The following is a 101228-nucleotide window of genomic DNA, read 5'->3' as shown; positions in this document are numbered from 1 at the left end:
CGCGGTGTACGACGAGGGCGGGCGGACAGGGGCACCAACCGGGCGCGCGGCAGCCGGAGCGCGCCCCCGCTTCCGAGTTCGGTCACCGGTTCGATCGTCACGTCCGCCCCGCCCTCCCGGCACTGCCGCAGTAAATCCGGCATTTATTGCGGCAGGCGCAGGCAGGCCGCCTCCAATCCGATGGAGCGTCAAATCATGTGACGCCAAGCTGCACTCTCTGCGTGGTTCCTACTCGACCGCACATCGCTACTGTTCAGGCACTACTGCGTCCACTCGTACGCGTGTTCAGAGACGAATTCGGCAAAGGCGCGCGGCGGACGGCCGGTCAGTTCGAGCACCGCAGTGCTGACCTGGTCTTCGCGTCCCTCCTTGATTCCGCGCTCGACGGCGGCAGGGCGTCAGCGAACTCCGTCGGCATTCCGGAGGCACGGTAGGCGGCAGCCTGTTCCTCGTCCGTAATACGCTCCACCCGAACCTGTCTGTCGGTCTGCGCGGTGATGATCTGCGCGGCCTGTGGATAGCTCATCCCGTGCGGCCCGGTGATCCAGGGCTTCGTCGTAGTCGGCTGACATCCGTTTTGTGATCATGCGAGGCCGAGGATCGTGAGAGGGCGGCGGGCGTCGCGTGCGTTGTGGCGGAGGGCGGCGGCGATGTTCTTGACACCACCCAGCCGGAGGGCGCCTATGGCGAGGTTGCGCCAGGTCGCCATGGCCCGGGGAGCGTTCCCGGTCCGCAGCTGTGAGGCGTCCTCGGCGAAGGTGGTGTCGCGGACGTGGTGCAGGGCCTCGATCTTCCAGTGGTCGCGGATCAGTTTCGCGAGCTGGAGCGGGGTGGCCTGCTCGGCGGTCAGGCTGGTGACCGCATAGATGGTGGCGATGGTGGCCTTGCCGGTCTTGCGGTCGGTGCGGCGGCGCTTGATTTGGACCGCTTGACGGGCGCCGGGGAAGAGCAGGTTGCTGACGGTGGCGACCTTGATCCGGCGGATCTCGGAGCTGCCGTGGCCGCTGCCCCGGGTGCGGCCCTGGAGCGGAATTTCCTTCCAGGGCATGGACTTGAGCTGCTTGCGCAGCTTCTTCTGGTTGCCTTTGACGATCGCGATGTAGTGGGCCCGGCGGCCCAGGAGGTATCCGGCATGCTCGCGCTGGGTGTGGAGCGCGTCGCTGGTGACCACGGTTTCGGCCAGGTCGGCGACAGTGTCCAACAGTGGCTGGAAGCAGGTGGTCTCGCCGGTCTTCTCGCCCACGTCGAGCTGGGCCAGGACCAAGCCGGACGTGTGCTCCAGGGCGGCGAGCAGGTGGACTTTGCGGCCGCGGGCCTTGGCCGCGCCGCGCAGGCTCTTCCCGTCCACTGACAGTCCGCGCAATCCGGAGCTCTCGGGGCGGCGGTCGGCGAGCCGGCCGCCCACGGCCCGGTCCAGCGCGTCGCCGTCGATGCGGGCCAGCAGCCGGCGGACCGTCGCCTCCGCCGGCACCAGCCGCCGCGGCAGTACCGGATCAGGCTGCACGCCGAGCTGTTCCAGCACCTGCGGTGGTGCGTCCGCGATCCCCTCACCGACCGCCAGCAGTGAGGTTGCCCCGGCCAACACCGCACACGCGGCCAGCGCGAGCACGACGGCCAGGGCGTGTCGAACCCCGCGCGGATCGCGAGGATCTGGTACCTCGGCCAGCCGTTCCAGCAGACCTGGCACCTCCCCTGGGGCCGCTCGCGGAGCTGGTCAAGGGCAGGTGGGATCAGCAATGATGCGTCGGCAGGCACGGTCTTCCAGGCAGGGCACGGGGCGTAGAGAACTCCATGATCTTGGAAGCCCGTGCCTGTCCTCTCGCCGAGCCGTCAACCCGGCAGAGCGAAGACCCTGGTCGACCGTCGGTTTCTGCAGAGGACTACTGAGATTCGCCGGGTGATGTCGCTCGCTACAGCCCATGGCGCTGGGGCGATGTCCGTTCCACGGGCGACTCCACTCGGAGATCACCAGTGGCGGACGGGGAGGGTTGCTGTGGTTGCGGTACTCCGCTGCTGTACGCCAACGTCGGTGCCGCTAGAACCGGGAGGCGCGATAGCTCACGAGTCGGGATGCTTAGATTGGAGAGCCCATGGATCTGCGAGAGTCCCTCGGCGAGGCCGTGGCCGCCCTGAAAACTCCGCTGGGAAGCGCTGATCGCGAGCAGGGTTGGACAGACGAGCTGCGTCGGGAGATCCAGGAAGAGATCTCGGTCAGCCGCTCAATGTTGAGGCGCCCCGGGCCGTGGGCGGTCAGATACCTCCATCCCCGCCTCGATGAGTGGATGGCACGCGAAGGCGTTCGGCCGGGACGCCTCCGTGATGTGGTCATGGAGGCGCAGACTCTCATCATTGGGGCGCGCGATGCGGCCCGCTCACGGTGACAATCTTGAAAACCGTCGTGGCAGCGATGTCACCGTGAGTTCGAATCCCACACCCACCGCCAGGTGAACGGCCCCCGACCAGTCGTTCCCGTGGGGCCAACAGACTCACTCGAAGCCATGTGGCAAATCCGCGTGAACCGGACAGCACGCGACTACGCCGAAGCCTTGGGGCGTCGACAGAGAGAGGATGCAGGCCTGTGGCTGCCTCTGCTGCCCGTGGGTCCGAAGTGGCGGGTAGTCACTCGGCCAGGTGCTTGCCGAAGAACTCGGTGAGCTTGGCGACGGCGGGGGCGACGTATTCGTCCTTGTCGTACAGGTCTATGTGGGTGGCGCCGTCGATGACGAACAACTCCTTGGGCTCGGCCGCCTGCTCGATCGCTTCCCGGCTGAAGTAGGCGCTCTCCGCCTTGAAGCCGGCGATCATCAGCAGGGGGCGGGGCGAGATCAGCTCGATCATCGCGTACGAGTCGTACTGGGCGAGCTGGTCGACGCTACGCAGTACCCATCCCTGGACCGCTCGGGGGTGGTAGCCACGCGGGGTGCAGTAGAACTCGAACGTCTCCCGGAACTGCCTGGTTTCGGTCTCCAGCAGCTCCTCAGCGTTGTCGGGGATCCATGCCGCCAGCTGCGGGTTTGCGCCGCGTGCTTCCGCGGTGCGCGCCGCACCGGCCTGGTCGAGCATGGCCTGAAGGATCGCCGGGTCCTGCGTGCGGCCCAGTCCCTCACGGAACACTGACCCGAGGTCCACGGCGCTGACCGTGGCGACGGCCTTGATGCGGTGGTCGGTCTGCGCGGCGTAGGGGACGTAACCGCCGGACGCGCAGATCCCCAGAGCGCCGATACGGTCCGGGTCAATGTCGTTACGGGTGGTCAGGTAGGTCACGGCGGACTTGATGTCCTCGGCGCGCTGGAAAGGGTTCTCCATGCCGCGCGGCTCGCCCTCGCTCTCGCCCTGGTACGCGGCGTCGAAGACGAGCGCGGCGAATCCGGCCCGGGCCAGGCGCTCGGCGTAGATGCTCGGGCTCTGCTCCTTCACGCCGCCTCCCGGATGGGAGATGGCGACGGCCGGCAGTCGGCCGTCGACGTAGCCGTCGGGGGTGAAGAGAATCCCGGCGAGGGCGAGATCGTTGCTGGGGAAGGTGACGCTGGTCTTCACGGTCTGTGTCTCCTGGCGCAGGTGAAAAAGTGCTGTGACCGCGACGGCGCGGATTCCTCCGGCAGGACCTCCGTCGTCGCCTTCGTCCTCGGGGCGGTCCGTCCGCCGGCCACGTCACCGACACTCGCACGCGGTATGTGGGCGGGTAAGGGGCTTCTTCTGTCCCCGGACACCGCGGTCCTGGGACACGGCAGGCCCACTGTCACAGGCCCGGCGGGCTGTAAGACTTGTACCTATGAGCAGCAGCAACGCCCACGACAGCGAACTGGGAGCCTTCCTGAAGGCGCGGCGCACAGAGCTGAGCCCGGCCGAAGTGGGGCTGCCTGATTCGGCCGGCAGGCGCAGGGTCAAGGGCCTGCGCCGCGAGGAGGTGGCCTTGCTGGCGTCGATCAGCCCCGACTACTACACGCGCCTGGAACAGGGCCGCCGCCAGGCTTCCGAACCGGTGCTGGACACCCTCGCGCGTGTCCTCCGGCTCGACGACGGTGAACGTGCCTACATGTTCGAACTGTCTGGTCGAGACGCCGCCCGGCCGCGTCGGCGCACCACACAGAAGGTCCAGCCGCAGCTGCAGCGCCTCCTGGATGACCTCTCCACCACGCCGGCCGTCGTCCTGGGCCGCCGCACGGACATCCTCGCCTGGAATGCCATGGCGGCCGCCCTGTTCACCGACTTCGCGCGGATACCGGAGAAGAAGCGCAACTTTGTACGGCTGGTCTTCTGCGAACCGGCCATCAGAGCGCTGTACCCGGACTGGGAGTGGGCAGCGCAGATGACCCTGGCGCAGCTGCGCATGGAAGCCGCCCGCGATCCGAAAGATCCGCGGCTGGCCGAACTGGTGGGCGAGCTGTCGCTTCAGGACCCCGACTTCCGGCGCTGGTGGGGCGCCCACCGTGTCGCCACCCAGGGATCAGGCACGAAAACGCTGAACCATCCGGTTGTCGGCCCGCTCACCCTCGACTGGTCCTTCCTCACCTCCACCGACGACCCCGACCAGCAGCTCATCACCCTGACCGCCGAGCCCGGCACACCCAGCCACGACCGTCTGCGCATCCTCGCCTCGTGGGCCGCGCAAGCCGCCGACCACCCGATTGCGGACCGTTAGAGGCTCGCCTGGTTCCGGGGCCGGCAGGCTGTTCAGCCCGACACGGGCCTCCGGGAAGGTCACTCACCGTGCGTTGGGCGCACCGAAGCGCAGGCCGTCGAAGCGGATCGCCGCGACGTGCACGGCCTCGTCCCGCCGACCCTCGGTGGGGCGCATTCCGCCACCGTCGCAGGCCAGGATGTCGGGCTTGCTTTCGCGCATCCAGCAGGACAGGCACAGGCCGCTGCGGCGGACCTGCCGGTTGGTCCAGTAGGCGGGTTCGACACCGGAGCGGAGGGCGTCACGGTCTTCGTCGGGAAGCCGCCACCAGGCGGGCGAGACCAGGAACGTTGCCCAGGCGCAGGCCTGGGGCAGCCACGTGTCAGGATCACGCCGGGCGAGATGCCGGCCGGCCCGGCCCCGTGCCTGTAGTGGAGCAGGTTCATGCGTTCTCCATGGCGGATCGGGCGGCCTCGCTGTCCGCGGCCCGGGGCCGCGGAACGGCCGCCGCAGCGAGGTTGAGGCGGGTGTCCATGTCGAGGTTCACGTCACCGTAGGGCCGGACGTGGGACCAGAACAGCGGGGTCGGGCCACGCCGGTCGGCGGGGGTGAGGATGTCCGTCCACTCCGGTTCGCCGAGGATGTCCTGGAGCATCAGGGTGTTCACGTAGACCAGGGCGGATTGCAGGATGCGCAGGCACAGGACGAACATCTCCTGCTCGTCGCGCCGGTTCGAGGCGATCTCCCCGCCCTTGCCGTAGGCGATCACGGAGTTGGCGCCGTTGGAGGACTCCATGACGTTCAGGCCCTCCTCGATCTCCCGCTGAAGGTCGCGAAGCCGCAGGTAGCGGGCCGTGTACTACCTCGGCCTCGCGGTCGTCCTGCTCGTGCCGGCCGTCATCGGTACATTCTGGGGCGCACCTCTGATCACCCGTGAGCCGGAGACCGGCACGCAGCGCCTGGCGTGGAACCAGAGCATCACCCGGACCCGCTGACTCGCCACCAAACTCACCCTCACCGGCGTGGCCACCATGACCGCCGCCGCCCTGGCCACCCTCGCGGTGACCTGGTGGAGCGGCCCGATCGACCAGGCCGTCAGCAGCGGCGGAACCGGCGCGGGCCCCTTCTACCCGCGCATCGATCCCCTGGTCTTCGGCGGGCGCGGCATCGTCCCGATCGGCTATGCCGTCTTCGCCTTCATCCTCGGCGTCACCCTTGGTGTGCTCATCCGCCGCACCGTGCCCGCGATGGCCGCCACCCTCGCCGCGTACGCAGCCGTGCAGATCGCCGTGCCACTGTGGGTCCGGCCCCATCTGGCCTCGTCCGTCGATGCGACCCTGTCGTTCACCGAGGCCAAGCCGGTGAACATCGGCATCGACGCCGTGCGCGAGGTGGACTTCGGCCAGCCGGGTGCCTGGATCCTGTCCGAACAGACCGTCAACGCCTCCGGCCAACCGGCCGCCCTGCCCGCGTCGTTCATCGACTGCCCGTCCATGTCGGACTGCGCCACCGCACTCACCAAGGCCGGCTACCGACAACAGGTCACCTACCAGCCCGCCGGGAACTTCTGGACACTCCCATGGGCCGAGACCGGCCTCTACCTCGGCCTCGCACTGACCCTGACCGGGTTCTGCGCCTGGTGGATCCGCCGCCGGGTGACCTGACAGACGTCAGTCCCACTACGGAGACGGGAGTAACCGCCTCACCGTTCAAGATCAATCTCACCGATACGGTTCCCAAGGCCGTACCCGGCGGTCCGGCACGGAGTCATAGGTGGTGACTCCGGGCCGGACCGCTTTCGACTGTACGGCGCGCGGTCATTCGTCCTCGCCGTCGTCCGTCTCGTCGTCGCTGTTCGGGTCGCGCAGCCTTCGCAGGCCCATCACCTGGTCGTTTACGACGTTCAACCACGTTGCGCCCTTGTGCCGCAGACCGAAATAGCGCGGGTTCGAACCCGCGTACAGGGTCTGGACAGGGACTGTGAACCGTACGCCGTCGGCGGAGGCGACCAGGCCGCCGCCCCACGCCCGTACGACGTCGATCTTCGCCTGGGCCTCGATGAACAGGCCGTTCGCCGCCGAGATGTTCTCCGCCCGGAAGTAACCCTGGTCGACCTGGACCAGACGGCCACGGGTGAGCGCCGGGACGCCCGGCTTGATGACCGGGGTGAACCCGACGTTGCACGCCTCCGACAGCAGCACCGCGCACAGGCTGGTGGCAAAGCCCTCCATGTGGGAGTCCGCGCGGAACAGGACTCGTCCACGGCGAGCACCTCACCGCGCGGCCGACCCAACTGGCTGGCTCATGCTGCACCGCCGACTGGTCCGCGACTACGAAACCCTGCCCACTCGCTCCGAAGCCGTGATCCACATTGCCATCGTCCGTCAGGTGACACTCGTCCAGCGTGGTCAGTTCGACCCTGTGGTCAGGGTGCTGGGCACCGACGTAGACCTTGCGCGTCCCGCCCTCGGTACGACAGGTGAAGCGGAGGCACGTCCCTCCGCCTTCGCTTCATTGTGCGCGATCCCGCTGTTCGGCCCGCAGGCCCACTGGGCGCGCACGTTCCTGTCGGCGAGCTGTGCCCGTATCGCCTCCCATTGGTTGAGGGACATACGGTCCATCTGCACCCGGACGAGCCGTGTGCCGGAATCAAAACGGACCTCCACGGCTCCACCCGGTCCCGAGCCGAGGTCCGGGTACGACACGTTGACCTTCTGGTGCCCCTGCCGGTGCAGCCAGCGCTGGAGTGCCTGACCGATGTGGAGGTGGTCGGCGCTGTCCTCGCCGGTCTGGGTACGGCGGCAGTGAACGGGTGGCCGGCGCGCGAAATGGCACTTCTTGTGGAGGTACCGCTTCGCGGTCAGTTTCTTGCCGCAGCCGCCCAGCAGAATGCCGCAGTAGAAGTCGTCACGGCTCCGGCCCCGCATGAACCCGTCGAAGTCGTCGTGGCCGAACGGCAGGAACACCGGCTGATCCGATCCCGGCCGGCCGGTGACCGCTGTTTGGACCTTGCGTGTGTCGTCCTCGTGTGAAGGCATCGCCTCTCCGGGCAGCGGTCAGCGGGCTGTGAGGGGTTCATTCTCTGCGAGATGCGCAGCGGGTGGGGTGGAACAGGTCAGGAGGAGCGCCAGCGGTTGCGGCCGTCGGAGCCGGGGCCGCAGACCATGGGGGTTCCTGCCTTGGTCACGCCGGTGGCGCCGGGCGGGGAGCAGTAGGAACCGGGGTGCACGGTGCCGACGTTGTTGCTGCCGCCGTCGGACGACGAGGAGTCGCCGCCGGCCGAACCGCCGCCCCCGGTGGTGCCGGTGTCGTCGCTGTCGTTGCCGTCGTCATAGTCGGGGTCGTTGGCGGGGATCTTGTACGTCGTGTCCTTCTTCGACGGGCACTCCTGGACGAGGTGGGCGTCGGTCCAGTGGCCCAGGTCGAGGTGGACCGTGGTGGTGGAGGTGACTTCGCCGTCCTCGTCGGGACGTTGGAAACACACCCGCCACTCGTCGCCCTCCTCGGCGGCCTCCTCGGCCGTGGGTGCGTCGATGTCGAGGTAGACGTCGTCGAGCGTGACGCTGTCGAGGGCGATGCCGGCCCGGTCCAGTGCCTCGACCGCCGTGTTGTAGGTGTCGCCGACGACATCCGGCATCGTCGGCCACAGGAGCGGGCCGCCGTCCTTCGTGGGACAGGGCTCGCCGTCCTTCACGGCGGCGAAGACGACGGACTGCGCGGCGGTGTCGGCCTGCTGGAAACACACCGTCCACGCCGACCGCACGATGATCGTGCGGTCCTCCGGGGATGCGTCATGACGCGTGGGCATGAATCCGGCCGCACGGGCTCCCTTCTCCGCCTCGGCGAGGGCCTTGCCCGTGTAGTCGGTGAGCTCGGGGGCCTTTGCGGTGGTGGGGGACGGAGTGGTTTTGGTGCCCTTGTCGTCCGTGTCCTGTGCACTGACTTCGGACTTGTCCGGCCCGCTGTCGTCGAGCTGCCCGCTCATGCCCGCGCTGATCAGCATCAGGAAGAAGGCACCGAACGTGGCGCCGAGTCTGGCGTACCAGCGCCATGCGGGCAGGACCCACACCGCCACCATGGCGGCGATCATCACGAGGAAGCCGAGCCCGAGGCTCACCGCGCTGAGCAGGGCCACGAGGGCGAGGAGACCGAGCAGGGCGGGTGTGGTCTTCCACCAGGGCCGGGACGGGGGTGGAGTGGTGTTGTACGGGTTCACAGGTGCTCTCTTGTTCTCTGGTGTTCGGTGTGGGTCGGGTTGGGCCTTGACTCATGTCAGGGGGGCACGGCGTTCAACAGCCGTGACTGCGGTGGTGTTACGCGAGCGATCGGTTCCGTACGCTGCGTAAGCGTACGGGCACATTCCGTGGACGGTGCGTCGTCGGATCCGTCAAGCTGGGCTTCTGTCGATCGTGGGGCCGACGGACGACGTACAGAGGCAAGCGGAGGTGGGCGCGTATGGCAGGTGGCGCGGGTGTGGGCGGCGAGACGGCGGCCTGCGAGGCGGAACGGGAGCCGGATCCGTCGGACAGTCTGCGGACGTTCGGGGCGGTCGTCCAGGCGCTGCGCGAGCACGCGGGGCTGAGCCGGGCGCAGTTCGGGGAACTGGTGCGGTTCTCCAAGCACACGGTGGAGTCGGTGGAGTCGGGGCGGCGCATGCCGGACGCGTCATTCGTCGAGCGGGCGGAGGAGGCGCTGGGGAACACGGGGGCGCTTCGGCACTCGGCGCGGTTCCTGACACGGGGGAGGCGGGGCTGGCGGCTTGGTTCCGGCGGTGGGCTCGGCTGGAGCGCACGGCGGTGAGTCTCGGTACCTATGAGTGCCGGTTGGTGCCGGGGTTGTTGCAGTCAGAGGGGTACGCACGTGCGGTCTTCGAGACCCGTATTCCGCCCCTGTCCGACGAGCAGATGGAGGCGCAGGTGACCGCCCGGATGGAACGACAGGGACTCATCCGGGAACTACCCAATACCTGCTTCAGCTTCGTAGTGGAGGAGTGCATCGTGTGGCGCCCTCTCGGAGGGGAGGAAGCGCTGCGCGACCAGTTGGACCACATCTTGGATCTCGCCAGGCTCCGCAACGTATCCGTGCAGGTCATGCCTACCCGAACTATGTCTCATGCGGGTCTGGACGGCCCTTTGGCATTGCTGGAGACTCCGGAGGGGAGATCCTTGGCGTACTCCGAAGGGCAGGAGAGCGGTCGATTGATCGCTGATCCGAAGCAGGCTGCTGTCCTCCACCGGAGGTATGCAACGCTCCGCGCACAGGCCCTCACCCCTCACGACTCCGTGGGCCTGCTGGAGCGGATCAGAGGAGAGCTACGAGCAGCACGGAACCGGCCTGGTTCAAGTCCAGTTACAGCGGCACGGCTGGTGACAACTGCGTTGAGGTCGCCGTCACTGAACAGGCCATCTGCGTACGGGACTCCAAGGACGTGGCACGACAGCCGTTCGCCGTGGGGTGTGAGAGCTGGGCGCGCTTCGTGGGCTTCGCGGCGGCGCGGGACTGACGGGGGCCGGCCGTGGGGCGGGCGGTTGATGGCTCGCCCCACGGTGTGGGCGGTCGACGCTCACTCAGCCTTCCGCGTCGCGTTGCTTTTCGTCCCCGCGCAGGCGGCGCGCTCGCTCGGCGATCTCGTTGGAGAGCCTGCCCTTGGCCGAGTTGGCCCGGTCTAGCGTCTCGTTGCTGAAGCTTCTGGCAACACTTACGCCCTTCGCTCCTGTATCAAGGGCCTTGTCCTTCACCTCCGCCGCCGCTTCCACCCATCGTCTCGCCTCCGACGACTGGTGACCGGACTCGATCCCGAGCCGTGCGTGGAAGTCATGGACGCCGGTCACCACATGGCTGCTCGACTGGACCACGACCGGGGACCTGGTCGGGTGCAGCAACACCTTCGCGTTGGCCGCGTCGGCAGCCGCGTTCATCCGGGCCACCAGACGCTCAGTGCTTCGTGAGATGAGATCCAGCCGGTTCTGTCGGGCAGCCCGAAGCCCGAGGCGATGTTGGTCCAGCTGATCCGGATGCGCGTCCAGCACTCGGTCGAGTTCGAGCACGGCGACGGCGTCCTGCAGTTGGAAGCAGCGAGCCAGAACAGCGAGCCACTCCCGAACCTTGGGCTCGACTTCCCTGACCGTCGTGACGAGATCACCGATCTTGGGCTTGCTTTCCAACTTCTCTGTGAAAGCGTCGAGTTGACGCAATGCGTATGCCTGTGTCTCCGCGATCGTCGTCGGCGCGGTCTGCACCTTCGACCACGTGACCTCGGAGACTCGGCCCACCTGCTCTCGGATGGTCATGGTCTCCTCGATCACGAGGTCCGTTCCGATCATGCGGGACAGCACAGCATCCTTCTGGGCGCGGAGCACGTCGTCGACCTTCTCGTCGATCGTGGCGAGGTAGTCGGTGATCTCGTCCATGGTCTGCTGCATCGAGAGCTGTGCCATGAGCCCTGCGGCACCAGCCAGACGTGCCGGGCTGGTCAGGAACGAGCCGGCCCCCTTCTCTATCTGGAGCCAATTCTTGATCGAGCCGGGTTTCCCCACCATCGCATGGCTGACGCCTGGCGTCTTGCTTTCCATCAGCCCGAACTTCTTGACACGCTCCGCGGACTCCCTGGTCAGCTTCACCCAGCGACCGGAGTTGGCGGCAATGTCCGAACCCGCCTGCGCGACCGCAGCCCCGGTGCCGAAGACGGACTTGAGCCGTTGCGCTCCGAGGTCCTTCGACGGCAGTCCCTCCGAGGCGAGGAAGCGTTCGACGTCCGTCGCGTTCCCGATGACCGCCAATCCGTCACCGTCACTGATCAGCTGGATCTCGTTGTCCATCGCCTGCTCCTGAAGTGGCTTTATCGCAGTGGGAAGTAGTCGGGGTGCGCGCGGCGGTCACCGGGCAGGCCAGTGACCGCCGTCTGGACCTTGCGGGTGTCTTAATCGAAGTGCGGCATCGTCGCCCTGGGATACAAGCTCGGTCAGGCGGGGTGTCGGGGGCTCCGGCCGGGAGGCGGGGTGAGGGTGGAGGCGTAGTTCTCGCCGTCGACGAGGGAGTTCCCTGCGACTTCTCGTCGAGATCCCTCTCCACGAAGTCCGAGATCCGGTCGTCACAGATGACGGTGCCGCCCTCGGTGAAGGAGCGGTAGTCCTTATGGGAGGCGGTGAGGCCGGCCGCGATCTGGGCGCCGATCGGGGCGGCCCAGGAGACGGGCAGCTGGGACTCCTCCTCGATGAGGTCGCGCAGCGTCTCGCCGTCCAGGAACTCCATGGCCAGGTACGGCAGGCCGCCGCCTGCTCGTCGATGCCGCCCGCCACGAGACGGGTCAGGTTGGGATGGCGCAGCCTGCGCGTGATGCGCACCTCGCGGGAGAAGCGCTGCACGGCCTTGGTGTCGCCACCGGTGTCGATCTGCGAGCCCGTGCGGCGGCGCAGGATCGTCTTGACGGCCACGGCGCGCTCGGGGGTGCCCTCCGGGGCGTGCAGGTCCTCGGCGCGGTGAACCTCCCCCATGTTGCCCCTGCCGATGACCTGTCCGATGCGGAACCTGCCGTCGACCAACTCCTGGCTCACTGCCCCTCGCTCCTCCGTCCCTCGTGCACGTTCCCGCGTCCTGCCCTACCCGGGTGGACGGGAACCCCCTCACGTGTCGCTGCGCCCACTCATCGTGACAGGGGGCAAACGGCAGTAGGCGCCACCGTACACGAAGGGTTGGTGAAGCGGTAGCGATAGATCTGTTGACATCATCAACAGGTTTACTTCAGCGTTGGGGTGGAAATGGTGGGGAGGGGCACATGGTGCGGTGCTCTGCGGACGGCAGTGGATCGTCCGGTCTGCGCGCGGCGCTCGGTGAGCTGCTGACGCAGTTGCGGAGTGCGGCCGTGGACGGTGTCGTACCGGAACGCGTCTTCGCGGAAAGCGTGCGGAACCTCGCCCTGGGGGACTCCGAGCGGGAACGGTTGCGTCACGAGCCGGCCTTCCCCCGACCCGGCCTTCCCCCGACCCGGCCGGCTGACGTGTCCCGGAGCGGAACTCGTCGGCCGGGGCTACGTCGCCCGTCGCTGGAAAAGCCGTGGCCTCGTCCTCCCACCCCTCCCTACACTCGACCATCAGCAAGCGCGGCCCCTCGTACCGGGTCCGCGCATCCGTGACCAGTGAGGGGAGTCCGGCCGTGCGTGTCCGCGCCGCTGCTGTCGCTCCCCGGTCCCGGTCCTGCTGGTCCTCCTCGCGGTCCATGGTGATCCTGGTGTCTTCGTCCGTCCGGTGCCCGCTGCGCGGCCGGCGCCGGATGTCGTGACGGGACGACACAGCTGACGGTTTGGGGCTTGGACGCGTTCACGCACGTCCAGGGTGTTCGCCTGCCCACCTGTCCGCACACCGTTCGTCCCGTCCCGCAATCGCGCTGCCCTGTCACAGAGCACCGAAAGGCCACAGGCCATGCGCGGCCCCATGCACACCAACTCCCTCGCCACCGTCCGCAACCTCGGCATCCTCGCCCACGTCGACGCGGGCAAGACCACCGTCACCGAGCGGATCCTGTATGCGACCGGTACCACGCACAAGCGGGGCGAGGTGCACGACGGCACCACCGTCACCGACTTCGACCCGCAGGAGCGCGACCGGGGCATCACGATCTTCGCCGCTGCCGTCAGCTGTGCCTGGGACGGTCACCGCATCAACCTCATCGACACCCCGGGGCACGTCGACTTCGCCGACGAGGTCGAGCGTTCGCTGCGTGTCCTCGACGGTGCGGTCGCGGTGTTCGACGCGGTCGCCGGGGTGGAGCCGCAGAGCGAGTCGGTGTGGCGGCAGGCCGACCGGCACGGGGTGCCGCGTATCGCGTTCGTCAACAAGATGGACCGTGCCGGTGCCGAGCTGGACGCCGCCGTCGCCTCGATCCGTGAGCGACTGCACCCGGTGCCGTTGGTCGTGCAGCTGCCCATCGGTGCCGAGGACGCCTTCACCGGCGTCGTCGACCTGGTGCGTCTGCGTGCCCTGACCTGGGCCGAGGGCGACGGTGCGACGGCCGCCCACGAAGGCCCCGTACCGGACGACCTGCGAGAGGAGGCCCACCGTCGGCGACGGCTCCTCGAGGAAGCCGTCGCAGAGCTGCACGCGGCCGCGCTGGAGGAGTTCTGCGACACGGGCGCGCTCAGCACCCGTACTCTCACCTCCGTCCTGCGCGACCTGACCCACAGCGGTGAGGGAATCGTCGTGCTGTGCGGCTCGGCCTACCGCAACCGCGGGGTCGAACCGCTGCTCGACGCCGTCCTCGCCTACCTGCCGTCGCCGCTCGACGTGCCGCCCGTACGCGGGACGTACGACGACGGCGGCGGTGAGCAGGATGACAGCGGTGAGCGGGAGCGTCCCGCCGACCCGGCGGCGCCCCTCGCGGCCCTCGCGTTCAAGGTGAACGCCACGGCCACCGGGCGGCTGACCTACCTGCGCCTGTACTCGGGAACGATCGAGAAGGGAGACACCGTGTGGGACGCGACCGCACGCCGCACCGAGCGCATCGGACGCATCCTGCGGGTCCGGGCCGACCGGCACGCCCCGCTGGAGCGGGCGGTCGCCGGGGACATCGTCGCCGTGGTCGGGCTGAAGTCGGCCCGTGCCGGCTCCACCCTGTGCGCGCCGTCCGCCCCGCTGGTGCTGGAACCTCCGGGGGTCGCCGAGCCCGTCGTGTCCGTCGCGCTCGAGGCGCTCCGGGGCACGGACACCGGGCGTCTGGCGTCGGCCCTCGCGCGGCTCGTCGAGGAGGACCCCTCGCTGGTGGCGCGGACCGACCCGGAGACCGGTCAGACGGTGCTGTCCGGCATGGGTGAGCTGCATCTGGAGGTCGCGGTGGAGAAGATCCGGCGCGAGCACGGGCTCGGCGTCAACGTCGGTCGTCCCCGGGTGAGTCACCGGGAGACCGTCGGGCGCGGGGTGTCCGGGTTCGTGTACCGGCACGTCAAACAGGACGGCGGGGCGGGGCAGTTCGCCCATGTCGTGCTCGACGTCGAGCCGCTGGACACCCTGGCCTCCGCCGGGTCCGGGACCGGGTCCGGTTTCGAGTTCCGCTCTGCCGTCGTCGGCGGGCGCGTGCCGCAGGAGTACGTCCGTGCGGTCGAGGCCGGCTGCCGGGACGCCCTGGCCGAGGGGCCGTTGGGCGGGCATCCGGTGACCGGTCTGCGCGTCACGCTCACCGACGGGGCGACCCATGTGAAGGACTCGTCGGACACGGCGTTCCGCACCGCGGGCCGGTTCGGTCTGCGGGACGCCCTGCGCACCTGCGCGATGGTGCTGCTGGAACCGGTGGTCGAGGTCACCGTCACCGTGCCCGAGGACGCGGTGGGCGGGGTGCTCGGGGATCTGGCCGCCCGCCGCGGAAGGGTGACCGGTTCGGACACCCGGACGAGCGGTACGGCCGTCACCACGACGGTCACCGCCACCGTGCCGCTGGCCGAACTGTTCGGCTACGCGACCCGGTTGCGCAGCCGCACCCAGGGCCGCGGCACCTTCACCACCCGCCCCACCGGCTACACCCCGGCGCCGGCGGCGGAGCCGTCGCCCGCTTCCGCGCGGTAGCCGGCACGTACGGCCGGCCCGTACGAACGGCGGGTCCTCCCGGTCACTCACCCCGGGAGGACCCGCCACCGGCGTCACACCGGTGCCCGCCGTGACCGCCGGCGTCGGTCGAGGCGGGCATCGGACTCCGGACGCCGGGATCAGGGGTAGGACACCACCTTCGACGGCACGGTGTTCGTGCCCGATGTCGGCGCGCCGGTGTCGTTGATGACGCACTCGTACTGCCCGTTGCCGCTGAGCGACACGACCAGCAGGTGGTGGAAGCGGACACCCGGGCGGTTCGGGGCGGCGAAGCCGTGGTGCTGCACGATCGTCGGGTTGACGTTGTAGTAGCAGTAACTCCCCATGCCCCAGCCCTCGTGGGTGGTGACATGGTCGCCGACCTTGTACGCGGCGTAACCCTTGATCGAGCCGTTCTGGATGGCGGCCTGGTCGGGGGCGTCGTACGCCTTCTCGTTCTGGAAGAAGACCGTGCGCCCGCGTTCGCCGTTCCACTGCACGTCGTACTTGTTGAAGTGTTCCACGAACAGGCCGGTGGCCAGGACGTCGTGGCCGTTGACGACGACGCCGTAGTCGCAGCGGTTGGTCTCCCAGCCGACGCCCTCGCCGTGGTCGGCGCGCCAGACCCAGGTGTGGTCGACGATGGTGTGCCGGGCGTTGATCACCATGCTGGTGGTCGCCTTGCCGGGGCCAGCGCCGCCGATCCGGATGAACACGTCCTGGACGGTGATCGGGTTGGCCGAGTGGTCGCGGGAGGCGCCGCTGGGGCCGATCTCGACCAGGGTGCGGGAGTTGACCGTCCCGGCGTCGACGAGGAAGCCGGCCAGCCGGACGCCGTCGACGTCGGCCACCTGGAGGGCGGTGGCGCCGTTGTCGGGGATCAGGGTGGCGTAGCCGAGACCGAGGACGACGGTGCCCGCCCGCTTGACGCGGACCGGCTGGTCGACGTGGTAGATGCCCGGTGTCAGGAGCAGGTTGAGACCCTGGTCGAGTGCCTGGTTGAGGGTGGCGGCGGAGTCGCCGGGCTTCGCCACGTAGAACCGGTCCAGGGACAGGGAAGTGCCGCGCGGAGTACCGTTGCCCCAGGTGACACCGCGTGCGTCGCGGCGCAGCGCGGGCAGGAACACCCGGTAGTCGGCGCCGTCCAGGTACAGGAACGGCTTCTCGCGGGAGAGCGGCGTCCGGTCGAGCGTGGTGTACGGCGGCTCCGGGAAGCTCTGCGCGGGTGCGCCCTCGACACCCGAGAACACCATGTTCCACACGGCGTTGGTCCACCCGCCGACCGAACTGTCCCGGGTGTACCACTGCTGCTGCGAGTACGGGCCGACCACGCCGTCGATCCGGCTGTCGGCGATGTAGCCGCCGCTGGCCCAGCCGTAGCCGGCGGGCGCCAGGTTGAGGCCGCCGCGGATGTGCATCCGGCGGAACGGGGCTGCCTGGGCGACCGCCCAGCGGTTGGTGCCGTTGACCGGGACGAGGGCGAGGTTTTCCGCCGAACGCCAGAAGTTCTGCGTGGCGTTGCCGTTGAACCAGCCGGCGTCGACCGTCACGTCGCCGTTGATGGTGGTGTCGTCGGGGGAGAGGCCGAGGCCCGAGATCGAGGTGTAGAAGCCCAGTTGGGCGTTGAGCCCGTGGTAGGTGCCCGGCTTGAAGAAGAACTGGTAGCGCCCCGGGCCGAACTGGTCCGACTCCTGCCGGGCGAACACCTCGTCCAGCTTCGCCTGGATGCCCGGCGTCGACGGGTCGAAGACGATCACGTTCGGGCCGAGATCGCCACCGGCCCGCAGCCGGCGCCGCTTCCCGCGCTTCGTCGCGGCGACAGGGGCGGCCGGCGCGGCGGAGGCGGTGGTGGTGGTCAGTGCGGCCAGTACGGGTACGGCGGCTGCGGCTCCGAGAACGGCACGGCGCCGGACGGCAGCCCGGGGGCCGTCGGCGGGCGGCTGGGCGGAGGGGGAGTCGGAGGTCATGGGCGGCTCTCCTGGTTCAGGAAGTGAACGGTGTGGGGGAGGTGGGAGCGCTCTCTCGCCGCTGATGGTTCATCCGTGGAACAGATGAGTCAAGGGGTGCGGCGAGAGTTGGGTGACTCCGTCCAAACCCTTGACGGCGCCCCTTCCGAGGGTTTAACTCACGTCCTAAATTAAGTCGTGAGTCGCCCCCACTCCATCCTCCCTGCATCCCTTCGCGTTTCCTTGCACCCCCTGCACCCCCTGCACTCCTTGCACTCCTTGCACCTCCATCGCACTCCCCGCCCTCGCGGAAAGGCACATCAGGAGCCATGCGCAGCATCCGAGCCGCGGCCACAGGCGCCGTCATCCTGTCTCTCGCACTCTCCGCCACGGCCTGCGGCGGCGGATCCACCACGGGCGGCGGATCCAACGACTCGCCCGGGGAACTCACCTACTGGGCCTCCAACCAGGGCGCCGGCGTCGAGATCGACAAAAAGGTGCTCCAGCCCGAACTGGACAAGTTCGAGAAGCAGACCGGCATCAAGGTCGAACTGGAGGTCGTGCCCTGGTCCGACCTGCTGAACCGGATCCTCACCGCCACCACCTCCGGTCAGGGCCCGGACGTGCTCAACATCGGCAACACCTGGTCCGCCTCGCTCCAGGCGACCGGCGCGCTGCTGCCGTGGGACGCGAAGAACTTCGAGAAGATCGGCGGCAGGGACCGCTTCGTCGACTCCGCCCTCGGCTCCACCGGCGCCGAGGGCCAGGACCCGGCCGCGGTCCCGCTGTACTCGATGGCGTACGCCCTCTACTACAACAAGCAGATGCTCGCCGACGCCGGTGTCGACGCGCCCCCCGCCACCTGGGACGAGCTGGTCGCCGCCGGCAAGAAGGTCTCCAAGGACGGCAAATGGGGGATAGCCATGGAGGGTTCGAACCCCTCCGAGAACATCCACCACGCCTTCGTCCTCGCCAAGCAGCACGGCGCCGACTTCTTCACCGCCGACGGCACGCCCGACTTCACCAACGACGGCGCGGTCACCGCGGTCAAGCAGTACGTCGACCTCATGGCCAAGGACAAGATCATCGCCCCGGGCAACGCCGAGTACGCCCAGAACCAGTCCGTGAGCGACTTCGCCAAGGGCAGGACGGCGATGCTGCTGTGGCAGTCCGCGTCCGCCAACCTCAAGTCGCAGGGCATGAGCGACGATTCCTACGGCATCGCCCCCGTGCCCGTGCAGTCCGGCACCCCGGGCGCCGGCAAGCAGGTCAACTCGATGGTCGCCGGCATCAACCTCGCCGTCTTCAAGAACAGCGACAACGTCGACGGCGCCACCGAGTTCGTGAAGTTCATGACCAGCGACGCGGAGCAGAAGATCCTCAACACGGCCTACAGCTCCATCCCGCCGGTCAAGGCCGCCCAGGAGGACGCCGCCTTCAACTCCCCGGCCAACGCCGTCCTGAAGGACACCCTCGCCGAGAGCGCCGTGCCCCTCCCGCAGGTCCCCGACGAATCCCAGTTCGAGACCGCCGTCGGAACGGCGATCAAGGACCTGTTCGCCGACGCCGCCGGCGGCCGCGAGGTGACCACCGACTCGGTCGAGGCCGCCCTCACCAAGGCCCAGCAGCAGATGCCCGAGAAGTGAGTCCCGACACCGCCATGACCGCCACTGCCCCCGCAGCAGAGGCCGCCGCGCGGAAGAGTTCCCCCGGGGCGGCGCGCGGCCCCCGCCGCCGCCCCGGGCGGATTCGCCGCATCGGACTGCCGTACCTGCTCCTCCTGCCCGCGCTGCTCCTCGAACTCCTGGTCCACCTGGTGCCGATGGTGATCGGCATCGTGATGAGCTTCAAGGAGCTCACCCAGTTCTACATCCGCGACTGGGGCACCGCCCCGTGGGCCGCCCTCGACAACTACAAGGTGGCGGTGGACTTCGACGCCCCCGTCGGCGCGGCCCTGCTCCACTCCTTCTTCGTCACCATCGCCTTCACCGTGCTGTCGGTCGGCCTGTGCTGGCTCGTCGGCACCGCCGCCGCGATCTACATGCAGGACACCTTCCGCGGCCGCGGCCTGCTCCGCGCCCTGTTCCTGGTGCCGTACGCGCTGCCGGTCTACGCCGCCGTCATCACCTGGGTGTTCATGTTCCAGCACGACAACGGCCTGGTGAACCACGTCCTGCACGACCAGCTCGGCCTCACCGACAAGCCGTCCTTCTGGCTCATCGGCGACAACAGCTTCTTCGCGCTGCTGACCGTCTCCGTGTGGAAGGGCTGGCCGTTCGCCTTCCTCATCGTCATGGCCGGCCTGCAGAACATCCCCCGCGAGCTGTACGAGGCCGCCGCCCTCGACGGCGCCGGGATGATCCAGCAGGCCCGCCGCATCACCCTGCCGTCGCTGCGCCCGGTCAACCAGGTCCTGGTGCTGGTCCTGTTCCTGTGGACGTTCAACGACTTCAACACGCCGTTCGTCCTGTTCGGCAAGACCGCCCCGGAGGCCGCGGACCTCATCTCGGTCCACATCTACCAGGCGTCCTTCGTCACCTGGAACTTCGGCACCGGCTCCGCGATGTCCGTCCTGCTCCTGCTGTTCCTGCTCGTCGTGACGGGCGTGTACCTCGTCCTCACCTCGCGCCGACGGAGGCCGTCACATGGCTAGTTCACCAACGGCGACCCGGGTGTCTCCGGCGACCTCCGCGGCCTCGGTCCCTCCGGCGTCACCCATGGCCCCGCCCCGCTCGTTCCTCTGGTCGAGGCGGATCTTCCTCACCCTGCTCACCGGCTTCGTGATGGTCCCGGTGTACGTCATGATCTCCAGCTCGCTGAAGCCGCTCGCGGACGTCACCGGTAAGTTCCGCTGGCTGCCGAGCGAGGTGACCATCCGCCCGTACATCGACATCTGGTCCACGGTCCCGCTCGCCCGGTACTTCGTGAACTCGCTGATCGTGGCGGGCGCGGCGACCGTCTGCTCGGTGGTGATCGCGGTCTTCTCCGCCTACGCGGTGAGCCGCTACACCTTCCGCGGCAAGCGCGTCTTCACGGTGACCGTGCTGTCGACGCAGATGTTCCCCGGAATCCTCTTCCTCCTGCCGCTGTTCCTCATCTACGTCAACATCGGCAACGCCACGGGCATCGCCCTGTTCGGCTCGCGCGGCGGCCTGATCCTGACGTATCTGACGTTCTCCCTCCCGTTCTCCATCTGGATGCTGATCGGGTACTTCGACTCGGTGCCCCGCGACCTCGACGAGGCCGCGCTGGTCGACGGCTGCGGCCCGCTCGGCGCGCTCTTCCGGGTCGTCGTGCCGGCCGCGATTCCCGGCATCGTCGCGGTCGCCGTCTACGCCTTCATGACGGCCTGGGGCGAAGTGCTCTTCGCGTCGGTGATGACCAACGACACCACCCGCACCCTCGCCGTCGGACTCCAGGGTTACTCCACCCTCAACGACGTGTACTGGAACCAGATCATGGCGGCCTCGCTCGTGGTGAGCATCCCCGTGGTCGCCGGCTTCCTGCTGCTGCAGCGCTACCTCGTCGCCGGCCTGACGGCAGGAGCCGTCAAGTGACCGGCCTCCCCGCGTCTGAAAGGACTTCCGTGGCCATCGACTATGCCGCCCTCCCCGAGGACTTCCTGTGGGGCACGGCCACCTCGGCGTACCAGATCGAGGGAGCCGTGGCCGAGGACGGCCGTTCGCCGTCGATCTGGGACACCTTCTCGCACACCCCCGGCACCATCGACGGCGGCGACCACGGCGACATCGCCTGCGACCACTACCACCGCTGGCGCGAGGACATCGGCCTGATGCGCCGCCTCGGCACCAACGCCTACCGCCTGTCCCTCGCCTGGCCGCGGGTCGTCCCCGGCGGTGACGGCCCGGTCAACGCCAAGGGCCTCGACTTCTACGACCGGTTGACCGACGGCCTGCTCGAGGCGGGCATCACCCCGTCGGTCACCCTCTACCACTGGGACCTGCCGCAGGTGCTCCAGGACCGCGGCGGCTGGCCGGAGCGCGACACCGCCGAGCACTTCGCCGCGTACGCCTCGGCGGTCGCCGAACGCCTCGGGGACCGGGTGCACCACTGGGCGACCCTCAACGAGCCGTTGTGCTCGGCCTGGATCGGCCACCTGGAAGGCACGATGGCGCCCGGCCTGACCGACCTCACGGCAGCCGTCCGAGCCTCCTACCACCTGCTCCTCGGCCACGGCCTCGCGGCCCGGGCCATCCGCGCCGCAGCCCCGGACGCCCAGGTGGGCATCGTCAACAACCTCTCCACGATCCACGCCGCCACCGACAGCCCGGAGGATCTGGCCGCCGCCGCCCGCATGGACGGCCACACCAACCGCTGGTGGCTCGACCCCGTCCACGGCCGCGGCTTCCCGGACGACATGCGCGAGGTCTACGGCGTCGAACTCCCTGAGCAGCCGGGAGACCTGGAGACCATCGCCGCCCCGCTGGACTGGCTCGGCCTCAACTACTACTTCCCCCAGGTGGTGGCCGCCGACCCGAACGGCCCCGCCCCGCACGCCGCGTTCGTACGCCGCGCCGACGTCCCGCGCACCGGCATGGACTGGGAGATCGACGCGAGCGGCATCGAGACACTGCTCCTCCGCCTGACGAACGAGTACGGCGCCCGCAAGCTCTACGTCACGGAGAACGGCTCCGCCTTCCCGGACGTGGTCCGCCCCGACGGCACGATCGACGACCCGGAGCGCCAGGACTACCTGGAGCGGCACCTCGCCGCCTGCGCCTCCGCCGCCCGCAAGGGCGCCCCGCTGGCCGGCTACTTCGCCTGGTCGCTGCTGGACAACTTCGAGTGGGCCTACGGCTACGACAAGCGCTTCGGCCTCGTCCACGTCGACTACGCCACCCAGACCCGCACCATCAAGGGCTCCGGCCACCGGTACGCGGACATCGTCCGCTGCCACGGGGGCGAAGCCCGGCGGGCCGCGTAGGGGCCGCCCCGGCGTGGAGCAAGGGCCGGACCGAGACAGGGCGGCGGAGACTGTGCCAAGGCCTCCGTCCGGCCTCCCGGAGCCCGCCCCGGACGATCCTGTTGCCGCCTGCGGTCAGACCCGGCCCGAGCCCCTGATCGCCCGGTCCCGCCAGCGGCAGTAGACGGCGGCGGGACCGCTCCAGTACCTCCACGGCAGGGCGTCCACATAGCCGTCGGCCAGCCGGAACTGCTCCAACGCGGCGTCGTGGCGGCCCTGCCGGGTCAGGAAGTACGCCAGCAGGTGCCGTACGGCCACCGTGTCAACGAAGAACCAGCACGCTCCGTCACACCGAATGTGAGACAGGGCCCGGTGAACGGTGTTGATCCGCCTCAATCACGCTGGGTGCCTCTGGGGCCGTGACCGGTTGGCGAGGACTCATTCGCGCGGGTCCCCAGGTGGACCACCAGACATCCACCGTCCAGATGTCGGAATTTTGGGAGTCGCTCCGCAGTGTGCCCCCGGCCCTGTCGAAGTGACCACCGGTGGTCAGGGAGGACAAGTCCGTACGGTGCCTCTTCGACCAGAGGGTTCTCCGGATCGATCCACACCAGGCATCCCCTCTCAGCCAGGGCTGTCGGAGAAGGGTCAGCCTGCGGTCCAGTCCGTGGTCAGTACCCCCGTCAGGACCACGAGCTCATCATGGTCCAGAGGAGTCCGGTGGGAGAGGGTGTTGCGGGCTGTGTGCAAGGTGCGCAGGCGGTGACGTTGCGCGGTGGTCAGGGCGAGCATGTAGGCGGCGTGAGAAAGGCCGCCGAGCTCGAGTTCTTCGAGATCGGGCACGGCGGCGTCCTCGGCGTTCCTCCAGTGCTGGGAGCGGGCCTTCTCGCAGAAATCCCGGAGGGTGAAGCGCTGTTTGCGCAGCATTCCGGGCACGAGGCGGATCAGGGCGGTGCGGGCTTCCTCGATGAGGGGGAGGAGAACACGGTTCTGGGCGTGGCAGACGAGGACTCGCAGTTCCTGGGCGTTGGAGTCCAGGAGGGAGTGGCCGTGGACGGAGTGGATGCGTCCGTCCCAGCTGTCGACGGCACCGCGGGCCCAGGCGTCGTGGATCTCAGCGCCGGGAGTGGAGGCGTGAGCGGTCGACAAACGTCTGGGCGGAACGGATTCAGCGGGTCCGATGGGGTGTTCGGGCAGGACTTGACCGAGGAGGCGGCGGAGTGTGCCGAGGCCGCCGCTGTCCCAGGCGTCGCGGAGGGCGAGGGCTCGGTCGATGTCGGGGCCGCAGACTTCGGCGACGACGGCGTCAGTGACACGGCGGAAGAGCGCGCCGGCGGCGTCCGCGGTTCCTGAGCGGGAATGCCAAGCCATGAGGACCTCGGTGTCGAGACGGGTCCAGACTTTCCACCACCAGTGGACAGCGGCGCGGCCCTGGCTGCTGAGCATGGTTCGGGGCAGGTCGTCGGCCCGGGCGGTAAGGAGGAGGCGCGGCCACGCATAACCGGGCAGTCCAGCTTCGTGGAAGGTGGCCTGAGCGACGCGGAGGAGTCGGGCGGCCTCTTCGGGGAAGGTCTCGTCCCAGCAGCGCACGACGACCACGTGGGGCGCTTGGCCGACGGAGGCTTGTTCGGCGAGGGCCTCTACGGGATCACCCGTGACGCCGAGTTCCTTGGCGAGGCGTTCCTCCAGCGTCGTGGTCGGCACGGGGGCAGCCGGAGCGACGCTGGTTCGGATGGTGCCACTGGGCGCGGCGAGCCGGCTCAGGAGGCTGCTGTAGGGGTCGTCGGACAGGTCCGTGTCCCACCCATAGCCCGTGTCCGCCCAGGGTTCATGCGGCTCGGCGATCGGTGCGCGCTGTGCGGGCAAGGACGCCGGGCCTGCGTAGCGGTCGGCGAGGGAGACGAGGCCGGGAACGGGGACCACCGCCTCGAGACGGTGGGTGAGCTCGCGTACGAAGAAGTCGGCGCGGCCGGATCCCACGACGGGGTCGGGGAAGTACCAGACGCAACTGCGGCCGGCCCGCAGGTCCGCCTCGAGCACGTCGAGGTGCCGACGAGGGCCGGGGAGCCTGGCAAGGTCCTCGTCCATGACCTGCCGGTCGGTCCCGGCGGCGACCGGCTCCGGTGCGGAGGACCCTGGTGCTGCGGACTCCGCAGCACCAGAGTTCACGGAGTTCACTGCGGGGGCTCGATCGTCTTCAGCGCCCTGAAGGTGACCGGGTCGAGACGGACACCTCCGGGCCTGTTGGGGTCGAGGACCGCGAGGCCGTCGAGGCGCTTCAGAAGATGCTCGGCGGCCTCAAGGGAGTCGTCGTCGCTCTTGTCGAAGAACGCGGCGGCGATGTCGCCCGGAGTCATGACGGCCTTGCCGCCCGCGTACTCCTCGTCGCTGTAGAACTGGGCCCAAGCCGTAAGGCGGGAGACGTCGGCGGGAGTGAAACCGACCGCCTTCAGGTGGGCTGCCGCAGCATCGGGGGCTTCCAAACGCTCGCGCAGGCCCTGAAGGACCTCCTTCTGCCGCATGCCGGAGCGCACGTTGTGCATTGCGGTCTCGACCAGGCCGGGCCATCCCCCGGTGGATTCCATGAGGCCACGTCGCTCCTGCGGGGAACCGAAGGGCGACTCCGGCCAGGCGCGCACACTGTCGACGGTCCACCGCTGCGGCAGGACGAGGCCGGCTCCTGCCTTCTCCGCTTCCACCGTGGCCTCCGGCGAGCAGAGGACCACGGCGTACCGGCGGGGCGCGCCGGGAGCCGCGTCAGTGTCGGGTGCTGGGCCACCGGTGTGCTTGACGAGTCGCTCGGCGGCCTCCCTGACCTGGTCGGCGTTCCGGCCGCGCAGGTCCACGAAGAGGAGCCGGGAGCCCTTGCGGCGTGAGTTGGCGGTGATCACGTCGGTGAGGTTGTCGTCAGGTCCGACGCTGATGATGTCGAGGCCGTACCCCTCTCCGTACGAGCGCAGCCCGTGTTCGACGTGGCCGTCGCCGAGCGCCCGGGTGCAGGGCACGAACGTGGTGCGGGTGGGGTGGCCGAGCATGTCGCTGAGCTGGCCCTCGGTGAGCGGGCTCCTTCGCTGGACGCGGCCCCGGGTGTCGATGGAGCGACGGGCGGCGCGCGGGTTGTAGTCGTAGGGCAGGTCGAACTCGGTGTCATTCAGCTCGCTCTGAAGCTCGTTTCGGGTGCCCAGCATGTTGACGACGTTGGGGCTGCGCATCGCGTAGGCGCGTTCCTCGCCGGGCACCCGGATGAGCAGACCCAGACCGACCATCTCATCCAGGAAGATGGTCAGCTGACGTTCGCTGTTGAGGGGGAAACCCTCTTCCCAGATCTCGTGGGCGGCCTCCAGCAACTCGCTGGGCCGGGACGCGTGCGCGTAACCGTGCTCGAGGCTGCGCAGGGCGACCAGGAGCGTGAGTACGCGGTAGCGGTCCTCCAGATTGATGGTGTAGCGCAGGCGTTCCGCGATGAGCTCGCGGACCCGCTCCAGGTTCGCGACCGCTTGGACGTCACCCCAGGTGATGGGGGCGTGTTGGCCGCTGGGGGGCATGGCGCGCTGCTGCATGTAAGCGACGAGGTGGTCGCAGAAGATCTGCACCAGGTTGGCCTGGTAGTTGGTGACGCCGAGGATGTGCCAGACCAGGTCGGGAGTCTCGAAGGTGAGGCCGACAGCGGCCAGGGGCTCCTCGACGAGCCCGACTGCGGCCTGCGGCTTGAGCGGACCGACAAGGATGCCCGGCCCACCGTGCGCGGTGACCACGTTGGTGAGGTGATTGAAACGCTGAACCTGGTGCAGACCGGCGAAGACGACCTTGAACGACCGGTTGGTGGTCTCCATCAAGCGCTGGAGCCCTTTGACGGTGCGGAAGGTCGACTGGCCGCCACCGGTGTAGACGGCCTGGGCGTCAGCGGTGAGGAAGGCGTCGGCCTCGTCCGCGAGCAGAAGGACACGGCGGCCGGACTCGGCCTCGATCCACTGCTGGACCGCGTCGGTGATCACGTCGACGCCGGCGGCACGGTCGGAGACGTTCGCCCCGATGACGCCCCGGCGCTTCAGCTCGGCCAGCAGGACCCGCCAGATGCCCTCCGGGGGTTCGGCATGCCCGATGTCGGCCTTGAGGAGGTCCATGTAGACGGCGATGTGGTGGTTAGAGTCGGCCTTCTGGAATACCTCGACCGCTTGCCGCAGAAGGGACGACTTGCCGAGCTGGCGACCGCCGAAGAGAAAGACGGACCCGTCGGGGCTGAGGATCTCCCGCATCTCCTCGGCGCGGCCTTTGAAGACCTCCGGCGGAACGAGCCCTGCGACGTGCGGGGTGTAGGGGGTGTAGCCGGTCCAGGGCAGGGTGACGCGTTGCGTCACCCTGAACGAGCGCGGGGCGCGGGCGGCGACCCAGCCGACGACGGCCGGGTCGACGACCAGGGCCTGCTGGCCGCGGTTGCGGGAGGCGAGCGCGAGTTGGCGGCGTCCTTCTGTGCCGAGGGGCTGCAGGTAGAGGATCAGGTTGGCGCCGATGGCCGATTCGGGAAGGTGACGCAGCGGGCCCTCGCCCCGCAGTTCGTCAGCGATGACGACGACCTTGTACATGCGGCGTGCCTGGGAACCGAGGGCGGCGACATAGCCGGGGGTGCTTTCGGTGATGTCGGCGCGCACGCTGAGCCGGGTGACGCCGTGTCGGGCCTCCTCGACGTTGGCATCGTTCACGGTCAGGCCGAGCAGGCGCAGGACGCTTTTGACCAAGCCGTGGATCTTCCGCTGGTCCCGTTCGCGGATCAGCCCTTCCCATGAGTCGAGTCCGGCGACCGCGTTCTGCACCAGCGAGTCGTCCCCCGCGTAGTGCTGGGCCCACCAGCGGGCACTGACGCCGCGTCGGGTGGGCTGGGGAGCCTTGGAATGGGCGACGCCCTTCAGGAAGCGGGCCAGCTCCTCTCCGGCCGGTTCGGCAGGGGCAGGCAGGGCCTCACCGCGGCGGGCGAACGACAGGAGCTCTTCGGCGGCGACCGTCTTGCCGCCGTCCAGCAACCGGTGGATGCGCCGGTACTCGGCATCGGGCAGGTGAGCGGCCTCGAGCTGGCGGTAGAGCCTCTCGGTCTGCTGCTGCTCCAGGCTGCGCAGGTCGTGGCCGATAGCGGCGACGGTGCGGAAGCGCTCCCCGAAGCGGTCGCCGTGGCCGTCGCCCTCCAGGTCGAGGAGCCGGGCGGTGAAGTCGTGCTCCTCCTCGGGCTTCAGCAGGTTCTGCACCCGGATCTGGGCGAGGATCAACTGGGCGCTTCGGTGTTCCTCAGCGCATTTGCGACCCCAGGTGACGGCCGCGTCGGCGATACGCTGCCGCCACTCGGCGAGCTCTGCGGTCGACATGGCGGCGCCGACGATTTGCCCGTGCTCAAGACGCTCGAGCAGACGGCCGGCGAGATGGAGGTCGCCCGCGTCCCGGTGGCACCGCAGCGCGACAGCGGGGTCGGCCGGGCCGAGCAGGCCCAGCAGCGCCCCGAGCGCGTCCGGATGTTCGAGGTCGGGTTCGTCCTGTTCCTCGTGGACGTGCCAGTGCAGATCGGGCAGATGCAACAGGCCTTCGGCGGGCGGCCGGAAGCCCGTGTCGCGCGGCTCGGGGACGTAGGAGCCGTCGAGCCAGCGCAGCAGCAGCGCGAGGAGGGCTCCGCCCACGCCGGGCAGCGGTTCGGCCTGACGTGCGTCCGCGATCGCCCGCATCAGATCCCGGCCGATGTCACGACCACCGGGCGGGTGTGGGGACGAGGCGATGCGCAGAGCCGTAGTCAGCAGGTCCCGAACGGTCTTGATATGGGTGCGGAGCTGTTCACGGGCCGCCGAGTGGATGGCGCTCTTCGACTGTTTGGGCGTTCGTTTGGCCCGATCGGTGGTGTCGATGATCCGGTCGGCGGCGTCGGAGCGCTTGTAGTGCTCCTCCATCTCCTTGGTGAGTTCCTCCGCCTCGACCCGCTCCTCAGCCCAACCCTGGATCAGCTTCAAGGTGTGTCCCAGCCGGCCGTCGGGCGCGGCGAGGGCCTGCAGGACGATCGTGCCGCGCTGGAGCTTGATGGTGCGCAGCGGCAGATCCAGTGCGAGCTGTCGTGCCCGGTCGCCGATCTCCTCCCGCCGGTCCGTGACCGGCGTCGCCGTCGGCTTGCCCAGGTCGCCCGGCTGTATCCCGGTGGACTGCCGTACCGCGTGCACCAACTCGTCCATCACCGGTGCCCACGGCTCGGGTACGCCCGGCATCGACGTGAAGTCGGTCAGGACGCTGTTGGCCCAGTGTGCCGACAGGCCGCTGCGGATGGCCGCGGTCAGCAGGACCATGTAGGCGTCTCGGTCGTCGTCCCAGGAAGGCCCGTCGTCCACCGCCTCGATGAGCTCCTCTGCCTGCACCTGGAGGTCGGAAGCCTCGGCCGGAGACGTGTGGAAGGCGGCGTCCGCGAACGCGAGCGCGAGGGTGCGGTGAGCAGGGGCGTCGGCGGCGCGGGTCAACCAGTAGGACTCGGCCAGCCGGCCCTCGGCGATGAGAGTCTCCACCGGGGAGGGAGCGCCCGACCAGACGTCCGACGTGGCGGGGGCGGCGGGAGTGGCGGGCTCGTCCGTCGCCGTCTCCTGGGGATCGGCCGGGCGTCGCGGGACCTGCACAGCGGCCGGGGCGTGAGCCGCCGGCGTCGCCTCCTCCGCCGGAGCGTCGGCGGACGGCTCGGCGGGCTGCTCGACTCCGGACCGCGACGCCTCGTGCGCCGGCGTGGGTTCGCCGGTCTCGGCCACTGCGACAACGCCGCCGCTGGGCACGATCTCCTCGGACTGGGCCACTTCCCGTTCCTGGCGCCCACCCGGTGTTTCCGCCGGCTCCGCTTGCGTGATGGAGCCGGACACCTCTTGGACGACAGGCCCGGCCTCTCCCGCCGTGACGGACGGCGCCTCGGCGCCGTCCTCGTGAGTGGCCTCGGGTTCGGGTGTTTCAGGAGCCTCTTCGAAGGCGGAGCTGACCGGTTGTGGTTCTGGGCCGGACTCCGGCTCGCTCTCGGGCCCCGTCTCCGTCCCGTCGCCGGGGTCACCGGTCTCGCTGCCGGTGGACTGCGTGGCCTCGGCGCCCGACGCGTTTTTGTGGAGCTCTCGGAGGCGCTGCTCGAACTGCGCGATCTGGCCACGGAGATTCTCCCGCACCAGATCGTTCGTGACCATGTCGAACATGGTCCGGACCTCGTCCAGCGCCTGCGCGGTCGCCTCGATCTCCCGGTCGGCCTCCTGCCGACGGCTTTGCTCCTCCCGCAGCCGCTCGACGAGTGTCCGAGCTGCGGACCAGTCCTGGTCGTCGCCCCACGCCTCCTTCGCGCCGGAGGCCGCGAAGGCACGGTCCAGAGCTCGACGTTCCCGAACCCACGACACGGTGTCGCGCAAGAGCTCTCGGCCGTCGGCCAGCCGCCCCTCGCGGACTGTCGCGGCGAAGGCCTCCAGCCCGCCGGCCAGCGCCGCTCCAGCTTCGTTCAGCCGTACGATCTCCAGCTCGATCCCGTCGGCGTCCAGTTCCACCACGGCCTCGTTTCCGTACTCTTCTCGAGGAACGGCCGTCTCACCGGCGGATGCCGATCGGGCCGCCTCGTCGGTGTCCTTCAGGACCGGGTTCGCACAGGACAGCCGCTTGTAGTCGGCTTCCGTGAGAGGAGCGGCATCGCTCATCGCGGCCTCCAGGAGCTCTTCCGCGTGGCTGTGCACGAATTGGTGGGCAGGGGTGTCGCAGGAGAGGGAAAGACCGTGGAGCATGAGTTGGGCCAGATCCGGCGGCAGGTCCTTCAGCATTCGCGTGAGCTGTTCGAGATCGGGATCCTGGGTCGGGTCCTCGTACCCCAGCTCGCACAGCCGCGAGTTGGCGAGCCTCGTACCGCACCCGCAGATGTTGAGCAGGAGCCGCTCTGGTGCTCGGGTGACCCACATTCGGGCACCGGACGTCCTGCGCAGCTTCGCGGTCGCCGGACCACCGTCGTACTGCAGGGCGGCCGGACCATGCGCCTTCTCGATGTGTCGGAACAACGAGAGCACCAGGTCAGGCGTCTCCTGCAGCCATTGCCGGAACGACGAAACCGAAGACACCGTAAAGCCCCCTTGCCATGCGTCTGGCACGCACCTCAGCCCGGATCCGCCGGGTGATGTCCGATCGCGCCCCCCTTGCGATCGAGGAAGCGCCTTGCGACCTGCTGCGACAGGAGTTCTCTGGGCTTCCAGCACACACGATTGGCAAGGCACTTCAGACATGCAATCTTCCCATGCCGCGGCTGGGTTCTCGGCACGGTTCGATCGACGGGAAGGGCTACCAGAGCTCCGGTGTCAGCTCGGCCGGGATCCCAACGCCGTGTCGGGCACCCGGTTCAGATCGGCGCCCGCGAAGTGGACGCACCCGACGGCGTCCAGGGTGCAGGCGTCCTCTCTTTCCTCGTTGCCATGGCGCGATCCTTGCGACCTGGTTCCGCCACGGAGAGGCATGCCATCCAGTGCCGCACTCCTTCCGCCGGGGCGAGCAGACGCCGGGCGAACGCGTCACACCGCTGCTCGGCCGGTGTCCGTCTGCCGTCCAGCCGGTGTGCGACCACTCCGTCCGACAGCAGCGCGTGCGTCAGTCCGTGGGCCAGGGAGAAGCGCTGCCGCTCTGGGACGTCCGATGCGTTGACCACCGAGATCGTCACATCACGCTTGGGGTCACGCGTGAAGCCGGAGCCTCCTCTCGACGGCCGCCGCAATGCGGCTGTATCCAGTCCCATCGCCGACTCCACGAGTTCAGCGAGGTCCGGGACAGGCCCGAGACGGAGGCGTTCACGGGCTTCTGCGGCCACCTCGGAAGGGCGTCAGAGATCATCGGGAAGCAACCGGAAGGCGGGCTCCCCGGTAAGTGGTCGCATCATGCGGAAGTGGCTGTCCGTTGTGAACAGATCGGTGGTCCGGAAGGCAGCCGCCAGGGCCACGTTCATCGCGTCCACCAGCCCCACTCCTGCTCCGCCGTCCGCGTCGGCGTACCCGCGCATCACCGCCATGGCGCTCCTCAGGTGAGGTGTGGTGTCGGGGATCTCGAACCGCCGGGCCTCCGCCTGAGCGGCGATGAAGTCCAGTGCGTTCATGGCCGCGTGAGCGCCGATCCGAGCGGTCAGCAGGCAGTCGAGCTCGCTGAGCACCATGGGCGACACCACGAGGTGGCCCGTGCGCGCGAGAGCCTCCCGGTGAGCCGAGTGGCGCGGGTCCTTCGGAGTGAACAGGCGGTAGAGGGCATTGGTGTCACCGATCAGCACCGGGATGTCATTCATGGAATCCACCGGTGGTGTCCTCGCCCATGCCTCGGAGCGTCGCTTCGATCTCGTCGTCGTCGAGCACCGGGCCGCCGAGGTCCGGAATATCCAGTTCGCCCATGGGGTCGGTGCGGAACGGATATGAGGGACGGCCCCTCGCGGCCCCTCGGGGAACGATGTCCCCTATGGGCACTCCGTCCTTGGTGATCGTCACGGTTTCACCAGCAGCCACACGGGCCAGGACACGCGACGTCTGCTGATTGAGTTCCCTCAGCGGGACCTCCGCGCCGTTACTCATGAAGTCAGCGTACTACTCGTTCTACAACCTCGCGTGACGGACGCTTCCGGCGGAGTGGTCCCGCAGGTTTTCGGCCCCGTTCCCGGTCAGCGAGCGTCCGGTCGAAAAGTCACATGATCTGTTGGGCGGTGTCTAGCGTTCCGCCTCTTCCCAAGGTCTGACCCCGAGCTTTCCCGTGGTTCCGAGATCGAGGTGCGGGGTCACCGTCACCGGGTCGGCACCCTCCTTCGCCCGGACCCGTACGTGGGGCACGTTCACCGGCGTACCGAACTCAGTGGTGTTGCGCCAGACCAGGCCGGCGGTCGCCGACTCGCCGGGCTCGAGCGTGACGGGCCGGGGCTGTTCGTCGGGCCCCGCGCCGGTGGTGATCTCGCCGCTGCCGTCGAGGATCTCGACGCCGTCGACGGGCTCGAGGCCGTCGTCCAGGAGTTCCAGCAGCGGGTAGCCCTCGACGGTGTAGGTACGCGTGCCACAGTTGTCGAGGCGCAGGCTCACGACGCGCAGCCCCATCGCCGCGTCGCCCTCGTCGGCGCTGACCCGGATTCCGGAGGCGGGGCACGAGCCCGGTTCGGCCGGCGCCTCGCCCGCGGGGACCTTGGTCACTTCGAGCACCTCGACCTGCGTCACCCGCGGTGCGGTGGGCGGCAGCTCCCCGGCTCGGACCGTGCCTCGCACGGTCTGCCCGGGGCCGACATCGCGCACGGTCCCGGTCCGGTTGGTCACGGCCCCGCCGTCACCGCTCGTGAAGGTGAAGACGATCGAGTAGGTCAGGGTCCCGGTGCCCTCGTTGGTGACCTCGTAGGCGGCAGAGATCCCCGAGTCCGAGTCCGTGGTGAGCCTGTCGGCGGAGACGGAGTAGCTGCGGGTGGGCGAGGGTGAGGCCGACGGGAGGGTCAGCGAGGTGATCCGTACGCCGTCCTTGCCCGGGTCGTCGATCCGCGTGCCTCCCTGCGACGCGGCCGCGTCGGCGCCGGTGCTCCCGGCACCCGCGCGCTCCGTCCCACAGGCCGTGAGCAGCAGAGCGGTCGCGGCGAGAGCCGACAGGAAGGGGATGGTCACGGCGGAAGCCGGGCGGAGGTTGGCGAGTCTTCGCATCCGGCCATCCCATCAAGGCGTGACCCCTGTGCGTGCGGTGAAGGTCACAGTTCCGGTCACAGGGTCGTCACAAGTGGGCGGGGAGGCGGCGGGGGAGACGCGGTTCCGGAAGCGGCCATTCGCGGTTCGTCTATTCCCTCGATCCACGCCCGGACAAGACGGGGCACCGCTACAGGGGCAAGGCCGGGTGGAGGCGTCCTACGGGGTGCTTCCGCCCGAGGGCGGATTTCCGGTTCCGGTCAGCAGGCGCAGGAGGTGCGTGCAGGCCGACTCCTCCCGCGTGTGCCGGGTGACGACCGCCCAGGTGCCCCGTTCGTAGGCGCCGGTCTCCCACATGCCCGGGGCCGTGCGGGAACGGCGCAGGTAGAGGAAGTCGGTCGGCAGGGGAGAGGGCTCGTGCACGCCCTCGATGTAGTAGTGGCCGTCCTGCACGCCCAGGGCGCGCAGGACGGTGTGCAGAGTGCCGCGGTTCACCGGCAGGCCCTGGTCAGCCCGCCGCGTGAGCGAGGTAGCCGTGGTCCAGGAGCCATTTGACGTTCAGACGCTCGCCGTCGCCCGGGTCGAGGAAGGCGGGGTCGAGCTTGATCTGCTGTCCGCCGCCGGGCTGTTCGAACCAGGGGGCGATGCCGCCCTGCCAGACGGCGAAGGGCTGCGTGACGGTGTAGCGGTGGTAGTCGCACGGGTGGGCCGGCTCGCGGGTGTTGAGGTTCTGCGGTGGCAGTGACCGCTTGGCGTAGGGGTCGCCGGCGGGGGCGAGGTAGGAACCGTACTCGGAACCGAAGCGGTCCAGGTCCTCACCCGGCTCCAGGACCTCCACGTGCTTGTCGACCTCCCCGTTGACCTCGGAGAATCCGTCGTTGGGCGGGTACTTCCACCCCGCCGGTCCCGCAGGATCCTCGTCCTTCCAGTACTTGGCCAGGAACGCGCTGGGAGAGAGGTCACCGGTGCGCCGGTAGTTCTTCAGCAGCGGTCCCACCGGGGCCTCCCAGGGGCGGGGCAGGGTCTCCGGACCCAGCCGGGCATCGCCCTGGTACGCGCCGGTGCACGGGGCCGGACGCAGGGCCGGACGCAGGGCCGTTCGTTCCGTCCGGTGATGCTCCTCGGTCGCGGGGGCCGCGGGGGCCGTGGGGGTGGCGGCGGTCGCGGTCGTCGGGGACAGCGCGGCGGTCAGAGCCAGGGCCAGGGCGTACAGGGCGGCGCGTGAGCGGTTCTTCACGTGTCGTACTCCGGTGCTCGTCGGGGCGCCCTGGCTCGTACGAGGCCACCCGCTGGGGCGCGCAGTAGCAAGGTGAACAGCGGCGGCGGCGAGTACCGGAGCCGATGCTGTCGGGGCGTTGTCGCCCGGCTTCCGCAGTCAGGAGGTGGCCGTCCCGGCTGGCTCGGCGTTTCGACGTGAAGATCAACGATCGCGTGACGGCAAGGACACGCGCTCTCGTGGCCGACGACGCGGAAAAGGGCCGACCGCACCGTCGCAGGCGCTCGTTCCCGTCACTCAACTGCTTCCGGCCGACCAGTGGATGGAGCGAGGAACCAGAGAGACGACAACCGCTCTCCCCCAGGCGGTCGTGCACTGTCGGGCCGTCCGCAGGAGTGCCACCATGAGGCGGGGCCACGGCCGACGATCCCGACCGGCAAGCACCTTCCCGGCCCGGTCGCACCGTTCGTGCAGCGAGGAACCGAACCACCGGGAGCCGCCGTGATCGCGCACGTGACCGCCGTCCTGCCCCGTCGAGCCCGCGTCCCGCTCCTCCTCGCCGTACTGCTGCTCATCGTCCTCACCCCGACCGCCCCCGCCGCACCGGCACTCGCCGCCGTCGGCGCGCCCACCGCCGCCGCGAACGGGACTGCCGACACGGCTCACTCCGCGAAGCCGCGAGGCGGGGCCGAGGTCGTCGAGGTCACCCGGGTCGCCGAGCGGCAGGTCGATCTGTCGGTGGGATCGCGGGCCCTGGGCGGCCGGACCGTCAAGGTCCGGCTCCTCACCCCAGGCGGCTGGGACCCCCGTGACCGGCGTCAGCACTGGCCGACACTCTGGCTGCTGCACGGCTGCTGCGGCGACTACACCTCGTGGACCGGCCTCACCGATGTCGCCGGGATCGACAGCCTGCGCGACGACGTCCTCGTCGTGATGCCGGAGGCCGGCTGGAACGGCTGGTACAGCGACTGGTGGAACCACGGCCGGGGCGACGACCCGGCCTGGGAGACCTTCCACACCGTCGAGCTGCGCCACCTCCTGGAGCGTGACTGGGGCGCCGGCGCCGACCGTGTCGTGGCCGGCCTGTCGATGGGCGGCCAGGGCGCCCTGCAGTACACCGCCCGGCACCCCGGCATGTTCAAGGCGGCCGCCGCGTACTCCGGCTCCGCCCACCCCCTGCTGAACGACGAGTCGGTCGACCGCGTCATGGGCTTCTTCGCCGGCCGGGGCGACGACCCGCTGCGCGTCTGGGGCGACCCGGTCGCGCAGCGCCGCGTCCGGCAGGCCCACGACCCGTTCCACCTGGCCGAGCGGCTCAGGTCGGTCCCCGTCTACCTGTCCTGCGGCGACGGCACCACCGGCCCTCTGGATTCGCCGGGCGCCACCAGCGCGCTCGAGGCCGACTTCAACCGGCAGAACCACGCCCTCGCCGCCGAGCTGGAACGCGTCGGCGCGAAGCACGTCACCACCCACTTCTACGGACCGGGAACCCACGGCTGGGCGTACTGGGAACGCGAGCTGCACGCCTCCCTGCCGATGCTGCTCGACGCCCTGCGGGTCGACGGCTGAACCCCGGTCCGCCGGCGGCCGGCCACCGCGGCGCCGGCACACGCGACCGGCCCCGCCTGTTCCCCACGCCCCGCGGTAATACGTGAACCGGGCATGACACCGCAGGAATCACCCGGACCACCCGGTCGCGAGCGTGGAGGTGCGCCCCGCGACCGCCGACCGCACGATGGGCCGTGTCGCCGACCGGCGAACCGATCGGCACCGGCCGGATGCGAAGGAGGCCCCGCGGTGGGCGAGCTGTACATCGACGGCGAGTGGACACGGGCCGCGGCCGGCGGGCAGCGGGAGGTGGTCAACCCGTACGACGCCTCCGTCGTCACCACCGTCGACGAGGCGGACGCCACCGACGTGGACCGCGCGGTGCGCGCCGCCCGGCGTGCCTTCGACGAGGGGGAGTGGGCGAACGCCCCCACCCGCCACCGCGCAGACCTCCTGCTGCGCGTCCACGGCCTGCTGCTGCGCGACAGGGACGAGATCGCCCGCACCGAGACCCTCGACACCGGCAAGACGCTGACCGAGGCCCGCATCGACGTGGAGGACGTGGCGAACGCCTTCCGCTACTTCGCCGAACTCGCGGGCAAGGACGGCGGCCGGGTCGTGGACGTCGGCCCGGACGTCCTCAGCCGCGTCGTCCACCAGCCCGTCGGGGTGTGCGCGCTCATCGCCCCCTGGAACTATCCGCTGCTGCAGGCCTCGTGGAAGGTCGCGCCGGCGCTGGCCGCAGGCAACACCTTCGTCCTCAAACCCAGCGAGACCACACCGCTCACCACGATCGCCATGATCCGGCTCATCGAGGAGGCCGGCGCACCTCCCGGCGTCGCCAACCTGGTGCTCGGCTCCGGGGCGACCGTCGGCGCCGCCCTGACGGACCACCCCGAGGTCGACCTGGTGTCCTTCACCGGCGGTCTGGCCACCGGACGCGCCATCATGGCCGCCGCCGCCCGGGGGCCGAAGAACATCGCCCTGGAACTGGGCGGCAAGAACCCCAACATCGTCTTCGAGGACGCCGACTTCGCCGCCGCCGTGGACTACGCGCTGGACGCCGCCTTCCTGCACTCCGGACAGGTCTGCTCGGCCGGCTCACGGCTGCTGGTCCAGGACTCCCTGCACGACCGGTTCGTCGACGCCCTCGCCCGGCGCGCCCGGGCGATCCGCCTCGGCAACGGCATGGAGGAGGGCACCGAGAGCGGCCCCCTCAGCTCCGCCGAGCACCGGGAGAAGGTCGAACGTCACATCGCAGCCGCCCGGGAGGAGGGCGCACGACTCGTCACCGGCGGCACCCGCCCCGACGACCCGGCGCTGAGCAGCGGCTTCTTCCTCCTGCCGACCGTCTTCGCCGACTGCGACCGGTCCATGCGCATCGTCCAGGAGGAGGTCTTCGGACCGGTCGTCACCGTCGAGCGCTTCCGCACCGAGGACGAGGCGGTGGAACTGGCCAACGACACCCGCTACGGCCTGGCCGGCGGCCTGTGGACCTCCGACGCGAGCCGTGCCCAACGCGTCGCCCAGCGGCTGCGGCACGGCACCGTGTGGATCAACGACTTCCACCCCTACGTGCCGCAGGCCGAGTGGGGCGGCTTCGGCCGCTCCGGCGTCGGGCGCGAGCTGGGCCCCACCGGGTTGCGCGAATACCAGGAGGCCAAGCACATCTACCAGAACCTGGCCCCCGCGCCCTCCGGCTGGTTCAAGGGCTGACCGGGCGCGGCACACCGCCCGCCCCGCCCGCCGTCCGTAGCCCGCCGCCCCCGTCCGCCCCCGACGGCTGCCGAAGAAAGGCATCCCATGGCCCCCACCACCCCGCACGGCGCCGAGTCCGCCTACGACTACGTCATCGTCGGTGGCGGCACCGCCGGCTGTGTGCTCGCCGCCCGCCTGAGCGAGGACCCCGACTGCCGCGTCTGCGTCATCGAGGGCGGCCCCAGCGACGTCGGCGACGACCGCATCCTGCGCCTGCGCAACTGGATCAACCTGCTCGGCTCGGAGTTCGACTACGGCTACACCACCGTCGAGCAGCCGCGCGGCAACTCCCACATCCTGCACTCCCGTGCCCGCGTCCTCGGTGGCTGCTCCTCCCACAACACGCTGATCAGCTTCCTGCCGCTGCCGCAGGACCTCGACGACTGGGTGGCCCGCGGCTGTACCGGCTGGGACCCGGCGACGATCCTTCCCTACCGCGACCGGCTGCTCACCCGGATCGTCCCGGTGGCCGAGGCCGACCGCAATCCCATCGCCAAGGACTTCGTCACGGCCGCCTCCCGGGCCACCGGAGTCCCCGTCGTCGACGACTTCAACGCCGAGCCCTTCGCCGACGGCGCCGGCTTCTTCTCCCTGGCCTACGAGCCGGAGGGCAACCTGCGCTCCTCCGCGTCCGTCGCCTACCTCCACCCCGTCCTGGACCGGCCCAACCTCACCCTCCTCCTGGAGACCTGGGCCCACCGGCTGCTCGACGACGAGTCGGGGAGGCTGACCCGCGTCGCCGTCCGCGGCGCCGACGGCGAGCCCGCCACCGTGCGCGCCGAGCGTGAACTCCTGCTGTGCGCCGGCGCCGTCGACACCCCGCGGCTGCTGATGCTGTCCGGCATCGGCCCGGCCGACGACCTGCGCCGCCTGGGCATCAAGGTGCGGGCCGACCTGCCCGGCGTGGGGGAGAACCTGCTGGACCACCCCGAGTCCGTGATCGTCTGGGAGACCGACGGCCCCCTGCCGCCCAACTCCGCGATGGACTCCGACGCCGGCCTGTTCCTGCGCCTGGAGGCCGGCCGGCCGCGCCCGGACCTGATGTTCCACTTCTACCAGGTGCCGTTCACCGTCAACACCGAACGGCTGGGCTACCCCGTTCCGGAACACGGGGTGTGCATGACGCCGAACGTGCCACGCGCCCGCTCCACCGGCCGCATGTGGCTGCGCAGCGCCAACCCGAACGAGCATCCCGCCCTGGACTTCCGGTACTTCACCGATCCCGAGGGCCACGACGAACGCACCATCGTGGAGGGCCTGAAGATCGCCCGAGAGATCGCCGCGACCGACCCCCTGAGCAGCTGGCTCGTCCGCGAGGTCGCGCCCGGCCCGGACGTCACCTCCGACGCCGCCCTGTCGGAGTACGGGCGCCGCGCGGCGCACACCGTCTACCACCCGGCGGGCACCTGCCGCATGGGCGCCGCGGACGACCCGATGGCCGTCTGCGACCCCGAGTTGAGGCTGCGCGGTGTCGAGGGCGTGCGCATCGTCGACGCGTCGGTGTTTCCGACGATGCCCACCATCAACCCCATGGTGACCGTCCTGCTCGCCGCCGAACGCGCCGCCGACCTGCTCACCGGCCGTCCCGGGCCCGCCGGGGGAGGGGGCGGTGACCCGTCCACAGCCGTCCGCACCCCTGGAACGCACTCCTGAACCGACGATCGAGGTCAACACGTCCCACCGGTGCTGGACGGGGACACGGCATCACCGGGACACTGCCTCATCACCCGTGCCACAACGAGTCCGGACAGCGACGAGAGGTCTCCCGCGCCCCGTGCGCGCCGCGGCAGCCGCCGCCGGCCGCCGTGAGCCGACGTCCTCACCCTCGACCAAGGAGGAAAACGGCCGTGCCGACTGCAGGAGACAAGGGCGTCGGAACAGCACCGGAAGAACCGACGGCGGAAGCCGGGACGACGGGCACGGGCACGCTCAAACCCGTGGTCTTCTTCGGGTCGGCCGTGCTGGTCCTCGCGATCTCGATCTGGGCGATCATCACGCCCTCCGGCGCGGAGTCGGTCATCGGAGTGGCGGTCGACAGGATCTCCTCGTGGTTCGGCTGGTACTACTTCCTCGCCGCGACCCTGTACCTGGCGTTCGTCGTCTTCATCGGCGTCTCCAAGTACGGCACGGTCAAGCTGGGGCCCAAGCACTACAAGCCCGACTACGGCCTCTTCGCATGGGCGGCGATGCTCTTCGCGGCGGGCATCGGCATCGACCTGATGTTCTTCTCGGTCGCCGGACCCGTCAGCCACTACCTCGCGCCACCGGAGGGCGACCCGGAGACGGTCGAGGCCGCCCGGCAGGCGGTGGTGTGGACCCTGTTCCACTACGGCATCACCGGCTGGGCCATGTACGCGCTGATGGGCATGGCACTCGGTTACTTCGCCTTCCGGTACCGGCTGCCGCTCGCGATCCGCTCCGCGCTCTATCCGATCATCGGCCGCCGGATCCACGGACGGATCGGTGACGTTGTCGACCTGGCGGCGATCCTCGGCACCGTGTTCGGCATCTCCGTGTCGCTCGGCATCGGCGTGGTGCAGCTGAACTACGGACTGAAGGTCCTCTTCGACGTACCGGAGGGGCTTCCCGCGCAGATCGGCCTGATCGCCGTGGCGGTGGTGATGGCCACGGTGTCCGCGGTCTCCGGTGTGGACAAGGGCATCCGCCGGCTGTCGCAGCTCAACGTCCTTCTGGCCGTCCTGCTGATGCTCTTCATCCTGGTCGTGGGCGAACCGTTCCGGTTGCTCAACGCCCTGGTCCAGAACGTCGGGGACTACGTCAGCCGCTTCCCGTCGATGACCCTGAACACCTTCGCCTACGACCAGCCCACCGAGTGGCTGGACGCGTGGACGCTCTTCTTCTGGGCCTGGTGGATCGCCTGGGCGCCGTTCGTCGGACTGTTCCTGGCCCGCATCTCCCGGGGCCGCACCCTGCGCCAGTTCGTCGCGGCGACGCTGATCATCCCGTTCCTCTTCACCGGCCTCTTCCTGGCGGTCTTCGGCAACAGCGCCCTGTTCGTGGTGCGCGACGGGAACACCGCGTTCGGCGAAACGGCCATGAACGCCCCCGAGCAGGGCTTCTACGGCCTGCTGGAGCAGTACCCGGGCGCCCTGTTCAGCGTCGGACTCGCCACGTTCGTCGGGCTGCTGCTGTACGTCACCTCCGCGGACTCCGGGGCCCTGGTCATGGGCAACCTCAGCGCGGATCTTCCCACCCCGGTGACCGACGCGGCCCCGTGGCTGCGCATCTTCTGGGCGGTGACGACAGGGCTGCTCACCCTCGCCATGCTCCTCGTGGGCGGTGTGCAGGCGCTCACCGACGCCACCATCGTCATGGGGCTGCCCTTCTCCTTCGTCATGTTCCTGATCATGGCGGGGCTCTATCTGGCGCTGCGCACCGAACGGATGCGGGCGGAGGCGCTGACCGCCACGCTGCCGGCGTCGCTCTCCGGGCGCACCACGCTGCAGGGCCCGCCGGGGGCCCGGAACTGGCGGCACCGGCTGGCGCGGGTGATGGCGTTCCCCGGCCGGCGGACGGCCACCAGGTTCGTCGACGAGGTGGGCCGCCCCGCCTTCCAGGAGGTCGTCCAGGAACTGCGGGAACAAGGGGCGGAGGCGGAACTCCTGGAAGGGGTCGACGAGGACAACGGCATCGCGCACGTCGGCCTCAGGGTACCGAGCGGCCCGAGCGACGAGTTCGTCTACCGGATCTGGCCCGTGGAGTTGCCGACGCCCGCGTTCGCCACCAAGTCGGTCAGCACCCACGACACCTACGTACGCTTCGAGGTCCAGCTCGCCGAGGGGAACCAGGGTTACGACGTGATGGGCTACACCAAGGAACAGCTCATCGCCGACAGCCTCGACCAGTACGAGCGGCACCTGGAGTTCCTGCGGCTGCACCACGAGGCGGCGGCCGGGTCGGCTTTTCCCGACCACCGCCCGGACGCGCCGGAGGCACACCTGCCGGAGTAGGTCCCCCGTGCAAGGCCGGCACGGCACGCTCCGTGGCAGCCGGCACTCAGCCGGAGTCCCTGCCCGCGGGGGTGCGGCCGGGCCGGAGGTACGAGAGCCCGTCAGCACCGGGGCCGTACGGTCCGACGGAGCCCGGGTGGTTGCCAAGTGTGCGTTGGTTCCATGGGGTTGGGAGTGGCTGGGTAACCTGATCCGTACTCTTCGGCCGTGTGCGCGGTGGTCGGCGGGCAGCGGGCGGGTGCGTGGAGCGGCAGGGGCTTTCGGGCAAAGGGGGCGCTCGTGGAACGGGATGCGCAGGGGGAGGAGCGAACGGGGGACGGGGACACCCACAACGAGTTCTCGGGGGTCGGCGGGCCCGTCGTCCTGGGGCGGGACTTCCTCGGTCCCGTCACCATCAACCCTCCCGCCGGTCCGCCGTCCGGGGCGGCCGGGGAGGCGGACCTGGCCCGGGCCGCGGACGACCTCGCGTCCGCCGTCACACGCCAGTGGAGGGAGGAGGCGGCGCTGCGCCGCCTGAACGATCCGTATCCGCTTCCGGTCCGGTGGCGGCCCGCCGCTCCTGAGCTCATGGAGCCCTGGCGTTCGCTGGTCCGGCTGGCCACGACCGGAATCGGCTGGGCGTCGGCCTCGCCGTCCGGCTGGGCGTCCGGGCCGGAAGCGCTGTCCGGGGGCGGCGGCGAGCTGCTGGGGGTGCTGGCCCGGGTGCCCACGGGTCGCCTGGTCGTGCTCGGGGAACCGGGTTCCGGCAAGACCGTGCTGCTGGTGCGGCTGGTGCTGGATCTGCTCGTGCGCCGCCGCCCCGGGGACCCTGTGCCCGTGCTCGTACCACTCGCCTCGTGGGACCCGGACCGGGAGGAACTGGACCTGTGGCTGGAACAGCGGCTGGGCATTGACTATCCGTGGCTCGGCGATCCCGGCCGTACGGGAGCCGGCAGGGGAAGGGAACTCCTGGACGCAGGCTGGATCATGCTGGTGCTGGATGGCCTGGACGAGATCCCCGACGGCGTCCGCCGTCGTGCGATCGCCCGGATCAACGACACCCTCAGCCTCCACCCGGGCCTCGGAATGGTCCTCAGCTCACGCAGTGCCCCCTTCGCCGCCACCGTCCGGCCCCGCAGCGGGCCCGAGGCGCGGGTGATCGGCGCGGCGGGCGTCGAGGTCGAGCCGCTGGACCTGGACACCGTCGCGTCGTACCTTCGGGACTCCGCCGGCGGACCGGCCAACGGAGGCCGCTGGCAAAAGGTGTTCGCTGCGCTGGCCGCCGGGCACGACCCCCATCCCCTGGGCCAGTTGCTCACGACGCCGCTGATGGCGTACTTGGCCCGCGTCGCCTACAACCCCTCGCCGGACGCGGTGGAGGGCACCGGGTACGGCTCCGGACCGGACGGCCGCCCGTCGGATCCAGCACAGGACTCCGCGTACGTCCCCGCACAGGACCCCGAACGGGGCCCCGCGCCGGACGAACACCACGCCCCTGTCGGCCATCCGGTCGAACTCCTGGACCGCTCGCAATTCCCCACACCCGCCGCGATCCGGGCGCATCTGCTGGATTCCTTCATCCCCGCCTCCTACGCGCGGCACCGGAGCCCGCCTCCGGCCCGGACGGCCCGGCCTTCACGATCAAAGCCCAGCTGGACGCGCGAGGAGGCGGCCCACTTCCTGACCTGCCTCGCCCGTGACCTGGAACACCGTCAGCAGGGCACCACCGACCTCAGATGGTGGGATCTCCCCGACGCGGCGCCGAGGATTCTGGCAGGAGCCGCCGCGGGACTCGTGGCGGTGCCGGCCGGTGTGGTGATGCCGTTCGGCGCCTGGCTCGGGGTCGGCATGATCGTCGGTGTCGCCGTGGCGCTGACGGGCCGCCGGTGGAGTCCGCCCAACCGGAGTTTCAACCGCGGGCTGGCAGGAGGTCTGATCGGCAGCCTCCTCGGGTCCGCGTTCGGGCTCGGCATGCGCGCCGTGCTCGGGATCGAAAGTCCGGCGGGGTACCTCGTCAGCGGGCTCGCACTGGGCCTGGTGCCCGGATTCCTCGGCGGTTTCCGGGCCGGACTGGCGGGAGGTGTCGCGGCGTCCTTCGTCGGGGCGTTCGTCGGAGAACCTGAAATGGGGGACTCGGCGCCGTTGGTCAACAGTGTCGGGTTCGCCGTCGCCGCAGCCTGCGTAGTCACCCTGGGCCACAGCCGTCTTCCGGCGCGAGGACTCCGCTGGTCACCGCTCGGCATCCTCACCGGTCTGGGAGGCGGTCTCGCCCTCGGGATCGCCGTCACCCTGCAGGCCGGCCTGCTCAACGGGCTGCTGTCGGGCGTGGTGGGTGCCGTCGGCGGTTCCTTCGGGGCAGGACTGGAGGCCAAGCCGGCCGAGGCGACGGCCGCGGCGGACCCGCGGACCGTACTGGCCCAGGACCGCGCCACGTTCTGGACCACCGCCATGGCGGGCGGCCTCGCCATCGGCATCGCCGCCTCCTTCGTCATCGGATCGCTCCTGGGGCCGTGGCGGGGAGCCCTGGCCGGGGTGGCCGACGGGCTGGCCACCGGCCTGGCCTGGGGTTTCCTCCAGGCCAGGTACGGATCGTTCACGCTCGCCCGAGGATGGCTCGCCCTACGCGGCCAGGTGCCATGGCGACTGATGCCATTCCTCGCGGACGCACACCGGCGGGGAGTGCTTCGACAGGTCGGCGCGACGTACCAGCTCCGCCACGCCGAACTGCAGCGTCGCCTCGCCGGGAGGACGTGAGCCGATTCCCGTCGGCGACGCCGATTCGGTCCCCGTGCGAGCCACCCGTGGCGGAAGGCGCCGCCCCGTCCGGGGCAGGGCGCGTCGGTCCGTGGGTGTCAGCGGGCACCGCACCGGGCCCGGCCGGGCCGTGGGCGGTGATGGTGGGACCGGAGAAGTCCCCGCCCAGGACGAGAGGGCCGTACTGCGCGCCCCACTGACCCGGTTCGTCACCGCACCCTCACCCGTACGCACCGACCGCGCCTGCCGCCACCAGCTCTCCAGGACGCGGCGGAACTCCGCGTCGAGCCCAGTGGTTGAGCACAGCAAGGGCCGTGCTCAACCACTGGGCTCGCTCCGACTCGCCGGGATTCCGTGTCAGCGCCGTGAGTTCGGCCTCACCGGAACTCACCACGAGTGCACCGGCCTCACCATCGGCACGGGGTCATTACGGCTGCGCTCGTCCAGTGAGTGTTCTGGCAAACGGCCCGGGGCGAACGGCCGCGACCGAGGCCGTTTCCCGGGGCCGCGGCCGACGCGTCGGTTACTCGCTCAGCCGGTCGGTGGGGATCACGGGCGGGCTGGTGAGGACCTGGCGCTTCCGTCCGTCGGCGGCGTCGACGACACTCGGGCCGTCACCGGTGACGTGGACGATGCGCCGGCCGTCGGGGGACCGGTCGGGGTGCCCGACGGACGGCGCCTCACCGGTCTCGGGCGCGACCAAGGAACGTCACACGGCGCATGCAGGGCAGGGCAGGACCCTGGCTGACGGTGGCTCCCCTCGACAGTCGGCGGACGCGGTGCTCGCCCACACTCGCTGCCGGCACAGGGGCGGCCCGAGGAACTGCTGCTCGGGCGGGTCACCCCGGCACTTGTCGGAGATCCTCGGGAAGCAGCCGGAAGGCGGGCTCGCCGGTGAGGGGTCGCATCATGCGAGAGGACGGGCCGGTCCCCTTCCTGAAGCCGCCTGCGGACTACGACTGGACGGGGTGGGGCCGGCCGGCGTCGCCCGTCGTGTACGGCGCGCCGACGGCAGGCCGCCGACGCGCGCGAGCGTACGGCGGCTACCGGGCCGTGCCGAAGTTCTGGGTCCAGTAGTCACCGGGCTGCGCGAGACCGACACCGATCTCCTCGAACGCGCAGTTGAGGATGTTCTCCTTGTGGCCGGGGCTGGCCATCCAGCCGGCCATCACCTGCTCGGGAGTGGAGTAGCCGTAGGCGACGTTCTCGCCGTAGGTGCTCCAGCTGTAGCCGGCCCGGGTGATGCGGTCGGCGGGCGAGGATCCGTCCGAGCCGGTGTGGGACATGTTGCCGCTCGCCGCCATGTCATCGCTGTGGTTCTGCGCGGCCTCGGTCAGGGTGGTGTTCACCTTCACCGGGGAGCAACCGACCTTTCCGCGCTCGGCGTTGACGAGTTCCACGACCTTGGCGACGGCTCCGGAGGCCCCGGCGTCACTCGTCGCCGCGGGGCTCGAAGCGCTGGGGGCGGCGGGCTCGGGGGCGGCCGTGGTGGGCTTCGGCGCTGTCGTAGAGGGCTTGGTAGAGGGCTCAGGGACCGCGGTGGTGGGCTTCGGGACCGCGGTGGTGGGCTTCGGGGCCGCGGTGGTGGGCTCGGTGGTGGGCGTCGGGGCCGTGCTGATGGGCCTGGAGGCGGAGGTCTCGGGAGCCGTCTTCTTCGGCTTGTGCGACGGCTTGGCGCTGCCGTGCTTCGGTGCGCCGGCCTTCCAAGGGCTCGCGGTGACGGTCGGTGTGCCCGACGGCGCCGTCGTGGGCTCGCCGTGCTGCCGGCTGCTCCACGGGCGGTACCGGTCGGCGTCGCCCCACCTGTTCTCGGCCGCGACCGGGGCGGCGGTGTCCTGGTGCTGCTGTTGCCCGCTGCCGGGCCAGTCGGCACAGGCCATGGCGACCGAGGGTATGCCTATGGCGCTCATGGCGACTGCCGTGACGACCGTCCGCCGGTACCGCTTCTGATGACGATGCTTTCCCATGCGTGACCTCACCTGCTGCTGTCCGGAGGTCGTCATTCTTGGGACGGCCCGGCGTCGGGCGCAAAGGCCGTCGCACTACCGCGCTTCGTAGGTCTGCGAGGGTCTTGCGGCGGGCGGAAGAGCGTGCCGACCCGCTCGCGCCGGCCCTCTCGGGATGTCTGCTGCCTCGTCAGAAGCCCCCGTCCGGCGAAAGAACCGCGGCTCTCGGTTCCCCACCGGATCGCCGCCCACCTCGGCCCGCCCCACGCCCATGGCAAGCCGGACAAATCCCTTATGTCGTCAGAGCGGGTTCTACTAAGCGACCTGCGTAGATCGCGGACGTGGTGTGACAGGTGTCACGGAATCATGAATTCCGGGTCGGTGCCGGAGGCCGAGAAGCGCGCCCGCGGGATGCCGGGCGTTGGGCGCCGGCCACCGCGATCCGGACTCCGGGCCGGGACGGACGGCCCGCCCGGAGCGCCTTGAAAGTGGCCCGTCCCACCCCGCCCGTCCCACCCCGCCCAGCCCGTCCTCCAGGGCCGCCACCGCCTCCTTGGCCGCCTTGACGACACCCCTGTTGATCTCGTCCGTACCGGGCGCCTTCTGCGACTCGAAGCCGCAGCCGGCCACCTCTTCGGCGCCCAGGGCGAGGAGCCGAGGAGCCGGGCGATCGCCCCGGGCGCAGGAGGCGGGACACGTGACGCGCGACCTGCCGGCGCAGGACGTGCGCTCCCTGGTCATCTCCCTGGCCATGACCTGGTCGCCGGCCAGTCTCACGTACACGGGGGCGACGGACGACCCGGACGCCGGCCACCAACGCCACCGCGACAGCCTCGCCACCGCCGTACACCGCGCTCTGGGACCATGAGGGCGCGGTGAGCCGCACCGCAGGCCCTCCCGGTGTTCACGGGCGTCACCGCTGCGCGCACGGGGGCCGCCCTCGCGCGCGGCGCTCACCGGCGTCCACCCGCTGGGCGCGGACCCGTCCCCCGTGCCCCTTGAGGACGTCGATACGGCGCCCGGTCGTCGCGTCCCGCACGGCGGCCGTCCAGTCGCCGGACGCCGTGGCCACGCGCGTCGTCGGCGGACCAGATCACGTCCTCCACGTGGTCGCCGTGCCCGCACAGCACCGTTTGCACGCAAGCATGTTCGACATTACGGTCCTCGGCGATCAACGGCCTTCACAGATGAGGCCGTCCAGGGCTTGAAAGGTGCACGAGGCGCATGCGGCAGCCAGCCACCCAGATCATCCGGAATCCGGTCCTGCCGGGTTCGCACCCCGACCCGTCCGTGCTGCGCGTGGGCGACGACTTCTATCTGGCGACTTCGACATTCGAATGGCACCCCGGAGTGCGGCTGCACCACTCCCGCGACCTGGTGAACTGGCGGCCGTTGGGTGGTGTCCTGGACACCGCACGCCTCCTCGATCTCACCGGCTGCCCGGATTCCGGCGGGGTGTGGGCGCCGAACCTCACCTATGCGGACGGCCTGTTCCACCTGGTCTACAGCAATGTCTCCACCTATGCGGGAGGCTTCACCGACAGTCCCAACCACCTCACCACGGCCCCGTCGATCCATGGCCCCTGGTCCGACCCCGTGCCGCTGCACGCGCGGGGCTTCGACGCGTCCCTCTTCCACGACGGGCCCGACAGCTGGCTGCTGAACCTGGTCCACGACTGGCGGCCGGGGCACGGTGGCTCGGCAGGCTTGGAGGCGACCCGGTACGACCGGTCCGCACGCCGTCCGGTCGGGGACCCGGTGCGGATCGTGCTGCCGCCGCAGGCCGGCTGGATCGAGGGACCCAACCTCTGCCGGCACGCCGGCTGGTACTACCTGCTGACCGCGGACGGGGGCACGGGCTACGACCACCAGGTCACCGTCGCTCGCTCCCGCACCCTGACCGGTCCTTTCGAACGCGACCCGCACGGGGCGCTGATCACGGCCCGCCGCCACCCGGACCTGGCTCTGCAGAAGGCCGGACACGGCAGTCTTGTCGAGACCGCGAAGGGCCAGTGGTACCTGGCCTATCTCGTCGCCCGGCCCGAGGGCCGCCGGGGTCCGTGCGTGCTCGGCCGCGAGACCGCGCTGGCACCCGTCACCTGGACCGGCGACGGATGGCCGCGCGTCCCCACCGGTCTGCCCGCCCTGGAAGTCCCCGCCCCCGACCTGGTCGCCGGTGACGGTGACGCCGACGGTGATGCCGACAGTGAGGTGACGCGGACCGAGGCGGGCGAGGCCGACGGCTTCGACCGGCCGGTACTCGGGCCGCAGTGGTCCACGCTGCGGCGTCCGGCGACGTCCGACTGGATTTCTCTCACCGCCCGCCCGTCCCATCTGCGGTTGCACGGCGGCCGCTCGCCGCAGAGCCTGATCGGCCCCAGCCTGGTGGGCCGCCGGGTGACGTCCGCGGACGGTGCCTTCGAGGCGACGATGGAGTACAGGCCGCGGTCCTTCCAGCACCTGGCCGGTATCACCGCGTACTACAACACGCGCAACTGGTATTTCCTGCACGTCACGGCGGACGACGAGGGGCGGACGGTCCTGCGCGTGGCAGGCAGCGACCGCGGTGTGCTGAGTGTGAACGAGGCCGACGGGATATCTCCCGACGGGATCCACCGCCTGCGTCTCGGCCTTGATCTCCAAGGGCCGGTCCTGCGTTTCCGCTACGCCACCGACGGCGGGTGGCGCCCGGTCGGTCCGCCCCTCGATGCCACCGTCCTGTCCGACGAGCACGCCGAGGAATTCGAGGACGGGCGGATCAGGGCCCTCGGCTTCACCGGCGCGTTCGTCGGCATGTGGGCCTGGGACCTCACCGGAGGTGGCCTGCCCGCCGACTTCGACGAGGCGGCCTGGCACGCGGTCCGCTGAAACCGCCGATACCGCCGATACCGCGAAGCCGATGCCGGTCGGCCCACGGCGGCCGCTCTCACCACTTGGAGCACCGCCGGGCCGACCCCCGGCCTCGATGCGGGGACACCCGCTCCCCGCGAAGTCCTTCCCGCCGAGGTGAGGCACGAAGCCGGTACGGTGCGTGGTGCACGCCGGCACACGGGGGCGGAACGTCCTTGCCGTACCGCCCCCCACCCGCCGTCAAGGGAGAGGGGTGGACCGGGGTGTGGTCGCGCTTCGTGGGATTCGTCGCGGAGGTGTGAGCTGTGTCCCGGTGGTCGCACTCTCTGGGGGAGTCATGACAAGCAGGTTCACCGAGTTGGTCGTTGACTGCCACGATCCGGAGGGACTCGCGGCCTTCTGGTGCGAGGTTCTGGGCTTCGAGGTGATCGACCGGAGCGAGAACAAGGTCGAGATCGGCTCCTGGGTGCCGGCCGTCGAGGAGGTCCGGGCCCGCCAGACGCCGCCCACCCTGCTGTTCGTCCGGGTGCCCGAGGGCAGGACCGTGAAGAACCGGCTTCACCTCGACGTCAGCCCGGTCGACGGCAGCACCGAGGACGAGGTGACCAGACTGCTCGGTCTCGGCGCCGTCAGGACGGATGTGGGCCAGGGGCCGGGCCGGGGCCGGGTGGTCATGGCAGACCCCGAGGGCAACGAGTTCTGCGTCCTGCGCACCCTGGCACCGCAGAACTGGCCAGTGCTGCCCCGCAGGAGTTCGTGGAGGGGTTGATCAAGCCGTCCCGGTCGTGGCCGGCAGGGTGCCGGAGCCCGCTTGCTCACCGGATTCCGGAGTCGGGATGCTCGGCATCCCACTCCCGGCGCGCTTGCGCGATGGCGTCGCGGTGTTCTGCCGACCAGTCCGTGAGGGCCTTGACCAGATGGGTGAGGCTGTGGCCCATCGCCGTGAGTTCGTACTCGACCTGCGGGGGCACCGTGGGGTGCACGGTCCGGGTGACCAGGCCGTCGCGTTCCAACCGGCGCACGGTGAGCGTGAGCATCCGCTGTGAGATACCGGGTACGGCGCGCTGCAACTGCCGGAAACGGCGGATGCCCTGGGCCAGTTCGACGACGACCAGGACCGACCATTTGTCGCCGATCCGGTCGAGCACCTCGCGGATCCCGCAGTCCTCGTGCTCATCGCCGCAACTGACGACGGGCTCGGTGGTTACCCCGGTGTGCCCCACTGACATGGAAGTGCCTCCTTACGTTCCCCGGCGCAGAACCGCAGGATGATCCCGGTTACCGAAGAGAACCTACCGGAACGGGAAGACCCTGATGATCCTGGTTACTGGCGCCACCGGCGCCCTGGGCACGCTGATCGCCGAGCGGCTGGCCGCCCGCGACGACACCGTCCTGGGAACACGAGACCCCCAACAGCCCAAGACCCCGCTGCCGGTTCGCCGCATCGACTTCGACGAGCCCGCCACCCTCGCCGAGGGCTTCGAGGGTGTGGATGTACTGCTGCTGATCTCCGCGGGCTACGGCGAGGACGACACCGTCATGGCCCGGCACGGCGCCGCCGTCGACGCCGCGGAGAAGGCAGGCGTGGGGCACGTCGTCTATACGAGCCTGACCGCCGACGGCGATCATCTCCCCTACGCGCTGCCGCACCGTTGGACCGAGCGCCGGCTCCGGGGCAGCGCCATGGACTGGACGATCCTGCGCAACGGCCTGTACGCGGAGTTGCTGGGCGGGCTCGCGTCGCCGTCGGCCGACGGGCGGATCACCGCCCCGCTCGGCGAGGGCCGACTGGCCGCCGTCGCACGGGCGGACCTGGCCGACGCCGCCACACATGTGGCGGTGGAGGCGCCCGCTCACGCGGGCCGGACCTACGAACTCGTCGGTGAGCGGGCCATCGGCGGCGCCGACCTGGCCGACGCGCACGGTCCGCACGTCACCTACGCACCGGAGACCCTCGCCCAGGCCCGCACCCGTACGGCCGCTGCCGGCGCCGAGCCGTTCCAGGTACCGATGCTGGTGGGCACCTACTCCGCCATCGCGGCCGGGTTCATGTCCCGTACCGGCGGTGACCTGCGCCGACTACTGGGCCGCGCACCCCGCTCCGCGCTCGCAGCAGCCCTCGCGTAGCCCGCCGACCCGGACCGCTCGGCAGGGGTGGGGCTCGGGGCGGCGGGGCGCTCGGCGGGCTCGGTGAACGCGCGCAGGGCACGCGGACGACGCTCGGACACGGCGGAGTCCTTCCGCAGGCAGGAAAGAGGAGGCGTAGGGATGCACGAGGGCACGCCGCGGACGCCGCCTGCGGGTCCGGCCACGGGCCGGGTATGACAGCGTCCCGCGGCGCACGACTGGGAGGTTCACCACACATCGTGGATCTCACCTGCCCTTCGGTACGGGCGGAACCGGGCCATCGAACAGGGCATACCCGCCACGAGAACGCTCCGGACCCCATCACGGCACGCGCCGGGACTCCCCGGTGTCGATGTCTGGCGGTTCCAGGGCCTGCGGGTGGCCGTCCGGTGGTCGCGGGTAGGTTGCCCCTACACGTCGGACGAGGGACAAGGAACAGAGGCAGCACATGGTGGCTCAGCAGGGCGGCAAGGAAAGCGGGGGTCTGCCCTCGGCGGTGGTGGACTGCGCCCTGTACGAGGACGGGCGCCGCATCCCCGGTCAGGTGAGCCTGAACACGATCACGAAGCGGATCGGCCCGGAGGTGGGCCGGTTCGCGTGGATCGGCCTGTACGAGCCCGCCGCGGAACAGTTCCAGGAAGTCGCCGACGCCTTCGGCCTGCACCCCTTGGCTGTCGAGGACGCCGTCCACGCCCATCAGCGGCCCAAGCTGGAACGCTACGGCGACATGCTGTTCCTGGTCCTGAAGACGATCGTCTACGTCGACCACGAGAAGGTCACCGCGACCAGCGAGATCGTCGACACCGGCGAGATCATGGTCTTCGCCGGTCCCGGCTACGCCATCACCGTCCGCCACGGCAGCGCCCCGCCGCTCGACGACATACGCCGCCAGCTCCAGGACGACCCCCAGCATCTGGACTGCGGCCCTGCCGCCGTCCTGCACGCGGTCGCGGACATGGTGGTCGACCGCTACGTCGAGGTCGCCGACGCCTTCGCCGACGACGTCGACAGCCTGGAGGCCGAGGTCTTCTCCCCCGATACTCCGGTCGATGCCGCACGGATCTACCAGCTCAAACGGGAACTCCTCGAATTCAAGCGCGCCGTCATGCCGCTCGCCCCCGCCTTGCAGCGCCTGAGTGAGGGATCGATCCCGCAGGTCCCGTCGACAGTGTCGACGTACTTCCGGGACGTGGCCGACCATCACCAGCGGGCCAGCGAGCAGATCCTGGCCTTCGACGAACTCGTCACCGGCATGCTCAGCGCCAGCATCGCCCAGCTCGGTGTCCAGCAGAACGCCGACATGCGCCGCATCAGCGCCTGGGCCGCCCTCATCGCCGTCCCCACCATGGTCGTCGGCGTCTACGGCATGAACTTCGAGTACATGCCCGAACTCAAATCCCCGTACGGCTACCCGGCAGTCCTCGCCGTCATAGCCATCGCCATCGCCGTCATCCACCGCGCCCTGCGCCGCAACAAATGGCTCTGACGGTTGGACGGCGCGACGCTCGCATCCTGCTCTCAACCGCCTGTAGCCGTACGTGACTGCCTTCGCGCATCATGATTCTCATGAATGACCATCTGTGAGAGTTCCTCGAGAGGACCTGGACCCGGTGAGATCCGACAGCCGACCGGCCGCGCACGCGTACACCTGGTCGGGATCGGCCCCGGGCAGGGGGTGCGCGACCCGGTAGAGGGCGGCGGGCAGGCGTGAGCCGTCGACATCCATGCTCTGCGGGTCCACGCTCTGCGGGTCCATGCGACGGTCCGCGCTGCGCAGAGCCGAGGGCTCGAGTGCGAGCCTGCGCCACGACTCCATTTCCCGCCGCGCGGCGAGGACCGTCGCTCGTCTTGCACCACTGGTGCGTCTGCGTGGACGGGGTGAGGGGCCGCTCCACACCCGTACCGCTTCCGACCGTCCCCACCGCGTTGCCTCCGCCCCCGCGTTTTTCCTGCTCACGCCTTGTTTCCCGGTCGACCGCCCGGCGGGCAACGGGAAACCCGTCGACCTCTGCCGGCAGCGGGGCGACTCTGGGTCCGTCGGCAAGCGGCAGCGAAGGGGGATTGGGTCCATGAGACGTGCACTCGTGTCCTTGTGCGCGGCCGTGGCGGCCGTGGCGGCCGTCACGACCGGATGCGCCGACGGCGGCGACGGCCAGGCACGACAGGATCCGCGTCCGCGTCCCCGGGCACTGACCTGGCAACAGGAACTGCGCGTCGCCGACGCGCAGCAACGTCTGACCAAGCAGTGCATGAACCGCCAGGGCTTCACCTACTGGGAGGACCGTGGCCTGACGCTCCAGGAGAGCCGCCCGGTGCGCTACGTGCAGGACGACGTGGCCTGGGCCCGTGCGTACGGGTACGGCGGCCGGATCGAAGCGAAGAGCCTGCGCGTCCGCGAACGCAACCCCAACGGAACCTACCGCCAGAACCTCTCCCCGTCCCGGCGCACCGCCTTCGACACCGCGCTCGACGGCGGCGACAGCGCCCGCATGCTCACGGCACCGCTGCCGGGCGGCGGGGAGATGCGCAAACGCATCGGCGGCTGCACGGAGGAGGCCGAGCGCACACTCTACGGCGACCCGGCCGAGTGGTACCGCACCGACAAGATCGCCACCGGCCTCAACGCCCTGTACGGCAAGGAGCTGATGAAAGACCGTCACCTGACCGCGGCGGTACGGGCCTGGTCCCGATGCATGAAGAGGGCAGGCCGGCCCTACGAGGACCCCCGGGCGGCCCGCGAAGCCGTCCGGGTCAACGCCGGCCGGCCGGGTACGGCCCGCGCCGACGAGGCGTTCACCGCCGAGCGGAAGACCGCCGTCGCCGACGCGACCTGTGCCCGCGAGACCTCCCTGCGCGCCGTGGCCACGGCGCGGGAGACGTATTACCTGGACCGCCTGCGCGACCGGTTCGGCAGGGACATCGACACCTACCGGCACCTCGGTCGGCGGGCCTACGACCGGGCGGTGCGCATCGTTCCGGAGCGAGGCTGACCGCTCCCCGCTCCCGGGCGGACATCGCCCCCGGTGAGGGCACGCCGGGCGACCGGCCCGCCGCACCACCACCGACGCACCACCGACGCACCACATCGCCAGAGGAAAACGAGGGGAAACAGCATGCGCAAGTTCACCGTCACGATGGCAGTCCTCGGGCTCACCGCCCTGGGCGTCGTCGTACCCGCCACGGCCTCGCAGGCGGCCGGGAACACCGTCGCCGGACCGGGCTGCGACAGCAAGTGGGGGCCGCGCAACGGCACCATGTACGCCTGGGAGAACCTGGACTGCTCGGGCGCCGAACTGATCCGCACCGCGGGCAACAGCGACTGGTGGGTCGGCTCGCAGGACAGGGCGACGTCCGTCATGAACCGCGGCTTCACCGGTGGCCTCGACCACGTCGCGTTCTACGAGAACTCCGGCTTCGGCGGCGGCCACGCCTGCCTCGCGCCGGGCGAGCTCTACGCCGACAACCTGACCGACAACCGGTTCACCAACGGTGTCAACGCGAACGACACCATCTCCTCGCACCGGTGGGTGGCCCGCAGCGCCTGCGGGGCCTTCCTGTCCTGACCCGCCCGCCCGTGCGGGCGTGCGACGGGAAACGAACGTCCGGAACCGCGCCATGGTTCCGGACGTTCGTGTGTGCGCCAAACGGAGGAAAGGTTCGGCTGCGCTTACCACTCCAGCAGTAACCTGGGCGTCCGCCGTCTCACGGCCGCACCGCATGGGGGACTCCGTGGGAGATCCGCAGCACGGGCATGAAGCCGACCACCGGAACGGGCGGGATCGGAATGCGCCGACCACGCCCTCCTTTCCCGCACAACTGAGACGCCTCAGACAGGCACGCGGCCTGTCGCTGACCGACCTGGCACGGCAGACGCATTACAGCAAGGGCTACCTCAGCAAGATCGAGACCGGCACGAAGCGGGCGACCGTCGACGTCGCCCGCCTCTGTGACCAAGTACTGGGCGCTGAAGGGGAGTTGCTCAGGCTCGTACAGGAGAGACCGCCCGCCGACAGCGGGGGCGGCGGCGAGGCCGCCGCTTCCGGGCGGCAGTCCGACGGGGTGTGTCCGTACCGCGGCCTGTCGGCGTTCACCCCGCAGGACGCGGACTGGTTCTTCGGCCGGGAGCGCGCGACGGCCGCACTGGTGGAACGGGTCTTCGAACGGGTGGGAAGCGGCCCTCTGATGCTCGTCGCCCCCTCGGGCGCGGGCAAGTCGTCCCTGCTCAACGCCGGACTGGTGCCCGCCCTGCGGCGCGGCGACTTCCCGATGCCGGGCGCCGACCGGTGGCCGGTGGTGACGTTCACCCCCACCTCACGGCCCCTGGACGAGCTCCTGGAACGCACCGCGAAAGCGGTGGGCGGGGACCTCGCCGTCACCGTCGAGGAGGTGCGCGAGGAACCCGACGCGGTGCTGGACGCCGTACGCGCGAGGGTGGACGATCCGCCGGCGCCGCCCGGGGGACGCCGGCCCCCGCCCTGCCGACCGGTGCTGATCGTCGACCAGTTCGAGGAGCTTTTCACCCTCTGCGCGAACGAGGACGAGCGGCGCACCTTCGTCCGGGTGCTCTGTGCGCTGGCGACCTCCCGGCCGGAGGAGAGCGCACACGGCCCCGCCGTCGTGGTGCTCGGCGTCCGGGCCGATTTCACCGGCAACTGTCTGGACCTTCCCGAACTGGCCCCGGTCCTCACCGACGGACTGTTCGTGCTGCCGCCCATGTCCGTGGTGGAGCTGCGGGAGTCCATCACCCGACCGGCGGAACTCGCCGGACTGACTCTCCAACCGGGCCTGGTGCCCCTGCTCCTGCGCGACGCGGGGCTGCGCGACGAGCCGGTCAGCACGCTGCGGGGCAGCGGGAAGGACGCCGGTTCCGGAGCCGACGTGACCCCCTCCGGCGTACTTCCCCTCGTCTCCCACGCCCTGCTGGCCACCTGGCAGCGGCGCGAGGGGGCCGCGCTGACCGTCGCCGGGTACGAGCGGGCCGGCGGGATCCAGGGCGCGATCGCGCGGACTGCCGAGAACGTCTTCGCCCGGCTGTATCCGGCCGAGCAGAAGACGATCCGCCGCGTCCTGTCCCGCCTGGTGTACGTCGCGGACGGCGGCGGGGCGACCCGCCGCCGGATGAGCGGGGCCGCCCTGATGGAGCAGTTCGCCGACGCGGACGGCGCGGCCGCCGCGCTCGACGCCTTCGTACGGGCCCGGCTCGTCACCATGGACAGCGACACCGTCGAGATCACCCATGAGGCCCTGCTGCACGCCTGGCCGCGGCTGCGGGACTGGATCCACGCCGACCGCACCGGGCTGCTGCTGCACCAGCAACTCGCGCACGCCGCTGCCGAATGGGAGCGCGAAGGCCGTGATCCGTCCGCGCTGTACCGCGGCACCCGGCTGAACACCGTGCGCTCCTGGGCCGACGAACTGGACGGCTGGAGCCGGCTCGGCCCCGGCGAGGAAGCGTTCCTCAGAGCGAGCCTGGCCGAGCAGGAAGGTCGTGAGAGGCAGGCCGTACGTCAGGTCCGGCTGCAACAGTCGATGCTCGCCACGCTCGTCGTCCTGCTGGGACTCGCCCTGACCGCCGGAGGCCTCGCCCACCAGCAGCGCGAGAGCGCCCTCGACCAGGAACGCGTCGCGCGTTCCCAGGCACTCGCCGTGCGGTCCGCGTCCCTCGCCGGAGGCCAGCCGGAGGCGTCGATGCTGCTGGCCGGGGAGGCCTACCGGGCCCACGCCACCGCCGAGGCGCGCGGCGCGCTGCTGAGCACGCAGTCCCAGCCCTTCTCCGGCCGGTTGGGCGGTCACCGGGGGCCGGTCAACGCGGTGGTCTTCGCGCCGGACAACCGGTCCCTGGCGACAGCCAGTTCCGACGGGACGGTGACCCTGCGACGGGTGTCGGACCGCCGCACGACCGCCACGTTCGCCGTGTCCGGGCCGGTCCGCTCGGTCGCCTTCAGCCCCGACGGCCGCACCCTCGCGGCGACATCGGCGCGCGGGCCCGTGAGTCTCTGGGACATCGCCGAGCGCCGGAGGAAGGCCGTGCTCGCCGACAGTACGAAGGGTGCCCGGGCGCTGTCCTTCGACCCCCGTGGGCGCCGGCTCGCCGTCGCGACCGCGGAGGGGACGATCCAGGTGTGGGACACCGCGCGCACGCACCGCGTCACCGCCTCCCTCAGCGGGCACGAGGGGACAGTCAATGCCCTGGATCACGCCCCCGACGGCCGGACCCTGGTCTCCGCCGGAGCCGACCGGACCGTGCGGCTGTGGGACACCGACCGGGCCCGGCCTCTCGCCGTGCTCAAGGGGCACACCGACGAAGTGCTGGGCGCGGCGTTCTCCCCGGACGGCCGGAAGGTGGCCTCCGGAGGCATCGACCGGACCGTACGGCTGTGGGACGTGCGCGGCGGTCGGCTCGGCGCGACGTTGGCCGGGAGCAGCGACGACATCAACGCCGTCGCGTACACGCACGACGGCGCCACGGTCGTCGGCGCGGTCGGCGACGGGACGACCAGGCTGTGGGACGTCCGCAGCGGCCGGCGGACCGCCGTGCTCGCCGGTCACACCGACTACGTGATGGGGGCGGCCGTGACCTCCGACGGCACCCTGCTCGCCACGGCCGGTTTCGACCAGTCCGTGGTCCTGTGGGACCTCGGCGGCCCGGTGCTGACGGCCCGTCCGTTCACGGAGGTCTGGCAGGCCCGGTACAGCCCCGACGGAAGACTGCTGGCCACCGCCGACGCCGACCACATGGTGCGCCTGTGGGAGGTGAGCGGGCGCCGGCTCCTGGCGACGCTCCGGGGACACACCGAGGCGGTCTTCTCGGTGTCCTTCGCACCCGACGGACGGACCCTGGCATCGGCGGGCTCCGACGGCACGATCCGGCTGTGGGACGCGGCCGCACATGGGCCGCTGGCGACCCTGACCGGCCACACCGGGCAGGTCTACTCCCTCGCCTTCGCCCCCGACGGCCGCAGTCTCGCCTCGGCCGGCGCCGACCGTACGGTGCGCCTGTGGGATGTGACGAAGCGCGCACCGCTGGCGACGCTGCCCGGCCACCGGGACTTCGCCAACGGCGTCGCCTTCAGCCCCGACGGCCGGGTTCTGGCGAGCGCCGCCGACGACCTGACCGTGCGGCTCTGGGACGTCTCCTCACACCGCCCGCTCGGCACGCTGAACGGCCACACGGGCGCAGTGCGGAGCGTGACCTTCACCCCTGACGGGCGGACGCTGGCCAGCAGCGGCAACGACGGCACCGTACGGCTGTGGAACGTCCGCGAACGCCGCTCCGAGGCCGTCCTGACCGGTCACACCGGCTCCACCCGGGGCATCGCCTTCGCTCCCGACGGCCGCACGCTCGCCAGCAGCGGCAACGACCGTACGGTGCGCCTGTGGGACGTCGCCGGGCGCCGTCCGTGGGCGACGCTGACGGGCCACGCCGACTCGGTGTGGAGCGTGACCTTCGCTCCCGACGGGCGCACGGTGGCCAGCGCCGGCACGGACGGCACCGTACGGCTGTGGGATCTCGATCTCGGGGCTCAGCTGGCGGAGATCTGCCGGCTGAGCGCGAGCATCGGTGCGGACGCGCGCGCGAAGCTCCTGCCCGGCGTCCCCCTCTCCGGCGGGGCGCCCTGCGAAGGCCGGGGGTGACGGCAACCCACCTGCTCAAAGGGCGTTTCCCAGATGTTTCCCGTTGCCCATCGACGGGAGGCGACACCTGGATCTCGACACGTGCAAGGCACGGCCAGCAGGCTGCTGTGCGACCACTCCCTTCACCACCTACAGGAAACGGGGGTCCTGGCATGGTTCGCCGGACCGGTCTCATCCGCACACTGGTCGCGTTACTGGCCTTCCTCTTCTGGGCGCCGGTGTCCGCCGCCGCGAACACCGCGGCGCCCGCGCAGCGTGCGGCCGCCGACGCGTGCGGCGTCCTCGCACCCGGAGCCTCCGCGGCAGCCGAACGCGCGATCGCCGCCGCCTGCGCCGAGGTCGCGGCCGGTACCTGGTACACGTGGGGCGGCGGGCACGGCCCCCAGCCGGGCGCCACATACGGCCAGGTCGACCCGACCGACCCGGACAGCGAGCACGACCCCGAACGGCTCGGCTTCGACTGCTCGGGCCTGGTCCGCCACGCGTACGCCAGGGCAGCGGGCTCCGACATCCTCAACGGTGTCGCAAGCCAGCAGTACTACACGCACCGCGCCGCCGACCGCTTCACCGCCGCCCAGGGCCTGGCCCCGCTGCTCCCGGGCGACCTGCTCGCCTGGGGCACCTCGCAGGACCCGCACCACATCGCCATCTACCTGGGCGCGGGCAAGATGGTCGAGGCCAAGGAATCCGGCACCAGGCTCATGGTCAGTGACGTCCGCCTGAACGGCGACTACTTCGGCGCCGTCCGCGTCAACACCGGGCCGGTCACCGGCCACATCCACCAGACCTGGGGCACCGGCGTGTGGACCAAGGCCGAACCCTCCATCAGGGCCGCCCGCGTCTACGCCTTCCCGTACTCCACCACCATCCGCGTCCAGTGCCAGAAGCACGCCGAACCGGTCACCTCCGAGGGCTACACCAACGACGTGTGGTCGTACCTGCCGGACTACAAGGCGTGGGTGACCAACATCTACATCAAGGGACCGGCGTGGCTCGACGGCGTGCCCGACTGCAGGACGACGCCACCGACACCGTGACGCGCTGGTGCCGGGGGGCGGCAGACTCGGCGCCGGGGTCCGCTCAGAGTCAGCTGGTTGCCGACGTCCCAGTCGGGCACGCGCCCCGTGGCGTGCCGGTCGGACCGGCTGCTCGGTCCGGCCGTCCGGCACGCCAGGGCCGGCCGGGGACGGGGGTGACGTCCCCGTCCGGCCCGGCCGGACCGGCTCGACATCCGGGCCCGCAGCTCCACACCCGGGCCGGCGCGAACCGACACGGTTCCCGGCCCGCCCGTCACCTGCGCGGGCCCCGAGTACGACACCCGGTGGGCCACCTTGCGGTGGGGAGGGGGGCGGGAAGACCCGCCGGGCCGCGAACGGCTTCTTCAGGATGTGGGGTCGTCCCGGCCCCCTCCGCCCGGGGCCGGTTCACGTCGATGCCGGCATCAGGCATCTCCTCGCGCCGCGTCATCACCCGACGGAAGTCCGTGTCCGGCTTGTCGCCGATGTGGAGACCGGCTGTCACCTGCGCCAGTTCCGGCTGCGCGAGGTAGTCGCCGATGCGGCCGGCCCGGTCGGTGGCGAGCGCGTTCATCGGGTACAGCAGCACGGCCTTCACCCCGCGCCGGCCCAGCGCCTTCTGCCGCCGGCAGTGGTCGAGGACGGGGATCAGGGACGACTCGGTCTTGCCGGACCCGGTGCCGGTCGTCACGAGCGTCGGCTCGGCCGCACCCTTGTAGGTGCTCAGCCGCTCCCAGGCCTTCGCCTGGTGCCGCCACGGAGTGAACGACGGCTGCCACTCCAGCGCCGACCGCCACCCGTCGGCGGCGGGATGGAACGGCGTCCTGATCCGCAGGTAGGGCCCCCGGAAGATGCCCGTCTCCGGATCCCCGAGGAACCGCTCCAGCGCGAGCCGCGTGTCCTCGTCGGCCAGGGTGGGCTTCACGAGGACCTTTCGGGCAAGACGGGTACCGGGACCGCCGGGTGCGCGGTGCCGTGACAGCGGGCACCGGTACCGGGACGATCGGCCTCAAAAATAGCGCCCACCTCGGACGACGGTACCCACTTGGTCGAATCCCGGACCCCGGCCGTTCTCCCCGGGCCCGCGGCCGGGCACCGGACTCGGGGAGCGCGAGGTCGGGATCACCGTGCACACGCGGTTCGCCATGCCGGGGCCAGGGGGCGGGGGTACGAAGCGTGACTCCACCCGTGCGGGAACGTGCGGTGGGGTTCCCCGAGACGCGGGAAAGGCGCCGGCGGACACGAAGTCCTCACCACTCCACGGCCCGTCGAGGCGGTCACCCACCCACATGGCCGTGGTCCCACGAGGACTGCTCGCCCGAGCCGTCCGAGCAGTGAACTCCGGCACGACCGCACCGGGCCGAGGACGAATGGACACCGATCGCTGCGACAGGATCTCCGGCCCGGACGCCGGGGCCCGGGCCGGAGACCGTGCGGGCCCTACGAGGCGCTCCGCCGTCCGAAGGCTTTGACGTCCGCCAGGCGTTCCGGCTCGAACGCGTCGACCGTCCCCGCTCCCAGGCCCGGAGTGTCCCTCCAGACCCGGAGCTTGCGGGCCACGCCCCGCACCTTCGGGTGGGTCGGCCCGAGAGCGATCTCGAAGTGCGACTCCTGGGGCGAGACGAAGTCGCCGCCCCAGGCGACGACACCGTCCAACTCGGCCAGGATGTCCCGCACCACCACCAGCTCCCGCGAGTACAGCCCTCCTCGTACACCCAGCGGGTAGGCGTGCGGCCGGATCGCTATCGCCGTGCCCGACAAGTAGTTCGACTCGTGGGGCTGACGGACCCTGCGGGACGTGGTGTGACCCGTCACGTCCTTCTCGCGCAGCTGGTCGATCTCGTAGTGGAACCGGCGGGCGACGTGCAGCAGGAGCGTCGCGGCGTCGCCGCCCGCCAGGCGTACGGACCGGCCGCTGCCCTCGATGGTGTGGGACGCGGCCTCGCCGAGGATCTTCCAGCCATTGGCCGAGAGGCTGCCGCTCCAGGTGGTTGCCGCCTGGTCCGTCCGGACCGGGGCGGCGGCTGCCGGGGCGATCTCCAGGAGACCGAGGGCGGCGGCTCCGGCCAGGCTGCCGGCGGCGCCGAGCACACGGCGTCTGCTCAGATCATTCATGACGTGCCCTTCTTCTTGGTACGGCGTGGGATGACGACCAGGCGCACGGCGTAGGCCAGGCAGAGGAGCGCCAGGACGGGGAGCACGACCAGGGCAGGGTTCACCCAGACCGGGACCAGGTCGTACCCCGCGTGGCACTTGTTGTGCAGCGGGAACCACCGCGTGTATTTCTCGAAGTTCGCGTCGAGGTACGCCTGGTCGTAGGTCTGCCCCGCTCTGTGACATGCCTCTTCCGGGTCCAGCGACGCCCCGGCGAGGGAACCGAGGAGGTAGGTGACACCGACTCCCAGCAGGAGGAGCACCGCGCTCCAGGTGAACCAGGCGGGACTGCGCCGCCACGTGCCCGAGAGCAGCGGACGGCTCCAGAACCACAGTCCGACCAGGAGGGGGAGGAGGATCGGGAGGAGGATGAGGGCCATGGGCTGACTCTGCCGGTTCTTCCTGTCCTACCTGGCCGCCGCCCGCTGCGCGGCCTGCTTGCGGTAGGTGGCCAGGTTCTCCTTGTGCTTGGAGGCCAGGCTGTTCTCCAGGCCGATGAGGGCGAGCTGACGGTCGGAGAACCCCTGACAGAACTGGGCGAGCTTCTCCGTATTGCCCGGCACGAGGACGTAGTCCGCCGGCAGGGCGACGCCCGCGCCCGTGATGAGCGCGAGCCGGGCCGCGTTGACGGTGACGTCGGAGGGGCCGGCGAGGATGTCCCAGCAGCACGCGCGCGCGTTGGTGGCGTTCGCCCAGCGCCGGTCGAAGTGGCTGCGGAAGCGGTTCAGGCCACCCCCGTCGTTGTAGTGCGCCCTCATCCAGCCGACGATGTTCCCGCCGCCGGCGACGTGCTTGGCCAGCAGGTATCCGTCGACGTCCTCGATCATGTCTGTGTAGCCGAAGCTGGAGACGGTGCCGGGGACGGCCAGCTTGGCCTGGCAGAACGTGAGCGGCGAGGCGTACTCGTCCACCGAGTTCCGCCAGTCCGCCCAGAAGGTCATGATGTCCCCGCCCCAGCCGGCGATGTCGCCACCGGTGGACTCCTGCTTGTCGGACGGGTCGGAGTTCTCCAGGAAGCCGTTGGCCGTGGCCATCAGGTGGGTGGCGTCGAGCTGGTATCCCGTGATGGTGTCGGTGAAGGAGTCCTGGACCGACATGCCACGGCTGTTGCAGTACTCGACGAAGTCCTCGTCGTAGCTGTTCGCCAGCCACCACCACTGCAGGCCTTTGTACTTCTGGTGACGGATGTACTCCATCACCAGCCGGCTGGCGTTGGTGCCGACGTTGTTCGACGACTTGTACGCGAGGGCGTGGTCGTAGAGCCGCTGCACGTAGGCGATGTAACTGTCGGCGGGGCCGCCCGTGTCGTCCACCGAGTCGACGCCGGGTTCGCCGTTGTGCCGCCAGACGTTCCGGTCCAGGTCGAAGGTGTCCGTGCCGTTGGTGACCTTGAACTCCTTGATCTGGTTGATCGCCCAGTTGGAGGGCAAGGGGTAGCCGAGGTTCCCGGAGAAGCCCCAGGACATGCCGGAGACGAAGGAGAAGCGCGCGCTGGTCTTGGCGGTGACGTTGATGCAGACGTTGCGCGAGCCGTAGACCCCGTGGAAGTACTTCTTGCCCCTGTTGGCGAGGCCGGCCACCACGCCGTTGAAGTAGGTGATGATGCCCTGCGGGTGATTGTCGATCTCCCACTGCTGGGCGTCGTAGTCGACCGCGAAGTAGATTGTGGTGCCCCGGTTGAAGCCGTACTCACTGGCCAGGTCGTGCGCGTTGAGGGCGTGCTGGTAGCCCTGGCCGTAGGTGAAGTCGGAGAGCTGGCGCGCGTTGTCCTGGTAGATGGGGAAGACCCGCAGGCCGGCGTCGAAGATGGTCTGCAGCTCGCCGGGCTTGATCTCCTTGTCGAGTGTGGACCCCGGAGGGTCGTAGAGGTAGCGGCCGACCATGCGGTAATCGTTGTCGTACAGCCAGCGGGCGCGGGAGGCGGTGATCTCGAACCTCGTGTCCGAACCGGTCGCCGTACGGTCCGCGTTGCCCATGGACACCAGTAACTGAGACCAGGTGTCGTACTCGCCCACGCCGTAGTTGGCGTCTTCCGCGGTGTACAGCTGGGAGAACTCCTGGAAGATCTCGACGAACTCCCGGGTTTTCGAATCGAAGGTGCTCTTGAAGGTCGTCCGGACCTCCGAGTCGTCGAGGCCGCGCAGGATCACCGGCTCGTTGAAGACGCAGGCCGCGGTGAACAGCTGCACGAAGATGCCGGAGTTGCCCTCCCGCACGGGATGCCCCCGCAGGCCGGCCTGGGTGCCGGGGCCGAAGTTGCCGTTGGGGCTGAGCCCCAGTTCGTACTGGATGGCGATCACCAGGGACTTCTGCACGTCCCGGGAGTAGATGCCGTCGCACGGGCCGATCGAGTAGGCGTCCCGCTGCCAGTAGCGGCTGTTGAGCCACTGCTGGATGGACCGGATCTTCTCCGTTCCGCCGGCCACGACGACGTACGCGTCCATGTTGAGGATGCACTTGAAGATCTTCGGAGTGGTGACGCCGCCGCTCGTACCCGTTCCGCCGTCGGGCAGGCCCATGTCGACGAGAAGGTTCTTGACGGCCTCCGTGGTCACGGCACCGTACTCGCCGTAGCCGTTGGCTCCCCAATAGCCCTTGCAGAACAGGCCGTGCTGGAGGATGCGGACGATGTTCGAGTTCTTGTTCCAGCCGAAGCCCATATCGCCGAGGGCCTGGAGCTTGGAGACGGTGGTCGGACCGAAGCTGGCCACCACGGGACTGATACCCAACTCGTGCTGGAGCCCCATGGTCAGCGCGTGCATGGTGGGCCAGCCGGTGCGCCCGTCCTCGGGGCATCTGACATATCCGGCGACAGAGCCATAGGTGGCGTTCACCCATTGCTGAGCCTCAAGAACCTTCGCGTCAGCCAATTCCATAACTCCTTCTGTTGCGAGAGCCGCAGCGATGGCGGCTTGCGTGAATCAAGCAGGGGTGAACAGGGGTGCATCCATGCCGTCAGGGGTTGAGCCGATCGGGCAAGTTCGGGCAACCGAACTCCGCGGGCGCCTGCACATTGAGAGAAAGACTTCGCGCGCTGCGCGACACAAGGCGCCATGGGGCTCGGGAGGAAGAGGAGGCCGCTGACATGACGAGACCCGGCGGATTGTGTCGCCGCGAGACCCCGGGATTCCGACGGAGACGATCGCTGTCGGTCCATTCCGCGAAACGGCGGCATGGGTCCGGCGTGTCGGTGCTGCGCGGAGTGTGACTCCTATGAGTTCGTCTGCTCGAACGTCACGATCTCCGCCACCGGATCGGCCGGCACCGGAGTGCCCTCCCTGTCGGTGAGAAGTCCCGCTTCCCGCGCCGTGTCACCGGGCAGCACGTGAGGGAAGGAACGCTTCATCATCACCTCGCAGCCCTGAGGTCCCGTCACGCGCACCGTGCGGGAGAAGGACCCGGAGCCGCACACGTTGGCTGCGGCGACGGCTGCCGGCGCGTTGGACTCGATGATCCGTCTCGTCTCGTTCGACGCCTCCTTGTCGACCTCGACCCCCTTGACGTCGGCAGTCGCGACGGGCGTGTTCGCGTTCGGGGCGGCGGCTCGGCCGCCGATGCGGCGGGCGTGGCCGTCATGAGGCCCGGAACGGCGGTGGCAGCAACGCCGACATGTATCGCTGTCTTCATTCGCGCTCCTTGTGAGAAATTTTCAGGTCGGGTGTTCGACTTGCGTAACCACACTCCGTGATTCCGCTTACTTCCCTACGTCGTGAGGGTGTTCAGCAGGGAGCTCATCCCTCCGGAGGTGAGGTCGCTCGACCTGTGATCCGGAAGCTTGCAGGCGCCGGAGTGTGCCTGGTCGTCCCTTTGGGGCGCGGGCGCTTCCAAGAATTGAACCTGCAATGCAAGGAAATTGAAGACACTCCGGCTGGACGTGCGCTGCGGCGGCGCCTCCCGAATGCCGATGCCCATCCGTACGACCGCCCCCTCCGCCGAGTGCTTGTTCTCCGCAACCGCAAGGAAGGCCGGATCAGGGGGGCCCGGACTGCCCCCACGCCTCGCGGTCGCCATGACCATAGATCGATCTCAGCGGTTGTGCGAAGGGTTACAAGTCGCAAGGTCGAGCAGTGGAAGAGTGTCGTTGCTGAGGGTTTATCAGGATGCCCTCATTTTCTCTTTTTGTAGTTCCATCGTGCAGTTTTCCGGCTTTCTCATGGGTTAAGTCGGCTACTTTTGGCCACTCGCCCGTACGGCTGCCGGTGGTGTCTGCATCGTCCGCATGTCTGGTCCAGGCGCAGAAAAGCCAGTTGGTCGAACGGGAGTGAGATCGCCATTGGTGTAGTCCACGCCTGCGGCGGGTTGGCTACTTTCGGCCGCGCTGTGCGATGGGGCGGCGCACGGAAGGGAGCCGTACGGCATGAGCGGAGAGCGAAAACTCTTGGGTGTGACCTTTTTCACGTCAACCGGAACTCGTGGGGTTCTCATCCGGGGTGCAGCGGTCGTGCGGCCGTGCGGCCGCCGAAGGAGCCGTGCACGAGCGGTTGGTGCCGTGTGGGGAGGGGATCAGCCGGTGGTCGCGGGCTCGGGGCAGGTCGGCAGGGCGATCCGGGGATGTCTACGGAAGAGCGCCGGGACGGTGGCCGTTCGGCGGGGTGCTCACCATCGTCCGCACCGTCCTGCCGGGGCCGCGGCGGCGGTCGGTGACGCCCCGGTCGTCGGCCGGAGCGGCGACGAGGAGGAGGCCGCGGCCGGACTCGGACTCCGCGTCGGGGTCCGTGGGGGCGGTGACGGCGGGCCGGTGCTCCGTGCGGGTGTCGGAGACCTCCACGCGCAGCCGCCCGCCGTCCGCCTCGGCGGTTCCCCGGACGTGGAAGTCCCGTCCGGGGAACCGCCCGTGCCGTACGGCGTTGGCGCACAGCTCGGCGGTGATGAGGGTCGGTGTCTCGTTGACGTCGCTGTCGTACGGGTGGCCCCGGGCGTCCAGGCACTGCGAGACGAACAGCCGGGCCAGGCGGGCGCCTCGAGGGGTGGAGGTGAAGGCCATCGCGAACTCGGTGGCGTCCGTGGGGCGAGAGGGCGAGAGGGCGGGAGCGGGGAGGGCGAGGTGTGCATGGACTCAGCGTTGTGGTTGCGCCGGTCCCGCTACCAGCAGCGACGCTTGTACGACGGGGCCCTGTACGCCGGGTGGGGCGCCGGTGCGCGTGTGGGGGAAGCGGTGCCGGGTGGAGGGGCGGATACGGTGCGTGTCCCTGCGGCGGGCGGAAAGCGAGGATCGCATGCCGTACAGGGGGTTTCTGTACCGGGCCGCCTGCGCGACCGCTTCGGCAAGGACGCCGACTTCTGCCGGCACCTCGGCCGGCGGGCCTGCGGCCGGGCGGTGCACCTCGTTTCGGAGCAAGACCGACCGCTCCCCGCTCCTGGACGGACAGCGCCCCCCGGCGAGGGCGCGCCGAGCCGCCGGCCCGGTGCGCCGGGACCACGCACCACCGCCGACGCGCCACATCGTCAGGGGAGAACGAGGGGAAACAGCATGCGCAAGTTCACCGTCACGGCCGCCATCGCACGGCATGCCGCCTACCTGCCCGACGAGGTCCGTCACCGCCTGGGGCTGCGTGCCGCACCGCGGGCGACCGCGTTCGGCCGGCTCCTGGCGCACCTGGACAGCGACACAGTGGACGCGGCGGTGGGCGCGTGGCCCGCAGAACACCGCACACGCCCTGATCAGGACGAAGAACTGTGCGCGGTCGCCGTCGACGGCAGGAGCCTGCGCGGATCGAGCACCGCGGCGACGAGGGCGGTGCACCTGCCGGCGGCCACCGGGGGACCAGACGCCGATTCCACCAGTTTCGACTTTTTGCTTGGGATTCGAGTGTGGATCGCTACGCTTGAGGGACTTGCGTCATGTCGCCGACAGGCGTCCCTTTGTTGAGGTCTGGCATTCAGAAACGGGGAAAACTGTTGTGAGCGATCAGCAGCACTTGATCTCGGTGTCGGTCATCGCCGACCCGGATGGTGAGCAAGCCCGGTCACTGCGCCGATGGCTGCAACGCGACAACAAGGTGGACACGTCCCCGGACATCACTCCAGGTGCCGCGGACCCGGACCCGGAGGCAATGAGCAGCGGACTCGACTGGCTGAACTTCGGCGTTTCCTCCGCGATCGGTCTGAGCAGCCTGATCGTCAGCATCGCGACCTGGTGCTCAACGAGGGCCTCCGGGCAGCGGGTCCGCGTGTCCAGCGACCGAGGCCCCTCCGTGGACGTGTCCCGGGCGGAAACCGCGCCCGAACGCGCCGACGAGCGTGCTGCAGAGGTGTTCGGCGACAGGGCGCCGGAAGAGTAGCCCGGGTATGAGCAGCCGCTTGCGCGATCCGCTCAAGTCGGCCGCGGTGATCGCCGGAGTGTTCAACCAGGCTTCGGGAAGCGACCTGTTGAACCTTCCGGCGGTCGAGAACAATATCCGCGGACTGGCACGAGTTCTCCGTGACCCGGAAATCTGGGGTCTCCCCCGGGATCGGTGTGTCGAGCTGCCCCAGCCGACCAGGGATCAGTTCCTGACCGCGGTCGGGTTGGCCGGTGCCTCAGCAACAGACACGCTGTTCGTCTACTTCGCGGGTCATGGCATTGTCCACCCGGCTACGGACCGGTTGTATCTCGCGTTGCAGGACTTCAGCAACGAGGGCGAATACGGGACCAAGGCAATCAGATACGCGGACCTGCAAGATCTGTTGTGGGAACCGCGCATCAGAGCCCGTCACAAGGTGATCGTCCTCGACACCTGCTTCAGCGCCACAGCGTTCGATGACTCCATGGGGATGAACGCCGTCTACCAGAAGCTGAGGACACGCGGAGCATGCACCATGGTGTCCTCGGATGTCACGGAGACCTCCAGAGCTCCGGAGGGAACTGACTACACGTCGTACACCGCCCGTCTGATCTCCACACTGCAGTACGGCATTGAGGGCGAGGAAGCGACTCTCACCCTCCAGGCCGTTCACCGTCACGTCCGCGAGCGGCTGCGCTCGGCAAGCATTTCGACCCCGAGAATCCTCAACGTCGACGACACCGCTCTGGTGCGTATCGCCCGCAACCGAGCCTTCGACGGTTCTGCGAACTCCGGCGGCGCGAGCACCCCCTCCCCGGTGGAGCAATGGCAGGATTTCCAAGACGAACTGTTCAGTGTGCTCAAGGCCGGACTCGGGGCCGCTCACTCGACTGTGCGAGTGGGGAACTCACTCCCCTGGGACCCTCAACTCGGTCCGCAGCAGGAGGGGGAGCGTCTCCTCGCGTTCATCGAGCACCGCAAGATGCTTGAAAATCGGTTCACGGCCTTCACGACGAAGGCCGTGAAGTTCCGCCACGTGAACAACGGAACCAGCGTTGCGCAGGTGGACTACACCGATATGCACCGATGGTCCGTCAAGAGTACCGAGGCGCGACCGGTCTGGGAGTGGTGGAAGGAGGCCTACGCGGATTGGTACGGAATCTCGCAGTACGCACGGTCTACGCCCAAGTACGAAATACTGCTGGCCTGCGATGAGACCATGTTCTACGTGCCACATGGCAAATTGAGGGACGCGCCGTTCCGCATCCTCCTGCGAAAGGTGCGGGACTTGACCCGGAAGTACGAGCTCGACCTCCCGGAGTGAGCGCGCTGAACCAAGCGCCCCACAGCACTCACGAAGTCGAGGCGCGTGAAACTCCTCGCCGGCACCGCCCGCCTGGAACAACGGGTGACCAACACGGTCCCCCGGGGTGAAGCGGTCAGGAGTGGGGCCGTAGGCGTAGGCGTAGGTGTGGGTGCGTTTGCCGGTGTCGTGGACGAGACCCAGGACGTTGTCGGTGGCGTCGGTGAGGTAGTAGGAGGACTTCCCCCCGTCGTCATGGAGTTCAGCGTGCCCGAAGGCTCGCTGATGAATCCGGTGTCGACACCGTTCGTCGTCGTCGAGGTCAGGCCGAGCGCGGTGTGGGGGCACCAGGTCGAACCCAGCTTCGTGCGTTCGGAGTTGTCCGTGCCCGTGTGGACCAGGTCGTGCGCCGTGCCGCCGAAGGTGATGCCGGCCGGCCGGCTGTAGTCGGTCCAGGTCTCGTTCGTTCGTGCGGTGGCACCGTCGCCCGAGGTTTCGTTACCCACCTTGTCGCAGGACCAGCCGGTCGTGGAGCCGTTCTTCCCGGCCGGCCCGGAGGTGCCGTTGCAGGTATGGGGGCCTTGGGACCTGTCCCCGAGGAGTGGACAAGGCCCGTGCGCCGTCCGGAAGACGCGGACCCGGCGGAAGCCGGCCCGGAGGAACCAGGCCCGGGACTCGCGGGCCGACGAGAGGGAGGAACCCGATGATGGTCGCCAAACTCGACTACCGCTGGCACCTACGCAAGGTGATGGCGGACCGCGGGATGTTCTCCACCACCGACCTCATCCCGCCGCTGAAGGAACGCGGCATCACGCTGTCGTCAAGCCAGGTCTACCGGCTCGTGGTCGAGCGGCCCGAACGCCTCAGCCTGAAGATCCTCACGGCCCTGCTCGACATCCTCGACTGCACCATGGACGACCTCATCGAGCCCATCGCGGCGGCCGGGACTGTGAAGAAGCCGAAGAAGGCAGCAGCCGGCGGCTCGGCGCCCGATGCGGAGGGACTCGGCGGACTGCGGCCAAAGCGAGCACGGATCAGGGGTGTCGACCGGTCATGACCGCGGCTGACCAGCTCGACCGCGCCGTCACAGACCCGGTCGGCTTGATCACGGAGCTCGTCGCCGACGTTGAGAAGCAACTCGGCGCCGAGACGATCCGGGCCGTGGTCACCGCGGTCGCAGGCGGCCGCGCGAAGTCACGGCAACTGGCCAAGGCTCTGGCGATACGGCCCGCGGTCCTGACCGACGGCCGGTCCCCGGCACCCCGGGTCGTCGCCGGATGGATTCTCCGTCGGCCGGAGAGCCTCATTGAGAGCGAGCGTCTTCGGCCCAAGGCCGTTCTGGTCCGCTGCCCTGAACCGGACGCCCTCACCGGCCACGTCCGCTCCTTCGGTCAGATGCTCACCGAGCGCCAGGGCGAACGGTTGCCGCATTGGCTTGATGCCGTCCGGCGAGACAACCTCCCCGGCCTCCACACGCTCACCGCAGGCATCGACCGCGACCGGGACGCCGTCATCGCCGGCCTCACCCTGCCCTGGAGCTCCGGCGTGGTTGAAGGACACGTCAACCGGATCAAGATGCTCAAACGCCGGATGTTCGGCCGAGCCGGCTTCGATCTTCTCCGTAAGCGTGTCCTCCTCTGCACATAGGGCACGGCATGCGCCCCTGCCGCGGGTGCTGGCGGACGAGCCTCAGGGCGCTATGTGTCGGATGAGCTCGTGTGACTTCTGCTGCAGTGCGGCTGTCCACTTCTTTGCCCGGGGATCCGAAGCCGTCTTGAGACAGCGGCTCTCGGCGCGCTCGGCCGCCTGCCAGTTCACCTTGATGTTCGCTTTCTCAGCCAAGGCCAGCACCGTGGCAACGAACCCTTCGGACAGGGTGGCCATGATGGCGTGCCTGGTTTTGCTATGCCAGGCGAGCAGGGCGTCGACGAACGCCGCGAATGCGACGGGGTCGATCTGACACTCGTCAGCTTCCATGGGGCCTATGCCGGATGGCAGCCCCACTTCAGCTTGATGAACGGTGACCTGGCTCATGAACAGCCGGGACGCCCCGTTGGACGGGTCCCACAGGGTTTGGCCGCCCACTTTGCAGTACTGGCTCACGTCAGCTTCTCACTGCTGGTCATAGGGGGTCGATGCCACGGTCAGGCAGCCCTCCACGGAGAGTGAGCCAGAACCGTCTCTCGTGAACAGAGCCGCTCCCAGCGATCATGAGGTGTCGAGTCCCTGATCACCACGACGGAAGACCGTGTCTGCCCGCTCGTCCTCGCTCGTCCCGGGCCCTCTGGGTCAATGCACCGACGCCGCGCCGACCGTCCCCGACGACCTCCCCGGCCTGCCGGCCTGCCTGGCTCAGGTGCTCAATCCCCGGCGGGGCCAGGGCCGACACCACCTGCTCACCCTCGCCGGCCGGACGAACAGCGCCGCCGGCCTCCACCACCACACCCGCGACGCCGGCCGTCCGCCGATCACCCTCGGCATCATGTGATCAACCAGGACACGTCACCTGAACGACGCGAGCCCGGGCCCACGGGAGACGGCTGTGCCGAAGCGCGATAGTTGTCACCGACGGCCTGCATCAGCCTGCGGTTCCTGCGAGGCGAGGCACCGTGGTTGTCACGGGATCAGCGAGCCACTTGTCACCTGCGGCGCGGAAGCGCCGTTGTTGTCACTGGCTTGGGTAGGCCGTCGGCCGCCTGAGCGGCACGGGGAGTTCCAGGCACTTGTGCGGTCATGTGTCAGTGAGCTTCTTCAGCGGTGCCGCTCCAGGGTGAGTACGGCTTTGGCGATTTACGTCATGCGGTTCGGGCTGCAGCGGGCGCGACGGAAGATCCGCCAGGACTTGAGGCGGGCGACGCCGCGCTCGGCCGGGGCGCGGGTCCGGGCCTGCGCCCGGTTCATGGTCTGCTGGGTGGGAGTGAGGCCGTGGTGCGGCCGACGCTTGACGCCGGTGGTGACCGATGCCCTGACGTTCGCAGATACGGATGATCCGGTGGGTACGGACGGCGGTCAGGTCGTGGGCGCGGCCCGGCAGTGCCGGGGGAGAGGCACAGCAGTCGGCAGAAGCTCGCTGTTTGAGCCGGCGGGAGCCGACCGGCTCAGCCACCCGAAGCGAAACGGGGAGGCTGTCGAGCCTGCGTCCGGCGCTTGGCGTCCGGCGTTCCGCCACCCCGCGACCGGGCGCCGGGGCGACAGGATCGAGGACTGCGGCCTCGTCGCGACGCGGCCGTCCGTACCAGTGGCGACACCACGGTGCAGGCTGTCGACTACAGGCCGGCGATGATGTCCTGCACCGACTTGCCCCAAGCCACGCCCTCGGCATGCGTGTTGGCGAAGTCCGGGTCCACGTAGATGTGGACCCTCCTGACGAGTTCACCCTCGAACTCGAACACATTGCAGAACAGCCCGAAGGAGGAAACGCCGTCAGGGAAATCCACGCCTGACGTCGTTGTTCCCTTTTCCGCGCCCTCGACGATCACGTAGTTTCCGGACGACAACACGGTGAAGCCCTCGATCTCGTGCTCGAGCGACGTGATTCCCCGGCCGAGACCCCGAGCGAACGCTCCGATCTGCGCCTTCCCACGCGCGATGCCGAACTTCGGGTAGAACATGTGAGCATCTTCCGTGAAGATGTCGATGACCGCAGGGTTGCCGGCGTCCACCATGCGGAAGTAGTTGATAGCGATCTCTTCGCGACGCTTCTGGATATCGCTGGTGGCGTTCACTTTTCCTCCTGGTACGTGGTGTGTGTGGTGCGCTCTCGCACTGGTTGAGTTGAGGGGCGCGGTCAGACCTGCGCCTGGCCTCCGTCGACGAACCAGTCGACGCCGTTGACGAAGCTGGAGGCGTCCGAGGCCAGGAACGTCGCCACGGCGGCGATCTCGTCCGGGCGGCCGATCCTGCCGAGCGGCACCTCCGAGGCGAGCTGGTGGTCCGGGCCTACGGCGCCGACCAGGCCCGGGGTCTCGGTCGGGCCGGGGCTCAGCACGTTCACCCGGAACTTCCGTTCCTGCGCGCTGAGCGCCCAGCTGCGCACCAGGTTGCGCACCGCTGCCTTCGATGCGCCGTAGATTTCCAGGCTCGGTCCGGGGCGGAGGGCGTTGGTCGATCCGGTCACCACGATCGAGGCGCCGTCCGACAGCAGGGGCAGCGCCTTCTGTACGGTGAAGATCGTGCCCTTCACGTTCGTACCGAAGGTGGCGTCGATGGCTTCCTCTGTGATCTCACCGAGACGCTGGGGGACAGCGCTGCCGGCGTTGGCGACGAGCACGTCGATGCGGCCCGCCTTCTCGCGCACGACCGAGTAGAGGTCATCGAGGTCCGTCTGTACCGAGACGTCGGTCCTCACACCGGTGGCCGCCGGCCCGATCTCGGCGACGGCCGCGTCGAGCGGCTCCTGACGGCGACCGGCCAGGAACACCCGTGCCCCCTCCGCGGCGAACCGCCTGGCGATGGCAAGCCCAATGCCGCTGTTGGCTCCGGTGACCACCGCCACCTTGCCTGCGAGTACTTCCGTCATGACGCGCCCACTCCTCAATTCTTGACCGGTTCGTCCATAACGCTAGCCGTTATGGACGAACCGGTCAAGAACGGGTAGGCTGCCCCCATGGCGCGACCCAGGAAGTTCGACGAGCAGCAGGTACTGGACACTGCCCGGGAGCGGTTCTGGTCGGGTGGGTACGCCGCCACGCGCATGGAGGACATCGCCGAGGCGACGGGGCTCGGCAAGGGCAGCCTGTACGGCGCGTTCGGCGGAAAGCGGGAACTGTTCCACCGCGTGTTCGACGATTACTGCGGCTCCGTCGTCGATGCTGTGAGCCGGCAGCTGCGCGGCGACGACGCGGACGCCTACGCGCGGCTGTCCGCCCACGTGTACGCGGTGGCGGCGGCGACCGCCGCAGACGCCGCCCACCGCGGATGCCTGTTGGCCAAGGGCGCCGCCGAGCTGGCCGAACACGACGAGACGGTGGCCAAGCGGGCGCGCGCGGCCATCGAGGCGCTGCAGGCGCTACTGGAGGGCGACATCGCAGCCTGCCAGCGCAATGGCGATATCGCTGCGGACGCGGATCCGGGAAAGCTGGCTGCGCTGGTGCTTGCCGTACTGCGCGGCATTGAAGCGCTGGGCAAGGCCGGAGCGAGCGAGGAGACGCTGACCGGTATAGCCCGGACAGCCCTTGCTGTACTGCCCCGCCCCGCTCACTGAGTTTCTTCGGTCCGGCCACCGATCTTCGAGGAGCCCGGCACCGCCACCCGCAAGAAGTTCGAGGCCGGCGGCTTCGGCGGCTGCACCGCCGAGGCCGCCGTCGACCGACTGCGCAACGTCGCCGGCGTGGACGTCAATGACAAGGGTGCTCGTGCTCCGGAGGCGCCGGCCACGTCCCGTAACTCTCCGCAGCGCTACGGCCTGACCGCCCCGGCCCCCACCGTGGAGGCCCGCGCCGCCGGAGTCCTCGACTTCCGCATGGACTTCATCCATCCATCCATCCCGGTGAAGCACGGCACACCGTCCGCCGTACAGCGGCACGGTGACAACAATCCTGCCTTCGTGGCAACTGACGTGCTTCGGCTCGACGGCTCCCCACCTCGCCGTCCCGGAGGACGCTCAGTCGAGACAGAACTCGTTGCCCTCGATGTCCTGCATCACGATGCACGACTCATTGACGCCGTCGGCACGCAGTAGTCGCACGCGCACCGCACCGAGCGTGACCAGTCGTGCGCACTCGGCCTCAAGCGTGGCGAGGCGCTCTTCCCCCACGAGCCCGGTGCCGACCCGCACGTCAAGATGCAGCCGATTCTTGACGGCCTTGCCTTCGGGAACGCGCTGGAAGAACAGTCGCGGGCCCACACCTGAGGGATCGATGCAGGCAAACGCTGTGCCCTGACGCTCGGGCGGCAGCGAGCGATTGAAATCGTCCCAAGTGGCGAACCCCTCCGGTGGGGGCGGTACGACGTACCCCAACACCTCGCACCAGAAACGAGCGACGCGCTCAGGTTCTGCGCAGTCGAAGGTGACTTGGAACTGCTTGACCGATGCCATCGGTCCACCGTAGCAGGGGGACTCTGTTACTCAACTCCCGCTTGGGACACGTACGTTGACGAGAGAACGGCCCTTGCGAGCCGTTGCTGTGTCGTGCGGTCGCAGGGGGCGAACCAATGTCGATGCCTCCAAGGGGCCGCCCGCCGTTCCGGAGCGGACCGCGGCCACGCCCCTCGCCGCGTTTCCTGGCGGCAGCCTGTCGAGCCGGGTCCGCACCTACAAAGAAGACGCCTCCCGCGTGAGTACCGGAACCGCACCCCGAACCATGGCCGCCCTCAGGGACCTGGCCATCGGCCCCTCCGGCTCACCGCCGTTCATTCCACGGCCGGACCTGCCTTCCGGAACGTCCTCCAGTACTGGCGTCGCTTCTCGTCCCTCACGACGACGCCGAGACGGGCCAGCTCCTCACGGAGCTCTTGAACGCCGTCGTCGGAGGAACTCTTCTTTTCCAACGACTCCTGGCGGGCCTCGAGGATGGCGTTCGCACCCTCCGGGAGGCCGGGAGTACCAGGGACCCAGCGGCGGAACTCGTCCTTGTGCGGATCGGCGTCCGCCCACACGTAGCCGTGCTCGGTAAAGGCGTCGGCAACACGGCCGACGTCCAGGTCGCACTCTTGCCGAGTGAGCTCGCCACCGTCGTGGCCCAGCAGGACGAGTTGCTTGCCGTCCCGGAACACTGCGGCGATGGCGTCGCGCGAGAACTCCTGCGCACGCCCTTTGCGTGTGAGCACAACGCGGTCGTCCGACAGGCGGATCACCAGCTGCTCGTGCTGAGCAACAAGTCCGAGGGCCAGCCCTGCCACCGAACCCGCGGCGGGCAGCCACGGAGCGGGGATCGACGCAACGAGCTCGGCCGGTCCCTGCAGCGGTGCCCAGGGAAGCGTCACAAGCCAGTCGGCCAGGAGACCGGCCAGCCAGCCGGCACCCGCCCCCGCCAGCGTGAAAACGAAATAGACGCACACGGTGCTCCACGCCGACTGACCGAGCACGGTGAACCGGTCACCTCGCGGGCTTCGCTCAAGTCTCTTGCGCATGCTCATGTTCCCCCTCGCTCCTGCTGTTCCCGTAATAATAGACCGAGTGCTCGGTCTATTATTACTCGGTGAAGGGCCGGAAGAGCCCGGAGCCGACCAGAAGGGGACCACGATGAGGACAGTCGATCCGGCCAGGCACCGGGCACGGCGTCGGCACATCGTCAACGCCGCGGCCGAGCTCTTCGCCGCCAGGGGTTTCGAGCGCACCACCACGGCAGAGATCTGCAAGGCCGCCGGCATGAGCGCGGGCAACCTGTTCCACTACTTCCCCAACAAGCGCGCGATCTTCCACGCCGTCTTCGAGGACGAGGAGCACGACGGCGCCACCAAGGCCGAGCGTCTCGCCGCCGCCCGTGCCGCCGACGACCCGTGGACCGCCCTCCTCGACACCGTCGACCTTCTCGCCGCCCCCGCCACGGAACCACTGGTTCCGGCCCTCGTGATGGAGGCGATGATCCAGGCTTACCGCGACCCCGAGCTCGAAGCACTGCTGAGCCGTGACAATGACGAGGAGCGGGACACCGTCACCACCCTGCTGCGGAAAGCGGCCGCAGCAGGCCGGATCGACCCGGCCCTGGACCCGGACGACACCGCGGCCTGGGTCATGGCTCTCATCGCCGCTCTCTACACCAGTGCCGCCACCGACCCGTCCTTCACCCCGGCCGATCAGCTCCCCACCCTGCGCCTGATCCTCCAACGCTTCCTACGGCCCGACACCCACCAGGAGCCGAAGCGATGAACGGGCACCCCCATGGGGCCCAATGCAGTGGCAGGCGTACAGGGTGATCTTCCGGCTGAGCCCTCCCCTTGATCGTGGACACCTGGAGACTGGGACCTGAGGTTCCAGAGGAAGCAGCACCAGGCGGGAAGCAAGTACACGAAGCGGTACACCGAAGAGTTCGAGCGGGACGCGATCGCGCTCGTCGACTCCTCGGGCAAAACGGTCACGGCGGTCGCCCGGGAACTCGGCATCAGCTCAGAGTCCCTGCGCGGCTGGTACCGCAAGGCGAAGGCGGACCGGGGCGAAGGCGTCCCCGGTGAATTGAGCAGTGCCGAGCGCGAGGAGCTCAAGCGGCTTCGGCGGGAGAACCGCGAGCAGCAGCAGACGATCGAGATCCTGAAAAAGCGACCGCCTTCTTCGCGAAGGAGAGCGACCGGTGAGCGAGTTGTACCGGTTCATCCATGCGGGGAAGGCGAACTGTCCGATCGTTCCGCTGTGCCGGGTGCTGCATGTCGCCCGCTCCTCCTCCTGCGCGTGGCGCGAGGGCGAGGCCGCCCGCCATGCCCGGCAGGCCGCCGACGATGCGCTCGCGCACGAGATCACGGTGCTGCAGGGACCGTGAGGAAGTGATCCGGCACGCGGTGTGGGAATCCATGGTGGCAGTCGACATCGGCCACCGTCCTGCGGCTGAGGACATCTCCGTTCGTACTGCTCCGACACTTACGCAGGATGGCGTACGTGTAGGTGCAGCGAACCAGTCGTCTCCACACCGAGCGCGCAGAGGCGCGGGACGCCGAGGCCGAGGAGCAGTACGGCATTCTGCGGGCTCAGGCCCTGCCTCCACGTGAGTCGACGGCCTTCGTCGAGGGACTCTTGGGAGGGGAACGCCCCCCGTGTGAGCGAGCTGACGGTTCCTGAGTCAGCGTGGTTCAAGAGCAGCTACAGCAGTGGCGAGGGCGGGGAATGCGTCGAAGTCGCCTGGGCTAGGAGCAGCTGCAGCGGTGCTGAAGGCGGCGAGTGCGCTGAGGTCGCCGCGACCACTGAAGCCGTCCTCGTCCGGGACTCGAAGCAGCCTGCGGCGGCCCGCCTTGCGGTCGGCGTCGATGCCTGGGAGGGCTCCGTACAGATGGCTGCCGGACCCCTTCCTTCGCCTCACGTCTCAGAAGCCGTCCAAATCGCTACCCCGGCCGCGTACCGCGGGCACTTCCTCCGCCGCCTCCCGGGACGGCAGCAACTGCCCGCCGGTCAGCCCGCCCGCCAGCAGCCGTGCCGTCTCCTCCGCCAGCCGGGTCGCCCGGTGCGCCTCCGCCCGCAGTTCGTGCACGCGGCGGAACGCCTCCCCGTACCGCCGCTGCTCCTCCAGCGGCAGCAGCGGTACGCGCAGCCGGCCGGGGCTGACGCTCAGCACCGTGCTGCCGGTGGACGCGCCCGCGATGTTGTCCTCGGCGCCCAGGAAGCCGGCCAGGAACCAGGCGTCCAGGCGGGCCGGGTCGGGCCGGAACAGGTGGACGTGCGGGCCGAGCAGCGCGCCGGCCTCCGCCTCTCCGGCGACCAGCGCCATCGCCCCGCCGCCGCTCGCGACCGCGCGGACCAGTACGTCCCCGGCGGCGATCACCGGAGCCGCGTCCGCACGGACCGTCGCCGGGTCGCCCGTCGGGCCCGAACCCCATGAGAGGTCCGAGCCGGTGAAGACCGGGCGGGCCGCGTCCGTACCGTGCCGGCCCTTGCCCGCGCCGCCGTCCCCGCCCGAGCCGCCGCCGTCGTCGGTGCGCCCGCGCGAGCCCTCCGGCAGCGTCCGCAGCAGCGTCAGCGCGCCGCCTCGCGCGAGGTCGGACGCGGTCGCCGTACGCCACTGCCGGGCCGAGTCGCCCGCCGCGTCCCAGTCCTCGTACCGCGCCGCGCGGCCGAGGGCCCTGGCCGCCTGCACCAGGCCGAGGCGCGCCGTCTCCACCTCCGCCGCCAGCTTCGCCGGGTCCACCTCGGCGCGTGAGGCTCGGACGAGACGGGTCGGTGTCAGGTCCACCGTCTCGTCCAGGAGGTCGACGATGTCGACCGCGCGTGCCACGCCGGGATCGTCCTCGAAGGCGTCGGGGTTCAGCGCGAACGCGTGCCACGCGCCCAGCGCCTGTCCGGTGACCCGCTCCCAGTCCAGCGATGCGGACCGGGCGCCGCCCCGCGTACGCGGGCCCGACCTCGCGTCCGTCCGTGCGTCCGTCGTCGGCCCCGCCGTGTCGACGAACAGCACCGACTTGCGTTCGGCGCCGCCCGGTTCGGGCCGCTGCAGGACCCAGATCTGCAGACCGATGTGGAACGGCACCGACGCGCCGGCCGGTAGCGCGATCACCGCGCGCAGGGCCCCGCTGCGGACCAGTTCCGCCCGCACCCGGCGGCCCGAGGCGCGGCCGGCCGTCGCGGGCGGCAGGAGCAGGACCGCGTGACCGCCGGGTGTCAGGTGGGCGAGCGCGTGCTGCACCCACGCCAGTTCGGACTCGGCGCGGGCCGGTACGCCGTACGCCCAACGCGGGTCGTACGCCAGCTCGTCGTGCCCCCAGTCCCGGACGCCGAACGGCGGGGTGCACAGCACCGCGTCGGCGACCAGCTCGGGGAAGGCGTCCGCGCGCAGGCTGTCTCCGGCGCGGACGGTGACCCCGGCGCCGGGCGGCGCCGTCAGCAGCAGGCTCACCGCGCTGCGCCGGGCCTGCACGGGGAGAAGGTCCTGCCCGTACAGCTCGGTCGTGCCCCGACGGGCGGCGGCCTCGAGCAGGGCGCCGCTGCCGCAGGCCGGGTCCAGGACACGGGCCGGGGCGCCGGGGACGAGGCGCGCGAGGAGATCGGCGAGCGGGGTCGGCGTACGGTACGCGCCGCTCGCCGCGCTGTCCTCCAGCTCCCGCTCGGCCAGCACCTCCAGCGCGGCCTGGCCGCCCTCGTCCCGTACGCACACGTACAGGGCGCGGAGCACGGTGACGTCGGCGTCCGCGAAGCGCACCGCGTCCGCATCCGGTACCGCGTCGGCGACGCGCGCCGTGTCGAGCTCCGCGCGGGCGACGAGGTCCGCGTCCGGGAGCCGCACCGAGGACGTGAGCTGGTCCGGCGTGCGGCGGGCCGCCGCCAGGACGAGGAGCAGCAGGTCCGCTGTACCGCCACCGCCACCGCCGGTGCTCCGGGTGCTGAGGCGGAGGGTCGTGCGCAGTTCCTCGGCCGGGCTGGCCGCCGAGGTGTGACCGCGCGAGGCGAGCCACGCCCTGACCGACTCCAGGTCGTACAGCGGGCTGCTCTCCGTACCGCCGGCGGGCTGGGGGAAGTCGTCGTACCGGCGACGCCAGTTGCTGACGGTGGCACGCGTGACCCCGGCGATGCGGGAGATCTCGGCGGCGGTCACCTGCGCGGACGGCTGCTGGGGCATGACGGAAGACCTGGGCCTCTCGATAGCGAACGTCAACAACTTACAGCACCCGTCAAGCTTGGTGAGTTGATTGACAGTGCTTTCTTTTGTCTGCTTACCTGGTGGAGCTTCCACGGGGCGGCGCCGCTGCGGTGACTGCCGCGTGGTCCGGCTGCGCGGCGTCCCGCCGTGCGCCCCGCACCTCGTATCGCCCTCCCTTCGCGTTTTCAGGAAACGGAGCACGACCATGTCCTTCCAGCAGCCCTCTCCCTCCCCCTCCCCGCAGCCCGGCCACGGAGCCCAGGGCCCCTTCGGTCTCGGCGCGCCCACCGGTCCGGTACGGCCCCCCAGGCCGCGTGGTCGGTGGCTGAAGTACGGGGCGGTAGCCCTCGTGTCCCTGTTCATCGGGGTCGGCATCGGAAGCGGCGGCGACGGCTCGGCGGCAGCGGACACGGCAGCCGCCGGCACCACGTCAGAACCCAGACCCACGGCCACCGTCACCGAGACCGCCAAGGCCGCAGACGGCGGCGACGCCAAGCCCGCACCCACCGTCACCGAGACCGAGACGGTCACCGCCAAACCGAAGAAGACGAAGGAACCGGGACCGGCGGCCGGCTTCTCCGGCGAGGGCGAGTACGTCGTCGGCGAGGACATCGAGGCCGGCACGTACAAGACGGCCGGAGCGGACGGGGACTTCGGCTGCTACTGGGAACGGGCCAAGGACGCCAGCGGCGAGTTCGGCTCCATCATCGCCAACAACAACCTGAACGGCCCGGGACGGGTGACCCTCAACACCGGCGAGTACTTCAAGACCAACCGGTGCCAGGAGTGGGAGAAGGTCGGCTGAGGCAGGCCCGGACCGCCGTCGCTGCCGTAAGCGTCCGGGAGGCGCGTTACCTGCGTATTCTCACGATTCAGGGGGGGAGTAGGTGAAGTTTCCGTGCGCGGTTACTCTGTCGGCGTGTACGACATGACGGACCCGGCCGCCGCCCGCCGCGCGGCGATAGCCGCCGAGAAGGAGCGCCTGGCCAGGGCACGCGAGCGCCGGTCGAGCCGCGAACCGGCCGGCGCGAACGGCTTCGCCCAGCGCAAGTGGCGCTGGCTCGGCGTCAACGGCGGTGAGGCCGTCGACGCCGTGCTGGCCGTGCTCCACGACATCGTCGGGGCGCCGACGCTGACGGACGGACAGCGGGACACCCTGAACCGGGCCGTGGCCGGTGCGCCGGACCGCGAGGAACTCCTTCCGGCCGTCCGGGCCGGCCTCGCGACCCTGGAACCGGACGAAGTCCTCGGGCATCTGAGGTCCCTCTGGGCCGCCGGAGTGCGGTGGCTCAACGAGCCCGGCACGCGGCGGTGCCAGATCCTGTGCTCCACCGCCCCGGGGCCGGAACTCGGCAACGCGAAATCCCGGGCCGTCTCGGGAGGACCCGCCTTCTCCCTCTTCGTCACGGCCGCGACGCGAGGCGCCGTCCCCGTGCCGAACGCCCACCTGCCGTACGCCCTGTCCCACGCACCGCTCTCCGTCCTCGACGACCTCGTGGACCACGGCGGCCTGATGGAGGACGACCGGCCCTGGGAAGCACGGGGAGAGGACGACGCACTCCGTCTGCGGGCCCGGCTGGCCCCCTCCTCCCTTCGCGCGAGCGAGGCCGCGCGCATCGGCTGGGACGACTTCCTGCGCCGCCGTGCCTTCCTGGACGGGGGGACCGTCACCCGCAGGGAACCCGACGACGTCTGGGACCTGCTGCTCGACGTCGTGAGCGAGGCCCAGCTGTCGTCCCTCGACGCCCTGGACGCCGCCCTGCCGCGCGCCCGGCAGATCGAGCTGCGCAACCTGAAGTCCGGTGCCCTCAACGGGCAGTGGGGCATGGAAACGGTGCGCGACAAAGGCCTGTGGAAGCTGATGGCCGCCCTGTGGCAGCCGACCGAGCCCGTCGACCCGACCCGCAGTGACTTCCATGCCCTGGTCGCGCTCAGGCGGGCCTACGACCTCACCAGGTCCGGGGAACTGGAGGCGGCACGCGGCCAGACGGACTCCTTCCTGAGGAAAAGCGCCGTCAAGTCGCTCCCTGCCGGGTTGCTGTCCGAGGCGTACACCGTCGCGGCGTACGTGGCGGTGGCCACGTCGGCCCGCGCGACCGGGAGGGAGAGGCTCGCCCTGGCGGAGGAACACGCAGAGAAGGCGGCAGAGGCGGGCGGCGCCGTGGCGGAGCGCAACCTCGCCCTCGTCCGCACGTGGAAGGACACGCCCAGGAACCAGCGGGAGCCGATGACGAACCCGTTCCTGGAACTCGGCCTGGACCACGGGGCCGAAGGATGGGACCGGCGCTGCCGGGACCTCTTCCGCCAGTACGAGGAGACGGGGGACCACACCAGCCAGTCCCGGGTCAACCGGGCCGAGGGCCGTATCGAAGAGGCCCTGCGCCATGACTCCGGACTCGACGTGTTCTTCCAGCTGCCGCTCGTCAGGTCCCGCTTCGAGCTGCCGGACGCCGTCCCCCGGCAACTGGTGCCGCCCCTGGAGCCGATGGCCCGCCGCACCTCGCTCACCGGCGGCAAGGACCTGGAGACCATGCGTGCCCGCGCCGCCGTCGAACTGCTCGACGACTTCCGGAGCACCGCACCCCACCTCGACCGGCACGGTTCCACCCGCTGACGACCCTTTCCCGCAACGACCACGACGACCACGCACGACGGTGAGCGAGGCGCAACCAGTCCATGGCCCAGAACAAGAAATCCGCGGCACGCCGTGGTGCGAAGAAGGTTCCCAAGAACCAGCGTGCTCATCGCGTCTGCCCGCACTGCAAGCAGATACAGCCGGGCCAGGACCGGGCGGACGCGCCGCACAAGCCCGGAGGGCTGAAGAAGGTCCGCAGGGCGAGGCAGCAGCAGCCGGCCGAACAGCCGGCCGCCGCCGAGCAGCAGGCCGCCCCGCAGGCACCGGATCCCATCGACCCCATCGACGCCAAGACGATCATCCAGGGCGTGGTCGAACGGATCCCCGCCGCTCTGGAGGCCACGGCGGGCGGTGACGCCGCCGCCGTCCCGGCCACCGGGCTGAACTCGGCCGTGCGCAAGGCCGTGCTCGACGAGTTCCGGACCCGCGCCCAGTTCGTGGGCCGGCTCGCGGAGATCGACGCGCTGCTGTGGACCCAGGCGGACCACAGCGGTGAGCTCGTCAGCGGCACGCTGCTGGACCATCTGCGGCAGTTGCGCCTGCTCCGGATCACCGAACCGGAGGAGGGAAACGGCCGCTTCGTCGTCACCGAGGGCGAGGGCGAGAAGCTCGAGCTGCTGCGTCCGGCCTACGTGGACGAGGTGACAGGCAAGGTGGTCCTGGCCGGACACCTGCGAAGGGTTTCCGCGCACGACAGCGCAGTGGGGGGAGAAGCGTGACAACCGGTATCGACTTCGGCACCACCAACTCGGTGGCCGCCCAGTGGAACGGCGAGTACGTCGAGGTCCTGGAGCTCGGCGCACAGGGACTCGACGCGGACTGGAAGCGGCCCGGCTTCGAACTGCTCTACCCGTCGGTGGTGGGCACCAGCTCCCTGCGGGCGGGAGCCCTGTTCGGCTGGGAGGCCAAACTCCGCTCCGAGCAGGCGGTCGAGGCGTGCAAGCGCATGCTGCGCGAAGAGCCCCTCGTGAAGATCGGAGGGGAGCGGTTCGCCGCGACCACCGCCGCCGCCGGAGTCTTCCGGTCCATGGCCACGGCCGCGGAGGAGGAAGCCGCGACCGAGATCGCGGAAGCCGTGATCACCGTGCCCGCCAACGCCACCGGCGCGGCCAGGTTCCGTACCCGCGAGGCGGCACGAGCGGCGGGCATCACGGTCAAGACCCTCCTCAACGAGCCCACGGCCGCCGCCATCTCCTACGCGCACGCCGTGGAGGAGGACGGCGAGTTCCTCGTCTTCGACTGGGGCGGCGGAACCATGGACGCCACCCTGCTCCTGCACGACGACGGCTTCTTCGACGAGAAGGCCAGCCGAGGCGTCAACCAGCTGGGCGGCCTGGAGATCGACGCGCGACTGCGTCGCATGGTCCTCAACCGGGCGCCCGCGCGCAGACAGTGGTCCGAGTCCGAGCAGCGGCAGTTCAACCTCGACCTGGAACGCAACAAGATCCTCCTGTCGTCCCAGGAATCCGTACGCGTCACGACCCCGGACGGCGTCGTCGTCGAGATCGGCCAGGAGGAGTTCTCCGCCGCGATCCAGGACCTGATCAGCCGCGCCCTCGACCCGGTCGAGGCCTGCCTCGAACAGGCCCGCATCGACCCGCGCGACCTCACCGCCGTCCTGATGATCGGCGGCAGCAGCCAGATTCCCGCGGTGCGCGAGGCCGTGGCCGAGGCGCTGGACTGCGAACTGGTCGGGCCCGAACTGTGCGACCCCATGACCGCGGTCGCGCAGGGGGCCGCCATCAGCGCGGCCGCCATGGACGGCGAACTCAAGAGCATCATCCGGGTCGTCAACACCCACGCGCTGGGAACGGTGACCAAGGACCGGGACGGCACCCGGGCCTTCAGCGCGCTCATCGACCGCAACCAGCGGCTGCCGCAGCAGCGGGCCAAGTCGTACCAGCCGTCCAAGGACGGAGTGCGGCGGCTGACCGTGGAGGTGTGGGAAGGAGACCCGGACCGGCCCGTCGACCACCCCGACAACGTCAAACTGACCGAACTCGTCCTGGCCTACCCGCAGCGCTCCCAGGCCGAAGAGGGTGCGTTCGACCTGGAGTACACGTACAGCAAGGAGGGGCTGCTGACCGTGAAGGCGACCCTCCAGAGGACCGGCGAGACCGTACTCGACGGCGAGGTCAGGGTCTTCGGCGACAGCACGGTGCCCCCGGAGGTCGAGGAGGAGCTCACGAGGCTGTTCGCCCTGAGCGCCTCCGAGCGCGCGGCACCCCGGCCGACCCACCCCCAGCGGCACCCCGGCCCCACCGGCACGCAGTCCGGTGGACGACCCGCCGGCGGACCCTCGGCGAAGAACGCCGGGCCGCCGTCGCCGACCTTCCTGGCAGCCAAGGCCGCCGGCCGGGCGCCGCTCACCCCGCCGGCGTCCGTGGCCGGGAAGCCCGCTGCGGCGACCGGACAGAAGCCCGCCGCGCTGGTCGTCGACGGGTCCAACCTGGCCTGGAACGGCCGCCCGCCCCGCGCGGCAGGAGGAAAGCCCAGCTTCCTCGCCCTGCAAGCCGCCATCAGGTCCCTGCAGTTCAAGAACCCCGACCGGGACATCCACGTCGTCGTCGACGCCACCCTCCGCCACGACGTCACGGCGGAGGAGCGGCCGCTGGTGGAGCAGGCCGTCGCCGACGGCACCGTGGTCCAGCCGCCCGCCGGCACCGAGGGCCGTGGCGACGCGCTGGTCATCAGCATCGCCGACGAGATCGGCGGAGTGATCGTCTCCAACGACAACTTCGCCCCCTTCCAGAAGGCCAACCCCTGGCTCCTGGAGAACAACCGGGTCCTGGGCGCCACCCACTCCCAGGGACTCTGGGTCTTCAACCCCCGCACCCCCAACGCCGCCGTACCGACACGGCGGCGCCACTGACGGCGGTCGCCCGGGACTCGCGCCCCGCCTGATCTCCGGTCAGGCGGGGCAGATCTCCGAGGGGAGGCCGCTTCAGGCCCTCTGACACCGGTGACCGGTAACCACCGCTCGCCGTTCCGGAATCCCGGCGAACGGCGAACGCCGAGCCCTGGCGCGAGGGCCACTGAGATGAACTCGCACTCGGGAAGGGGAGGAGGAGAGGGAGGCGGGGGGACGTGGGCTGACGGCGCGCCGTACTTTCGTTCTGCCCGTTCTTTCGTGCTGTCCGCGCTGCCTCAGCCCTGCACGGTTCGGTTTGCCCGGAGAAAGGTCCGCACTCCCTCGACGACGAGTGGCCGGACGCGGCTGTCCTCCGCGGCATTCGCGGAACCGAGCCTGTCCATCGCCGACGGAGCTCGGGCGGGTCCGCATGCAGGCCGGGGTCCGGAACCGGCGTGGTGGTGATCAACAGCACCTGGGCCGCAGGGTGCTCTGGAGCGTGGAGCTCCTCTTGGCCGTCGTTGCCGGGGACCGGGTCGGGTCGGATCGGTCGCTCAGGAAAAGGGTTGCGGCCCGGCCGTGTGCTGAGCCGCAGGTCGGCCTCACGGCTGCTCGGCGTCGGCGTCGTCGGCGGGGTCAGGCGTGCCCCTCTGCGGCGTTGCCGTCTGATTCCTTCTCCGCGGCGGTGTACCGGACGGGCCGGTCCTCGGTCTTGATCAGGAGGCCCCCGGCGGCGAGGTCGCGGAGGATCTGGCGGGTGTTCTTCTCCTGGGGCTCGTGTCCCGCGTCGCGCAGGGCGCGCAGGCCCCGGGTGGTGTCCCAGCAGCCGCCGTAGGCGCGTACCGCCTTCTCGAGGTCGGCGCGCTGGCTGGACGTGCCGGCAATCGGTTCGGTCGTCGTGCCGGTCCTCACGCCTGCTCGGCTGCGGCGGGCGCGTGCGCGCGCCTCGTGTGGTGGGTGATGCTCGCCGGGGCGCCGACGTAGGCGCACGACGGGCACTTCCGCCACACGCCCTCGGCGACTGCGCGGGCGCTCACCGAGTGGCCGGGCCCGTACCCGTGCGCGTGCAGCAACTGGGCGATGGAGGAGCCGTATTCCGCCGCCGGCAGGGCCGCCTCGGCCACCTTGTCGTGGCCCTGGGCGAAGAAGGAACCCGCGCCGACCTTCCTGGCGCAGCCGCACCAGCAGGGCCGGCCTTCACCAGCTCCCCGACCGCGGCCGTGGTCTGCGGTGCCGCCGCCTCGAAGCCGAGTTCCTGGTATCCCCAGTCCCGTTCGTTGAACGGGGGGTTGCACAAGGCGATGTCGGCCCGTGTGCCCGCGAAGGGGTCCTCGCGCAGCGCGTCGGCCGTGACGATCTCCGTACGAACGTCCCGCCCCTTCGTGGCGAACCCGAGACGGGCGGCGGCCGGCGCGGCGAGGGCCGGGTTTCGCTCGCAGCCCAGCACGGTCAGCCGCGAGCCGTCGTACTCCTGCGCCGAGGCAGCCGCCAGGTGTCCGGTGCCGCAGGCGGGATCGAGGACGGTCAGCTCCTCTTCCGATGCGCCGATGCGTGCGGCGAGTGCGGCCCGTGTCATCAGGGTGGCGAGGGTGTGGTGCTGAGCTGTCGGAACATGTGTCCCGAGCCAGCGTTGCAACAGGAATTCGAAGGTCTCGCGCGGCCCTTCGGCGCGGCCCAGGGCCGCCGCCTCGCCGACCAACTGCCGTACTTCGGCGGAAAGCTCGAGGGAGGTGGTACGTGTGCGGGGCGAGCGCATCCGGCGGGCCGCCTCGGCGATCGCCAGACCCGACTCCTCCCGGCTGCCGAGCGCTTCGAAACGAGGCCACAGGAACTCGCGGCCCCCGATGTCCTTGAGCTTGCCGTTCTTCCGCGGCCAGCGCTCGACCTCCGCGAGCGAGAACTGCGGACTGACGTCGGTACCGCCGATGCGGGAGGGGAACGAGTCGTGGCGGCGCCGCCAGTTGCTCACCGCGTCCGCCCGCTTCCTGCGCGGCGGGCTGAAGGCGCGGGCGGACGAGGAGGGCGTGCCGTCGCATGCAGCGGCTGCTCTGCATCCCTGGCCGAACCGTCCACGACGCCTCCCACAGGCTCGTAACGAGGCTCGGTGTGCCGCTCCGGCTACCCTCCCTGTGTGGAGCAGGAGCATCCCCTCGTCCGTGACGTCTTCCCCGACCTTGTCGCCGAACTGACCACTCTCCTGGAGGACGAGGGAGAGCACGAGTTGGCGGTCTGCGTGCGGGATGTCCGTCTGGTCGCCATGTGCGACTGCGGCGACGACTTCTGTCAGAGCATCCACACAGCGGTGCACCAGAAGGGCAAGCCGTACGGCGAGGGCCACCGGTGCGTACCGCTCTCGCCTTCGAAGGGCATGTTGGTCCTCGACGCCGTGTACGGCCGGATCATGTACATCGAGATACTGGACCGGGCGCCCATGACCCGTCTGAAGCCCTGATGTCCACGCCCCGCCGCGGAGCGGTCCCGCCGGGGCCGTCAGCGGAACGCGGCGACGTTCTCCGCGGCCCACTGCCGGAAGGGCCTGGCAGGGGAGCCGGTGACACGCGAAACGGTGTCGTGCACCTTGAGCAGTTCGTCGTTGACGTCCCCACCCATCAGGTCGAGCACCGCGTGCGCGGTCCGGTCTCCCATGAAAGGGGCCATCTGCCGGTGCGCCTCTTCCCGGCTGATCCCCTCGACGGACACGTCGTGCCCCAGCGCCGCCCCGATCGCTCGCGCCTGCTGCCGGGGCGTGATCCGTTCCGGCCCGGTCAGTGCGTACGTCCGCCCGCGGTGCCCCGGCTCCGTCAGCGCCGCCCGGGCCACCGCCGCGATGTCGGCGGGGTGGACGGCGGGAAGCCCGATGTCCGCATAGGGCACCCGGATCGACCGGTGTTCCCGGATCGACGCCGCCCACCACAGGGCGTTCGACGCGAACTGTGTCGGGCGCAGGACCGTCCAGCTCATCCCGCTGTCCTGGAGCATCCGCTCGACGGCCAGGTTCCCGGCGGCGGCGGGCAGGTGCGGATGCGTCCGCACCGTTACGGAGGACACGAGCACCACGTGCTCCACACCCGCCTGCCGGGCGGCCGTGAGAACGTCCGCGTCCGCACCCATGCCCGGCACGAGGAACAGGGAGCGCACTCCGTCCAGCGCCGGCTTCAGCGAGGCGGGCCGGGCGAGGTCGCCCTCGACGGCCTCGACTCCGTCGGGGAACGGGGCTCGGGCGGCGTCACGGGTCAGGCCTCGCACGGGTGAGGCGCCGGACCCGTGCAACTGCCGCACCAGAGCGCTTCCGATGTTTCCGGTGGCACCCGTCACGAGGATCATCGTCGTCTTCTCCTGCCGTCGGCCGGTGATCACGTCTGCCGCACGCTAGAACCTCAACCAAGGCTCAGGTCAAGCGGAGGGCCCGGGGCCGAGGCCGGCAAGGTGAGGATCTTCGGGCGAGGCAGGACCTCGGAGCCCCGGAAACGACACCTCCTGATGGCGCATCAGTGGATGAGCGGCCACTCCGACGTCGCGGTGTGTGAGGTGTGGAGCCTGCCCGCCGCCGATACCTTCCCAGGACTGCCGGGCAGGTGGTTCACGTCGAGGCGGTGCCGCCCGCCTTTGTCAGGGTGCAGACGCCGTCCGCGCAGCCGCGTTGCAGGCGGCCGCGGGAGACGGTCTGCGCCAGGCCGATCATCCAGCAGGCCGGACAGCCGCGGAGGGCGACCAGCCCCAGGGGTGCGGCCAGCAGGGTGGCGGGGCCGGCGAAGGGAACCAGGGCGATCGAGCCGATGATCAGGCCGAAGCCCAGAGCACCGCGCAGCAGGTGCTGGGGGACGGAGGTGCTGGCGAAGTCCGCCTCCGCACGGACGGGCCTGCCGGTTTCGGTGGTCTTCACGGTCGTGCCTCTCCTTCGGCTGCTTCATCGGCCGCCAGGGCCTCCCGCAGGGCGGCCCTGGCCCGGTGGAGCCTCGATTTCATGGCCGCGTTGCTCAGGCCGAGCGACTGGGCGACGAGACGGCCCGGATACCCCTGGACGTCCCTCATGACCAGCACCTGCCGCTGGTCGCGGGGAAGACCGCTGACCGCGACGGCGACCCGCTCGGCGTCCAGTCGCCGCAGCACCGAGGTCTCCGCGGAGGGCGCCGGCTCGCTGCCGGCCTCTTCGGTGACGGCGGTGGAGGCGGAGGTGAGCAGTCGTAGGTGCCGCAGGCATTCGTTGCGCACGATGCGGAACATCCAGGAAGCCAGGGCGCCGGATGCGCGGAGCGTGCCGATCTTCCGGTAGAGGATGATCAGCGCTTCCTGAGCCGCGTCCTCGGCGTCCTGCGGTGTGGCGCACAGCGACAGCGCGAACCTGCGCACGTGGGGCTGCGACTCCATGATCACAGCGGTCAGTGAGCTGATGCTGCCGTCCTGGGCAGCTTTGACCAGCCGCTCGTCGGGCCAAGGGGAGCTTCGACTCATGTGCCCTGCTCGTGTCCGGGGATCTGCCGTCGTGACGGGTGCGGATCAACCACGGTTCCGGTTCCTCCGCTTGAGCAACGTCACGCTGCACGTGCAGACCAGCAGTACACCGGCCACGGCAATGATCGCGATCATCATGCTTCGTTCCTCCTGGTATCCGCCGGCCCGCGCGGCCGGTTCATGGATAAGAGGCGGCGGAGGCGGAAAAGGATTCAGCGCCGCTGCGGCCGGCACCGGAGCGCGGTGCCCGTCCCGCCCGCCGACCGGCTCGCCGTGCGGCAGCCCGTGGCCCGGGACATCCTGTGAGGCTCCGAGACGTCACGGTCCGTCGCCCTCGTCACGGCCGAGCCGGCGGCCGACGTGAGGACGGACCGCACGGAGTGAGCGTGTGCCGTTGCACGGGTGCTCGGCCGGCGAGGCGGTCAGCCCGTCTGCACCGGGCTGTCGGCGAAGGCGACGGCCAGGTCCGACTCGATGCGGGCGGCGCAACTGCGCAGCGTGGGGAGGAGGGTGTCCCTGGTGTGCTCGGGTGGTTCGGGGCCGGCGTGCAGGGCGATGTTCACGGCTGCGACGGCCCGCCCGCCCCGGTCCCGGACCGGTACGGCGAGTGAGCGCAGTCCCGCCTCCAGCTCCTGCTCGACCAGGGCGTGCCCCTCACGGGCGACCCGGTCCAGGACGGTGGCGAGCGCGTCGGGCGAGGTGAGCGTGTGGGGGGTCAGGGCCCGGGGGTGTGAGGCGTCGATGCGTTCCCGCCGGTCCGCCCCGGGCAGGTCCGCGAGCAGGACCCGGCCCATGGAGGTGGCGTACGCGGGCAGCCGCGTGCCGGGCATGATCCGGGCGCTGGTGATCTGTAGGGCGGCGGCCCGGGCCACGTAGTGGACCTCGGTGCCGTCGAGGACCGCCAGTGAGGCCGACTCCCTCACCCGCCCGGCCAGTTCGGTCAGATGGGGCTGGGCGATGTCGGCGAGGGTGAGGGTGGACAGCCGCGCGTAGCCGAGTTCGAGGACGCGCGGGGACGGCAGGAAGCGGCGGCCGTGCTGTTCCACGTAACCGAGTTGACGGAGCGTCAGGAGGTTGCGGCGGGTGCTGGGGTACGAGAGCCCGGCGGCCTCGGCGGCCTCGGCGAGGGTGAGTCCGCCGCGCCGCCGGCCGAGCGCGGTCAGGACGGCGAGGCCCCTGGCCAGTGCCTGCAGGAAGGACGGCCCCAGTTCGGGCTTGGCGTCGGCGTAGGCGGGGGCGGCGGGCGGCACGGCGGCTGCCGCCGGGACGCCGTACAGCTCGTCCGCGATGCGCCGGGCCTCCTCCGTCATCGTAGCCAGCGCGTGCGCGCGCAGTTCCTCGCCGCTGTGGCGGCTGGTGTGAGCGAGCACGCTGATCGCGCAGACGGGCCGGCCGTGGGGGTCGCGTACCGGGACCGCCACCGCGACCAGGCCCGGGGCGACCAGCTGGTCGTCCAGCGCCCAGCCGTCCGCGTCGGCCGCCGCGGTCCAGGCGGCGAAGTGGGCCTCCGTCTGCTCGGGGGCAGGAGCGGTGCGGCGCGCGGGAACGGCCGGGAAGGTCTCGTCGAGGGGGTCGGCGGCACGGCGGGCCCGCCACACGTCGTACGTGCCGGGCTGCCATCCGGGGGCGAGTACGGCACCGGCCGCGCAGCGCTCGGCGGGCAGCAGGTCGCCGACGCGGAAGCCCAGGGGGATCATCCGGCCGGACGGGACGGCCTTGCCGACGATGCGTGCGTCGCAGCCGTCGAGGACGATCGCCGAGACCGACTCGTCGAGGGTGCGGGCCAGCCGCTCCAGGCTCGGCCGCAGCGCGCGGGACATGCCGCTGGCGTGCAGGTAGGCGTTGCCGAACTCCATCAGGCGCGGGGCGGGCACGAGGTCGCGTCCCACGGCGCGCAGATGGTCGAGGTGGGTCAGGGTCGCGGTGATCCGGTCGGCGGTCGAACGCGCCAGGCCGGTCGCGCGGACGAGGTCGCCCGGGCGCACGGAGTGGGGGGCGTCCGCCACGATCCGCAGCACGGCCAGTCCGCGCTCCAGCGGGCCGGCGGCTTCCGCCGGGGAGTCCGCCGACGCGGGGGCCGTCGGCGCCTCCGGTGCCGCCCTCGAAACGCCCGGCGCCATGGCACTTCCTCCTGTGTGTCGGCTCCCCTGCGCATGAGGCCGTACCCGTCTCCGGGAGAACGCTACCGGCCATTGACAGCCTCCCGGCGATCGCGGAGACTCGGCACACTCAATAAATGAAAATAAGTTCACTCAGCGAAAAATAGTAGCCCAGTGTGCTGCGGAACGCATCCCACCGGGCAGCCGCCCCCTCACCCGCGCCCGCCGATGCCTGAACCCTCACGTCCCCCTGTACAGGAGCACCCCGTGTCCCTCTCCCGAGGACTGATCATCAACGGCCAGGAGGTCCCCGCCTCCTCCGGCCGCACCGCGACCGACACCAACCCCTGGACCGGAGCCGTCTGCGCGGAGGTCGCCGCGGGCACCCCGGACGACGTGCGCCGTGCCGTGGACGCCGCCGACGCCGCGTTCGAGGCGTGGGCCGCGACCAAGCCGGCCGAACGCCGCCGCATCTTCCTGCGCGCCGCGCAGCTGATGGCCGAGCGCACCGACGAGGTCGTACGGCTGATGGCCGCGGAGGTCGGCGGTGTCGCACCCTGGGCGGGCTTCAACGCCCACCTGGCCGCCGACATCCTGCTGGAGGCGGCGGCCGAGGTCAGCCGCCCGACCGGCCGGATCCTCGCCACCGACGCCGACGGCGTCCACTCCGCGCAGGTGCGGGTGCCCAAGGGGGTGATCGCCGCGATCTCGCCGTGGAACGCGCCGGTCATCCTCGGCGTCCGCGCGGTGGCGATGCCGATCGCGATGGGCAACACCGTGGTGATGAAGCCCAGCGAGGACGCGCCGATCGCCTGCGGCCTGCTGATCTCGGACGTGCTGCACGAGGCGGGACTGCCCGAGGGCGTGCTCAACGTCGTCACCAACGACCGCGCCGACGCGGCCGAGGTGGTGTCCGCGCTGATCGCAGACCCCCGGGTGCGGATGGTCAACTTCACCGGCTCCACGGAGGTCGGCCGCACCATCGGCGTCCAGGCCGCCCAGCACCTCAAGCCCGCCGTACTCGAACTCGGCGGCAAGAACGCCCTGCTGGTACTGGAGGACGCGGACGTCGACTACGCGGTGGACGCCGCGGTCTTCGGCTCCTTCATGAACGCGGGCCAGATCTGCATGTGCGTGGACCGGGTCGTCGTCCACCGCGCGGTCGCCGACGAGTTCACCGCCAAGTTCGCCGCCCGCGTCCGGGCGCTGCCCTGCGGCGATCCGAGTGATCCGGCGACGGCGGTCGGTCCGGTCGTGAACGAGGCCGCCGCCCGCCGGGTCGCGTCACTCGTCGCGGACGCGGTCTCCCAGGGTGCGGAACTGGCCGCGGGCACCGGCGAGATCGAGGAACCGGGCACCCTGATCCGCCCGGTCGTCCTCACCGGGGTCACCAAGGAGATGAAGATCTACTACGACGAGGTCTTCGGCCCGGCGACCGTCGTCCACGTCGTCGACGGCGCCGACGAGGCCGTCGCGCTCGCCAACGACACCCCGTACGGGCTCACCGCAGGCGTCATCACCGAGGACCTGGCCAAGGGCCTGGAGGTCGCCGGCCGTCTGCGCACCGGCATCGTCCACATCAACGACCAGTCCATCGCGGACGAACCGCAGGCCCCCTTCGGCGGCGTCAAGAGCTCCGGCTACGGCCGCTTCGGCGGCCAGGCCGGCGCCGAGGCCTTCACCGACACCCGCTGGGTCACGGCGCAGGCCAGGGGTCACGCGCACTTCCCGATCTGACGGACGGGCGCCCGGCCGGCCGGACAGGCGGCAGCCGCACTGCGGGAGCCGCCACCGGGCCGTCCGGTGCGGAGCGACCGGCGCAATGCTCGGTGTGAACGCGCACGACGCAGATCTGGCCGACGTCCTCGGGACCCGTGAGACTCCGACCCTGGAGTTCAAGCGGACCGCGAAGAGGGAGGGCAAGCGCGGCGACGCCATCGGCAACGCCGTCTGCGCCATGGCCAACGATCTCGTCGGCAAGGGCGGAGGCGACATCCTCGTCGGCGTCGCGGACGACGGCTCCGGGCCCGTGGAAACGAGCCGGGTCCGCCCGTGACCACGCAGGTCGACGGCAACCGGATGGCAGTCTCGCACCAGATGGGCTGCCACATCTGCCCGAGCCGCGGCGTTGTGCCCGCTGCCGTGGACGAGCAGCACACCCTCACCGCGACCACCGAAGTCAATGCCCGACACAACCCCGTCGGAAACCGGGAGTTCGATCTCTGTGCCGATCACCATCGCACCCTGCCCATGGGAGGACGGCAGGCGCAACCGCTTTCCGCAGGGCGTCGGGTGGGTGACGGGGCAGGTCCTGGAGACCCGTCTGTCGCCTGCCACCCGTCCGTAAGAAGGCCCCCCTTCCTGTCGGCGCAGCCGGTGAGATCAAGTGGTGTCAGTGGTGTCGTCCGACGTGAACACCGGACCGGCGCTACACCACACACGGGTTGGCTGTCCGGTGGAGGCCTGAGCCCTCGGCGGGCGCGTAGACGGCACCCCCTCGCTTCGACACGCGGACCTCCCCGTGCTCGTGCACCGCGAGTCCGTTTCTGTAACCGGGCGAATGTCTGGTTGGGCACCCCGAACGCGGCGCCCGGCCGGACAATCAACTCCGGACCGAGGGAGGTGCCGAGGGGCGCGCCTCAGCAGGGCAGGGTCGCCGGGCCGGGGAGGTAGTCCGGGTCCACCTGGGCGGCCAGGTCCTCGCCGGTGCGGGCGTCTGCCCAGGCGCGGGCGTTGCGCAGGTGGAACTCCACGGCGTGGCGGTGGAGGCGGCCCCAGTCGCGGGGATGGGAGTCGACGGCCCCGCGCATGACCGTCAGGGCGTGGCGGTTGTGGGGCTCCAGTGTGCTCAGGGGGGCCGAGGCGTTCGGGTCGGTCGGGTCGGTCGGCTGTACCCGGCCCTGTTCCGCCGCCCTCACCCAGTCCGAGTGCACCAGGTGGGTCAGGAGGTCGTCGCCCACCTGTTCCTTGAGGAAGAGAAGATCCTCCTCGCAGGTCACCTTGTTGCCGACGACCGCGATACGGATGCCGAACTCGCGGGCGTGGTCGCGGTACTGGCGGTAGACGGAGACGCCCTTGCGGGTGGGTTCGGCGACCAGGAAGGTGAGGTCGAAGCGGGTGAACAGGCCGGAGGCGAAGGCATCGGCGCCGGCGGTCATGTCGACCACCACGTACTCGCCGGGGCCGTCGATCAGGTGGCCCAGGTACAGCTCCACCGCGCCCAGCTTGGAGTGGTAGCAGGCCACGCCCAGGTCGCTGTCGTCGAACTCGCCCGTGGCCATCAGCGGGACGCCGCCGACCCGCGCGACGTGCAGCGCGTGCAGTTCGTCGTCGCCGAGCAGACTCAGGAGGCGTGAACCCCGCCCGGCCGGAGTCGTCTTGATCATCGACTCGGTGGAGGTGATGCGGGGGTTGGTGCCGCGCAGGTACGCCTTGATGTCGTGCAGGCGCGGGCCCAGGGGAGGGGGCGTGACCGGGGTGCCGTCGGCGGGGGCGAGCGCCTCGGCCAGGTGCTGGTTGATGTCGCCGTCGATGGCGAGCACCGGGGCGCCGGCGGCGGCCAGGTGACGGGAGAAGAGGGCCGACATCGTCGTCTTGCCGCTGCCGCCCTTGCCGACGAACGCGATCCTCATCGGCGCCCCACCCTTTTGAAAACGAATGTCATGTCGCTAGGTTCTAGGGGTGTGGTGGTGGCGGTGTCAAATTCCGCGGCGCGTGTCACGGCCGTTGGTCAGGCGATTCACTCGGATGATCGATCCTGGAGGCTTGGTGCATCACTTGTGCAAGTGCGTGGCTACATCGACAGGGCCGTGGGGTCGGCGGACCTCGACCGTGCGCGCCGTGATGCCCGACACCGTCTACCGCGACTTCGGCACCGGTTACGTGCCCCGGTGGCACGGCGACATCATCGATCCGGCCGCCGCCTACCTCTCCTCGCCACACCCTCCTCGTCGCCATCGACCCCGAGGGCGACCGTGGCGGCAGCGGCAGCGGCAGCGGCAGCGGTGCCGGTGACGTCGTCGCCACCGCCGCGCCGGACTCCCGCGGGCCCGCGCACCCGCCGAACCCGCGCGAACCCGCCGAGCGGTGTCCCTCCGGCGAGACCGCGCAGGTGCGGCGCGTGTACGTCCGGCCGCGCTCCTGCGGCGGGCCGTACACGCGGCCGCCCCGGTGCTCCGGTCCGTCCGGACCCTCCCCGGCCCCGCGGTGCCGCCGGCGCGGACCGCGCGGTGTCCGCCGTCGGCGCGTGCCGTGCGGTGCTGTGCGAGGACGTGCTCCCCGTTGAGGCATGCTGTACGCATGAGTTCCGAAGCCATAGCCCGACTGCACGAAGTACGTGAGCTGTTGGCGTCCTTCCAGGGGCCGTCCAGTGTCCGCCGGGCCGCCGAACTGGAGGGCGCCGCCGAGAAGGTCGCCTCCTGCGCCGCGGACCTGGTCGACGTCAAGGTCCCCCGCGACCTCCAGCTCCGGCTCGCCTTTGCCGTCAAAGCCCTTCGGGGCGCGCGGAAAGCGGCGCGTGCCCACCGCCGCAACCCGCTGACCCGCCCGCTCTCCCACGCCCGCTTCGCGCTGAACACGGGCAAGGCGGGCGGCTGGATCCACGGTGCTCTGGAGATCCTGGACCCCGAGAACACACCCCCGTCCCCCTACGGCGCGGACGAGGCGAACATCGGGTAACCGAACGCCGGGTAACCGACCGCAGGGCCCGCGTCGGCCACCGCGGCCGACCGGACGTCACCGCGCGACGAGTTCCCGCACCGGCCGCTCGACGGGGGCGGGCCGCACCCGCGAGGTCCGCCGCAGCCACAGCACGTCCCGGCCGAACGACCACACCAGCAGCCCCAGCGCCAGCGCCGCCACCCCCGCATTGACCGGGTGCGGCAGCAGGTTCGCGCCCGCCACCAGCAGGAGGACGCCCTGGAGCGCGGCCACCGTCTTGCGGGCCGTGCTCGGCGGCAGCGCGGCGTTCAGCCACGGCCACACCCGGGCCGCGGCGACGAAGACGTACCGCATACCACCGATCAGCAGCACCCAGGGCCCCATCGCCATGGACACGTACACGCTGAGCACCAGGATGAGGAACGCGTCCACCTCCATGTCGAAGCGGGCGCCCAGCGGCGTCGACGTGCCGGTCCTGCGCGCCACCTTGCCGTCCACCCCGTCGAGGATGAGGGCCACGGCGGTCAGGCCGACGAGGAGACTGACGGGCGGTGAGTCCTGGAAGGAGTCGGCGACCAGCGCGGTCACCCCGCCGACCAGGATCGCCCGGCCGAGCGTGACCCGGTTGGCCGCGCCGAACGAGCGCAGCCGGGACCGGTGCAGGGCCCGGGAGAGCACCGCCCACGTGGCGATCGCGAACGCGAGGCCGGTCAGCCAGCCCGCAGGGCCCATGCCGATCGCCGTACCGAGCAGCGCCAGCAGCAGGACCTGTGCACCCGCCCCCACGGCGGTTTCCTGCTGTACGAGCCTTGCGTCGTACCTGTTGTTCAGGGCCACCGAACACCCTCCGGCCGTGTGACAGAGTCGATCAACGCCGCTACCTTGTGCGCGGCCTGTGCACTCCTCGGTACGCGTGCAACGTGACGATCGTTCAGGAGGAATTCGATGAACCGTGCCGCTCATGCGTTCTGGCTCGACTCGCCCGGCCGAGGCGGAATCCGGGAAGTCCCCCTGTCCGGACCGGGCGAGGACGAGGTCCTGGTGCGCTCGCTGTACTCCGGGGTGAGCCGGGGCACGGAGACCCTCGTCTTCCGCGGCCGGGTGCCCGAGAGCCAGCACGCCGCCATGCGCGCGCCGTTCCAGGAGGGCGACTTCCCGGGACCGGTGAAGTACGGCTACCTCAACGTGGGCGTGGTGGAGGAAGGGCCGGCACCGCTCGTCGGGCGGACGGTCTTCTGCCTCTACCCGCACCAGACCCGCTACGTCGTCCCGGCGGGCGCGGTGACACCCGTGCCCGGCACCGTGCCCGCCCGACGGGCCGTGCTCGCCGGCACCGTGGAGACCGCCGTCAACGCCCTGTGGGACGCGGCGCCGCTGATCGGCGACCGGATCGCCGTCGTCGGCGGCGGCATGGTCGGCAGCTCGGTCGCCGCGCTGCTGGCCCGCTTCCCGGGCGTACGGGTCCAGCTCGTCGACGCCGACCCCGCGCGCGCCAGGACCGCCGAGGCCCTCGGCGTCGGGTTCGCGCTGCCCGGCGACGCCCTCGGCGGCTGCGACCTGGTCGTGCACGCCAGCGCCACCGAGGAGGGGCTCACCCGCTCCCTCGAACTCCTCTCCGCCGAGGGCACGGTGATCGAGCTGAGCTGGTACGGCGACCGGAAGGTGAGCCTTCCGCTGGGCGAGGCCTTCCACTCACGGCGGCTCGTCATCCGCAGCAGCCAGGTCGGCACCGTCTCCCCGGCCCGCCCCGGCCGCAGCTACGCCGACCGGCTCGCCCTCGCCCTCGACCTGCTGGCCGACCCCGCCCTGGACGCGCTCATCACCGGCGAGTCGGAGTTCGCGGAACTGCCCGCGCTCATGCCCCGCCTCGCCTCCGGCGACATCCCGGCCCTGTGCCACCTCGTGCGCTACGACGAGGCCACTGCCTGACCTGATAAAAGACGTGCCTGACGCTGAACGCCGGGAGGCGTCCGGCCGTACTACCCGGCATCCCCGGCGGCGATCAGCCGGGGAGCAGACGCGCCGCACCTGGAGGGTCGTCCGTTGTTCAGCATCACCGTCCGCGATCACATCATGATCGCCCACAGCTTTCACGGCGAGGTCTTCGGACCGGCCCAGCGCCTGCACGGGGCCACGTTCCTCGTGGACGCCACGTTCCGGCGCGAACAGTTGGACGAGGACAACATCGTCGTCGACATCGGCCTGGCCACGCAGGAACTCGGGGGCGTCGTCGGGGGGCTGAACTACCGCAACCTCGACAACGAACCCGACTTCGCGGGGGTCAACACCTCCACGGAGTACCTGGCCAAGGTCATCGCGGACCGGCTCGCCGAGCGCATCCACAAGGGCGCGCTGGGCGAGGGTGCCAAGGGCATCGCGCAGCTCACGGTCACCCTGCACGAGTCGCACATCGCCTGGGCGAGTTACGAGCGTGCGCTGTGACCGACACGAGCGTCGACACCGCCCTCGACACGACGATCCACGTCACCGGCAGGGCCACGGACAAGGCCACCGGCAACGCCTTCGACCGGTCCCGCCTGGACTACGTACCGCAGCAGTCCACTTCCCAGGCCGCCGCCCAGGCCTCCGCCCGATGGAACGGCGGGATCATCCCCATGTCCCTGCGCCGTGTGCACTTCCTGATGCCGGGTGGCGTCGACGACCCGTCGGTGCCCAGCGGCGGCAACGCGTACGACCGGCGCGTGTGTCTGGACCTGCCCGGATTCGGCTGGCAGGTGGAGCGCCACGCCGTGGCCGGTGACTGGCCCCGCCCGGACGCCGCCGCCCGCACCGCACTCGCCCGCACCCTGAGCGACCTGCCGGACGGCAGCGTCGTCATGCTGGACGGGCTGGTCGCCTGCGGGGTCCCCGAGATCGTCGTACCCGAGGCGGAACGGCTGCGCATGGCCGTCCTCGTCCACCTCCCGCTCGGCGACGAGACCGGGCTCGACCCGGCCCTCGCCGCCGACCTGGACGCCCGCGAACGCACGGTGCTGCGCGCGGTGCCCGCCGTGATCGGCACCAGCGACTGGGCGGTACGCCGCCTGGTCTCCCACCACGGCCTCGCACCCGACCGCGTCCACGTCGCCGCCCCCGGCGCCGACATCGCGCCCCTCGCCTCCGGCACCGACGGCGTCTCCCAACTGCTCTGCGTCGCCGCCGTCACCCCGCGCAAGGGACAGCACCGGCTGGTGGAGGCGCTGGCGGCGGTGTCCGACCTGCCGTGGAGCTGCGCCCTGGTCGGCGGGCTCACCCACGACCCCGAGTACGTCACCCATCTGCGGCACCTGATCCGCAAGCACGGCCTCCAGGACCGGCTGGAACTGACGGGACCGAAGACCGGCGCCGAACTCGACGCCAGCTACGCCACCGCCGACCTGATGGTCCTCACCTCGTACGCCGAGACGTACGGCATGGCCGTCACCGAGGCGCTGGCGCGGGGCATCCCGGTGCTGGCCACCGATGTCGGCGGGCTGCCCGAGGCAGTCGGCCGCGCCCCCGACGGAGGGATGCCGGGCATCCTCGTCCCGCCGGAGAACCCCACCGCCATCGCCCTCGAACTGCGCGGCTGGTTCGGCGAGGCGGACGTCCGCCGCCGGCTGAAGGCGGCCGCGCGCGGCCGGCGTGCCGCGCTCGGCGGCTGGGCGAGCACCGCACAGAGCCTGGCGACGGTACTGCGCCGGCTTCCCGCCGAACCCCGGAGGGCCGCATGACCAACCAGGCGACGACACAGCAGGCCGGCACCGGCACGAGTACGAGTACGGCTAAAGACACGGATACGGATACGGGTGGCACCGGCGCGATCCCGGCCCAGCCCGGTCCCCGGTACGAGGAGGCCCAGTCGGTCATCCCCGGCGCCGGACCCGCGCCACGCCCCGGTGAGCGGGCCACCCTCCGACTGCGGGGGACGGGGAGCGACACCGCCCCCGAGGAGGACGAACCCGCCCGGTACGCGCCCGAGTGGCTCCAGCTGCGCGAGCCCGCCGACGCCTTCGCGCGGGCCCACGACCTGCTGGACCCGCTGCGCATCCGGCTCGCCGACCTGCCGAAGCGGGCCGACGGTTTCATCATCCACGACATCGGCTGCGGCACCGGCTCGATGGGCCGCTGGCTCGCGC

At 70.4% G+C, this 101228-nt stretch carries 84 protein-coding genes and 11 pseudogenes (1 of these 95 only partly in view); 51 read left to right on the top strand and 44 right to left on the bottom strand.

What is annotated here, in order from left to right:
• Positions 1–742 precede the first annotated feature (742 nt).
• Positions 743–1687: pseudogene (locus ACFWVE_RS02765) on the bottom strand (ISAs1 family transposase); the annotation flags it as partial.
• A gap of 932 nt (positions 1688–2619) precedes the next feature.
• A complete protein-coding gene (locus ACFWVE_RS02760; RefSeq protein ID WP_384007560.1) occupies positions 2620–3537 on the bottom strand; it encodes an alpha/beta hydrolase in 918 nt (305 codons plus the stop codon).
• Between the two features lie 235 nt (positions 3538–3772).
• Between ACFWVE_RS02760 and ACFWVE_RS02755 the strand changes: the two genes are divergently transcribed.
• On the top strand, positions 3773–4642 hold the full coding sequence (locus tag ACFWVE_RS02755; RefSeq protein ID WP_384007559.1) for a helix-turn-helix domain-containing protein: 870 nt from the start codon (positions 3773–3775) through the stop codon (positions 4640–4642).
• 63 nt (positions 4643–4705) lie between these two features.
• Here the strand turns inward: ACFWVE_RS02755 and ACFWVE_RS02750 are convergent, their stop codons facing one another.
• Positions 4706–4843 carry a hypothetical protein gene (locus ACFWVE_RS02750; RefSeq protein ID WP_211265292.1) on the bottom strand — a complete coding sequence of 46 codons (138 nt, stop codon included), beginning with the start codon at positions 4841–4843 and terminating at the stop codon, positions 4706–4708.
• A 220-nt stretch (positions 4844–5063) separates the two neighbouring features.
• On the bottom strand, positions 5064–5426 hold the full coding sequence (locus tag ACFWVE_RS02745; protein WP_384007577.1) for a Tn3 family transposase: 363 nt from the start codon (positions 5424–5426) through the stop codon (positions 5064–5066).
• 49 nt (positions 5427–5475) lie between these two features.
• Here ACFWVE_RS02745 and ACFWVE_RS02740 point away from each other — a divergent pair, with 49 nt between their 5' ends.
• Entirely contained in the window at positions 5476–5616 is a 141-nt protein-coding gene (locus ACFWVE_RS02740; protein WP_384007557.1) for a hypothetical protein, read from the top strand.
• Between the two features lie 27 nt (positions 5617–5643).
• Positions 5644–6285 carry a hypothetical protein gene (locus tag ACFWVE_RS02735; protein WP_384007555.1) on the top strand — a complete coding sequence of 214 codons (642 nt, stop codon included), beginning with the start codon at positions 5644–5646 and terminating at the stop codon, positions 6283–6285.
• A 153-nt stretch (positions 6286–6438) separates the two neighbouring features.
• Here ACFWVE_RS02735 and ACFWVE_RS02730 read toward each other — a convergent pair whose 3' ends face one another.
• Positions 6439–6852 carry a Tn3 family transposase gene (locus ACFWVE_RS02730; RefSeq protein ID WP_384007553.1) on the bottom strand — a complete coding sequence of 138 codons (414 nt, stop codon included), beginning with the start codon at positions 6850–6852 and terminating at the stop codon, positions 6439–6441.
• Between the two features lie 64 nt (positions 6853–6916).
• On the opposite strand from ACFWVE_RS02730, the pseudogene ACFWVE_RS02725 reads away from it, so the two are divergent.
• Positions 6917–7003 (top strand): annotated as a pseudogene (locus ACFWVE_RS02725) (IS5/IS1182 family transposase); the annotation flags it as partial.
• A 26-nt stretch (positions 7004–7029) separates the two neighbouring features.
• Here the strand turns inward: ACFWVE_RS02725 and ACFWVE_RS02720 are convergent.
• Together ACFWVE_RS02720 and ACFWVE_RS02715 are read right to left on the bottom strand one after the other, a co-directional pair.
• Positions 7030–7659 (bottom strand): competence protein CoiA family protein, encoded by a 630-nt coding sequence (locus ACFWVE_RS02720; RefSeq protein ID WP_384007580.1) that lies wholly within the window; start codon positions 7657–7659, stop codon positions 7030–7032.
• Positions 7660–7736: 77 nt separating this feature from the next.
• Complete coding sequence (locus ACFWVE_RS02715) at positions 7737–8837, bottom strand: hypothetical protein (protein WP_384007552.1); 1101 nt, start codon at positions 8835–8837, stop codon at positions 7737–7739.
• Positions 8838–9076: 239 nt separating this feature from the next.
• Between ACFWVE_RS02715 and ACFWVE_RS02710 the strand changes: the two are divergent.
• Both ACFWVE_RS02710 and ACFWVE_RS02705 read left to right on the top strand, forming a co-directional pair.
• Positions 9077–9936 (top strand): annotated as a pseudogene (locus tag ACFWVE_RS02710) (Scr1 family TA system antitoxin-like transcriptional regulator); the annotation flags it as partial.
• 2 nt (positions 9937–9938) lie between these two features.
• Positions 9939–10124: pseudogene (locus ACFWVE_RS02705) on the top strand (DUF397 domain-containing protein); the annotation flags it as partial.
• A gap of 64 nt (positions 10125–10188) precedes the next feature.
• On the opposite strand, the gene ACFWVE_RS02700 reads toward ACFWVE_RS02705, so the two are convergent.
• The gene (locus ACFWVE_RS02700; protein ID WP_384007550.1) at positions 10189–11439 is read right to left on the bottom strand and encodes a hypothetical protein; all 1251 of its coding nucleotides are present in this window, start codon (positions 11437–11439) and stop codon (positions 10189–10191) included.
• 316 nt (positions 11440–11755) lie between these two features.
• Between ACFWVE_RS02700 and ACFWVE_RS02695 the strand changes: the two genes are divergently transcribed.
• Together ACFWVE_RS02695 and fusA are read left to right on the top strand one after the other, a co-directional pair.
• Positions 11756–12103 (top strand): hypothetical protein, encoded by a 348-nt coding sequence (locus ACFWVE_RS02695; RefSeq protein WP_384007549.1) that lies wholly within the window; start codon positions 11756–11758, stop codon positions 12101–12103.
• A 947-nt stretch (positions 12104–13050) separates the two neighbouring features.
• A complete protein-coding gene (gene fusA / locus ACFWVE_RS02690; RefSeq protein WP_384007547.1) occupies positions 13051–15171 on the top strand; it encodes an elongation factor G in 2121 nt (706 codons plus the stop codon).
• Between the two features lie 140 nt (positions 15172–15311).
• Here fusA and ACFWVE_RS02685 read toward each other — a convergent pair whose 3' ends face one another.
• On the bottom strand, positions 15312–17138 hold the full coding sequence (locus tag ACFWVE_RS02685; protein ID WP_384007545.1) for a coagulation factor 5/8 type domain-containing protein: 1827 nt from the start codon (positions 17136–17138) through the stop codon (positions 15312–15314).
• Positions 17139–17446: 308 nt separating this feature from the next.
• Here ACFWVE_RS02685 and ACFWVE_RS02680 point away from each other — a divergent pair, with 308 nt between their 5' ends.
• The 4 genes from ACFWVE_RS02680 to ACFWVE_RS02665 all read left to right on the top strand — a co-directional run bounded on the left by ACFWVE_RS02680 (position 17447) and on the right by ACFWVE_RS02665 (position 22062).
• Entirely contained in the window at positions 17447–18763 is a 1317-nt protein-coding gene (locus ACFWVE_RS02680) for an ABC transporter substrate-binding protein (protein ID WP_384007543.1), read from the top strand.
• A 14-nt stretch (positions 18764–18777) separates the two neighbouring features.
• Positions 18778–19770 carry a carbohydrate ABC transporter permease gene (locus tag ACFWVE_RS02675; RefSeq protein WP_384007541.1) on the top strand — a complete coding sequence of 331 codons (993 nt, stop codon included), beginning with the start codon at positions 18778–18780 and terminating at the stop codon, positions 19768–19770.
• 64 nt (positions 19771–19834) lie between these two features.
• Entirely contained in the window at positions 19835–20674 is an 840-nt protein-coding gene (locus tag ACFWVE_RS02670; protein ID WP_384007575.1) for a carbohydrate ABC transporter permease, read from the top strand.
• A gap of 29 nt (positions 20675–20703) precedes the next feature.
• Positions 20704–22062 carry a GH1 family beta-glucosidase gene (locus tag ACFWVE_RS02665; RefSeq protein ID WP_384007540.1) on the top strand — a complete coding sequence of 453 codons (1359 nt, stop codon included), beginning with the start codon at positions 20704–20706 and terminating at the stop codon, positions 22060–22062.
• A gap of 114 nt (positions 22063–22176) precedes the next feature.
• On the opposite strand, the gene ACFWVE_RS02660 is transcribed toward ACFWVE_RS02665, so the two are convergent.
• The 9 genes from ACFWVE_RS02660 to ACFWVE_RS02620 form a co-directional block, all read right to left on the bottom strand.
• Positions 22177–22359, bottom strand: coding sequence for a hypothetical protein (locus ACFWVE_RS02660; protein ID WP_384007578.1), 183 nt, complete (start codon positions 22357–22359; stop codon positions 22177–22179).
• A 330-nt stretch (positions 22360–22689) separates the two neighbouring features.
• Positions 22690–24210, bottom strand: a complete 1521-nt coding sequence (locus tag ACFWVE_RS02655; RefSeq protein WP_384007538.1) for a hypothetical protein — start codon at positions 24208–24210, stop codon at positions 22690–22692.
• Positions 24211–24215: 5 nt separating this feature from the next.
• Positions 24216–30122 carry a hypothetical protein gene (locus ACFWVE_RS02650; RefSeq protein WP_384007536.1) on the bottom strand — a complete coding sequence of 1969 codons (5907 nt, stop codon included), beginning with the start codon at positions 30120–30122 and terminating at the stop codon, positions 24216–24218.
• Positions 30123–30397: 275 nt separating this feature from the next.
• The gene (locus ACFWVE_RS02645) at positions 30398–30787 is read right to left on the bottom strand and encodes an ImmA/IrrE family metallo-endopeptidase (RefSeq protein WP_384007573.1); all 390 of its coding nucleotides are present in this window, start codon (positions 30785–30787) and stop codon (positions 30398–30400) included.
• An 84-nt stretch (positions 30788–30871) separates the two neighbouring features.
• Positions 30872–31324, bottom strand: coding sequence for a PIN domain-containing protein (locus tag ACFWVE_RS02640; protein WP_384007571.1), 453 nt, complete (start codon positions 31322–31324; stop codon positions 30872–30874).
• Positions 31317–31604: a type II toxin-antitoxin system Phd/YefM family antitoxin gene (locus ACFWVE_RS02635; RefSeq protein WP_384007534.1), complete on the bottom strand. Its 288-nt coding sequence runs from the start codon at positions 31602–31604 to the stop codon at positions 31317–31319. The genes ACFWVE_RS02640 and ACFWVE_RS02635 overlap by 8 nt, the downstream gene beginning before the upstream one ends.
• 132 nt (positions 31605–31736) lie before the next feature.
• Positions 31737–32699 carry a DUF4232 domain-containing protein gene (locus ACFWVE_RS02630; RefSeq protein ID WP_384007531.1) on the bottom strand — a complete coding sequence of 321 codons (963 nt, stop codon included), beginning with the start codon at positions 32697–32699 and terminating at the stop codon, positions 31737–31739.
• A gap of 198 nt (positions 32700–32897) precedes the next feature.
• Positions 32898–33173, bottom strand: a complete 276-nt coding sequence (locus ACFWVE_RS02625) for a hypothetical protein (protein WP_384007529.1) — start codon at positions 33171–33173, stop codon at positions 32898–32900.
• A 13-nt stretch (positions 33174–33186) separates the two neighbouring features.
• Positions 33187–33915, bottom strand: a complete 729-nt coding sequence (locus tag ACFWVE_RS02620) for a TNT domain-containing protein (protein WP_384007528.1) — start codon at positions 33913–33915, stop codon at positions 33187–33189.
• 480 nt (positions 33916–34395) lie between these two features.
• On the opposite strand from ACFWVE_RS02620, the gene ACFWVE_RS02615 reads away from it, so the two are divergent.
• From ACFWVE_RS02615 to ACFWVE_RS02595, 5 genes are all read left to right on the top strand, one after another.
• The gene (locus ACFWVE_RS02615; protein ID WP_384007526.1) at positions 34396–35463 is read left to right on the top strand and encodes an alpha/beta hydrolase; all 1068 of its coding nucleotides are present in this window, start codon (positions 34396–34398) and stop codon (positions 35461–35463) included.
• Positions 35464–35691: 228 nt separating this feature from the next.
• Positions 35692–37158 carry an aldehyde dehydrogenase family protein gene (locus ACFWVE_RS02610; protein WP_384007524.1) on the top strand — a complete coding sequence of 489 codons (1467 nt, stop codon included), beginning with the start codon at positions 35692–35694 and terminating at the stop codon, positions 37156–37158.
• A gap of 87 nt (positions 37159–37245) precedes the next feature.
• Complete coding sequence (locus tag ACFWVE_RS02605; RefSeq protein WP_384007523.1) at positions 37246–38853, top strand: GMC family oxidoreductase; 1608 nt, start codon at positions 37246–37248, stop codon at positions 38851–38853.
• Between the two features lie 194 nt (positions 38854–39047).
• On the top strand, positions 39048–41171 hold the full coding sequence (gene betT, locus ACFWVE_RS02600; protein ID WP_384007521.1) for a choline BCCT transporter BetT: 2124 nt from the start codon (positions 39048–39050) through the stop codon (positions 41169–41171).
• Between the two features lie 279 nt (positions 41172–41450).
• Positions 41451–43904, top strand: coding sequence for an NACHT domain-containing protein (locus ACFWVE_RS02595; RefSeq protein ID WP_384007520.1), 2454 nt, complete (start codon positions 41451–41453; stop codon positions 43902–43904).
• A 523-nt stretch (positions 43905–44427) separates the two neighbouring features.
• Here the strand turns inward: ACFWVE_RS02595 and ACFWVE_RS02590 are convergent.
• Entirely contained in the window at positions 44428–44607 is a 180-nt protein-coding gene (locus ACFWVE_RS02590; protein WP_384007518.1) for a hypothetical protein, read from the bottom strand.
• A gap of 340 nt (positions 44608–44947) precedes the next feature.
• Positions 44948–45871, bottom strand: a complete 924-nt coding sequence (locus tag ACFWVE_RS02585) for a CAP domain-containing protein (protein ID WP_384007516.1) — start codon at positions 45869–45871, stop codon at positions 44948–44950.
• 676 nt (positions 45872–46547) lie between these two features.
• Here ACFWVE_RS02585 and ACFWVE_RS02580 point away from each other — a divergent pair.
• Positions 46548–46718, top strand: a complete 171-nt coding sequence (locus tag ACFWVE_RS02580) for a hypothetical protein (RefSeq protein WP_384007514.1) — start codon at positions 46548–46550, stop codon at positions 46716–46718.
• 45 nt (positions 46719–46763) lie between these two features.
• Here ACFWVE_RS02580 and ACFWVE_RS02575 read toward each other — a convergent pair whose 3' ends face one another.
• Positions 46764–46922 carry a hypothetical protein gene (locus ACFWVE_RS02575; protein WP_384007512.1) on the bottom strand — a complete coding sequence of 53 codons (159 nt, stop codon included), beginning with the start codon at positions 46920–46922 and terminating at the stop codon, positions 46764–46766.
• Between the two features lie 152 nt (positions 46923–47074).
• Here ACFWVE_RS02575 and ACFWVE_RS02570 point away from each other — a divergent pair, with 152 nt between their 5' ends.
• Together ACFWVE_RS02570 and ACFWVE_RS02565 are read left to right on the top strand one after the other, a co-directional pair.
• On the top strand, positions 47075–48718 hold the full coding sequence (locus tag ACFWVE_RS02570; protein ID WP_384007510.1) for a family 43 glycosylhydrolase: 1644 nt from the start codon (positions 47075–47077) through the stop codon (positions 48716–48718).
• A gap of 319 nt (positions 48719–49037) precedes the next feature.
• Positions 49038–49469 (top strand): VOC family protein, encoded by a 432-nt coding sequence (locus ACFWVE_RS02565; protein ID WP_384007509.1) that lies wholly within the window; start codon positions 49038–49040, stop codon positions 49467–49469.
• Between the two features lie 46 nt (positions 49470–49515).
• Here the strand turns inward: ACFWVE_RS02565 and ACFWVE_RS02560 are convergent, their stop codons facing one another.
• A complete protein-coding gene (locus ACFWVE_RS02560) occupies positions 49516–49929 on the bottom strand; it encodes a winged helix-turn-helix transcriptional regulator (protein ID WP_384007507.1) in 414 nt (137 codons plus the stop codon).
• A gap of 85 nt (positions 49930–50014) precedes the next feature.
• On the opposite strand from ACFWVE_RS02560, the gene ACFWVE_RS02555 reads away from it, so the two are divergent.
• The 6 genes from ACFWVE_RS02555 (at position 50015) to ACFWVE_RS02530 (ending at position 59499) form a co-directional block, all read left to right on the top strand.
• Positions 50015–50827 (top strand): NAD(P)H-binding protein, encoded by an 813-nt coding sequence (locus ACFWVE_RS02555; RefSeq protein ID WP_384007505.1) that lies wholly within the window; start codon positions 50015–50017, stop codon positions 50825–50827.
• Positions 50828–51275: 448 nt separating this feature from the next.
• Positions 51276–52313: a magnesium and cobalt transport protein CorA gene (locus ACFWVE_RS02550; RefSeq protein WP_384007503.1), complete on the top strand. Its 1038-nt coding sequence runs from the start codon at positions 51276–51278 to the stop codon at positions 52311–52313.
• A 583-nt stretch (positions 52314–52896) separates the two neighbouring features.
• Positions 52897–53817 carry a hypothetical protein gene (locus tag ACFWVE_RS02545; RefSeq protein ID WP_384007501.1) on the top strand — a complete coding sequence of 307 codons (921 nt, stop codon included), beginning with the start codon at positions 52897–52899 and terminating at the stop codon, positions 53815–53817.
• 123 nt (positions 53818–53940) lie between these two features.
• On the top strand, positions 53941–54390 hold the full coding sequence (locus tag ACFWVE_RS02540) for a hypothetical protein (RefSeq protein WP_384007500.1): 450 nt from the start codon (positions 53941–53943) through the stop codon (positions 54388–54390).
• 166 nt (positions 54391–54556) lie between these two features.
• Positions 54557–58462, top strand: coding sequence for a helix-turn-helix domain-containing protein (locus ACFWVE_RS02535; RefSeq protein ID WP_384007498.1), 3906 nt, complete (start codon positions 54557–54559; stop codon positions 58460–58462).
• Between the two features lie 152 nt (positions 58463–58614).
• On the top strand, positions 58615–59499 hold the full coding sequence (locus ACFWVE_RS02530) for a C40 family peptidase (RefSeq protein ID WP_384007496.1): 885 nt from the start codon (positions 58615–58617) through the stop codon (positions 59497–59499).
• 388 nt (positions 59500–59887) lie between these two features.
• Here the strand turns inward: ACFWVE_RS02530 and ACFWVE_RS02525 are convergent.
• The 6 genes and pseudogenes from ACFWVE_RS02525 to ACFWVE_RS02500 all read right to left on the bottom strand — a co-directional run.
• Positions 59888–60403: pseudogene (locus ACFWVE_RS02525) on the bottom strand (DEAD/DEAH box helicase); the annotation flags it as partial.
• A gap of 515 nt (positions 60404–60918) precedes the next feature.
• Positions 60919–61593: a hypothetical protein gene (locus ACFWVE_RS02520; RefSeq protein WP_384007494.1), complete on the bottom strand. Its 675-nt coding sequence runs from the start codon at positions 61591–61593 to the stop codon at positions 60919–60921.
• On the bottom strand, positions 61590–62012 hold the full coding sequence (locus tag ACFWVE_RS02515; protein ID WP_384007492.1) for a hypothetical protein: 423 nt from the start codon (positions 62010–62012) through the stop codon (positions 61590–61592). The genes ACFWVE_RS02520 and ACFWVE_RS02515 overlap by 4 nt, the downstream gene beginning before the upstream one ends.
• A 27-nt stretch (positions 62013–62039) precedes the next feature.
• Entirely contained in the window at positions 62040–64502 is a 2463-nt protein-coding gene (locus tag ACFWVE_RS02510) for a glycoside hydrolase domain-containing protein (protein WP_384007491.1), read from the bottom strand.
• A 341-nt stretch (positions 64503–64843) separates the two neighbouring features.
• Complete coding sequence (locus ACFWVE_RS02505) at positions 64844–65008, bottom strand: hypothetical protein (protein WP_384007489.1); 165 nt, start codon at positions 65006–65008, stop codon at positions 64844–64846.
• A 1179-nt stretch (positions 65009–66187) separates the two neighbouring features.
• Positions 66188–66616 (bottom strand): ATP-binding protein, encoded by a 429-nt coding sequence (locus tag ACFWVE_RS02500; RefSeq protein ID WP_384007488.1) that lies wholly within the window; start codon positions 66614–66616, stop codon positions 66188–66190.
• A gap of 486 nt (positions 66617–67102) precedes the next feature.
• Here ACFWVE_RS02500 and ACFWVE_RS02495 point away from each other — a divergent pair, with 486 nt between their 5' ends.
• From ACFWVE_RS02495 to ACFWVE_RS02470, 6 genes and pseudogenes are all read left to right on the top strand, one after another.
• Positions 67103–67501: a hypothetical protein gene (locus ACFWVE_RS02495; protein ID WP_384007486.1), complete on the top strand. Its 399-nt coding sequence runs from the start codon at positions 67103–67105 to the stop codon at positions 67499–67501.
• Positions 67502–67532: 31 nt separating this feature from the next.
• Positions 67533–67913: a hypothetical protein gene (locus ACFWVE_RS02490; protein WP_384007484.1), complete on the top strand. Its 381-nt coding sequence runs from the start codon at positions 67533–67535 to the stop codon at positions 67911–67913.
• 19 nt (positions 67914–67932) lie between these two features.
• On the top strand, positions 67933–69219 hold the full coding sequence (locus ACFWVE_RS02485; RefSeq protein WP_384007482.1) for a caspase domain-containing protein: 1287 nt from the start codon (positions 67933–67935) through the stop codon (positions 69217–69219).
• Between the two features lie 246 nt (positions 69220–69465).
• The gene (locus ACFWVE_RS02480; protein WP_384007480.1) at positions 69466–69645 is read left to right on the top strand and encodes a hypothetical protein; all 180 of its coding nucleotides are present in this window, start codon (positions 69466–69468) and stop codon (positions 69643–69645) included.
• A gap of 259 nt (positions 69646–69904) precedes the next feature.
• The gene (locus tag ACFWVE_RS02475; protein ID WP_384007569.1) at positions 69905–70255 is read left to right on the top strand and encodes a helix-turn-helix domain-containing protein; all 351 of its coding nucleotides are present in this window, start codon (positions 69905–69907) and stop codon (positions 70253–70255) included.
• 191 nt (positions 70256–70446) lie between these two features.
• Positions 70447–70845 (top strand): annotated as a pseudogene (locus ACFWVE_RS02470) (transposase); the annotation flags it as partial.
• Positions 70846–70887: 42 nt separating this feature from the next.
• Here ACFWVE_RS02470 and ACFWVE_RS02465 read toward each other — a convergent pair.
• Positions 70888–71301 carry a DUF6086 family protein gene (locus ACFWVE_RS02465; RefSeq protein ID WP_384007479.1) on the bottom strand — a complete coding sequence of 138 codons (414 nt, stop codon included), beginning with the start codon at positions 71299–71301 and terminating at the stop codon, positions 70888–70890.
• 145 nt (positions 71302–71446) lie between these two features.
• Here ACFWVE_RS02465 and ACFWVE_RS02460 point away from each other — a divergent pair, with 145 nt between their 5' ends.
• The gene (locus ACFWVE_RS02460) at positions 71447–71686 is read left to right on the top strand and encodes a hypothetical protein (RefSeq protein ID WP_384007477.1); all 240 of its coding nucleotides are present in this window, start codon (positions 71447–71449) and stop codon (positions 71684–71686) included.
• Positions 71687–71988: 302 nt separating this feature from the next.
• On the opposite strand, the pseudogene ACFWVE_RS02455 reads toward ACFWVE_RS02460, so the two are convergent.
• The 3 genes and pseudogenes from ACFWVE_RS02455 to ACFWVE_RS02445 all read right to left on the bottom strand — a co-directional run.
• Positions 71989–72238 (bottom strand): annotated as a pseudogene (locus ACFWVE_RS02455) (transposase family protein); the annotation flags it as partial.
• A 226-nt stretch (positions 72239–72464) separates the two neighbouring features.
• The gene (locus ACFWVE_RS02450; protein WP_384007475.1) at positions 72465–72923 is read right to left on the bottom strand and encodes a nuclear transport factor 2 family protein; all 459 of its coding nucleotides are present in this window, start codon (positions 72921–72923) and stop codon (positions 72465–72467) included.
• 62 nt (positions 72924–72985) lie between these two features.
• Positions 72986–73717, bottom strand: a complete 732-nt coding sequence (locus tag ACFWVE_RS02445) for an SDR family NAD(P)-dependent oxidoreductase (RefSeq protein WP_384007473.1) — start codon at positions 73715–73717, stop codon at positions 72986–72988.
• Positions 73718–73804: 87 nt separating this feature from the next.
• Between ACFWVE_RS02445 and ACFWVE_RS02440 the strand changes: the two genes are divergently transcribed.
• Positions 73805–74401 carry a TetR/AcrR family transcriptional regulator gene (locus ACFWVE_RS02440; RefSeq protein ID WP_384007471.1) on the top strand — a complete coding sequence of 199 codons (597 nt, stop codon included), beginning with the start codon at positions 73805–73807 and terminating at the stop codon, positions 74399–74401.
• A 399-nt stretch (positions 74402–74800) separates the two neighbouring features.
• Here the strand turns inward: ACFWVE_RS02440 and ACFWVE_RS02435 are convergent, their stop codons facing one another.
• Both ACFWVE_RS02435 and ACFWVE_RS02430 read right to left on the bottom strand, forming a co-directional pair.
• On the bottom strand, positions 74801–75235 hold the full coding sequence (locus tag ACFWVE_RS02435) for a VOC family protein (protein WP_384007469.1): 435 nt from the start codon (positions 75233–75235) through the stop codon (positions 74801–74803).
• Between the two features lie 314 nt (positions 75236–75549).
• Positions 75550–76275, bottom strand: coding sequence for a hypothetical protein (locus tag ACFWVE_RS02430; RefSeq protein WP_384007467.1), 726 nt, complete (start codon positions 76273–76275; stop codon positions 75550–75552).
• Positions 76276–76381: 106 nt separating this feature from the next.
• Here ACFWVE_RS02430 and ACFWVE_RS02425 point away from each other — a divergent pair, with 106 nt between their 5' ends.
• The 4 genes and pseudogenes from ACFWVE_RS02425 to ACFWVE_RS02410 form a co-directional block, all read left to right on the top strand.
• Positions 76382–77008: a TetR/AcrR family transcriptional regulator gene (locus ACFWVE_RS02425; RefSeq protein ID WP_384007465.1), complete on the top strand. Its 627-nt coding sequence runs from the start codon at positions 76382–76384 to the stop codon at positions 77006–77008.
• A 96-nt stretch (positions 77009–77104) separates the two neighbouring features.
• Positions 77105–77347: pseudogene (locus ACFWVE_RS02420) on the top strand (transposase); the annotation flags it as partial.
• Between the two features lie 79 nt (positions 77348–77426).
• A complete protein-coding gene (locus ACFWVE_RS02415) occupies positions 77427–77612 on the top strand; it encodes a hypothetical protein (RefSeq protein ID WP_384007463.1) in 186 nt (61 codons plus the stop codon).
• Positions 77613–77834: 222 nt separating this feature from the next.
• A pseudogene (locus tag ACFWVE_RS02410) lies at positions 77835–78047 on the top strand (DUF397 domain-containing protein); the annotation flags it as partial.
• Between the two features lie 102 nt (positions 78048–78149).
• On the opposite strand, the gene ACFWVE_RS02405 reads toward ACFWVE_RS02410, so the two are convergent.
• A complete protein-coding gene (locus ACFWVE_RS02405) occupies positions 78150–80393 on the bottom strand; it encodes an N-6 DNA methylase (protein WP_384007461.1) in 2244 nt (747 codons plus the stop codon).
• Positions 80394–80619: 226 nt separating this feature from the next.
• Between ACFWVE_RS02405 and ACFWVE_RS02400 the strand changes: the two genes are divergently transcribed.
• The 4 genes from ACFWVE_RS02400 to ACFWVE_RS02385 all read left to right on the top strand — a co-directional run bounded on the left by ACFWVE_RS02400 (position 80620) and on the right by ACFWVE_RS02385 (position 85921).
• A complete protein-coding gene (locus tag ACFWVE_RS02400; protein ID WP_384007459.1) occupies positions 80620–81219 on the top strand; it encodes a hypothetical protein in 600 nt (199 codons plus the stop codon).
• Positions 81220–81342: 123 nt separating this feature from the next.
• Positions 81343–83028: a hypothetical protein gene (locus tag ACFWVE_RS02395; RefSeq protein ID WP_384007567.1), complete on the top strand. Its 1686-nt coding sequence runs from the start codon at positions 81343–81345 to the stop codon at positions 83026–83028.
• Between the two features lie 62 nt (positions 83029–83090).
• Positions 83091–83768 (top strand): hypothetical protein, encoded by a 678-nt coding sequence (locus tag ACFWVE_RS02390; RefSeq protein ID WP_384007457.1) that lies wholly within the window; start codon positions 83091–83093, stop codon positions 83766–83768.
• Complete coding sequence (locus ACFWVE_RS02385; RefSeq protein ID WP_384007456.1) at positions 83765–85921, top strand: Hsp70 family protein; 2157 nt, start codon at positions 83765–83767, stop codon at positions 85919–85921. The genes ACFWVE_RS02390 and ACFWVE_RS02385 overlap by 4 nt, the downstream gene beginning before the upstream one ends.
• Before the next feature lie 615 nt (positions 85922–86536).
• On the opposite strand, the gene ACFWVE_RS02380 is transcribed toward ACFWVE_RS02385, so the two are convergent.
• Positions 86537–86812 carry a hypothetical protein gene (locus tag ACFWVE_RS02380; RefSeq protein ID WP_384007454.1) on the bottom strand — a complete coding sequence of 92 codons (276 nt, stop codon included), beginning with the start codon at positions 86810–86812 and terminating at the stop codon, positions 86537–86539.
• Positions 86813–86933: 121 nt separating this feature from the next.
• Positions 86934–87869: an N-6 DNA methylase gene (locus tag ACFWVE_RS02375; RefSeq protein WP_384007452.1), complete on the bottom strand. Its 936-nt coding sequence runs from the start codon at positions 87867–87869 to the stop codon at positions 86934–86936.
• A gap of 162 nt (positions 87870–88031) precedes the next feature.
• On the opposite strand from ACFWVE_RS02375, the gene ACFWVE_RS02370 reads away from it, so the two are divergent.
• Positions 88032–88352, top strand: a complete 321-nt coding sequence (locus ACFWVE_RS02370) for a hypothetical protein (RefSeq protein ID WP_384007450.1) — start codon at positions 88032–88034, stop codon at positions 88350–88352.
• 38 nt (positions 88353–88390) lie between these two features.
• Here ACFWVE_RS02370 and ACFWVE_RS02365 read toward each other — a convergent pair whose 3' ends face one another.
• From ACFWVE_RS02365 to ACFWVE_RS02350, 4 genes are all read right to left on the bottom strand, one after another.
• Positions 88391–89224 (bottom strand): SDR family oxidoreductase, encoded by an 834-nt coding sequence (locus ACFWVE_RS02365; RefSeq protein WP_384007565.1) that lies wholly within the window; start codon positions 89222–89224, stop codon positions 88391–88393.
• 256 nt (positions 89225–89480) lie between these two features.
• A complete protein-coding gene (locus tag ACFWVE_RS02360; protein WP_384007448.1) occupies positions 89481–89783 on the bottom strand; it encodes a hypothetical protein in 303 nt (100 codons plus the stop codon).
• On the bottom strand, positions 89780–90352 hold the full coding sequence (locus ACFWVE_RS02355) for an RNA polymerase sigma factor (RefSeq protein ID WP_384007446.1): 573 nt from the start codon (positions 90350–90352) through the stop codon (positions 89780–89782). Before ACFWVE_RS02355 ends, ACFWVE_RS02360 begins: the two co-directional genes overlap by 4 nt.
• Before the next feature lie 422 nt (positions 90353–90774).
• Entirely contained in the window at positions 90775–92472 is a 1698-nt protein-coding gene (locus tag ACFWVE_RS02350; RefSeq protein ID WP_384007444.1) for an IclR family transcriptional regulator C-terminal domain-containing protein, read from the bottom strand.
• 246 nt (positions 92473–92718) lie between these two features.
• Between ACFWVE_RS02350 and ACFWVE_RS02345 the strand changes: the two genes are divergently transcribed.
• Positions 92719–94188 (top strand): aldehyde dehydrogenase family protein, encoded by a 1470-nt coding sequence (locus ACFWVE_RS02345; protein WP_384007442.1) that lies wholly within the window; start codon positions 92719–92721, stop codon positions 94186–94188.
• 85 nt (positions 94189–94273) lie between these two features.
• Positions 94274–94507 (top strand): helix-turn-helix domain-containing protein, encoded by a 234-nt coding sequence (locus ACFWVE_RS02340; RefSeq protein WP_384007440.1) that lies wholly within the window; start codon positions 94274–94276, stop codon positions 94505–94507.
• On the opposite strand, the pseudogene ACFWVE_RS02335 reads toward ACFWVE_RS02340, so the two are convergent.
• Both ACFWVE_RS02335 and ACFWVE_RS02330 read right to left on the bottom strand, forming a co-directional pair.
• A pseudogene (locus ACFWVE_RS02335) lies at positions 94471–94686 on the bottom strand (alpha/beta fold hydrolase); the annotation flags it as partial. The gene ACFWVE_RS02340 and the pseudogene ACFWVE_RS02335 overlap by 37 nt on opposite strands.
• Before the next feature lie 404 nt (positions 94687–95090).
• Complete coding sequence (locus ACFWVE_RS02330; RefSeq protein ID WP_384007438.1) at positions 95091–96083, bottom strand: ATP-binding protein; 993 nt, start codon at positions 96081–96083, stop codon at positions 95091–95093.
• A gap of 153 nt (positions 96084–96236) precedes the next feature.
• On the opposite strand from ACFWVE_RS02330, the pseudogene ACFWVE_RS02325 reads away from it, so the two are divergent.
• Both ACFWVE_RS02325 and ACFWVE_RS02320 read left to right on the top strand, forming a co-directional pair.
• Positions 96237–96586 (top strand): annotated as a pseudogene (locus tag ACFWVE_RS02325) (hypothetical protein); the annotation flags it as partial.
• A 164-nt stretch (positions 96587–96750) separates the two neighbouring features.
• Positions 96751–97128, top strand: coding sequence for a hypothetical protein (locus ACFWVE_RS02320; RefSeq protein ID WP_384007437.1), 378 nt, complete (start codon positions 96751–96753; stop codon positions 97126–97128).
• Positions 97129–97185: 57 nt separating this feature from the next.
• Here the strand turns inward: ACFWVE_RS02320 and ACFWVE_RS02315 are convergent, their stop codons facing one another.
• Positions 97186–97947, bottom strand: coding sequence for a CDP-alcohol phosphatidyltransferase family protein (locus tag ACFWVE_RS02315; protein WP_384007435.1), 762 nt, complete (start codon positions 97945–97947; stop codon positions 97186–97188).
• A 108-nt stretch (positions 97948–98055) separates the two neighbouring features.
• Between ACFWVE_RS02315 and ACFWVE_RS02310 the strand changes: the two genes are divergently transcribed.
• From ACFWVE_RS02310 to ACFWVE_RS02295, 4 genes are all read left to right on the top strand, one after another.
• Complete coding sequence (locus ACFWVE_RS02310) at positions 98056–99039, top strand: zinc-binding alcohol dehydrogenase (RefSeq protein ID WP_384007433.1); 984 nt, start codon at positions 98056–98058, stop codon at positions 99037–99039.
• A gap of 114 nt (positions 99040–99153) precedes the next feature.
• On the top strand, positions 99154–99552 hold the full coding sequence (locus tag ACFWVE_RS02305) for a 6-pyruvoyl tetrahydropterin synthase family protein (RefSeq protein WP_384007432.1): 399 nt from the start codon (positions 99154–99156) through the stop codon (positions 99550–99552).
• A gap of 35 nt (positions 99553–99587) precedes the next feature.
• Positions 99588–100823 carry a glycosyltransferase family 4 protein gene (locus ACFWVE_RS02300; RefSeq protein WP_384007563.1) on the top strand — a complete coding sequence of 412 codons (1236 nt, stop codon included), beginning with the start codon at positions 99588–99590 and terminating at the stop codon, positions 100821–100823.
• On the top strand, positions 100820–101228 hold the 5' end (the start) of the coding sequence (locus ACFWVE_RS02295; RefSeq protein WP_384007430.1) for a class I SAM-dependent methyltransferase. 653 nt of this gene lie beyond the right edge of the window; only the first 409 of its 1062 coding nucleotides appear in the window; it begins with the start codon at positions 100820–100822; the stop codon falls past the right edge of the window. The genes ACFWVE_RS02300 and ACFWVE_RS02295 overlap by 4 nt, the downstream gene beginning before the upstream one ends.

Origin of the sequence: Streptomyces sp. NPDC058632, from assembly GCF_042717095.1 — a bacterium.
Classification (GTDB): domain Bacteria; phylum Actinomycetota; class Actinomycetes; order Streptomycetales; family Streptomycetaceae; genus Streptomyces.
Note: the sequence above shows the minus strand (reverse complement) of the source record. Positions and strands in the feature narration are given on the sequence as shown.

Coding starts and splice junctions, on each gene's coding strand:
- ACFWVE_RS02720 (WP_384007580.1), bottom strand. CDS start 7,659: ATGCCTTCACACGAGGACGACACACGCAAGGTCCAAACAGCGGTCACC.
- ACFWVE_RS02670 (WP_384007575.1), top strand. CDS start 19,835: ATGGCCCCGCCCCGCTCGTTCCTCTGGTCGAGGCGGATCTTCCTCACC.
- ACFWVE_RS02755 (WP_384007559.1), top strand. CDS start 3,773: ATGAGCAGCAGCAACGCCCACGACAGCGAACTGGGAGCCTTCCTGAAG.
- ACFWVE_RS02700 (WP_384007550.1), bottom strand. CDS start 11,439: ATGGACAACGAGATCCAGCTGATCAGTGACGGTGACGGATTGGCGGTC.
- ACFWVE_RS02550 (WP_384007503.1), top strand. CDS start 51,276: ATGGTGGCTCAGCAGGGCGGCAAGGAAAGCGGGGGTCTGCCCTCGGCG.
- ACFWVE_RS02340 (WP_384007440.1), top strand. CDS start 94,274: ATGCTCGGTGTGAACGCGCACGACGCAGATCTGGCCGACGTCCTCGGG.
- ACFWVE_RS02425 (WP_384007465.1), top strand. CDS start 76,382: ATGAGGACAGTCGATCCGGCCAGGCACCGGGCACGGCGTCGGCACATC.
- ACFWVE_RS02545 (WP_384007501.1), top strand. CDS start 52,897: ATGAGACGTGCACTCGTGTCCTTGTGCGCGGCCGTGGCGGCCGTGGCG.
- ACFWVE_RS02495 (WP_384007486.1), top strand. CDS start 67,103: ATGCGCAAGTTCACCGTCACGGCCGCCATCGCACGGCATGCCGCCTAC.
- ACFWVE_RS02540 (WP_384007500.1), top strand. CDS start 53,941: ATGCGCAAGTTCACCGTCACGATGGCAGTCCTCGGGCTCACCGCCCTG.
- fusA (WP_384007547.1), top strand. CDS start 13,051: ATGCACACCAACTCCCTCGCCACCGTCCGCAACCTCGGCATCCTCGCC.
- ACFWVE_RS02640 (WP_384007571.1), bottom strand. CDS start 31,324: ATGAATGACATCCCGGTGCTGATCGGTGACACCAATGCCCTCTACCGC.
- ACFWVE_RS02310 (WP_384007433.1), top strand. CDS start 98,056: ATGAACCGTGCCGCTCATGCGTTCTGGCTCGACTCGCCCGGCCGAGGC.
- ACFWVE_RS02635 (WP_384007534.1), bottom strand. CDS start 31,604: ATGAGTAACGGCGCGGAGGTCCCGCTGAGGGAACTCAATCAGCAGACG.
- ACFWVE_RS02675 (WP_384007541.1), top strand. CDS start 18,778: ATGACCGCCACTGCCCCCGCAGCAGAGGCCGCCGCGCGGAAGAGTTCC.
- ACFWVE_RS02320 (WP_384007437.1), top strand. CDS start 96,751: ATGAGTTCCGAAGCCATAGCCCGACTGCACGAAGTACGTGAGCTGTTG.
- ACFWVE_RS02330 (WP_384007438.1), bottom strand. CDS start 96,083: ATGAGGATCGCGTTCGTCGGCAAGGGCGGCAGCGGCAAGACGACGATG.
- ACFWVE_RS02605 (WP_384007523.1), top strand. CDS start 37,246: ATGGCCCCCACCACCCCGCACGGCGCCGAGTCCGCCTACGACTACGTC.
- ACFWVE_RS02685 (WP_384007545.1), bottom strand. CDS start 17,138: ATGACCTCCGACTCCCCCTCCGCCCAGCCGCCCGCCGACGGCCCCCGG.
- ACFWVE_RS02645 (WP_384007573.1), bottom strand. CDS start 30,787: ATGGGACTGGATACAGCCGCATTGCGGCGGCCGTCGAGAGGAGGCTCC.
- ACFWVE_RS02560 (WP_384007507.1), bottom strand. CDS start 49,929: ATGTCAGTGGGGCACACCGGGGTAACCACCGAGCCCGTCGTCAGTTGC.
- ACFWVE_RS02445 (WP_384007473.1), bottom strand. CDS start 73,717: ATGACGGAAGTACTCGCAGGCAAGGTGGCGGTGGTCACCGGAGCCAAC.
- ACFWVE_RS02435 (WP_384007469.1), bottom strand. CDS start 75,235: ATGGCATCGGTCAAGCAGTTCCAAGTCACCTTCGACTGCGCAGAACCT.
- ACFWVE_RS02585 (WP_384007516.1), bottom strand. CDS start 45,871: ATGGGAAAGCATCGTCATCAGAAGCGGTACCGGCGGACGGTCGTCACG.
- ACFWVE_RS02570 (WP_384007510.1), top strand. CDS start 47,075: ATGCGGCAGCCAGCCACCCAGATCATCCGGAATCCGGTCCTGCCGGGT.
- ACFWVE_RS02365 (WP_384007565.1), bottom strand. CDS start 89,224: ATGATCCTCGTGACGGGTGCCACCGGAAACATCGGAAGCGCTCTGGTG.
- ACFWVE_RS02405 (WP_384007461.1), bottom strand. CDS start 80,393: ATGCCCCAGCAGCCGTCCGCGCAGGTGACCGCCGCCGAGATCTCCCGC.
- ACFWVE_RS02695 (WP_384007549.1), top strand. CDS start 11,756: ATGGGAGGCGGTGAGGCCGGCCGCGATCTGGGCGCCGATCGGGGCGGC.
- ACFWVE_RS02475 (WP_384007569.1), top strand. CDS start 69,905: ATGGTCGCCAAACTCGACTACCGCTGGCACCTACGCAAGGTGATGGCG.
- ACFWVE_RS02515 (WP_384007492.1), bottom strand. CDS start 62,012: ATGGCCCTCATCCTCCTCCCGATCCTCCTCCCCCTCCTGGTCGGACTG.
- ACFWVE_RS02730 (WP_384007553.1), bottom strand. CDS start 6,852: ATGGAGGGCTTTGCCACCAGCCTGTGCGCGGTGCTGCTGTCGGAGGCG.
- ACFWVE_RS02440 (WP_384007471.1), top strand. CDS start 73,805: ATGGCGCGACCCAGGAAGTTCGACGAGCAGCAGGTACTGGACACTGCC.
- ACFWVE_RS02395 (WP_384007567.1), top strand. CDS start 81,343: ATGACGGACCCGGCCGCCGCCCGCCGCGCGGCGATAGCCGCCGAGAAG.
- ACFWVE_RS02750 (WP_211265292.1), bottom strand. CDS start 4,843: ATGCGCGAAAGCAAGCCCGACATCCTGGCCTGCGACGGTGGCGGAATG.
- ACFWVE_RS02500 (WP_384007488.1), bottom strand. CDS start 66,616: ATGGCCTTCACCTCCACCCCTCGAGGCGCCCGCCTGGCCCGGCTGTTC.
- ACFWVE_RS02520 (WP_384007494.1), bottom strand. CDS start 61,593: ATGAATGATCTGAGCAGACGCCGTGTGCTCGGCGCCGCCGGCAGCCTG.
- ACFWVE_RS02555 (WP_384007505.1), top strand. CDS start 50,015: ATGATCCTGGTTACTGGCGCCACCGGCGCCCTGGGCACGCTGATCGCC.
- ACFWVE_RS02530 (WP_384007496.1), top strand. CDS start 58,615: ATGGTTCGCCGGACCGGTCTCATCCGCACACTGGTCGCGTTACTGGCC.
- ACFWVE_RS02400 (WP_384007459.1), top strand. CDS start 80,620: ATGTCCTTCCAGCAGCCCTCTCCCTCCCCCTCCCCGCAGCCCGGCCAC.
- ACFWVE_RS02565 (WP_384007509.1), top strand. CDS start 49,038: ATGACAAGCAGGTTCACCGAGTTGGTCGTTGACTGCCACGATCCGGAG.
- ACFWVE_RS02355 (WP_384007446.1), bottom strand. CDS start 90,352: ATGAGTCGAAGCTCCCCTTGGCCCGACGAGCGGCTGGTCAAAGCTGCC.
- ACFWVE_RS02630 (WP_384007531.1), bottom strand. CDS start 32,699: ATGCGAAGACTCGCCAACCTCCGCCCGGCTTCCGCCGTGACCATCCCC.
- ACFWVE_RS02680 (WP_384007543.1), top strand. CDS start 17,447: ATGCGCAGCATCCGAGCCGCGGCCACAGGCGCCGTCATCCTGTCTCTC.
- ACFWVE_RS02430 (WP_384007467.1), bottom strand. CDS start 76,275: ATGAGCATGCGCAAGAGACTTGAGCGAAGCCCGCGAGGTGACCGGTTC.
- ACFWVE_RS02350 (WP_384007444.1), bottom strand. CDS start 92,472: ATGGCGCCGGGCGTTTCGAGGGCGGCACCGGAGGCGCCGACGGCCCCC.
- ACFWVE_RS02390 (WP_384007457.1), top strand. CDS start 83,091: ATGGCCCAGAACAAGAAATCCGCGGCACGCCGTGGTGCGAAGAAGGTT.